Source organism: Amycolatopsis mediterranei, from assembly GCF_026017845.1.
Taxonomy (GTDB): Bacteria; Actinomycetota; Actinomycetes; order Mycobacteriales; family Pseudonocardiaceae; genus Amycolatopsis; species Amycolatopsis mediterranei.
This window is the reverse complement of record NZ_CP100416.1, coordinates 3,951,602-4,066,944: the sequence shown is the minus strand read 5'-3', so window position 1 is coordinate 4,066,944 and position 115,343 is coordinate 3,951,602. Positions and strand designations below refer to the sequence as shown.

Below are 115,343 nucleotides of genomic sequence, written 5' to 3'. Positions count from 1 at the left end.
CAGCCGAACCTGCACGGCATCTCGTTCGTGCTGCGCGGCTACTTCCCGCCCAGCGGCTCGGCGAACCTGGCGCTCGACCAGATCGGCAAGTCCCTGGGCGAGTTCCTCCGCGCCCGCCACGTCGACGTCCCGACCGCCCTGCTGCACTGACCGGAGAGTCCACAGTGGAAACCACCGACCCGCGGGCCCTGCGCGACGCGATGCTCGAGGCCGTCCGGAACCGCGCCACCGGCGACGCGTTCGATCCGCACGCCGAACTCCGCGCGCTCCTCGCCCCGCTCGGCTTCACCCCCGAAGACAGCGGCGGCACCATCACCTTCCACAAGCGCGACCCGCTGATGCCCAGCAGCATCCGCATCGGCGGGGCCGCCGCCGTCGCGCTGGCCCAGCAGTCGGTGATCGCCGCGAAGCTGTGGCGGATGCGCACCGGCCTCGGCCAGGACATCACCGTCGACCTCGGCCAGGCCATCCGCCGCCTCGCCCCGGCGTCGGAGATGAAGTGGGAGACCCTCAACGGCTACCCCGCCGACATGCCCGACCGCAGCGTCTTCGCCTACTTCGGGTTCTACCCCACGCGCGACGGCCGCCACGTCATCCCGCCCAACATCTACCCCGGCCTCAAGTCGAAGATGCTCGCCGTCCTCGACTGCGCCGACCACCCCGAAGCCCTCGGCCGCGCCATCGCCAGGTACACCGCCGACGAGCTCGAAGCACTCGGCGAAGAGCACGGGATCGTCTTCGCCAAGGTCCGCAGCGTCGAGGAGTTCGTCGCCGAGCCGGTGTTCGAGCACCTCGCCTCCCGGCCCCTGATCGAAATCGAAAAGGTCGCCGACACCCCGCCCGAACCGCTGCCGGAGTGGGGCACCCACCCCCTGTCCGGGATCCGCGCGCTCGGCATGGGTCACGTCATCGCCGGGGCCGGCATCGGCCGCTCCCTGGCCTCGCTCGGCGCGGACGTCCTCAACGTCTGGCGCGTCGCGGAGTTCGAACAGGACCCCCTCATCGCCACCGCCAACGTGGGCATGCGCTCCACCCGCCTCAACGTCCGCGGGCCCGACGGCCGGGAAACCCTGCGTGCCCTGCTGCGCGACGCGGACATCTTCTTCGCCAACCGGCGACCCGGCCTGCTGACCGAACTCGGCGTCGACGCCGAACAGGCGTTCGCCGTGCGGCCCGGCCTCATCCACGTCACCGCCAGCTGCCACGGCGAAACCGGCCCGTGGGCCCGCCGCGTCGGCTTCGACCAGGTCGCCGGCACGGTCACCGGCATGGTCGCCGCCGAAGGCACCCTCGAGGCCCCGAAGCTGCCCCCGACGTCGATCATCAACGACTACCTCGTCGCCTGGCTCGGCGCGACCGGCGCCATGGCCGCGCTCGCCCGCCGCGCCACCGAAGGCGGCAGCTACCGGATCCACGTCTCGCTCACCCGCGCGGCGATGTGGGCGGTCACCCTCGGCTTCTTCGACTGGGACCACGTCCACCGGACCGTCGGCAGCGGCGGAGAACACGAACTGCTCGACCCCCAGCTGTTCACCTCGCTCACCCCGCTGGGCATCTACCAGGGCGTCACCGAGAACATCACGCTGTCCCGCACGCCGCACCACTACCTGAACGTGCTCTCCCCCCGCGGCGCCGACCAGCCCGTCTGGCTTCCGCGGCCGCAGATGCCGGACGTCGCCGCGCTGGCCAAAATCCTGGGCCGCGGCTGACCACCCCGGGACAGATTCCGGCCGAAACCGGCGGAGCTAGCGCTTAACCGGTCCGGGAGCGGACTTGCTTGCCGCTGTGGCCAGGGCGACGGCGTCGGCCAACGCGGTCGGTGTCGTCCGGTCGGCGGTGAACGCGTTGACGGTCACCGCGACGGCGAGCCTGCGCTGCGGGCAGTAGAGGACGGCCGAACCCCAGAAACCGTTGTGCCACCAGCAGGTCATGCCTTCGATGCGCCGCGGGAAGATGCCCATGCCCGCCCCGTCGCCGTCGGCGGCCGGGACCAGGGTGAGCATGGTGCGCAGCGCGGCGCGGCTGAGCACCCGGCCGTCCAGCAACGCCCGGTAGAACCGGGTGAGGTCGGCGACGCTGGAGACCAGCCCGCCGCCGCCGTAGAGGTCGAAGGACGGGTCCGCGGTGTAGGCGTCCAGGTCGAGGTCGGCTGCGGGGTCGACGTAGTACTGGTGGGCCCGGGCACCGGCGGTGGGCGGGGCCGGCTCGAGGGTCTCGAACCAGGTGGCGGTCAGGCCCAGGCGGTCGTAGCGCAGCAGCCGGCGGTAGGCGGCCGCTTGCGCAGTGCCGGTGACCGATTCCACGATCCGGGCCAGCAGCACGTAGCCGGTGTCGGAGTAGTGGAACAGCGCGCCCGGTGCGCCGTAGGGGTGGCCGTGGTCCATTGCCCAGCCGATTTGCTCGGTGGGGAGCCAATGCCGGTGCAGGTCCGTCAACGCTGTTTCGCGATAGCTGTCGTCGGTGGCGTAGTCGTACAGACCGCTGGTGTGGTCGAGCAGCATGCGCACGGTGATCAGGTCCGGGTCGTAGCCGCCGCGGCGCAGCAGTTCGAGGTAGGGCGGCGACAGATACCGGGCGACGGCGGCATCGAGGTTCACCCGGCGCTGGTCGACGAGCGTGAGCACGGCCGCCGCGGTGAACGTCTTGGTGACCGAGGCGATGCGGAAGGTGTTGCCGGCGACGAGTGGGGTGCCGGTGGCTCGATCGGCTTTCCCGACCGCCCGTTCCCAGCGCAGGCCGGGTGCGTCCACTCGCGCCGCGATGCCCGGCACCGCCGGGGATCGGGCGAACTGCTCGGCGAGAACGCTGTCCAGCGCGGGCATCCCTGTGCCCGGGCCGGACGCCGCCGAACCAGGGGCGGTGCCCAGCACATCTACCACGCCTGTGCTCAGCACGGCGAGAACGAGCAGGCGCGCTGCTCCACGGTTGATCCTCATTTGCGCTCCTCGGGATCGGCTTCGGTGGTCTCACCTTGTCGGATCCGTTGGGAGACAGTCATTGCCCCGTGGCGGTATCTGCGCGCTCCCCCACAGGCGGAGGGAGTTCGGCGGACACGCCCGGCAGGAGTACGCCTGCGGAGGGACGGGGGTTCCTCGACGAGAGCGGCGGTACTCAGCCCTGGCGTGGCGCGCCCATCGCGCGGTAGGCGTGAATGACCAGGTGGACCCGGTCGCGGGCGTTCAGCTTCGTCAGCAGGTTGCCGACGTGGGTTTTGGCGGTGCCAGGCGCGATGTGCAGCCGCCGGGCGATCTCCGCGTTGGTCAGGCCTTCGGCGACGAGCGCGAGCACTTGGCGCTCGCGGTCCGTGATCGACGCCAGCGGATCGGGGCCGGCCGCCCCGGTTTCGGCAAAACCGGGGCCCGGAGCGCCGGCGGTGCCCGGCCGGGCCGGCTCGGGGCGGGCGGCGAATTCGGCGATGAGCCGGCGCGTGATGCTCGGGGCGAGCAGCGCGTCGCCGGAGGCGATGACCCGGATGGCGGCGAGGAGGTCCGCCGGCGGGGTGTCCTTCAGCAGGAAGCCGCCGGCTCCGCCCCGCAGCGCTTGGTACACGTAGTCGTCGAGGTCGAAGGTGGTCAGGATGAGCACCCGCACGTCGGTCGACGCGGTGATGAGCCGGGTGGCCTCGAGGCCGTCCATGTCGGGCATCCGGATGTCCATCAAGACGACGTCCGGCCGTTCCCGCCGGGCCAGGTCGACCGCCTGCAGGCCGGTGCTCGCTTCGGCGATGACGGTCAGGTCGGCGGCGGTGCCGACGATGCCGCGCAGGCCGGCGCGCATGAGGTGCTGGTCGTCGGCCACGAGGACGCGGACGGTCACACCGCCGCCTTCGCCACCGGCAGCGACGCGGCGACCCGGAATCCCCGGCCCGGCAGCGGCGCGGCCTCCAGGGTGCCGCCGTAGAGGTGCACCCGCTCGCGCATGCCGACCAGGCCGTGGCCGGGCCCACCCGCGGCCGGGCCGCCGCGACCGTCGTCGGTGATCTCGAGGGACAGCTCGTGCTCCCCGTAACCGATGGCGACCCGGCAACCGGTGGTCCCGGCGTGCTTGACCACGTTGGTGAGCGCCTCCTGCACGATCCGGAAGGCCGACAGGTCGATCCCGGGCGGCAACGGCCGAGCCGCGCCGGTGATCTTCACCTGGACCCGGACCCCGGCCTTCGCGGTCTGCGCCACCAGGTGGTCGAGCTCGCCGAGACCGGGCGCCGGAGCAAGGGCCGCCGGGCCGTCGTCGCGCAGCATGCCGAGGAGCCGGCGCATTTCCGTGAGCGCCTCCCGGCCGGTGGTGGCGATGGCGCCGAGCGCGGCCCGGGCCTGCGCGGGCTGGTCGTCGAGCACGAGATCACCGAAACCGGCCTGCACCGTGATCACGCTCATGCTGTGCGCAACCACGTCGTGCACCTCCCTGGCGATGCGCATCCGCTCCTCGATGACGCCTCGGCGCGCCCGTTCCCGGTCGGCCTCGGCCTGCCGGGCTTGCTGCCGCCGCAGTTCCCGCTCGTAGCCCCGGTGCCGCCCGACGGCGTGGCCGATGGTCCAAACGAGGCCGGAGATCAGGCCGAGCAGCACACCGCGGTCGAAGACCCCGACCACCACCGCCGGGGCGACGAGCGCGGCGCCGAGGGCGGCCAGCGCGATCCGCGGCCGGTACGTGGCCGCCACGAGATAAAGGGCGCTCCAGGCCGGCAGCAGACCTTGATAGGGCAAGCCGAACACCACCGGCACGACCAGCGCCACCCCGAGCGCGACCACCGGCTGCCGGCGGCGCAGCGCGATCGTGAGGCCGAGCACCGCCACCGCGGCCAGCGCGAGCGGCACCGGCGTTGCGTGCGGGTGCCGCAACAGCACCCCACCGGCGATCGCGGCATATCCGATCGCGACGAGGCAGTCGAACAGCAGCCAATGGCCGGGCCGCAGCCGTCTGACCAGCGGTGGACGCGGCTCGGTTGACATGGCCCCAGCGTACGGCGCGGCACCGCGGTCCGGCCTCTGCCGCGAGGCGTAGGCCGACCGGCGTAGGACGTGCATCAGCGGGAGGTCACCGGGTCGTGACGGCCAGCCGGTCGGCGACCGCCTGCACCCCCGCGTCGGCAAGGGAGCGCAGCTCGGCCATCGGGGCGCCGGTGCGGCTGAGGACCACAATCGCGTGCTGGACGCCGACCACGAGCAACGCCAGGCTGTCCAGTTCGGCCGGTTCGTGGCCGGCGGCCGCCGCGTCCAGTGCTCGGCGGACCCGCCGGCGCTGCGCGGTCACCGCGCGGTCGACCGCTTTCCGTGACTCCGGCGAAAGGGTCGGCAGCTGCGCGGCCGACTGCACGACGAGGCACCCGACCGGCACGTCGGGGTCGCCGATGCGGTCGAGCACGACGTCGAAGAAGGCACCGACGGCGGCGACCGGGTCACCGGCGTGGGCGTCGACGGCCTCCTCGTAGCGGTGCTCGTAGCGCGCGGCATACCGTTCGAGCGACCGGCGGAACAGCTCGTCCTTGGCCCCGAAAGCGCCGTACAGGGAGCCGCGTCCCAGGCCGGTGGCCCGGCCGAGGGTGTCGAGCGAGGTCTCGGCGTAGCCGAGCTCCCAGAACACGCGCATCGCCCGGTCCAGCGCTTCGTCGACGTCGAACTGCTTACGCCCGGACACGCTCGCTCCTCCCGCCATCGGCCCAGGGCGCGAGGAACTCACTCAGGGCAGCGAGCATCGCCTGGGGTGCTTCTTCGGCAGGATAGTGGCCGCAGCCGGGCAGGACGACGCCGCGAACGTCCGCGGCGGCCGGGATCATCGTCCGCTCGACCAGCGGACCGGTCGAGCGTTCGCCGGCGATGGTGAGGATCGGCAGATCGAGGCGGTTCTTCACGCGTTCGGCGTTCTGCGCCACGGTGTCGCCGATCGCGCGGTAGCAGCCGAAGCTGGCGTGCAGCGCCCGGGGATCACGGCGGATCGAGTCGACGTAGTGCTCGATGGCGGGTTCGGCCAGCGGCCGGGCGGCCTTGTGGGTGAACTGCCACCGCAGGAAGACGTCCTCGCGGCCGGCGACGAGCTGTTCGTTGAGGTCGTCGAGCTGGTTGAACGCGAAGTGCCAGAGGCGCTCGACGACGTCGCGTGGCGCGAAAAGCGGCGGCGAGGGGCTGAGGCCGGGAATCAGGGCTTCGGCGAGCGCCAGCCGCGCCACCCGGCCGGGGTGGTCGGCGGCCATGGCGTACCCGATCCACATCCCCACGTCGTGCCCGGCCACGGCGAACCGTTCGTGGCCCAGCGCGGCCATCAGCCCGGTCAGGTCGGCGGCCAGGGTGGCGGTGTCGTAGCCGTCGCCGGGTTGGCCGGACAGACCGGTCCCGCGTGGATCGACGGCGACGACGGTGAAGTCGCGAGCGAGCTCGGGCATCAGCAGCCGCCACGCGTACCACGTCTGCGGCCAGCCGGGGATCAGCAGCAGTGGCGGGCCGTCGCCGCCGACGACCGCGTGCAGCCTCAGCTCGCCGACCGCGATCCACCGGCTGGTGAACACCTCGTCGAAGCCGGCGGGCAGGCCGGGGGTGCCGCTCGCGGTACCGGGACCGGCCGGTGCGGATGGCTCAGGCGTCTGCATGATAACTCCTTTGTGGACTGTGGACTGTGGGCGGGTCAGGCGGGGTGTCGCCGGTGGCGCACGGCGGGGACGAAGATGAGGCCGATCAGCGCGGCGGCGAGGATGGACGTCGCGACGTTCGCGTCGAAGGCCTGGTCCAGGCCGCCGATCACGAGGGCCGGGACGACGTTGCCGGCGTAGGCGGCGAGGAAGTACGTGGCGTTGAGGTCCGCCCGGCGCCGCGGATCGGCCAGTGCGGCGGTCACGCCCAGCCCGCGGCGGAAGGTCAGCCCGCTGCCGGCGCCGGCCAGGACCGTGCCCGCGACGAAGACGGCCGGCGAGCGCAGCCAGAGCCCGGCGACCAGCAGCCCCACCCCGGCGACCAGCGCGCCGACGGCGAACCAGCGGGACTCGAGACGGCGACGGGGAGCGGACAGCTGGGCGGTCAGGGCGACCAGGAACAGCAGGGAGACCACTCCGCCGACCACCGCCGGTCCGGACACCCGCAGACCGTCGTGCAGGAAGCTCGGTACCAGCGAAGCGAAGAGGGCGTTGACGGCGAAGGCGGCGAACACGCCGGCCGCGGCGGTGGCGAACTCGCGCCGGCCGGCCGGCTCGGCGGGGACGGTCGGCCGCCGCGCGGCCACCCGCGCCGGCCGCCGATCGGCGACGGTCTCGGGAGCGAGGGCCACGGCGGCGAACGCCGGGACGAGAGCGCCCAGGTAGAGCCAGAAGACCAGGTGCGCCGGGGCGGGCGCGAACTGGGCCGTCAGACCCGCGGCGAGCGGGCCGAGCCCGAGCCCGCCGAGGTTGACCGCGGTGGCGGTGATGGTGGCGCGACGCGCGTTTCCCGGCCCGGCCAGCTCCCCCAGCCAGGCGGTCGCGGTCGCCGTGACGACTCCCGTGGCCAAGCCGCTGAGGAACCGGGCCACCAGGAGGACCACGACGTTGCCGGCCAACAGGAAGATGACGGTGCTGACGGCGACCACGCTCAGGGCGGCGAGGGCGAGGGGGCGGCGTCCGGACCGATCGGACATGCCGGCGAACAGCAGCAGCGAGATCACCACGCCCACGGCGTAGCCGGCGAAGATCAGCGTCGTGGTGAACGGGCCGAAGTCCATGTCGGCCGACCAGAACGCGTACAGCGGGACGGGCAGCGTCCCACCCAGCATGACCAGTGCGTAAACCGCGGCCACCGACCAGAACGCTTTCGCGGAACGGCCGCGGCTCGATGTCGGCGTGGGAAGCCGGTCTTGCGTCCTGTCGGTGAGCTCCATGGACCTGACCGTAGCCATCTTGGATCGATCAGTCCATGATTGTTGGACCGATCGATCCAGAATGTGACGCCAGTGACATGACGCACAGAACGCACCCTGAAATAGTCAACCGAGTCATGCTTATTTCATGACCTGGCTCGCCACCGCGCGCTACGACCTCCAACCCGCTCCGGCCACCTTGGGGCTCGTGCACGACCTGCTCAACACCAGGTCGGCCGGTCGTCCTCGTCAGCCCGACCTGCTCGCCGACGTGACGTCGGCACAGCGATGGGCCGGCGAGGCGCTGGCGGCGTGGACCGAGGAGACCGGCCAAGGCGTCCCCCTCGTGCGCCTCGGCGAGGAAGACCTCGATCCCCTCCGGGACCTGCGCGTCGATCTCCACCAGCACCTGGCCGGGACGGCGGAACACGTGCCGGAACACCAGGCCGGCGTCGTGCTGCGCCTCGATCCGGACGGCCGGGTCCGGCCGGAGCCCCGGGGCAGCGGCCGGCGAGCCCTGGCCTCGCTCACCCTGATCGCGATCGCGGACGCCCAGGCCGCCGGCACGTGGCGCCGCCTCAAGGTCTGCCGCAACTCGCGGTGCGCGGCCGCCTTCTTCGACCGCTCGCGCAACAACAGCGGCACCTGGCACGACGTGCGCACCTGCGGCAACCCGGCCAACCTGCGCGCCTATCGAGCCCGCCAGCGTGCCGAAAATAGCTGAGGCCCTTTCACTTATTACAAGGAGCGTCCACCATGCGCGCGATCCAGTACGACGAGTTCGGCGGATACGACGTCCTAAGAGTCGTCGACGTCCCCGTCCCGGTTCCGGACGACGGCCAAGCGCTCGTCCGGGTCACTTTGGCGGGCGTGAACCCGCTGGACGACACCGTCCGCAGCGGCAAGCTCCCCGCGGCCGCCGTCCGGCCGCTGCCGATCCGGCCCGGCGGATTCGGCGTCGGCGTGCTCACCGAGCCCGGCGCCAGCGGCCTCCCGGCCGGCACGCGCGTGATCCTCAGCGGCGGCCGGTACGGCGTGGGCGCCGACGGCGCGTGGGCCGAGTACATCGCCGTCGATCCGCGCCACGTCGTGCCCATCCCGGACGCCGTCGACGACACCGCCGCGGCCGCACTCACGGCCGCGACCGGGCACCTCACCGCGTACCTGGCGCTGTCCGAACTCGCCGGGTTCCGGCCGGGGCAGTCCGTGCTCGCTCCCGGCGTCGCGGGCGGGGTCGGCCAGGGCGGCGTGGACGTCGCCCGGGTCCTCGGCGCCGGCGCGGCGATCACCACCGCCACCAGCACCGCGAAGGCCGAACGCGGCCGGGCGGCCGGGTTCGAGGTGATCGACCTGTCCACCGAGTCCCTGCGCGACGGCGTGCACCGGCTCACCGGCGGCAAGGGCGTCGACGTCGTCCTCGACGGCGTCGGAGGCTCGGTGACCGGGGCGGCGCTCGGTGCCCTGGCCGTGGACGGCACCCTGGTCAGCGTCGGCTACGCGGCGAGCACGCGCACCGAAATCGACGTCACCGACCTGATCTGGAAGAACACCCACATCCACGGTTTCCGGTTCGCCCTGTTCACCCCGGAGCAGATCAACGCCGCGAACACCCACCTGCTCGACCTGCTCGCCCGCAAGGAAATCACCCCGCTGGTCGACCGCGTGTTCCCGCTGGAGCAGGCCGCGCAGGCGCAGCGGCACCTCGCCGAGGGCAGCCCGTTCGGCCGCGTGCTCCTGACGATCTAGGCGAGTACCGCCCGTCAGGTGGCCAGTGCTTCGGTCGGCGGTAGCCGGGACGCCCGGACCGCCGGGTGGATCCCGGCGAGGATGCCCAGGACCAGCGCGGCACCCACGCCGCCGGCGATACCGGTGACGGGAACGACCGCGGGCCAGCCCCGCGACGCCGCGTAGTCCACCGTGACGAGCAGGCCCACGGCGGCGCCCGCGAGTCCGCCCAGCAGGCACAGCACCACGGATTCGGCGAGGAACTGGCCGCGGATGTGCCGCCTGGTCGCGCCCAGCGCGCGCCGGAGCCCGATCTCGCGGGTGCGCTCCAGCACCGAGATGATCATCGTGTTGGCCACGCCGACCGCGCCGACCAGCAGCGCCACCGCGGCCAGGCCGAGCAGCAGGCCGGAGAACGTCGAGTCGGAGAGCTGCTTGGCCTTCAAGGCATCCGACGGCCTGCTGACGAGGATCTTGCCGGGGTTGGGCGGGAACATCGTCTGGGCGAGCACCGCGCGGACGGCGTCGATCTGCGCCTCGTCCACCCGCACGTACAGCACGGTGGGGTGGTCGTCGAACTTCAGGTAGCCGATCGCCGCGGGCCGGCCGACCAGGACGGACCGTTCGATCTCCGGGGCGAGCGGGCTGGGGGCGAGCACGCCGACGACGGTGAAGGCGCGGTCGCCGATCCACACCTCGGGTTGCCGCCCACCCGGCTCGAGCGAGGTGATCCCGAGCCGGGTCGCGGCGACCGCACCCAGCACGACCGTCGGGAACGCGGCGTTGGCCGGGTTCAGGAAGGTGCCGGACGCGACGTGCGCGCCGATCACCGGCAGCAGGTCGTTCTCCGCGGCCAGCACGGTCAGCCCGGAGCCCTCGGTGGCCGGGATGGCCTGCGAGCGGCGGACCTGGGCGTGGGTGTTGGCGACCTGGCTGGCCGCCCGCACGGGCGGGATCCGCGCGGTCATCTTCGCCGCCACGGCCGGCACCGGCGGCAGCGTCCGGCCGTCGCCGTCGATCTGGGCTTCCGCCCGCAGCAGGTTGGTGCCCAGCGCGGAAAGCTGATCCGCGAGGGCCTGCTGCCCGGAGCTCGAGATGCCGACGACCACGATCATCGTGGCGATCCCGATCGAGATGCCCAGCGCGGACAGCACCGCGCGCAGCGGCCGGGTCCGGGGCCCGAGCAGGCCCAGCAGCAGGATGTCGCCGGGACCCAGCCGGACAGCGGGCCGGACGGCGGGCCGCGTCATGCCGGCACCACGCCCGCGAGCCGGGTCGTGTCGGACCGGATCCGGCCGTCGAGGATCTCCACCCGCCGCGGCATGGCGGCCGCGATCTCCCGGTCGTGGGTGATCACGGCGATGGTCGTGCCGCCGTCGCGCAGGTCGCGCAGCAGGTCCAGGACCGCGGCGCTGGTGCCGGTGTCCAGCGCGCCGGTCGGCTCGTCGGCCAGCACCAGGGACGGCGCGTTGACCAGGGCCCTGGCGATGGCCACGCGCTGCTTCTCCCCGCCGGAGAGCTGGTGCGGCCGGTGGGCGCGGCGGTGGGCCAGGCCGACCCGGTCGAGTGCCGCATCGGCCAGCGGCCGCCGCCGGCGCCGCGGCACGCCCGCGTACAACAGGCCGGTGGCGACGTTTTCGGTGGCCGTCAGGCCGTCGGCGAGGTGGAAGTGCTGGAACACGAACCCGATCTCCTGGGCGCGCAACGCCGAGAGCGCCCGGTCGGGCAGCACCGTGACGTCCTGCCCGGCGATCTCGATCGAGCCGCTGGTCGGCCGGTCCAGCGTGCCCATCAGGTTGAGCAACGTGGACTTGCCGGAGCCCGACGGGCCGACGATGGCCAGCAGCTCGCCGGGCTCGATGGTGAGCGAAACGCCGGTCAGGGCGTGCACGCCGCCGGGGTACTCCTTGCCGGCACGGCGGATCGCGAGCACCGGCGTCATGACACGGTCACCACCTTCTGCCCCTCGGCGAGCCCGTCGCCGGCCACCTCGACCCGGCCGTCGGCGAACATGCCCGTCCGGACGGCGACCAGCCTCGCGTGGCCGGCGGCGACGACCTGCACCGCGTAACCGCCTTCCTGCAACGCGACGAGCGCGCCGACCGGCACCGCGAGCACGTTGTCGTGGTGCGCGAGGGTGACCACGACGTCGACGCTGCCGGAGTCCATTGTGGACACCTTGGCCTGGTCGTCGACGGAGATCGTCACGGCCTGGCCGGGCGCGGACCCGCCGGGGCCGCCCGTTCCGCGGGGTGCACCCGAGGCGTCCGCGGACGAGCCGGAGTCCAGCGCCGTGACCGTGCCGGGAGCCCGGGATCCGTCCGGCAAGGACAGCTCCACCTTGCTGCCGGCCTTGAGCAGGGCGACGTCGACCTGCGCGGGGTCGACCGGCGCGGTGACCTGCCGGGCGGTGGCGGTCAGGCCGAGCAGCTCCGCCGTCGCGGGCGCGCCCGGTTGCGCCTTCTGCGAGTCGACGCGGACCTCGCCGGGCAGCACCGCGACGTCGCCCATGCCGAGCGCGCCGCTCTCCTCGAGCTTGTTCTTGCGCTGCCAGGCCTTCAGCGCCGTCGCCGTGCCGTCGGTGTAGGCGTCGCCGGCAGGAGCGGTGCGGTAGCCCAGCGCACGCAGGTTCGCGTTGACCTCGCGGACGTCGGGTCCGGGCGTCGCCGCCGGGTCGATCGTCCGGTAGAGCGGCAGGTCGCCGACGAAGAGCACGACCGGCTGCGCGTCGACCGTGTAGAGCCGGCCGCCGCGGTGCACGACCGTGCCGGGCGCGGGGAGCCAGGTCAGCGTGCCCGCTTTCCGTCCGGTGTAGCCGGTGGCCTTCCCGTAGCCGAGGGAGCCGTTCAGCGTCACCGAGGTCGTCAAGGTCGTTTTGACGACGGTCGTCGTCGCCGGTGGCGCCGGCTGCGCGGCGGCCGTGAGCGGCGCGGGCCGGGTGATGAAGACGTACGCGGTCACCCCGCCGGCGACGAGGACCGTCACGACGCCGATGCCCGCGAGGGTGCGTCCCCTCACTTGCCGATGCCCTTGGCGGCGACTTCCTTCTCGCACTCCGGCGCGAGGCTCATGCCCTTGGAGATGGAGGCGGCGTCGTTCTGCGGTCCGCCGAAGCTGTAGACCTCCCGGTCACCCTGCGGCGGTTCCTCGTCGACGTACCGGACACCCTTGCCCCGCAGGCATTGCACGACCGCGTGCACGAAGTCGGCGGCGTGCGGGTTGGAGCTGTCCAGTTCCCACGGCGGCAGCGGGCTCTTGGACAGGCACGCCGCCTCGGCCTTCTCCTCCGCCTGCTGGTCGGTCTGGCCGTCCACCGGTGCCGCGGACGGGCCGGAGCCCGGGCTGCCTTTCCGGCCCTTGGGGGAACCGTTCTGCGTCAGGCAAGCCAGGTAGGGGGCGTTGAGGGCTTCCAGGTCCTCGTTGGTCATGTCGAGGCGTTCGCGGGGGCGGCCGTTGTCCGGCTCCGCCGACGGCGTGGCGGCCGCCGTCTTGCCCGGGTCCGAGGTGCCCGGGGTGGACATCGTGGCGACCTGGCCGGACGGCGGAGCCGGGTTCGAACACGCCGCGAGGGCGAGCAGAGCGGCCGCGGCGACCAGGCATCGGGTGAGGTTCACCCGGCCTACCGTGCCCGACGACTGTGAAGAACCTGTGCGAACGCCGTGAACGATCTTTCACCGGTCCGCGGGCGCGGGCATCCGCAACGTGAAGGTGCTGCCCTCGCCCGGTGCGCTGGTCACGGTGACGGCCCCGTCCTGGGCCTCGGCGAGCTTGCGCACGATGGCCAGCCCCAGTCCGCTGCCGCCGGTGCGCCGGGTGCGTGACTTGTCGGCGCGCCAGAACCGGTCGAACACGTGTGGCAGGTCCTCCGGCGCGATGCCGGTGCCGGTGTCGGTCACGGTGATCAGCACGTCCGGGCCCTCGCGGCGCCCGTGCAGCCGGATCCGCCCGTCCGGCGGGGTGTGGCGGACGGCGTTGGCCAGCAGGTTGCCGACGATCTGGTGCAGCCGCACCGGATCGGCCTCCACGAGCAGGTCATCGGGCACGTCGGTGTCGACGCGGTCGCCGTGCGCGGCCGCGACGTGCCGCAGCAGGTCCGTCGCGTTCACCTCGACCCGGTCCAGCCGCAGCATGCCCGCGTCGGCCAGGGCCAGGTCACGCAGGTCGTCGACCAGGTGCTGCAGGACCGAGGTTTCCTGGAGCAGCGAGGACACCAGTTCGTCGTCGAGCTCGGCGACGCCGTCCTGGGTGGCGACCAGCCAGCCGCGGATGGTGCCCAGCGGCGTGCGCAGTTCGTGCGAGACGTCGCTGATCAGGTCGCGGCGCTGCTCCTCGGTGCGGGCGGCGTGCTCGGCCATCTCGTTGAACGCGCCCGCGAGTTCCGCGATCTCCCAGCGGGCCCGCACCCGCGCCCGCGCGGAGCCGTCGCCGGCCCGCATGCGCCGCGTCGCGGCGGTGAGCGCGCGGACCGGCCGGATCACCCGGTTCGCCAGCAACATCGCCACCCCGACCGTCAGCACCAGCACGATCGCGGTGACGCCGGCGATGCGCAGCAGCCCGTCGGAGGACAGCCCGATGCCGGCCCGCCGATCGTTCTCGTCCGTGGTGACCTGGAGGTACGCGATCGGCGCGACGTAGGGACGCAGGACCTGGCGCCGCGCGTCCACCAGGCACTTGCCGAGCTGCGCGTCCTGCAGCCCGGCCGCCGGGCGGACCTCGCCGCGGGCGTCCAGCACGACCGTGGGGTCCGTGGCCGACGGCAGGCAGGTCTTCATGGCGTGCGTGATCCGGTCCAGCGCCGCCTGCTCGGTGGGCGTCGGCGTCACCCGCGTGGTGTCCTGGTAGCCGATCGGCCAGCCGGCCGCGCCCAGGACCTTGGCGCACGGCGACGACGGCTCGTCGGGCTGGGTGAGGCGCAGGTACGGGCGCCCGCTGCGCACCTCGGCGATCGTCGCGGCGATCCGGTGGTCCTGCAGGCATTTCACGTCGGTCTCGACGCGCGCTTCGAGGTCGGCGTGCTCCTGGGTGGTCAGCTGGAACGGGCCGACCACCGCGGGGGCGATCCCGTCGGGGAACCGCGTTCCGGCCACCGAGTTGTCGACCGCGAGCGGATCGATCTGCAGCGGCGGCGCGGTGGCCACCGGCCCGGCCGGCCCCGGCGAGCTGCTGACCGACGCGCCGCCGACGGGCGTGAGGACGACCCGGGTGCCGGTGTACACCGACAGCTGCGTCAGCGAGGGCTGCACCGCGTGCCAGTCGGCGTGCGTGGCGGCGTAGTCGACCAGCGTGGTGTACGCCTGCACGGAAACCCGTTCCATCGCGTCCTGCTGCTCGGCGATGGAGCCCGTGGTGCCCTGCACCGCGAGCCACGCCGTCGCCGCGACCGCCCCGGCGGCGACCAGCACCGTGCCGGCCAGGAGCCGGACCCGCAGGCCGGCTCTAGCCACCGTAGGCGATCTTGTAGCCGACGCCGTACACCGTGTGCAGGTACTCGGGCCGCCGCGGGTCGGCCTCGATCTTGCGGCGCAGGTTCTTCAGGTGCGCGTCGGCCGTCCGCTCGGTGACGAAGGTGTCCTGGCCGTGGGCCTGGTTCAGCAGCTGCCGGCGGCTGAGCACCCGCCCGGGCTCGGCCATCAGCGCCTCCAGGATCCGGAACTCCGCCGGCGTGCAGTCGATCGGCCGGTCGTGCACCCGGACCGTGTGCCGGATCTGGTCCAGCAGCAGCGCACCGACCCGCAGCGGCAGCACCGGCCGGCTGCCGGACGGGCCCGCGCGGCGCAGCAGCGACCGCACCCGGGCCATCAGCTCCCTCGGGTCGTACGGCTTGGTCACGTAGTCGTCGGCACCCAGGTCGAAGCCGGCCAGCTTGTCTTCGGCGGTCGACCGCGCCGTCACCAGCAGCACCGGCACATCGGACTCCCGCCGCAGCGCCCGCACCACCTCCAGCCCGTCCAGGCCGGGCATCATCACGTCGAGGACGAGCAGGTCGGGGTGCCGCAGGGCCGCCTGGTCGACGGCCTCCCGGCCGTCGTGCACCACCAGCACCGAGTGCGCCTCGCGGCGCAGGTACCGGCGCAGCAGCTCGGCCTGTTTGACGTCGTCCTCCGCGACCAGCACGAACGCGCACATCGCAGCCTCCCCTCACGGCGGATCCCGGCGATCCTATTGCCGTTGGCACCGGCGGCAGGCAGCGCACGGGACGAATGCCCCATCGGCGGCGTGATCGCCGTGCTCGGCGTGCGCTCGGCCGGGGCCGCCGTTAGCTTCGGTTCCGTGCTCAGATTCGCTGCGGTGGCGGTCCTGTCGCTGCTCTCGCTCGGCGCCGTCGCGCTCGCCTTGTTCGCCGGCCCGTGGTGGTGGGTGCTCGCCGTGCCGCTGCTCCTGCTCGCCGGCACCGGCTGCCGGGATCTCGTGCAGCGCAAGCACTCGGTCCTGCGGAACTACCCGGTCCTCGGGCACCTGCGGTTCCTGCTCGAAGCCGTGCGGCCCGAGCTGCAGCAGTACTTCGTCGAACGCAACTTCGACGGCCGCCCGTACGACCGCGACATCCGCAGCATCGTCTACGAACGCGCCAAGGGCACCGACGCCGAAGAGCCGTTCGGGACCGAACGGGACGTCTACGCCGACGGGTACGAGTCGCTGGTGCACTCGATGGCGCCGGTGTCGCCGCCCGACGATCCGCCGAAGATCCGGATCGGCGGTCCCGACTGCACGAAGCCCTACGACATGGCGCTGCTGAACGTGTCGGCGATGAGTTTCGGCTCCCTGTCCGCGAACGCGATCCTGGCCCTCAACAAGGGCGCCGCGCTCGGCGGGTTCGCCCACGACACCGGCGAAGGCGGGCTGTCGGAGTACCACCTGCGGCACGGCGGCGACCTCGTCTGGGAGATCGGCACCGGCTACTTCGGCTGCCGGACCTCCGACGGCGATTTCGACAAAGCGGAATTCGCCGACAAAGCGGCGCACGACGCCGTGAAGTGCGTATCGCTGAAGCTGTCCCAGGGCGCGAAACCCGGCATCGGCGGCGTCCTGCCCGGCGGCAAGGTGAACGCGGAGATCGCCCGCGTCCGCGATGTCCCGCAAGGCAAGAGCGTGATCTCCCCGCCCTACCACCGGGTGTTCTCCACACCGCGGGAGCTGGTCCGGTTCATCGCATCGATGCGCGAGCTGGCGGGCGGCAAACCGACCGGCTTCAAGCTCTGCCTCGGGTCGCGACGCCAGTTCCTCGCCGTCTGCAAGGCCATGCTCGCCGAGGGCGTCACGCCGGACTTCATCATCGTCGACGGCGCCGAAGGCGGGACCGGCGCCGCGCCGCTGGAGTTCGCCGACCACATCGGAATCCCGCTGACCGAAGGCCTGATCACCGTCCACAACGCACTGGCCGGCACGGGCCTGCGCGACCGGATCAAGCTCGGTGCCAGCGGCAAGGTCGCCACCGGCGCGGACATCGTCAAGCGCCTCGTGCAGGGCGCGGACTACACCAACGCGGCGCGGGCGATGATGTTCGCGGTGGGCTGCATCCAGGCCCAGCGCTGCCACACCAACCGCTGCCCGACCGGCGTCACCACGCAGGACCCGCGCCGCGCCCGCGCACTGGTCGTCGAAGACAAGTCCCTGCGCGTGGAACGGTTCCAGCGCGCCACGGTGGCCGGCGCGCAGCAGATCATGGCGTCGATGGGCGTCCGGTTCCCCGCCGAGCTGCGACCGCACATGCTCCGCCGCCGCGTCGACCCCCACCAGGTGCTGTCCTACGCGGAGCTCTACGACTGGCTCGCGCCCGGGCAGCTGCTGTCCGAACCCCCGCGGGACTGGGCCGACGACTGGGCCGCGGCCGATCCGGACCGCTTCACCGTCTGATCAGCCGCGGTCTCGCGATCAGGCCGTTCGCGACGCCGTCGCCGTCTATGCTCGCCGGGTGGCGATCGACTCCCCCGCTCTGAAGACCCGCCGGGCCGCGCCCCGGGACTGGCTGCCGCGGTGGTCGGCGACCGCCGGGCTGCGCGCCCTCCGCGCGACCCTGGTGGTCCCCGTCCTCTTCGCCTTCAGCATCACGGTGATCGGCGACCTGCAGGTGGCGACGTTCGCCGCCTTCGGCGGGTTCGCCACGTTGGTCATGGCCTCGTTCGGCGGCGACCGGCGGGACAAGCTGCGCGCCCACTTCGGACTCGCCGTCGCGGGCAGCGTCCTGCTGGTCATCGGCACCGCCGCCAGCGCGTCGCTGCCGCTGGCCGCGGTCGTGACGCTGGTCGTCACTTTCCTGGTGCTCTTCGGCGGGGTCGCGGGACCGAACGCGGCCGCCGGGGGCACCGCCGCGCTGCTCGCCTACGTCCTCCCGGCCGCCTCCCCCGGCACGATGAGCATGGTGCCGGCCCGCCTCGGCGGCTGGTGGCTGGCCTCCGTGGTCGGCACGGCCGCCGTCCTGCTGCTGTCGCCCCGGTCCCCCGCCACGGTCCTGCGGGATGCGGCGTCACGGGCGGCCGGCGCGCTGGCCGACCACCTGGACGCGGCCCTGCGCGGCGACGCGGACGTGGCCACGGCGCGCGAGGCGGCGGTCGAAGCCAAGCACCACCTGATCGACGAATTCACCGCGACGCCCTACCGCCCCACCGGCCTGGCCGCCGAAGATCAGGCTCTCGACAACCTGGTGGGCCTGCTCGAATGGTGTGCTTCGGTCATCGCGGACACCATGCGCGAGTACCCGGACCTGAGCGGAGCACCCGCGGTCGAACGGGAGCTCCTCGTCGAGACCAGCGCCGGCCTGCGCGAGGTTTCCCGGCTGATGGCCGGTCAGCCCGGCTCCTTCGACGCCGGCAAGCTGGACCGCAAGATCCAGGCGAGCGTGGAATGGCTGCGCGCGCTGGGTTCCGGCGATCCCGGCTACGTCGACGCGGTGCACCTTTCCTTCCACGCCCGCACCGCCGCTTTCGCCGTCCAGGAGGCGGTGACCGAAGCCCGCGCCGCGGTGCCCGGCGCCCGCCGGACGCGCTTTCCCGGCCGGTTCTCCATGGCCTCGCTGGCCCGGGTCGCGTCTCCGCACACCAGCCTGCGGTCGGTGTGGTTCGTCAACAGCCTCCGCGGCGCGGTGGCGCTGACCGCGGCGGTCGTCGTCGCCGGGGCGAGCGGGGTCGAGCACGGGTTCTGGGTGGTGCTGGGCACGCTGTCCGTCCTGCGCGGCAACGCGGCGGCGACCGGGTCGACGGCGCTGCGGGCGCTGATCGGCACCGCGCTCGGCGTCGTCATCGGTGCGTTGCTGCTGCTGGTCATCGGTACCAGCGCGCCCGCGCTGTGGATCGCCCTCCCGATCGCGGTGCTGGTCGCCGGCTACGCGCCGGGCGCGCTGCCCTTCACCGCCGGCCAAGCGGCCTTCACCGTGACGGTCTCGGTGCTGTTCAACCTGCTCGCGCCGGCCGGCTGGCAGATCGGGGTCGTGCGGATCGAGGACGTCGCGATCGGCTGCGCGGTGTGCCTGGTGGTGGGCGCGCTGTTCTGGCCCCGCGGTGCCCGGGCCGTGGTCGCCGACGACCTCGCCGACGCGTTCCGCGCCGGCGGCGCGTACCTGGCCGAGGCCGCGAACTGGGCGCTCGGCCTCCGGCACGACCCACCCGCCCCCGCCGCGGCGACCGCGGCCGGAGCCCGCCTCGACGACGCACTCCGCGGCTTCCTCAGCGAGCAGGGCACCAAGCACGTCCCCAAGCCCGACCTGTGGCGGCTCGTCATGGGGACCGTCCGCTCACGGCTCACCGCGCACTCGCTGGCCGGGCTCCCGAACCCCCACGTCGAGCCGGACCCGTTCCGCCGGCTCCTCGGCGACCAGGCGGGCCAGCTCGCCGCCTGGTACGACCACCTGGCCTCCCGCCTGGACCGCACCGACCACGGCGACGTCCCCATGCTCGCCCCACCGGCCTTCCCGGACCTCCTCCGGCAGCCCGGCGCCTCGGTGCGCGACCTCGCCTGCGCACTGTGGGTCAACGAGCACATCAAGCACCTTTCCGCCCGGCTCGCCGAACTCGTCGAGCCGGCCGGAGTGGTGGCGGCCCAGCGCCACCGTCCGTGGTGGCGGTAAGCCCGTGAACGACCGGTGGGGCACCCGCGAGATCGCGGGCGCCCCACCGGCGCTCTTCGTCAGCGGATGCCGACGCCGGTGGTGTAGATGTCCTGGTCGTTGGCGATCGACGCGTTCGGCGCGCCGGCCTGGCAAGCGGTCGGCGGGGTGCCGGGCGTGCCGGTGCCGGGGCAGAGGAACTCCTCCGGTGGGCGGGTGTCCGACCAGACCGGATACGCGGTACGGGCGGTGACGGCGATCCCGGCGTAGTCACCGTAGAAGGTACCGGTGAACTGCGTCGGCGGCGGCATGCTGCTCGACGTCGCCCGGGTGTGGGTGAACCCGGCCGACACCGTGATGTCGGAGAAGCCGGTGGTCTCGTCGGCGCCGTACTGGCGGTCGTAGTAGCTGACGGCGAAGGTGCCGTCCGGGCCGAACGCGGCGCCCTGCCAGAACTGGTCGGTCCGGGCCTGGCCGGGTGCGGTGGTGACCACCGGTAGCTGCCGGACGTCGGTGGTGCCGCCGGCGAACGAGGCGCCGGCGTTCGTCGAAGCCGACAGGACGATGTCGTTGTTGCAGGTGCCGTTCTTCACCCCGGTGTAGGTGTTGATACCGGTGGCGGGGTTGAACCCGGTCGGCGTGCAACCGGTGGTCTCGTTGGAATTGCGGTTGATGTACGAGCCGTAGGTGACGAGGATCCGGCGTGGGTTGCGCGGGTCGACGCCGCCGATCGGGTAATTGCTCGCGCGGAACACCGAGTTCGCCGACGGTCCCTTCTCCGGGATGCAGGCGCGGCCGGGGTCCTGGCCGTTCTGGTAGGTCGCGCAGTCGGGCAGCTCGTGGTAGTTGCCGGCCAGCACCGGGGTGGAGAAGCTCTGCCCGCCGTCGGCCGAGCGGGCCAGCAGCACCTGGTTGTGGTTGTCCGCCGGTCCCGAAACCGCGTTGTTGAAGTTGTTGAACACCACATACAACGCGCCGTCCGGGCCGACGAACGGCTGCGAGTCCTGGTTCTGGTTGCACCGGCCGCGCGGGGTCGGGAAGCCGAGCGGGTTGGCGCACAACGAGGTATCGCCGCTGACCAGCACCGGCGCCGAGAACGTTTCGCCGTAATCGGCGGAATAGGCCTCGAAGATGTAGCCGGTGCCGTCGTCGGCGAAGGTCGTCCAGGACACGTAGACGCGGTCGCGGAACGGGCTGCGCGGGTTGCTGTCCACGGTCAAAAGTTGCTTGTCCAGCAGGAAGTTCCCGGCGCCCGCGGTGTCGTCGTGGGTGGCGACGGGCCGTCCGGGGAAGTTCCAGGACGCGCCGTTGGTCCCGGTCGAACGGAAGACCAGGAACGCGCTGGACTGGTCCGGGTTCGGCGAGACGGTGTTGCCGCGGTTGAACACCTGGCACGAGAGGTAGGCGTTCCCGCGGGAGTCCCAGGCCACCGAGGTGTCACCGCCGGATTGCCAGTACTCGCGAGGTGTGCCACCGAAGTCGGTGCCGCGGCTGAAGCCGTTCGGCGTGGTCGCGTCGGCCCAGGTCCGGGCGCCGTCGAGGGAGTAGCTGACGCCGCAGGTGCCGTCGCCGCGGCGGTAGTCGTTGTAGGTGGCGATGACGTGGCCGGGGTCGTTCGGATCGGCGGCCGCCCAGGTCTCGTTCTGGGCCTGCGCCCGGCCCTGCAGATCGGCGTCGGTGAGGTTCAGGCAGTTCTGGTTGACCTTGACGTTCCCGCCGAACCGGTTGGGGCACGGCGCCGCGGCCGAGGGCGTGGCCCGGTTCGGGGCCGGCGCGCGGGCGGCGTTGACCGGGTCTTCGCCGTTGAGGACCGTGGACAGCAGCCCGGAGACGTGGCGCTGCTGCACGCGGTTGAGCTGGTGGTAGCCGAACGGCTGGGCGGTGGCCGGGGCGCCGGCGAACAGGCCGAGCGCGGCCGTACTGAGAATCGTCACACTGATCGCGGAAATGGTGCGGGGACGCGACACGGCGTACTCCCTCTTTTGACCGGTATTTCCGGTTTGCGGTCAGCCACACGGAATCGACCGTGCCTTGGCCGCCGTGGGAATGGTCGTCCCGGAACGCCCGGTCGTTACCGGTGCGTCCACTGTCCACAGGGGAGCAAGTAAGCGCACGGCCAATTCTTCGGCCGTTCGGCCGCCCCCGAACGGGTCTGGATCGGTGGAGACCTCTTTACGGCACCCGATCCGAGTGGCTGGATCGACAGTCGTCATGGCCCGCAGCGGCGAACCCGCTGCCCGCTCACTGCCGCACCTCACCGGAGAAGGTGAACGCGCCATGCCGCTTTCCCGAAGAATGCTCACCGCCACGCTGCTGCCGGCCGTCGTGGTCGGCGGGCTGCTGGTGTCCGCGACCTCCGCGTCCGCGAACGTCGCCGTGACCCAGGTCAGCTCCGATCCGTTCACCGACGCCCAAGCCCAGCACCAGACCGAAGTCGAACCGGACACGTTCGCGTTCGGCTCCACGATCGTCTCGGCCTTCCAGGTCGGCCGCGTGTCCGGCGGCGGCTCGTCCGACATCGGCTTCGCCACCTCCACCGACGGCGGCGCCACCTGGACCCAGGGCTTCCTGCCCGGCACCACCGCCAACACCGGCGGCCCCTGCGGCCAGATCAGCGACGCCGCCGTGGCTTTCGACGCCAAGCACAACGTCTGGCTGATCTCCTCCCTCGGCGTCAACTGCCCGAGCGGTACCCCGGTGTTCACCAGCCGTTCCACCGACGGCGGCAAGACCTTCGGCAACCCCGTCACCACCGCGACGGGCTCGCTGGACAAGAACTGGATCGTCTGCGACAACACCGCCACCAGCCCGTTCTTCGGCAACTGCTACACCGAATACGACATCACCAGCTCCGGCGACTCCCTCCGGATGAAGACCTCCAGCGACGGCGGCCTCGCCTGGGGCCCGGCCCGCGCCACCGGCGACGGCGCCACCGGCCTCGGCGGCCAGCCCGTCGTCCGGCCGAACGGGACCGTCCTTGTGCCCTACCTCTCGCTGAACGACCAGATCCGCTCGTTCCGCTCCATCGACGGCGGCGCCAGCTGGCGTTCCACCGTCCTCGTCTCGAGCGTCAGCCACCACGACGCCGCCGGCGGCCTGCGTGAGGAAGCGTTGCCCAGCGCGGAAATCGACAGCGCCGGCACCGCCTACGTCGCGTGGTCGGACTGCCGGTTCCGCTCCGGCTGCCCGAGCAACGACATCGTGCTGAGCAAGTCCACCAGCGAAACCACCTGGGGTGCCCCGACGCGCATTCCCATCGACGCCACCACCGGCACCGTCGACCACTTCGTCCCCGGCATCGGCGTCGACCCGTCGACCTCCGGTGCGAGCGCCCGGATCGGTCTGACCTACTACTTCTACCCCACCGCCGGCTGCACCGCCGCCACCTGCCGGCTCGACGTCGGGTTCATCTCCTCCACCAACGGCGGCACCAGCTGGAGCGCCGCCACCCAGGTGGCCGGGCCGATGAACCTGTCCTGGATCCCGAACACCTCGCAGGGCCGCATGTTCGGCGACTACATCTCCACCTCGGTCCGGGCGGGCGGCAACGCCTTCCCGATCGTTCCCATCGCCTCGGCCCCGAGCGGCTCGACGTTCACCATGGGCATGTTCGCCCCCACCGGTGGCCTGCCGATCACCGGCGGCGCCCGCCGTACCGCCGAGAACCCGGCGTCACCGGCAGTAGCCGCACGATCCATCGTGACCGCCTTCTGAGCGAACCGCGCCGGCGTTCGGCGTCGTGAACACCGGCTGTCCTGCTCGCGGTTGAGCCCACAGCCGATCACTCGCGCGCGGATCCGTCACCACGAACGCGCCGGCCTCCTCCACGCACCCTGCGGTGCGAGACAGTGCGGTGCCCATGACCTCAGCATCCGATTCCGCGGCCGAAGGGCACCACCCCCGGGTGGGGCAGCCTCACAGCGACGACGAAGAGGGCACGGTCGCCGAGGCCGAAGCCGAAGCGGCGGAGATCAGCACTCCCGAACAGCCGCTGGGCGGAATCGGCAAGCGGATCGACCGCCGATCGCCGTTCTTCATCGGCATGACCGCCGCGGCCGGGGTCGCGGTGACCTACGGCCTGATCGAGCTCCTCGCCGGCGCCGAGCAGATCCTCGTCCTGGTCGGGCTCGCGCTGTTCCTCGCCATCGGCGCGGAACCGGCCGTGTCGTGGCTGGTCACCCGCCGGTTCCCGCGCTGGCTCGCCGTCACCACCGTGTTCGTCGTCGCCTTCGGCGCCGTCGGCGGATTCCTCGCCGCCGCGATCCCCGTCATCGTCGAACAGGCCACCGCGCTGGTCAAACAGGCCCCGGAGTACCTCCGCGAAGCTCAGGACCACAACACCTTCCTCGGCCGCCTCAACGAACGGTTCCACCTGCAGCAGGCGATCGAGTCGGCGTTCAGCTCCGGCGGCGGCCTCACCAGCGGTGTCCTGGGCGCCGGCAAAGCGGTCTTCAACGTCGTGACCGACACGCTGGTCGTGGTGGTCCTGACCATCTACTTCGTCGCCGACCTGCCCCGCATCCGCGCCACGATGTACCGGCTCATCCCGCACTCCCGCCGGCCGCGGGCGATCCTCATCGGCGACGACATCTTCTCCAAAGTCGGCGGTTACGTCCTGGGCAACCTGGCCGTTTCCGTCATCGCCGGCGTGCTCACCCTGGTCTGGCTGCTGATCTTCGGCGTCCCTTACGCGGCGCTGCTGGCCATCGCGGTCGCGGTGCTCGACCTCATCCCGGTGATCGGATCGGTGATCGGCGGCGTCCTGGTGAGCCTCGTCGCGCTGACCGTTTCCCTGCCGGTGTGCCTGGCCACGGTGGGCTTCTTCGTCGTCTACCGGCTCGCCGAGGACTACTTGCTGGTGCCGAAGATCATCGGGAACGTGCTCAAGGTTCCCGCGCTGGTCACCGTCGTCGCCGTCCTGCTCGGAGGCGCGCTGCTCGGCATCATCGGCGCGCTGGTCGCCATCCCCGTCGCCGCGGCGATCCTCCTGCTGGTCGAAGAGGTGCTCTACCCCCGGCTCGACCAAGCATGACCGGCATCGCGGATCCCCGGGCCGAGCGCGGGCATCAACCAAAGTAGCTACGACCGTCGCCTTCCGGCCGCTGCGGCCGGAGCCGGCCGTGCGCGAGCCTGCACGGCATGGAAGCGAAACAGGGGGTCTATCTCGGAGCGAGCGCCGCGGAATTGCACGCCAACAAGGTCGCCGACAAGGCGGCGGGCGTGCTCAGTCAGAAGGCGCTGTTCCGCAGGCGGGGGACGATCGAGCTGACCGGCGGTTCGCTGGTGCTGTCCGGGTGGGACGAGGGCGCGCTGGTGCTGCGGCCCGGTGACGTGACGAGCCTGCGGCGCGAGTTCACCGACCTGTACGGGCGGTTCCTCGGCGGACTGACGGATGCGGGCAAACCCCTCATCCTCGGTACGACCACGCCGGCCGGTGAGCTGTACCTGTTGATCGACCGCAAGGAGTTCATGGAGTCCACGCGCAACAAGGAATGGGCCGAGGCGATCGAGGACTGGCGTCACGGGACGGCCAGCGGTCCTCCGTCGGCCTGATCTTCCGGGATCACCTGCCGCCGGGCGGAAACCGGTGCTCGCTCCGGACGCAACCCGACGCCGACGAGGTACACCGCCAGCGTCCGCAGGAGCGGCACCCACTGTGCCGCGGTCATGATCCAGCCGGCCGGCCCCGCCTGCTCCCCGGACAGGATGGGGCCGGCGAGGTCGGCGTGCATGAGCCGTTGCAGGGCCTGCACCAGCAGCAGCGACGGCAGCCGGCGCCGCCGGACCCGCGCGAGGTCGGCCCCGCTCACCGCACCCCGCCGGAGCCGCCCGGCCAGCAGGGTCGCGGTCGCGACGGCGTCCTGGACGGCGAGGTTGATGCCCACGCCCCCGACCGGCGACATGGCGTGCGCGGCGTCGCCGATGCACAGCAACCCCTCGGCATGCCACCGGCGCCGCCGGTTGAGCCGGACGTCGAGCAGTTTGACGTCGTCCATCGAGACCAGCTCGCCGACTCGGTCGGCGTACTCCGGGAGGAGTTCGGCCACATCACGGCGGAACGCGTCGATGCCGCGGGCCCGCAGCCGGTTGTCGGTGCCCTTGCGCGCGACGTACCCGATCTGGAAGTAGCCCTCCCGTGGGATGACGATCGCGAACCGTCCCCGGCCCGGCCGCCGGGTCAGCTGGTCCACCTGCTCGCCTTCACGACGCGAGAGCCGGAACCACCAGGTGTCGAACGGAACGTCGAACTCGGTCACGCCCAGCCCGGCCGTCGCGGGCAGGACCGAATTCCGGCCGGTGCACGCCACCGTGAGGTCCGCCCGGATCTCGCCTTCGACGTCCTCGCCACCGGGCCCGCTCGTGCGGTAGCGGACCCCGGCGACCCGGCCGCGCTCGTGGACGAGTGAGGTCGCCGCGGTCCCCATTTCGAGCCGGAACGCCGGTTCCGCCCGCGCGGCGTCGGCGAGCAGATCCAGCAGGTCCCACTGGGGAACGATCGCCACGTACGGATGCCGGACACCCCACCCGCGCAACGCCCCGAAATCCCCGATCCGCCGGACCCCGCCGGCGCCGTCCGGCAGGACCACGTCGGTGATCCGGGTCTGGGGCAGCCGCGCGAACCGCTCCCCCAGTCCCAGCTCGTCGAGCAGCTGCAGGGTCGCCGGATGCACGGTGTCGCCGCGGAAGTCGTGCAGGAAGTCCTCGTGCTTCTCCAGCACGGTGACCTCGACCCCGGCCCTCGCGAGCAGCAGCCCCAGCACCATGCCCGCCGGGCCACCGCCCACGACGCAACACGTCGTCCGCTCCACCGTGCCCCCCGCTCCCCGTCGATCGGCGGCGAGCCGATCCCCTCACCACCTTCTACACCTGACGTGACGGCAGCCTGGGGACCGTCGAGCGAACGAGAGTATTCAGGGCAGCTTTGCCGCACGAACGGCGGCGAATCGGGGCATCCGGTCAGCGTTTTGCCTGCCCCGAGAGCTCCGGTGATCGGCTTCAGGGTGTGTAGCGCCAGAACGACCGCACCAGGACGGCGCCGGTCAGCACGAGGACCACGCACACCAGCGCGGTTCCGGACCACGCCACGGCCGGCGGCAGCGCCGAGGCCGTGATCCCGGCGCGGAGATCGCCGAGGCGGGGGCCGCCGGCGACGACGACCGCGTACACGCCCTGCAGCCGGCCGCGCATCCGGTCGGGGACGGCGGTCTGCAGGATCGTCTGGCGGTACACCGCGCTGACCAGGTCGGCCGCGCCCGCGACGATGAGCAGCGTGACCGCGAGCCACAGAGCGGGGGCGAGTCCCGCCAGCGCGACGGCGCCCGCCCAGACCGCCACCGCCGCGCTGAGGGCCACGCCCTGCCGCCGCACCCGGCCGCTGGACAGCCCGGCGAGGACCGAGCCGATCGCGATCGACGAGTACAGCAGCCCGGGGCGGCCGAAGGAGTCCGCCGCGGGCAGGGGCGGCAGCCGGAAGGTGGCGTAGAGCGCGGCTGTAAACAACACCGCGTCGGCGCCGTAGGCCCACCGCCCGGCGGGGGCCAGTTCCGCGACCTCGTCCCGGCCTTCGACCCGCCGGGTCACCCACGTGTAGGCGAGGACGGCTCCGACGCCGACCAGGAGACGCAGGACCGGCACGCCCGCCACGAGCGCGTCGAGCCCGCGGGCCGCGACCAGCAGCACGGCGGTGGCGACGAGCAGGACGGGAAACCGGAACCGCCGCAGCCGCGGCTTCCGCTCGGTCGGGCTGGTCACGGGAGTTCCTCTCGCCGCACTTCCGGAGTGCGCCGAGATTACGAGCGCGGCGCGGGGTGCCGCGTCACTCCGTGACGGACATTCGCGGTGGCTCTCGAGAGGGACAAGCGGATCGCCTCAGCGGGATAGCGTACCCGGATCGCGGTCACCGAGATCATCCGGCGCCTGGCCGAAGGGGTGCGAGCACGGCTTCCCCGCGACGCTGCGGGGAAGCCGTGCTCGCGGCCGGTGGTGATCGGCGTGCCCGGTCAGCTCCAGGGCGAGGCGGTGAGCCAGCTGGTGTCCTGCGCCCACGACGTCGTGGCGTCCCAGGGGTTGGTGCCGCCATTGCCGGCGACGTAACCGGTGTAGTTGTAGTGGCGGAGGTACTTCGCCGGGTAGTTGACGGACTGGAAGGAACGCCCGACGCCGCTGTTGCCCGCCGTGGAGCAGAACGTGGCGTCCTGCGCGAACGCGCTGCCGCCGTCGTCGGCGTTCAGCTGGAGCCGGAAAGCGTAGTGGCGCAGGAAACGGCCGGGCTGGTCGGCGGATTCGAAGGTCAGGCAAGAGGTATCGGCCAGGCCGGCCCGGACGATCCAGGTGGCGGCGGACTTGGTGGTGGCCGCGCTGGCGGAGTCGACCGCGGAGATCACCACCTTGTCGTCGGCGTCGTCGTGGCGCAGGTAGTCGGAAGTGCAGCACGCGGTCGTCGCCTGGAGGGAAACCTTGGCACCCGGGGTGAGGGTTCCGGAACCGGTCGGGGCGCTGCTGTAGCCGGCCGCGGTGATGTTGGCCTGGACCGCGTTCTCAGTGGCGTCGGAGGGGTAGCCCGCGGTCATGACGCCTTCGTAGAAGGTGCCGCGCCCGCCGACGCTGTTGTCACCGCCGATGCCGAGGATGATCGCCCCTTGCTTCTTCATCGGGTTGTAGCCGGAGACGGCGGGGCGCACACCGCTGTAGTAGGTGGACAAGCCGCCCGCCTGGCCGTTGCCGCCGCGGATGGCCCACTGGTTCGGGCCGCCCTTGACGATGGCGGTCTGGAACCGGTTCGCGACCGTCGGGTCGCCCGCGTTGAAGTGCTGGTTCACCCCGGAGAACAAGCCGTTCTCCAGGTCGGCCATGATCCAGGGGCCGTTGCCGCTGCCGTAGCCCCAGCCCTTGTTGTTGCCGAAGTAGATGGCCTCCATGGTGCCGTTGCCGTCGTCGTTGCCGCTCGTCTCGGCGTTGCCGTAGTCGAAGCAGCAGCCGCCGTTGTAGTTCGTGCCGTCGAAGATCGCGTACATCCCCTCGGGCTGGTCGCCGGTCGCGATGCCCGAGGTGTGGTTGTTGCGGTAGCCGGTGCCGGGGGCCACGGAGACGCCATACGCCTTGTGCCCGGCGACCGTGACGGGTGCTTCGAAGGCGTTGGCGAGGTTGTCGTTCCCGCCCGCGGCCGGCCCGGGCCAGTACCCCTTGAGCGCCTGGGTGAGGTGGTTTCCCTTGCCGGATTCGTCGTAGAGGACGGTGATGACACAACTGGTGCCGGCACAGAACGAATCCTGCGCGGCGGCATCGGCGTATCCCCCGGCACTCAGCACGCCGATGTCCTTGGTCGCGTTGTCGGAGGCACGCTTGACCTGGTAGAGCGGGCCGTTGTACGCCGCGTACAGGGCGCGGGTGGTGCTGTGCGCGGCCACGCACGGGGTACCACCCGCGGCGTAGATGTCGCAGGGTCCTTGCGCGGCGGCCTGGGAGGTCGTTGCCGTGGCCGCGAGCAGGCCGGCGGCGAGCGTGGTGGTGGTACCGGCCGCGAAGAGCGCGCGGCGGAGCCAGGATGGTCGAGGCATGGAAACTCCTTCACACAGGGGAAATGCGTCGCCGGACTTCCGGTGCGCGGTCAGCTCCAGGGGGTGGCGGCGAGCCAGGTGGTGTCCGCACGCCACAGCGAGGTGGTGTCCCAGGCGTTGGTCCCGCCGTTGCTCGCGATGTAGGCCGTCGAGGCGTAATGGCGGATGTATTTGGCCGGGTAGTTGACCGACTGGAACGAGTAGCCCGTGCCGCTGTTCCCCGGCTGCGGGCAGAAGGTGGCATCGGCGGCGAACTGGGCCGTCCCGTCCTTCGGCGTGAGGTGGAGCTGGAACGCGTAGTGCCTGAGGTAGCTGCCCGCGGCGTTGGCCGACTCGAAGGAGAGGCAGGTGCCGTCGGCCAGGCCGGGGCGGATGATCCAGGTGGCATCCGCCTTGTCGGTCGCGGAACTGCCCGCGGTCACCGGCGCGATCACGACCCTGTCGTCACCGGTGTCGTGCTGCAGGTAGTCGTTGGTGCAGCAGGAAGTGGTGGCCTGCAGCGAAACCTTCGCACCCGCGGTGAAGGGGGTGCCGGTTGCGTAACCCGCGGCCGCGATGTTGGCCTGGACCGCGGCGTCGGTGGCATCGGAGGGGTAGCCCTTGACCATGGCGCCTTCGTAGAAGGTGCCCGCGCTGTCGTTCCGGTTGGTCTGGCAGCAGTCGCCGCCGCTGCCGAGGATGATCGCGCCCTGCTTGTGCATCGGGTTGTAGCCGCTGGGCAGCGCGCCGCCGTAGAACTTGGTCAGGCTCCCGGACTGGGCATTGGCCCCCTGCAGCGCCATCTGGGTGGTGCCGCTGTTCTTCAGCATCGCGGTGACGAAGGGGCTCGTTTGCGCGACCTGGTTCGGGTTCCACGCCTTGCTTCCGCCGGCGAACAAGCCGTTCTCCAGATCCGCCTGCACCCACGGCCCGGTTCCGCTGCACCCGCCGAACCAGCATTCGGTGCCGAAGTTGATGGCGTCCATGGCGCCGTTGCCATCGGCACGGTGGTCGGTTTCCGTGTTGCCGTAGTCGAAGCAGCAGCCGTTGTTGACGTGCGTCCCGCTGGTGACCATGTACTCGCCTTCCGGCGAGCTACCGGTCGGCACACCCGAGCCGCCGGCGAAGTAGCTGTTGCCGGGCTTGATGTACAACGCGTACGCCTTGTGGCCCCCGACGGTCATCGCCTCGGTGGTCGCGACAGCTGCCGTGTCCGCGCCACCGGTTCCCCCGGGGCCCTGGTAGACCAGCGTGTTGCCGCTGCTGCCGGTCTGGTCGTAGACGCGGGTGATGGTGCAGACGGTGCCCGCGCAGAAGGAGTCCTGCGCGGCGGCGTCGGCAACGCCACCGGCGGACAGCAATCCGATGTCCCGCACGGCGCTGTCCGACGTCCGCTGCACCTGGTAGAGCGGTCCACTGTAGGAAGCGAACAAAGCGCGGGTGGTGCTGTGCGCCGCGACGCACGGCGTCCCGCCCGCGGCGTAGATGTCACAGGGCCCTTGTGCGGCCGCCTGTGAAGTACCGGCCAACGCGACCAGGGCGGGCAAAGCGAGCGCCACCACGGCCGCGGAAACAGTCATTCCGCGACGCAGTCGGCGAAACACGGGCAGCGCAGGCACCATGAACTCCCTTGTTCATCGATGACGAATGTTAGCGCTAACAGTTCAAGCGGCGAACGACCTCCGCTCGGCGTTCGGATTGAGATCACTATCGACGAACGCCGGCGACGCGTCAAGACGCCAGTCAGGTCGGGCGGCAACCTCGCAGCCCGGTGTCCCGTTCGGACAGCTCAGCGGCGGTCCCGTGCCCGCCTGCGCACCACGAGCACGACGGCGACCAGCAGCACCAGCACGCCGGCCGCCGAGAACCACCACACCGGCCCCGAACTCGACACGGTCGCGACCGGCGCTACCGCGCTGTCACGCCGGAGTGCGCCGGAATCGCCCGTCAGGGCAACGTCGTTGCCGTCGCCACCGTGGTAGGTGAGCCGCAGCGGACCGACGGCCGCCCCCTCGGGCAGTCCGTCGAAGGTGCCGTCGATCGGGCCGGCGCCCTGGTGGTCGATGAGCACGCCGGGGCCCTGCGCCGGATCCGGCGCGAAGGTCCCCGCGAGCGTCACCGCGCCGGTGACGCTCATCCGGGTGCCGGTGAGGCGGCCGCCGGGCCGCTGGGTGTAGGCGCCGCGCACGGTCATGCCGGTCGCCTCGACCGTCCCGGCGTTGTCCACCGCACCCTCCACCGTCCCGGCGGCCCGCACCGCGCCGGCGAGCTGCACGACGAGCTGCCGCGCCTGGACGGACCCGGCCAGCGCGAGCGTTCCCTCCCGGACAGTCCACACGCTCTTCGGAGTCGTGTGCTCGCCGGTCAAAGTGAGCGTTTCGGCGCCGGTCTTGGTGACGCCGTCAGCGGCGGTCAGGGTGCCGCCGAACGTCGTCGCGGCCGTGGCGCGGACGGTCAGCGTGCGGCCGGCCGCCACCGCGGCGCCCTCGGCGCCGGAGAGGTTGCCGACCGTCGGGTCGCCGGCCCGGGTCAGGTCCAGCGTCGCCCCGGCCGCCGGCAGGTCGACGGCGGTGCTTGCGGCGAGGGAGCCGCCGGCGACCACGAGCGTGCCGGCCTTCACCGTGGTCCTCCCCGTGTAGGTGAGCTCCCCGGTCAGGGTGGTGGTGGCCGGCCCGGCCTGGGTCACCGCGCCCTTGCCGCCGATGCGGCCCAGGTCGGCGTCCCGGGTGGCGTTCTGCAGGATCAGCTCGCCGTTGTCGACGATCTTGCCGGTCGGCAGCAGCGCGCTGTCGCCCTGCGGGCTGCCGTCGCCCAGCCGCAGCGACGCGCCGGCACCGATCGTCGTGTCCCCGTCGTAGTTCTGCGGCGCGGTGAAGGTGACCGCGTTGCCGCGAGTCGCCGCGACGACGACGTCACCGCGGCCGACGTCCGCCATCGTGTCGTGGTACCGGCCGCCGGAGATGGGCGCGTCGAGGGTGACCGGGCCGTTGTAGTCGAACGTCAGCACGCTGCGGGTGCCGTTCTGCTCGGCGTGCATGTCGATGTAGACGGTTTTCTCGTTGCCCGGCAGGAAGAACCGGTTGTTCGTGCCATCGCCCCAGGTGACCGTGGCGCCCTCGATGTTGATGCCGCGCTTGTTGTCGCTGTGGGGCACCGCGGCGAAGTTCCGGGACGCGGCGCTCAGCGCGGGATCGGTGTCCGACCCGTTGTCCGACCAGCTGTACACGCCCGACATCCGGACCACCCCGGACCCCCAGGTGTGGAAGTTGATGTCGTTGCCGTAGAACTGCGAGTAGATGTCGGCGGCGTCGGTGACGACTTCGCCGTCCGGTGCATTGTGGATGAACGAGCCCTGGTTGACCACCTTGCGCACGTGCGGCATCGCCGTGAGGTAGTGCAGGCTGCCGAAGTCCGCACCGGTGCCGACGTAGAGCGTGCCCGAGAACGGGTGGGTACCCGGCAACTCGATGCCGGGCCAGGTGCTCCGCCGTTGCTTGACGAGTCCGGACCCGCTGATCACGCCCGGGTTCACCGCCCGGTGCACGGCGAGGTCCAGGGTCCCGTCGATCTGGTGGTTGAGCGTGTTCAGCGAAATCTCGGGCGCCTGGACGAAATGCCCGATGACGCCGTCTCCCCCCGATCCGTTCCCGTACTGGAGAGTCGCACCGCGTTGCACGATCACCGCGGGCGGATCGGGGTTGTCGATCGTGGTCACCGGATGGTTGCCACCCACGGTGACGACCTTCTGCCGGCGGCGATCGGCCGGCAAGGTGAAGTCACTGTCCTTCACCAGCACCAGCGTGCCCGTTCCCCCGACGGTGAAGACGCCTTCCCCGCTGAGCACGCCCGTGTAGGTGGTGACCCCGCCGGTGAGCCGCACGATGGTGTCCCCGTGCAGGGTCACGTCCCGGTTCGCGAGGACGTCGGCGGTGACATCTCTGCTCCCGGATTGCGCGAACGCACCCGGCGCGCCCAGGACCGCGACGAGGAACGCGGTCAGTACTACTGAAAACCGGCAACCGCCACGCTGAACGCGCACGCCTTACCTCAAGATGTTAGCGATAACATTTTCCGGCGCCCAGTGTTCGTGGCGGATCCGCTCCTGTCAACCCGCCGATGCGCACCGGGGAGTTTGCCGAGCAAGGCCCCGATCGGCCGCCGGGCGCCTGCCTCGGCTTCGACGCGGGCCAGCGAGCTGGCGTCAGCTGGCTGCCCGGCCGCGCTGCTCGGAGCCGGGGTTGCCGTCGGGATGCCGGTTGATCCAGGCCAAGCCCCCGAGGTCGAGGCGGTTGCGGGCCCGTGTGACGGCGACGTAGGCGAGCCGGGCTTCGCTCGGCTCGATCCTGCCCGGGAGCGGCTCACCGTCGGAGCCCGTGTTCTCCGGGTCGACGGGCTCGGGGAAGTCGTCGGCGATGCGGACGCTCGCCCATTCGCGGCCTTTCGCGGCGTGGGCGGTCGAGACCACGACGTCGGCGTGGGTTTCGGCGGCCAGCCGGGAGAGGGTGTCCAGCACGACGTCCGCGCCGTGTTCGTCGATGACCTCCACGAAGGACAGCAGGTCGCGGCCGTCGGGGTCCCACTCCGCGTAGTCCTGGACTTCGCCCCAGGAGGCGAACAGCAGCAGCTCGGGGTGGGTGGTCCGGCGGCCGGCCTGCAGGTCGCGCGCGGCCTCGGCCAGGCTCTGGAGAACGGCGGCGCGGCCGGCGAGCGCGACCCGGCGGCCCTTGCCGAGCAGGGTGAGGATCTCGGCCATCGCGCCTCCGTTGGTGCGGCACAGGATCGCGTCCGGCTGCTCGACGGTTTCCACCCTGCTGGCCACCGCGGGAGAGCCGGTGAGGCGGATCGGCGCGCCGGCGATGGCCAGCCACCGGTTCGCCTCGGCGGCCACGCCGTCCCCGAACCGGAACGAATGCGACAACGCCAATCGGCGGCCGGCGAAGCCGGTCATGACGTCGCGGGCGCCGCGCCAGCCGTAGATGGCCTGCGCGGAGTCCCCCACCATGACCAGCTGGGCGTGCTCGCCCTGGGCGAGGAACACCTGCTCGACGACCGGGTTGGTGTCCTGCGCTTCGTCCAGCAGGAAGAAGTCGCCGTAGAGCCGCGGCCGGGTCAGGGCCCACATCTTCAGGTAGTGGTCGTGCTTGAACGGCACCCGCCCGCGCTCGGGGTTCTGCAGGTCCGCCCACATCCGCCGGGCGTAGGGCAGCACCAAGTGCGTGAGCTGGTCGTGCAGGTGTTCCTCGCCGATGCCCTTGAGCCAGGGCACGTGCTGCCGGTCGAGGGTCTCGTCGGCGGAGTAGCAGTAGAGGATCACCGTCCGCTGGGCGGCGTAGCACAGCGCGGCGGTGGTCAGCTTCCGCTCGCCGATCGTCACTTCCATGGTGATGCCCAGCGACCGCGCGAGTTTCGCGGTGGCCATCCGCGGGTGGTTGAGCCGATCTTGGTAGCGGTGCCCGACCGCCTTGAACGCGAGGCTGTGCGCGGTCGCGCACGCCACGTTCGGGCCGAACAGGCGGCGCGCCTCGGTCGCGATGGCCTTGTTGAACGCCAGGTACCGGCCCCGGCGGCGGGTGCTCGCGCCCAGCATCGTCAGGGTGGTGGTCTTCCCGGTGCCCGCGCCGGCCTGCAGCACCAGGTGCGCACCGGCGCGGAACGCGTCGACCGCGGCCCGTTGTTCGGACGTCGGCGGGCGTGCGGGCATCGGGTCTCCTCCCGGGGGAAGCGGCAGGGCTTGATCGAACGATTACATGCCGATCCGAGGGATTCGTACCGCCATCCCGGCCGTACGTGTGTTCGCGCTGCTCCTTTCGGGGGATGCCCGCGGAGAAGAGCAACCGTGACGAGATCGTTTGCGACGATGCCACCAGGACGGGCTCGAAACGATCGTTCGGTAGAATCTTTGTCATGTCATCACTCGTGCTGGCCACTCTTGTCGCGCAATCGGCAGCGAAGGCGGTGGGCGGCATCGTCGTCCGTTCCTCGGCTCCCGCGTGGAAGGCCGCCGCGCAAAAGCTGCGGCCGGCACCTTCACCGGTTCGAAAGTCTTCGAACTGGAAACAGGTGAAACTCGCCAAAGCGCAAGAAGAAAAGCTCTCGGCGTACCTCACCGGACGCCTGTGCATCGGCCTGCTCGAGATTTTCGCCTATCTCGAGATCACCGAAGACGCCGATGGAGCCGAGCTGGAACGCGAACGACTCGCGCAGACCTTCTCCGCGGAGCTCTCCGATAAATTGGAGCTGCCGGAGGAGCAGTCCGGACGCATCGCCGCCGCATTGTGGGCAGATCTGTGTGATGACGTCCGGCTCCACATTCACCAGCTCCGCGAGGAAAATGCCTTCAGCGCCGACGACCTGGTATACGCCACGAGCCTCCGTCAAGATGCGTCCGCACAGTCGGCACTTTCCTCGGCGATCACCGAACGGTGGACACTGTCCCCGCAACGCCGGCGGCTCGCCGCTGCGCGGACAGCCATCCAAGCAATACGGCACGCGATGCGCACCCGCTACGCCAAGCTGGTGATGCCGCACTCGCGGGAAGACCACCAGGTACCGATCGAGCAGATCTACGTACCCCGGTTCTTGACGCCGTGGCCGGACTTCCGCACGGACGAACAGGCGACCGACACGACACCCATCGCCGAAGAAAAACTGACGGACCGGCGGTTCGTCGTCGTCGGCCACCCGGGGGCGGGCAAGAGCACGTTCATCCGCAACCTGCTCTACCGCGTCGCGGGCCAGGAGGTCGAAACCGTGTCCGCGCCCATGATCGTGGAACTCAAGGACCATCCGTCGCCGAGCGACTCCTACCTCGGCATTCTCGCGGAAAGCCTCCGGGTCGTCACTCAATCGGAATTGACCGCCGACACCCTCAGAGACGTCCTCCAGCTGGGACTCGCCGTGGTCGTCTTCGACGGGTTGGACGAGATCACCGATATCAACCTGCGGCGCTCCGCCGTGACGGCCATCGAGATGTTCAGCCGAAGGTACCCACTGGTCACCGTCGTGGTCACCTCGAGGGAAGAGGGGTATTTGCGCGCCCGCCTCGACTCGGCGTCGTTTCCCGTCTATTTTCTGCCGGACTTCACCGACGAGCAACTGCAGCACTACGTCGAGCGGTGGTTCAAGATCATCGCCGATCCCCGCGCGTTCTCCGCCGAACAGCGGGCACGCAACTTCCTCGAAGACAGCGTGCACGTCGGCGATTTGCGCACCAACCCGTTGATGCTCTCGCTCCTGTGCATGATCTACGAATACGAGGGGTACATCCCGGAGAACCGCCCGCAGGTGTACGAGGAATGCGCCGAACTGCTATTCGAACGCTGGGACCGGGTTCGCCGCGTCCCCATATCCTTCAAGGCGAACACCCAAACCCGCTACCTCATCCAAGAGTTGGCCTACAATTTCTTGAACAACACCGGAAAGGCGAGCGGGCTCACCGAGGGACGCCTGAAGCAAAACATCAAGGACTACTTCCACCGAAACGTCATCGATGACGCGGAATCAGCGTCCAAACAAGCACAGGACTTCCTCGACTTCTGCGCGGGCCGCGCGTGGCTCCTGGTTCAGACGGGAACGTCGGAACGAGGAGAGAGACTCTTCGGTTTCACCCACCGGACATTCCTGGAGTATTTTTCCGCCTGTTTCATCGTCCGGCACTGCGACAGCGCCCGGGACTTGATAGAAATGATCCGGCCGATGATTCAATTCGACTCCAGCGAGGTGGTTCCGCAGATCGCCATCCAGCAGTTCGACACTCGGCGCGCGAACGGTATCGACGACTGCCTGGAGCTACTGGCCCTGGACAACTCACGGCGCGTCCACCTCGACTTCGCACTACGCTGCCTGCGGTTCATGCGCCCGACTCCGCGAGTGCTCGAACGGCTCTTCACCACGGCCATCGCCGGCTATGGCCGCAGCCTTGAACCACAGTTGCTCGTCCTGCTGTTGAACGTCCCCCACGAGATGATCCCCATCGCCCGGCGGACCTGCGCGCGAGTGCTCGGCGACGATCCCGCTTCCGATGCCGCCATCGGCGCCGCAGTCGTCGACGAATTGTTGCTCCAGGTCGGCAATGGATTCGTTCCCGCAGAACTGGCCAAGCCAGGCGAAGGAAACCCGGAAATCCTTCGCTCATCGCTGGCCGGCGTGTCGAGCCGGCTTGGGCTCGACTTTCCGGAAATGCTCGCCGGACTATGCCGCCGCAGGCTGGTCAGTATCGAGCAATACGTGGCAACCCTCGGGCCCCGGGCTCTCCTGTCGGTTGCGGCGTCGATACACGACCAGGAAAAACCAGGCCCACTGGTGTATCGGCTACGCATGTACTTCGGCGGCGGTGAGCACGACCCGGAATTGCACGAGATGCTCGCCTGCCTTGCGGATGCCCCGGAAGCCGTGGTACCCCTGTCGTGGTCGGTGGTGGCCGCGATGGCCGAGATCAGCCGGCCCGGCGGAACGATCGTTCGCTCCAGCGAGCCCGAGACCGATTCGTCGCCGGCACTGGCAAGCCGGCCGATGTTCGACAACAAGACCGTGCTCGCCGAGTTGCTGGCTTCCGATGAACTCGCCGAAGAGCAGGCCGGGCAAATGCTCACCGAGCTCCAACCACCTTTCGACGCAACCATCGTCCGCGAGAATTTTCCACCGCCTCCGGGCGAGCCGGCTTCCTCGACCGGCTTCTACTTGCTGTTCGTCGCCATCCTGCTGGCCGCGTTCGAGCGCGACATCTGGCGCCCGGTCGAACTGTCCGCAGTCTGGCGACTGATCGGAACCCGCCTGCCGTTGTTCGCCGACGTTTTCCTCCGCCATGCCCAACGCAACAAAGCAACCGGCCAGCTGGAACTGACACGTGACGACCTCGCGGCATGTGTTCTCGAATTCGCCCGCATTGCCGACGTCGGCCTGGCCTGGAATGCCTGGCTCATGAAATGGGCATCGAGAGAAGCGTCCGCACTGGGAGACATCTGACGTTCAGCTTGTGCCCCCATGCGCCGGTCGCCTGGTCGATCACCTGCACCAACCGCAGCGTTCGGCTAAGCGCCGTGCTCGCCGGTGAGGGCCTGGTACACCGGCCGGAGCAGCTCGGCGATGTCTTCGCCGTCCACTGTGATCGCGAACGGCGGGGCCTGGTCCAGCAGCGCGTCGGACGTCGTCCGCGGCCCCTGCAACGGCGCCGCGCCGCCCAGGCCCGGAGCCGGGCCGCAGGCGAAGAACGTGTCCATGACCTCGGTCAGGGCCGGCGACCGGTCGTCGGGATCGAGCGGCTCGGCGGAGATGAGCCGGTTCTTCAGCTCGTCGAGCAGTGTTTCGCGGTTCCGGCCGCGCAGCGCCAGGATGGTGAACGGATCGTCGCCGACGCGCGCCAAGAGCGCGGAGAACACGGCGTTCAGGTGGCCGCACGGCACTTCGGCGGCCGGGCAGGTGCAGTCCAGCGACACCTCCCGCGCCGACGACGGGAACAAGGGCAGCCGGACCGCCGTGAAGGTCTCCTCGATGTCGCGGGGCAGCTCGCCGCTGAGCAGCAGGACCGTGGCCGACGCTTTTGCGGCGAGCGCATGGGTGATCGCCGCCCAGTCGGTCTTCCCGAACGCCGTCAGCCCGATTCTCACCCGGTACGGGCGGCCGTCCTGCACCTCGGCGTCGACGCGCCCGGCGCCGACCTCCAACGACACGACTCGCCCCTGACCAGGTGCGGGCAGGAGGACGCCGATCGCCGTCAGCGCCCGGATGAACCGGGCCGGCCACCACGGGAGCGGCTCAGTCATCGAGCGCCTCCTCCCCCAGCGTGAGCACCCCGCGCAGCGCGTCCGTGGACAGTTCGGTGAGCCAGCCGTCGCCCTCGCCGACGACCATTCCCGCGAGCGCGCGCTTCCTGGTGATCAGGCTGTCGATGCGTTCCTCGATGGTCCCGGGGCAGACGAACTTCCGGACCTGGACGTTGCGGCGCTGCCCGATCCGGAACGCCCGGTCGGTGGCCTGGTTCTCCACGGCCGGGTTCCACCAGCGGTCCAGGTGCAGGACCTGGCCGGCGGCGGTCAGCGTGAGCCCGGAGCCGCCGGCCTTGAGCGAAAGCACCAGGATCCGCGGACCGTCGCCGGCCTGGAAGCGTTCCACGATCGCGTCTCGCGCCCCCTTGGCCAAGCCGCCGTGCAAGAACGCGACCTCGGCGCCGAGCCGGTCGGACAGGTGGGGCACGAGCAGGTGGCCGAATTCGGTGTACTGCGTGAAGCACAGCACCCGATCGCCCGAGGCCAGGATTTCCGCCAGGATCTCTTCGAGGCGGGTGACCTTGCCGGAGCGCTGCCCGATCGGGGAACCGTCGTGCAGCAGGTGCGCGGGGTGGTTGCAGACCTGCTTGAGTTTCGTGATCGCGGCGAGGATGTGGCCGCGGCGTTTGATGCCCTGGCTGTTCTCGATCTTCTTCATCATTTCGTCGACGATCGCGCAGTACAGCGTGCCCTGTTCGCGGGTGAGCCGGTATTCCTGCCGGATTTCGAGCTTTTCCGGGAGTTCCGGGACGATCGCGGGATCCGTCTTCACCCGGCGCAGCAGGTAGGGCTGCGTGAGCCGGCGCAGTGCGGCGGCCGCGGCGGTGTCGCCGCTGCGCTCGATCGGCGCCGCGAACCGCTGCCGGAACTCGAACCGGGTCCCGAGCAGCCCGGGGTTGAGCACGTCCAGCACCGACCAGAGGTCCGCCAGCCGGTTTTCGACCGGGGTGCCGGTCAGCGCGAGCCGGTGCCCGGCCGGGAACCGCCGCACCGCCTTGGCCGTCGCGGTGTCGGCGTTCTTGATCGCGTGCGCTTCGTCGAGCACCAGACGTCGCCAGGCGAACGTCTCGAGCTCGCCGGCGTCCCGGGCGGCGGTGGCGTAGGTCGTGACCACGAGGTCGGCCGCGGCGACCTGCTCGGCGAGCGCGTCCCCGTGCGCGCGGGCGCTGCCGTGGTGGGCGTGGACACGCAGGCGTGGGGCGAAGGTCGCCGCCTCCCGTTGCCACATGCCGACCAGCGACATCGGGCACAGCACCAACGTCGGCGGGTGATCGTCGCCGTCCCGCTCGGCGGCCTCGAGCGCCAGCGTCTGGACGGTCTTGCCGAGGCCCATGTCGTCGGCCAGGCACGCACCGAGTCCCAGCGCCGACATGAACGCCAGCCAGGCGACCCCCCGCTGCTGGTAGGGGCGCAGCGTGGCGCGGAACGACGGCGGCAGCTCGACCGGCCGCAGTGCCTGGTGCACCCGCCCGGCCAGGACGTCCCCGACCCAGCCGCCGGCGTCGACGTCGGTGACCGGCAGCGGCGTCTCCCGCGCGAGGTGGACGAGCTCCAGCAGCTCGGCCGCGGTCGGGGGCTGGGCCTGCCGATGCGGGTCGCGGCGCAGGAACTCGAGACCGGCGCGGAGCCGGTCGGCGTCGACGCTGATCCACCGGCCCCGCAGCCGCACCAGCGACGTCTTCGCCGCGACGAGCTTGGCCAGCTCTTCTTGACCGATTTCGTCGTCGCCCACCGCGACCGACCAGCGGAACCCGCCGAGCTCGTCGCGGCCCACCCGGCTGCGGGCGACGACCTGCTCCGACGGCGTGCTGCGGACGGACAGGCGCAGCCCGAGCCGACGCCGGCCGTCCCAGGTGGCCGGAAGCTGCACTTCGAACCCGGCCTCGACCAGCCGGGTCGCGCCGGAGGTGAGGAACTGTTCGGCTTCCTCGACGGTCAGGTCGTATTCGGACGGCCGGGTCCGGCGCAAGGCCGGCGCCAGCATCGGTTCCACCAGCGCGGCCCGGCCCAGTTCGGCGACGAACAGCCCCTTCGGGTCGCGGACCAGCCCGTTGGCCTCTCCCGACCAGATCTGCCCCGGCGACAGCAGCAGGCTCGGATCGGCCGTCGCCCGCAGGAGGAACTGCAGCTGCCACTTGGTGCCGTCGCCGGTCTGGTCGTCGGGATCCTCCTCGGCCGGTCGGCGCAGGGTGCCGGCTTCGGCCAGCCGGAAGCACGCCCGGCCGTCGACGACGTCGGTGTCGGCGACCTCGTCCCACTTCGCGACGGCGTCGGCCAGGACACCGAGCTCACCCAGCGGCAGCTCGACGCGGGCACCGCCGCCCTGCAAGGCGGACAGCCACACCCCGGCCGCTCCCCCGCCCCCGCGCAGGTCGACGGGCGGATCCGCCCGCGCCAGCCGGTCCCGGACCGCGGCGTCGACCAGGGTGTGCAGGGCATCGGTGACGAGCGCGCGCGGCGAGGCCCCGGTGAGCGGCGCGATCTGTTCGGCCCGCCCGACCGGCGGCATGGCCGCGACCAGTGCGTCGAACGCGACGAAGTCCACGCCCTGCAGCACCGGGCGCCACCGGGCCTCGGCCGCGTCGCCCCGGCGGACCAGCGTCGGCAGCACCCGCCCGCGCCGCACCAGATCCGCGGCCAGCCGGGCCACCGCCCGCAGGTAGGTGACCGAAGCGCCGTAGGAGGCCGAGTCGTCGAGGTCGTCCAGCTCGGTCGCATCCACGACCAACGCGGGCACCGACCACGGCCGCAACGACGGCGCACGCCGGCGGGCGCCCGCCGCCGGCTCGGAGGAGGCGAGCGGCCGGTTCGCCCGCGACGGCAGCAGCAACGTCACCGAAGTGGGCTTGCCGGGGTGCAGAGCGGTCAGCTGCGCGCTGGAGACCGCGAACGGATGCGGAAGCGCGATCTGCGCCGAACGACTCGACGTGCCTGCCGGGCCTCGGTCGTGCTCGGCCCACAGCAGCAGACCGCGGCCCGGAGACCACAGAGCGTGCACGAAGGGCAAGGTCGGGGGCTCCTTCGTCCGATCGGGGTTCCACACAGATCGTCGCACGGCGGAGGTGACGGGCTGCCGTCGAGACCACCGGTCCCGGCCGGAGGTGATCAGCGCAACGCGGAAGCCAGCGCCTCCGCCAGCCGCGGGTGCGCGTACCGGTAGCCGCCCTCGAGCGCGCGGTGGGGCACCGCGCGCTGGCCGGTGGTCACCATGTCCGCCATCTCGCCGAGCGCCATCCTCAGTGCGAATCCGGGCATCGGCAGGACGGCGGGGCGGTGCAGCGCCCGGCCGAGCGCCTTCGCGAACTCCCGCTGGGTGACCGGTTCGGGCGCCGTGCCGTTGTAGGCGCCGCTCCACGACGTGTCGTCGACCGCCTTGGCGTACAGGCCGACGATGTCGTCGACGTGGATCCACGGGACGGCGAACGCACCTCCCGCGATCGGCCCGCCCAGCCCGAGCCGGTAGGTCGCGAGCAGCGATTTCAACGTGCCACCCGAAGCATCGAGGACGACTCCGGTGCGCATCCGCACCACGCGGACACCGAACTCCGCCGCCCGGGCGGTTTCCGCCTCCCACGCGGCGGAAACCCCGGCGAGAAAAGTGCTTCCGGGCGGAGACTGTTCGGTGATCTCCTCGTCGCCGCGCGGACCGTAGTAGGCGACGCCCGAGCTGGAGACGAGGACCCGGGGCCGATCCGCTTCGGGCGTGGCACGCAGGCCTTCGACCAGGTGGCGGGTACCGGCCACGCGCGACTGCCGGACGCGGTCCTTGACCTCGTCGGTCAGACGTTGGCCGAGGGGTTCCCCGGCGAGGTGCACCACGGCGTCCCGGCCGGCGAGCGCCGCGACCGGGGCGGGTCCGGCGAGCGGGTCCCACTGCCACGTCGAAGGGGTGGTGCTCGCGGACCGGGAAAGCACGGTCACCTCGTCGCCGCGCTCACGGAGCCGGGCGGCGAGCTTGCCGCCGATGAGACCGGACGCGCCGGAGATGGTGAGCTTCACGATGCCGGGCTCCTCGTGCCGAAGGGAAAGTCAGGAACGCGCCTGCGGCAGGAGGACGATCTTTCCCAGTGCGGTTCGCGCGGAGGACTCGGACAGTTCCACGGCCGCCGCCACCTCGGTCAGCGGGTAGCGGGCGGCGATCTTCGCCGTGAGCACCCCGTCGCGCAGGAGACCGAAGACGTGGGTGAGGTCGGTGCGGATCCGGGCGCGGAACGCTTCGCGCTTGGCCGAATCCGGCTTGCCGGCGCCCGACCAGACGTCGAAGAAGCTCGCGTGCTTGCGGGTGGGCAGGAAGTTCCAGAACGCCAGCTTCGTCAGCACGTTCAGGAAGCTGAGCAACACCGGTGTGCGAAGGAGAACGACTTCTCCATGTTCCGGCAGATGCGGCCGGAGGCCGACCGGGAGGGGGCGGACGCCGCCACGACCCTGCCCCGGCATGCTCTGCTGGACGTCCGGGCCGCCCGATGCTTCCGAGGCGTGGGATCCGATGGACCCGGGCAAGAGCCTCAACCGCCCGTCGCCGATCGGCGTCCCGCCCCTCGCCGACCGGGAGGACGCCGAGGCGGCGATCGCCGGCTTCGAACGCGACGGCTTCCACGGCCCGCTCAACACCTACCGCGCCATGCAGCCCTACTTCGACCAGGCGGGCGCCTTCGCCGGGGCGAAGATCCGGCAGCCCGCCTTCTTCGGGTTCGGCACCGAGGACGGCATGATCCGGATGCGCGCGCTCAAGGAGGGGGACCTCACCGCGATCGTGCCGAACCTCCAGGGGTACCTGCCGATCGAGGGCGTGGGCCACTGGCCCCGGCTCGAGGCGCCGGAGATCGTGAACGAGGCACTGGTCGGCTTCCTCGGCCGGGCGGCCGCGCTCTAGGATGAGCGCGCTTCGCAAAGAGCGGGTGGAGGCGGGCGATGACTGTCGACGTGCAGACCGAGATCGTGATCGACCGCCCGCGTGCTCAGGTCGCCGGGTACGCGATCGACCCCTCGAACGCACCCGAGTGGTACGTCAACATCGAGTCCGTGGAATGGGAGACTCCGGCGCCACTGGGCGTGGGATCGAAACTGGCGTTCGTCGCGCGGTTCCTGGGACGCCGGCTGGCTTACACCTACGAGATCGTCGAGCTGGTCCCGGACGAACGGCTGGTGATGCGGACCGCCCAGGGCCCGTTCCCGATGGAGACGACGTACACCTTCGCCGCGCGGGGAAACTCCAGTACCCACATGACGTTGCGCAACCGGGGCGAACCCCGCGGTTTCTCCGCGATCGGCGCGCCGCTGATGGCCGCGGCGATGCGGCGGGCCAACCGCCAAGATCTGGCGGCCCTGAAGGCACGGCTGGAAGCACTTCCCTCGAAGGAGTGAACCCGGGATCAGCTTCGGTGCCAGTCGCGGAAGGCGTCCAGCAGGTCGGTGCGCACCGCGGGCGACAGCGACTCCGGCGGCAGCTCCCCCAGCTCCGCGATGGTGGTCCGGAACTGCTCCAGGTAGCGTTCGCAGCCTTCGCACAAGGCCAGGTGCTCGACGAACCGGTCTTCGGTCGCGGGGTCGAGGGCGCCGTCGAGGAACGCGGTGACCAGCTCGACGAACTCGTCGCAGTTCATCACGCCACCCCCAGGTACCCGGCCAGCCGCGCGCGGACGACCGCGCGGGCGCGGTGCAACAGCACCCGCTGGTTGGCCGCGGAGATCTGCAGCATTGCGCAGACCTCCTCGGCGGTGTGGTCGCCGACGTCGCGCAGGCTGATCACCGCGCGCTGCCGGGCGGGCAACTCGTCCAGCACACCCGTGATGATCTCACGGATTTCCAGCGCCAGTGCGGTTTTCTCCGGCGAGGCCCACGGTTCGGGAGTCTCCCGCCAGTGTCCGGGGTAGGCGCCGCCGGGCCCCTGGAACCGGCTGGGGTCCACGGTCGGACCGTGGTCCTCGTCGCCGGGCAGCAGGCTGGTCCAGGGGACGCTGCGCTTTTCGTGCGTGCCGCGTTTCTTGGCCGTGTTGACCAGGATGCGGTACACCCAGGTCTTGAACGACGACCTGCCTTCGAAGGCGGACAGTCCTTTCACGACCGCGAGCCAGGTGTCCTGCACGACCTCCTCGGCGGTGGCGTGCGTCGAGACGAACGATCGGGCCAGCCGCAGCATCGACGACGACCAGGCGTCGAGCACGTCCGCGAACGCCGCGCCGTCACCGGCCCGCAGCGCCGCGACGAGTTCGTCGTCCGGGGGCAGCTTGGTCACCGCCCGAGCGTAGCCCCGGCGGTGGAGGAAAAGGGTGACGGTCACCTTACGGCCACCGGGTCCGGCGCCCGCAGCAACGCCAGCGCCCCGGCCGGGAACAGCAGCACCGACAGCAGCCCCGCGCAGACCAGCGCGGCCGCGGTCACCGGCGTCATCAGGCCGGTCAGCACCCCGATCTGCGTGGCGGTGACCAGGAACGGCAGCGACGTCGCCTGCAGCAAGCCGGCCGCGATCGCCCGCCGCCTCCCGAACTCACGCGCGAACAGCAGCGCCGGGATGCCGCGCGCGAGCAGCAGCGCCGCCAGGAACAGCGGGACGCGAACGAGCGCGCCCGCGTCGGCGAGCAAACCGGACAGATCGAGCCGCAGGCCGCTGGTGACGAAGAAGACCGGGATCAGGAAGCCGTACCCGATCGCGTCCAGCTTGACGCGGAAGCGCGGGTGCGAGCCGGAGTCGCGGTCGAGCAGGCCGACGACCGCGCCCGCGAGGAACGCGCCGAGGATGCTCTCGAGCCCGAACGCCTCGGCCAGCGCGACGAACGCAACGAGCAGCACCACGGCCGCGCGGACGCGGATCTCGGCCGTGGTGTCCTGCAGCCGCGCCAGGGTGGCGCCGAGCCGCCGCGACCGGCCCGCCAGCGCGATCACGACCGCGGTGACCACGACCAGGCCCGCGAACGCGACGAGCAGCACCAGCCGGGCGCCGGTGCTGCCGCCGGAGGCGGAGAACAGCAGCGACACCAGCAGGACGGCGGCGAAGTCGGCCACCGAGCACGCGGCGATGACCGCCTGCCCGAGGCCGCCTTCGGCCTGTCCGGCGTCCTTGAGCACCGGCACGACCAACCCGAGTGACGTCGCCGAGAGCGCGACCGCCACCAGCAGCGGGCTGTGCACCCACCCGGCCGTCGCGAACCCGGCCCCGGCGGCGAGGCCGAGGAGGAGGGTGACGCCGTAGCCCAGCACCGCCACCCGCAACGCCCGCCCGCGCAGCCGGCGGACGTCGATCTCCAACCCCGCCAGGAACAGCAGGAACGCCAGCCCGAGCAGGGCCACGATCTGCACCGGCAGGTCCGGGGTGATCCAGCCCAGCCCGGACGGCCCGAGCGCGATCCCGGCCACGATCTCCAGCACCACCGCGGGCACGCGCAGCTTCGGTGCCAGCCCGAGCAGCAGCGGCGCGGCGAGGGCGATCGCCGCGACCGCGAACAAGTTGACGAAACCGACGTCCGGCATGACTTCAGCGGTACTCGGGGTTGGTGAAGTCGAAGCGGCAGCCGGCGTCCCACTCGCTGCGCTGGTTGCCGTGCACCGGGATCCCGCCCGCGTCCTTCAGCATGCGGGCCAGGTGCATCAGGTTCCACGTCATGAACGTGGTGTTGCGGTTGGTGAAGTCGTTCTCCGGACCGCCCGATCCGCTGTCCAGGTAGGACGGTCCCGGGCCGGCTTCGCCGATCCAGCCCGCGTCCGCCTGGGGCGGGATGGTGTAGCCGAGGTGCTGGAGGCTGTAGAGGACGTTCATCGCGCAGTGCTTGACGCCGTCTTCGTTCCCGGTGATCAGGCACCCGCCGACCCGGCCGTAGTAGGCGTACTGACCGGCGTCGTTGAGCAGGTGCGAGCAGGCGTAGAGCCGCTCGATGACCAGCTTGGTGACGGAACTGTTGTCCCCCAGCCAGATCGGCCCGGCGATCACCAGGATGTCGGCGGCCAGCACCTTCTCGTAGAGCGACGGCCACTCGTCGCTCGCCCAGCCGTGCTCGGTCATGTCCGGCCAGACCCCGGTCGCGATGTCGTGGTCGATCGCGCGCACCACCTCGACCGTGACGCCGTTCTTCTCCATGATCCGGCGGCTGACGTCGATCAGGCCTTCGGTGTTGCTGGGATCGGGCGAGCGCTTGAGGGTGCCGTTGATGAACAGGGCGCGCAGGTCGTCGTAACTCGGCATGAGCCAGGCTCCTTCGGGCTGGTGGGTGGACCGCGCAGCTCAGTGCCGGCAACCCGCCCCGGCGTTACACGAAGGATCCGGATGACGGCCGGAACCAGTGCCACCGCGGCGGCGATCAACCCGGCAACGGAGATCATCAGGCTGTAGACGCCGCTGCGCCCGGCCCGCACCGGGTCGTCGGTCCGCCGGTAGTGGCGCACGGCGCGGCGGTGAGCGCGGTGTTCCCTCGCCGAAAGCGGCCGGGAGCTACTCCGCCCGCATCGGCCTCAGCGTGGCACCGCTCACTTCGGCGCCCGGTACGCGGCGATCCTGATCCGCAGGCCGCGCAGGTGGACCAGGTCGATGGCGAACGTCGAGACCGGCCGGTACCCCGGAGCGGGCGCGTCCGTCCGGCAGGGCCCGGTGAGGTAGACGAACTCGTCGTCGGGGTCGTAGCGCGGCGGCGACCAGACGGCCGCCTCCCCGGCCGCGCTGTCCCCGCGGCGGGTGCGGGCCAGCCAGTAGACCGGCAGCTTCAGGACCTCCCCCAGCACCTTGTCCAGTGCGGCGAGGTCGGCCTCGGCGACGGCCAGGCCCCGGCCGCTCCACACCCGCGGTGCCCAGTAGCCGCCGGCGGCGGCGTGGGTGAAGGCCGCGGTGTCGCCGGACGCGGCGACCGTCCACTCGGCCACGGTGGTGCGGGTCGGCATGACGGCTCCCTGCGGTCGTGGCCCCCAGGTCCGGCACACCGTAGTGGATCATGCACGGACCGCGGCACCACCGGCGGCACGCGGGTCGTACCGCCGACCGGCCGATCCGCGCCGAACACCCAGCTCAGCGCGGGCCACCTCGACCCCGGGCGGGTTGTTGTTCACCTGATATTCATCCGCGGATCACCGGAAGCGGGTAGCCGTGCCAGGCTGAGCAGTGTGGATCTCGAACAGTCTGAAGAACTCGTGCCCCGATCGGTCGCCGAGCTCGCCGCGGATCCGGCGTGGACGGTCACCCGCACCGGCACGACCGGTCAGTGGCTCACCGCCGAGCGGGTCGTCGAGCACAACGGGCACCGCAGGCTCATCGGCCTGACCCCGATCCGGCCCGGCACGGTCGCCCTCATGCTGTGGTCCGGCGGCGAGGTCGTCGAGCACGTCCGCGGCACCGAAGCCGAGGTCTGCGCGACCGCGCACCGCTGGGCCGCCGAGTTCCTTCCTGCCGGCCCGCCGCCACCACGCGAGTAGCTACTATCACCGGTAGCAGGAAAAGCGAAAGCTCGTGAACCGGCGTGCCGGTGCCTCCGTGTAGAAAACGATCCGGAAAGAACGGAGAACGGCGGCCGTCAGGGAGCTGTGCGTGGTTGATACGGTGAAGTCGTGACGGTGAACCGGCCCGGCAAGGTGCAGCAGGTTCTCCTGCTGTGCGCGCTCGCCCTGGGTGTCGTCGCGATGCACCACGTCGGCATGGCGAACGCCGCCGGCACCACGGCGATGCACGCCATGTCGTCGGACGCCGGCCCGCAGGAAGCCACCGCTCCACCGGAAACCGGCTCCGGGCACCACGATCCAGGCCTGCCGGGCGGCCTGCACGACGTCCTCCACCTCTGCCTGGCCGTCTTGTGCGCGGCGGGCGCCCTGCTGCTGGCCGTCGTCGTCTTCCTGGGCAGCTCGTGGTTCACCACGACGTTTTCCCGGGCGGCCGGCTCCCGCGGCTCACCGAGCCGAGGACGTCCGCCGAACCGAAGCGGGCGCGGCATCCTGACTTCTCTGTGCGTTCTGCGTACGTGATCGACCGGCTTCACGCCACGGTCGAAATCACGCACTCTCACACAGAGAAAGATTTGTCATGCGCAAAAACTTCATCATCGCCGGCCTCGTGCTGGCCTCGGCCGTGCTGCTCGGCGCCTGCAACAGCAACGACTCGATGCCCGGGATGACTTCCGGCTCGACGGCACCGGCGGCCGCCGGCCACAACGCCGACGACGTCACGTTCGCCCAGCAGATGGTCCCGCACCACAGCCAGGCGCTCGACATGGCGAAGCTCGTCCCGTCGCGCAGCACCGACCCGAAGGTGCTCGACCTCGCGAGCCGGATCGAAAAGGCCCAGGACCCGGAGATCCGGCAGATGCAGGGCTGGCTGACCACCTGGGGCGCCGGCATGCCGGGGATGACCCACGAGCCGATGCCGGGCATGGACGGGTCGATGCCCGGCATGATGTCCGGCGACGACATGAAGAAGCTCGAGGCCGCCAAGGGCGCCGAGTTCGACAAGTTGTGGCTCCACATGATGATCCGGCACCACCAGGGCGCGATCGACATGGCCAAGACCGAACTGGCCAAGGGCGGCGACGCCGGCGCCAAGGCGCTCGCCGGGAAGATCGTCGACGCGCAGCAGGCGGAGATCACCGAAATGCAGGGAATGCTCCCCCGGAGCTGAGCACGGTCGCCGGGGCAGCGCACGGCTGCCCCGGCGCCCGGTCGATCTTCGGCCGGCCGAGGCGCGGGAAGTATCCTGCCCACCGGAGGTGCCATGCTGGGTCTGGGCGAGCTCGAAGCGTCGGTGATGGACGTGCTCTGGGAGGCGGCGGAACCGTTGCGGGTCCGGCAGGTGCTCGACGAGCTGAACCAGCAGCGTCACCTGGCGTACACGACGGTGATGACGGTCCTGGACAACCTGCACCGGAAGGGCTGGGTCGTGCGCGAACTCGAGAACCGCGCGTACCGCTACCGCGCGGTCACCACCCGGGCGGAAGCGACCGCGCAGAGCCTGCGGGAGGTGCTCGACTCGGTGGACGACCGCGAATCCGTGCTGCTGCACTTCGTCAGCACCGTCACCGAAGAGGAATCGGACGTGCTCCGCCGGGCGCTGCGCCGGAAGCCGAAGAAGCGGTGATCCTCGCGGCCGCCCTGCTGCTCGGCACCACCGCGATCGGGTGGTGGTCGCCGTGGCTGCTGGGCCGCCTCGCCGCGCGGGTCGACCCGCGGACGGCGATCGCCTGGTGGCTGCTCACCGCCGCCGGGGTGGTCGGTGCGACGGTGGCCGGGGTGCTGCTCCTCGTCCTGCCGGGACACGGCCCGGCCGACGCGGTCCTGCGCTTGCTCCACGACTGCTGGGCCGCGGTCGGCCACGACGAGCTGCCCGCGCTCGACCCGGTCGCCGGCACGATCGCGGGCCTCGTCCTGGCCGCCGCGACCGGCCGGCAGACGCTGTCCTGGCTCGCCCGGCGCCGGCGGCGGGCCGTCCTGCACCGGCGGCACCTGACCGCGCTGCGGCTCGCCGGCGCCCACGACCCCCGGCCGGTCCCCACCCTGTGGCTGCCGGACGAACGGCCGATCGCGTACAGCCTGGGCGGCCGCCGCGCGCTGGTGGTCGCCAGCGACGGGCTCGCCGCGCACCTGACCAAGCGCGAACTGGGAGCCGTGCTGGCGCACGAACGCGCCCACGTCCTCGGGCACCACCACCTGTTCACCAGCTGCGCGGAAGTCCTGGGCCGGACGCTGCGGTTCGTCCCGCTGATGCGCGAGCTGCCCGCGGCGACGCGGCTGCTCGTGGAACTGGCCGCCGACCAGGCCGCGGCCGCGCAGTGCGGACGCGGGCCGCTCCGGTCGGCGCTCGTGTCGATCCGGGCGGTGGACGGGCCGCGGCGCGCGCTCGCCATGGCGGGCGGCGACACGGCCATCCGGCTCAGCCGGCTCGACACCGGCGCGTCGCCGACACTGCGGCCGGTCACCGTCGCCGGCGGTATCGCCGCCTTCCTCGCACCGCCCGGGATCGCGGTGACCCTGGTGCTGGTCACCGGTTTCCTCGCCTGCCGCTGAGGAACCGCCTCTGTCCACAGTGTCCGCAGCGCGGGGTCAGGCCCGGTTCGGCCGGGTCGCCGAACCGGACGTGAAGCCGCGCAGCCGCAGGCTGTTGCCGACGACGAACACCGAACTGAACGCCATCGCCGCACCCGCGATCATCGGGTTCAGCAGGCCCGCCGCGGCCAGCGGCAGCGCCGCCAGGTTGTAGGCGAACGCCCAGAACAGGTTGCCCTTGATCGTCCGCAACGTCCGCCGCGACAGCCGGATCGCGTCGGCCACCGCGCGCAGGTCGCCGCGGACCAGCGTGATGTCGCTCGCCTCGATCGCGACGTCCGTGCCGGTGCCCATGGCCAGCCCGAGGTCGGCTTGGGCCAGCGCCGGCGCGTCGTTGACGCCGTCGCCGACCATGGCGACGACCTTGCCCTCGTCCTGCAGCCGCTTGACGACGTCCAGCTTGTCCGCCGGGAGAACTTCGGCGATCACCTCGTCGATGCCCACTTCCGCCGCGACAGCGTTGGCCACCGCCGTGTTGTCCCCGGTCAGCAGCACCGGGGTCAGGCCCAGCGCCCGCAGCTGGGCGACGGCCTCGGCCGACGTCGGCTTGACGGTGTCGGCGACCAGCAGGACACCGCGGGCCGCGCCGTCCCAGGCCACCGCGACCGCGGTGTGCCCGCGCTCCTCCGCCGCCGCCTTCGCGGCCGCGAGGTCGTCCGGCAGCGGCTGGCTCCAGTCGTCCAGCAGGGCCGTGCGGCCGACCAGGACCGCGTGCCCCTCGACCACGCCCTGGACCCCGAGGCCTTCGACGTTCGTGAAGTCTTCGACCGCGGGCAGGTCGACGCGCTCCCGGGCACCACGGGCGACGGCCGCCGCGATCGGGTGCTCGGACGCGTTCTCGAGCGCGCCGGCCAGCCGCAGCAGCTCGGTCTCGTCGACACCCTCGGCCGGGTGCACGCCGACGAGCGTCATCCGGCCCGCGGTGACCGTGCCGGTCTTGTCGAGCACGACGGTGTCGACCCGGCGGGTCGACTCCAGCACTTCCGGCCCCTTGATCAGCACGCCGAGCTGGGCGCCGCGGCCGGTGCCGACGAGCAGCGCCGTCGGCGTGGCCAGGCCGAGCGCGCACGGGCAGGCGATGATCAGCACCGCGACCGCGGCGGTGAACGCGGCCGCCAGGCCGACGTCGGTGCCGAGCCAGAAGCCGAGCGTGGCGGCCGCCAAGCCGATCACGATCGGCACGAAAACCCCGGACACCCGGTCGGCCAGGCGCTGGACCTCGGCCTTGCCGCTCTGGGCGGCTTCGACGAGCTGGGCCATCTGCGCCAGCTGCGTGCCGGCGCCGACCCGGGTGGCCCGCACGACCAGCCGGCCACCGGCGTTGACGGTCGCGCCAGTGACGACGTCCCCTTCGCCGACTTCGACGGGCACCGACTCGCCGGTGAGCATCGAAGCGTCGACGGCCGACTTGCCTTCCTCGACCACGCCGTCGGTGGCGATCTTCTCGCCGGGCCGCACGACGAACCGGTCCCCCGCCACCAGCGCGGAGGTCGGGATGCGGACCTCGGCACCGGCTCGCAGCACCGCGACCTCTTTCGCGCCCAGCTCCAGCAGCGCCCGCAGCGCCGCCCCGGCGCGGCGCTTGGACCGCGCCTCGAAGTAGCGGCCGGCCAGGATGAACGTGGTGACGCCGGCGGCGACCTCCAGGTAGATGTTGCCGGCGCCGTCGGACGGCTCGATCGTCAGCTCGAACGGGTGCACCATCCCCGGCGTCCCGGCCTTACCGAACAGCAGCGCCCACACCGACCACGCGGCCGCCGCGAGCACGCCCATCGACACCAGGGTGTCCATGGTCGCGGCGCCGTGGCGCAGGTTCGTCCACGCCGCCCGGTGGAACGGCCAGGCACCCCAGGTGACGACCGGCGCGGCCAGCGTCAGCGAAATCCATTGCCAGTACGTGAACTGCAGGGCCGGCACCATGGCCGGCAGGATCACCGGCACCGCGAGCACCGCGCTGGTGATCAGCCGCTGCCGCAGCGGGCGCGCCGGGTCCCCTTCGTCCACTTCGGACTCGATGGCTTTCTCCGGCCGCGGCAGGGTCGCGTGGTAACCGGCGGCCTCGACCGTGGCCACCAGCGTGGCCGGGTCGACGCCCTCCGGCGCGTGCACGCGTGCCTTCTCGGTGGCGTAGTTGACCGACGCGGTGACGCCGTCGAGCTTGTTGAGCTTGCGCTCGATGCGATTCGCGCACGAGGCGCAGGTCATGCCACCGATCGCGAGTTCGAGCTCGGTCACCGGGCCGGAGCCGGCCGTGGTGCTGCCCATCATCGTCTCCCTCGCGGTTCAGTGGCCGTGGCCGTCAGCGGATTGCGGAGTGGCGGCCCCGGCCGTGGTGACGGTGAACTCGGCGGTCCGCACGACACCGCCGTGCTTGAAGTCCAGGAACAGCCGGTAGGTCCCCGCGCTGGGGACTTCGGCCGCGAACTGCACCTGCGGGCCCGCGGCCGTCCTGCCGTCCCCGGGTGCGCCGTCCGGGTGGACGTGCAGGTAGGCGAGGTCGCCCTCGCGCAGCGCGACCAGGTGCCCGTAAGCGGCGAGGTAGGGCTGCAGATCGGTGACCGGAGCGCCGCCGCGGCCGACCGTCAGCGTCAGCGGCGACGTCTTCCCGGGGATCAGGTCGCCGTCGAGCTCGACGGTGTAGCCGTCGACCTGGGCCGTGCGGCTCGGCCCGTACGTCGCGGGCTGGTAGGCGCCCGCGACCGACAGGTCCGCGCCGAGGGTCATCGGCTTGCCGCCGGTGGGAGCGAAGTCGGCGAACGCGCGGTAGGAACCGGCCGCCGGCAGGGTGAGCGGCACACTCCACGTGCCGTCCGGCGCCGGTTCCGGGTGGACGTGCTGGAAGCCCGCGGTGTCGCGGCGCACCACGATCAGGTGAAGCTTCTTCTCGTGCTCGACGTCGAACCTCGTCACCGGCTTGCCGTCCGGCCCGGTGATCGTGAACGAAAACCGCCCCGGCGCCGGCGTCGTGTCGGCCACCGCGAACGTGTAGCCGTCCTTGCTCGACGCCAGCCCGCCCGGCAGCTCGTCCACCGGAGCGGTCATGCCCGCGTGCTCGCCGCCCATGTCGCCGTGTTGTTCACCGGCCGCGGCCGAAACCGGGCCGACCGTGTGCCCGACGGCGAATCCCCCGGCCGCCAGCAGGACGAGCGCCCCGCCGAACCCGGCCAGCCGTGCTGTGGTGTTCATGTCCGCTTCCCTCGCGTGACGGCCGGGGCTACCCGGCGAGCGTGTACCCGGCCTCCTCGACGGCCGCGCGAACCCGCGCGTCGTCGACCGGCTGCCGGCTGGTGACGGTGACGGCCCCGGTGGGCAGGTCGACGGCGACGCCGGTGACGCCGTCGATGGCGCCGACCTCCTCGCTGACCGAGGCCACGCAGTGCGCGCAGGTCATGCCGGTCACGGTGTAGCTGCTGGTGGTCATGGGTGCCCCTTTCGCGGATACCTCCACGGTACCCCTAGGGGGTATGGGTTTCAAGTGAGCCGGCTCTCATCCGCCTCGGACTCAACTATCATGGGTAGTACTATTGGTCAGAGCACAGCGTGATTTGTTGTCCTGCAACGACTTGCCGGCCTCAGGAGATCCGCACACGATCCGGCCGACGGACGATGAGCGAACGAGGACCTGCTGAAGGCGCGGCGCGGTCGGAGCCGCCCGTCAGCGTGCTCCCACCACGTCGAAGGCCGTGTCGCGCAGCTGACGCCGGGAGCTGATCCCGAGCTTGCCGAACACCTTGCGCAGGTGCCATTCCACCGTGCGGGGGCTGAGGAAGAGCCTCGTGCCGATTTCCGGGTTGGACAGTCCTTCGCGGGCCAGGCGCGCGATCTGGAGCTCCTGAGCGGTCAGCTCCTCGGTTGTCCCCATGGTGCGTTTGCGTGCCGTCTCGCCGGTGGCCAGCAGCTCGCGGCGCGCGCGGTCGGCGAAGGCTTCGAGGCCCATCGCGGAAGTCATGGTGTGCGCGGTGCGCAGGTGCTCCCGGGCGTCGGCACGGCGTCCTTCGCGCCGGAGCCATTCGCCGAACAGCAGGTGGCTCCGGGCCAGCTCGACCCGCAACGGCGTTCCGGTGAGCAGCGCGATCGATGCGGCGTAGCACTCGTCCGGGGTCTCGCCGGCCAACGCGCGCAGACGGGCTTCGAGCGCCCGCGTCCACGCCGTCGGGGTGGCCCGGGCCCGTTCCGACATCCGGTTCAGCGCGGCGGCGACGAGGTCGTCGTCTCCGGTGCGCGACGCGGCTTCCGCCAGTTCGGCGGTCGCCAGGGCCTGGTGGCCGACGGTGTCGTGGTCGAACACCCGGCGCGCCGCGTCCCGGGCGAGGTCGTGGCGGCCGAGGCCGTTGCCCAGCACGGCGTTCGCGTACTCGGCGAACCGCACCACCCGGCCTTGGCCCCGCTCGGCCGCCTCCGCCGCCGCGGTCGCGATCTCGGCGGTGGCCGTCGCTTCCCGGCCACGCAGAGCGGCGAGCAGGATCGCGCTGTACCCGACCGGACGGCCCCCGGTGACCTCGGCGAGCAGGCGGTCCTCGTCGACGAGCGCCTGTGCCGCGCTCAGCTCGCCGGCCGCCAGCTCGTGGTTGGCGAGGAAGTTGAGGCCGAACTGCAGCTGGACGAGCGCGCCGGTTTCGCGCGCCAGCCGGACCTGACGCTCGGCGAACGCGCGGCCGGTGGCGTAGTCCAGCACCTCGGTCGCCAGGGTGCCGCCCGCCCGGTTGCCCAGCAGCCACAGCACACGCCCAGTGCGCCCGGTGCGCTCGCCGCCGGTGTCCAGCGCGCGGACGGCCTCGATCGCCTCGGCCAGCCGCGGGGCCGCGGCCGCGTAGCCGTCGGTGAGCCGGGTGGCGAGCGCGTCGAGCACGAGGTCGACGGCGGTCGGCGGCCCCGGGGCCGCCGGGGCCGCGCGCGCTCGCTTCGCGGCTTCGACGACGCCGGATCCCGCCCAGACGGCCGCGCCGAGCGCCTCCAGGTACGTCTCGCGGGCTTGGTCGCCGTCGAGGCGTCCGGCGGCGCGCAGGAGCAGCTCGGCCGCGTCGCCGCTGCGCCGCTGGTCGAACGCGATCTGCCCGCGCAGCCGTTCGATTTCGGCGTCCCGCACCGGATCGGGCGGCCCGGCCTCGGCCGCGCCCAGCAGGCCCAGCGCCGCTTCGAGCGCGCCGGCGCCGCGTTTCGCCCGGGCCGCCGCGAGTTCGCGCCGGGCGCGCAGCGCCGGATCCGGGGTGAGCGTCGCCGCCTGCTCGAGCAACGCCGCGGCGGCGACGAGACCCCCGCGTGCCTGGGCCCGGCCGGCGGAGCGCTCCAGCTCGGCCGCGACGTCTTCGTCCGGGGCGACGGTCGCCTGCGCGCGATGCCAGGCGCGCCGATCCGGGTCGACGCGGGCGTCGGTCACCTCGGCCAGCACCCGGTGCACCTCCCGCCGGTCCCCGGCGGCCGCGGACCGGTAGACCGCCGAGCGCACCAGCGGGTGCCGGAACCGGATCCGCGGGCCGAACTCGATCAACCCCGTCGCCTCGGCCGCGGCCGCCGGGTCGGCACCCAGGCCGAGCTCCCCGGCCGCGCGCCAGAGCAGGGTCGCGTCCCCCAGCGGCTCCGCGGCCGCGGCCAGCAGCAGCTTCCGGGTGCCGGCCGGCAAGGGGGCCAGCTGCTGCAGGAAGCACCGCTCGAGGCGGCCGGCCAGCGTGTCGCCGTCCGGCCGGCGGAGCCCGTCGGACTGCTCGGCGGTGGTCCAAAACCGGGGCAGCTCGACCAGGGCCAGGGGGTTGCCGTGCGTTTCGGCGACGATCCGGTCGCGCACGCGCACGTCCAGCGGGCCCTTGAGCACCGAGTCCAGCAGGGCACCGGCCGCCGCTTCGCCGAGCCCGCGGACGGCCAGCTCCGGCAACCCGGCCAGGTCGAGCTGCTCCGCGGGTTCCCGCACCGCGACGACCAGGGCGATCGGCTCGGCCAGCAATCGCCGGGCGACGAACGCGAGCGTCTGCGCGGACACCTGGTCGAGCCATTGCGCGTCGTCGACCAGGCACACCAGGGGCCGGTCCTCGGCGACCTCGGCGAGCAGGGTCAGCACCGCCAGCCCGACCAGGAACCGGTCCGGCGGCTCCCCCGCGGTCACGCCGAACGCCGTGCCGAGGGCGATCCGCTGCGGAGCCGGCAGGTGCCCGAGCCGGTCGAGGAAGGGCGCGCACAGCTGGTGCAGGCCGGCGTAGGGCAGCTCGCGCTCGGACTCGACGCCGGCCGTCCGCGCGATCCGGCAGCCGGCCGCCCGGGCCGCGACGTGCTCCAGGAGCGCGGTCTTGCCGATTCCGGCCTCGCCGCGCAGCACCAGCACCCGGCTCCGCCCCGTCCGCGCCGCGGCGAGCGCACCCTCGAGGGCGGCGAGCTCGTCGCCGCGGCCGACCAGCTCCGCCTCCCGACCCGACATGACCCGGAACCCTAGCGCGCTCCCCGGGGCCCGGGCCCGGGATGGACCAGGGTGTCTCACGGGGGCGAACGGGCCGCCCGGGGACGAGGGTGGTGGTGAGCGGCGAACCCGCCGCCACCGCCCGAGAAGGAGCCCGATCGTGGACATGAAGCTCGAAGTCGTCGTCCTGCCCGTCACCGACGTCGACCGGACCAAGCACTTCTACAAGACACTCGGCTGGCGCGAAGACGCCGACATCGAGTTCGGCGCCTCGCGCGTCGTGCAGCTGACCCCGCCGGGATCACCGGCGTCGGTCCACTTCGGCACCGGCATCACCGACGCCACCCCCGGCTCGGTCCGCGGCACCTACCTCGTCGTCGACGACATCGAAGCCGCCCGCGCCGAGCTCGCCGGCCACGGCGTCGACGTCAGCGAGGTCTTCCACCGCGACGCAACGGGCGCGTTCGCCCCGGGCGCGCACCCGGACCGCGGCACCTACTCGTCGTTCGCGTCCCTCAGCGACCCGGACGGCAACACCTGGCTGCTGCAGGAAATCACCACCCGCTTCCCCGGCCGGGTGACCGGTGCGACCTACGGCTCGACGCAGCAGCTGGAGAAGGCCCTGCGCGAGGCCGCGGCCGCGCACGGCGAGCACGAGAAGGAAACCGGGCAGTACGACGAGGAATGGCCGGTCTGGTACGCCCAGTACATGACCGACCACCAGGACGCGTGAGCCCAGCCGGCGGTGCGCGGGCGACCCGCGCACCGAAACCCCGAAAGAAGGCACCATGGCTCACCACGATTTCGACGCCATCGTCCTCGGCGGTGGCGCCCCGGGCGAACACACCGCGGCCGCGCTCGCCGCGGGCGGCCTCCGGGTCGCCGTCGTCGAGCGGGAACTGCTCGGCGGCGAATGCTCCTACTGGGCGTGCATCCCCTCCAAGACCCTGCTGCGGCCCGGCGAAGCGCTGGCCGCCGCCCGTGCCGTCCCGGGTGCTCGCGAAGCGGTCACCGGCCAGGCGGACGCCGCCGCGGCGCTGGCCTGGCGCGACTTCATGGTCTCGTCCTACGACGACGCGGGCGCCGAGAAGTGGGCCCACGACACCGGCATCGAGGTCCTGCGCGGTGAAGGCGAGCTCGCCGGACCGCACACCGTCGCCGTGGCCGGAAAGCAGCACACGGCCGGCCACGTGATCGTCGCAACCGGTTCCGCGCCGGTGATCCCGCCCGTGCCCGGGCTGCGCGAGCTGCCAGGACTGTGGACGAACCGCGAGGCCACCGGCGCGACCGAGATCCCGCGCCGGCTCCTCGTGCTCGGGGCCGGCCCGACCGGCGTCGAGCTGGCCCAGGCGTTCACCCGGCTCGGCGCCGAGGTCGCCCTGGTCGACGGGGCCGGCCACGTCCTCCCCCGCGAACCCCGGGCGCTCGGCGAAGCGGTCGGCGAGGCCTTGCGCGCCGACGGCATCGCCCTGCACCTCGGACAGCACGCGAGCGCCGCGCGGCTCGACGGCGACGAGTACGTGCTCGACCTGCCCGACGGAACGCAATTGCGCGCCGACCGGCTGCTCGTCGCCACCGGACGGCGGCCGCGCGTCGACGGCATCGGCCTCGAGACGGTCGGCGTCGAGGCGAACCCGCGCGGGATCCCGGTCGACGAACGCATGGCCGCGGGCGACGGCCTGTGGGCGGTCGGCGACGTCACCGGGCAGTGGAACCTGACCCACGTCGGCGAGTACCAGGGCCGGGTGGTGGCCGCGAACATCCTCGGCCGGCCCACGACCGTCCACTACGACGCCATCCCCCGGGTCGTGTTCACCGATCCGCAGGCCGCGGCCGTCGGCGCCGCCGAAGGTGCTTTCACGGCGACGGTCCAGCTGTCCGGCGTGCCCCGCACGGCGACCTACACCCGGGCCTACGACACGCGGCCCGGTTTCCTGACCGTCTTCTCCGACGGCGAGCGGCTCACCGGTGCCTACGCTGTCGGGCCCGAAGCCGGCGAATGGCTCCAGCAGGCCACCCTGGCGATCCGCGCCCGTGTCCCGCTGGCCGTGCTGCTCGACGTCGTCCAGCCGTTCCCCACCTTCTCCGAAGCGTTCCTGCACGTCCTGCGCGATCTCGACGCCCGAGTCCACACCCCGATCGGAGCCCCGTGATGTCCTACCGTGCGTTCGAAGTGACCGGCACCCGTCGGTTCGCGCTCGTGGAACGCGAGCTGCGCGACCCCGGGCCCGGGGAGGTCCGGCTGCGTGTCGAGGCCTGCGGGGTCTGCCACAGCGACACCCTCGCGGTCGAAGGGATGCGCGCCGACCCGTCGGTACCCGTCGTGCCCGGCCACGAGATCGTCGGCGTCATCGACGCGGTCGGCCCCGGAGTGACCGCATGGGCGGCGGGTGACCACGTCGGCGTCGGGTACCTCAACGGCCACTGCGGTCAGTGCGAAAACTGCCGCCGCGGCGACTTCGTCAACTGCACCGACCAGCCCTGGACCGGCACCACGACCGACGGCGGCTACGCCGAAGTCGCCTACGCCCGCGCCACCGGCCTGGTCCGCATCCCCGAGGGCGCCCGGCCGCTCGACGTCGCGCCGCTGCTCTGCGCCGGCCTCACCGTCTACCGCGCGCTGCTCACCGCCGGCGCTCGGCCGGGTTCGCTGGTCGCGATCCAGGGCATCGGCGGCCTCGGCCACCTCGGCATCCAGTACGCCAGGACACTCGGCTACCGCGTGGCGGCGATCGCCCGCGGCACCGGCAAGGCCGAGCTGGCCGCCGAACTCGGTGCGGACGAGTACATCGACAGCACCACCACCGACCCCGGCCAGGCACTGTCCCGCCTCGGCGGCGCCGCGGCGATCATCGCGACGGCCTCCAGCGGCGCGTCCATGTCGCCGCTGGTCGCCGGGCTCGGCACCCGCGGGCAGCTGCTCGTGGTCGGGGCCGCGCCGGACCCGATCGAGGTCCGGACGCCGGACCTGATCTTCGGCACGCACGCGGTGGTCGGCGCCCTCACCGGTTCGGCCATCGAGAACGAGGACAGCCTCCGGCTGGCCCACGACCGCGGTGTCCGCAGCCGCAACGAGATCATGCCGCTGTCGGAAGCTCCGAAGGCGTACGAACGGATGATGTCCGGAGCCGCGCGGTTCCGCGTCGTCCTCGACAGCCGCGGGTGACCACGCTCTGGCGATCAACGGGGCTTCTGCCGGATGCTGGTCCGGTGACGAAACCGGAGAAAGACCTGGAAGACGATCAGAACGGTCAGGGAGACAACGCATTCGCCGCGGATTGGGTCTTCACCCTGGCGCCCCGGGACCAGGTCACACGGACCGAACCCGGGGCCGGCCGGCCGCTGATCGAGGCGCAGTGGGCCGACCGCCAGGTGCACGTGGTGCCCGAGGATGTCGTCGCCGACTGGGCGTCGTCGCGTGCCGCGGCGGCGAGGGTGGAGGTGGCGGAGACCGAAATCGAGGTGTCAATCCGCGCGATCGATCTCGCCGCAACGCTCGGCGAGTCGGGATTGACCGGAGATGATCCGGAGAACGTGCTGGTCGTCGAGGACTCGTCCGGTGTGCAGATCGGCGAGGACAACCGTCAGCTGAACATTCACCACTTCGCCGTGGAACGTGTTCGCGTCTGTCTCGACAAAACCTTCGCCCAGCACCTCGCCGCCGACGTCGCCACCTCCGCGCCTCGCCTCCGGAATTCGGTCGGAACCCTCGACGGGTTCGACGCGGTCGTCATCCGGAATTCCCGCGGGGTGCAGGTCGGCGACCACAACCACCAGCGCAACGTGTTCCGGCACGTCGTCAAGGGCCTCGAAGTCGCCCTGACGGACGTGTTCTCCGAAAGTCAGCTCGCCGGTGTCCTCGACAAGATCCGGGATCGGCGCATCGGGTCCGCCCGGTCCGACATCTCGACAGCACTGCACCGCGAGTTCAAGCGGGACCCGAGCGAGCTCTACCGCGCACTGCCCGGCAAGCACAACACGGTCAGCTCCCACATTCCCGGCACTATTGTGGAGGAAAACGGCACCTTCGGTAACCGGAGCGCCCAGAAGCCACGCGAATACATCGGTCGTCCGAACGTGGTTCACTCCTCCATCGCGAATCTGGAGGATGATGATCTTATTCGCACTATCCCACCGCGGGCTCAGGCCGTCTCCAAGCCGGCGCCTCAGCGGTTGTCGTTCGGAGACGACCGGCCAAAGCCGCCTTCCCACGATCCTGGACTGCGAAACACGCCGTCGCACGATTCACCGGAACCGCCTGTGAAGCGCACCATTCCGTTCCCCGGCCGCCGGATCGGATGAATGTCCGCCGGAAGGGCGGGGCGCCGGTCACGCGAGTGACGGCACCTCCTCCGCGGCCTCCAGCTCGGCCGGGCTCTCCTCCTCCACCTCGGTGCCGAACCGGTCGCGCACCTCTTCGACCACGCCGGCGATCTGGCCCAGCTGGGCCAGCACCGCCCGGTGGGTCGCCCGGATGGTCGCGGCTTCCTCTTCCGCGCGGGACAGGATCAGCTGCGCGTCCCGTTGGGCGGCGCGCTCGGTCTCCGCACGAGCGGCTTCCGCCTCGGCGACCGCCTTTTCCGCGGCCGCCCGCAGTTCCTCGCCCTCTTTGCGGGCCTGTTCCTTGATCTCCGCGGCTTCGGCCTTCGCGACCTGGAGGATCTTCTCGATCCGGCGGCCCAGCCCGGCCGCGTCGTCCGGTTCCGCGGCCCGGGGCGCGGGCACCTGCGCTTTGGCCAGCCGGCGCTCCGCGACCCGCCGCGCTTTCTCGTGCCGGTCCACGCGCTTCTCCGCGACCCGCACGTACTCGTCCACCTGCCGGCGGTCGTAGCCGCGCAGGACGATCGGGAACCGGACGTCGGACTCGGGCAGCGTCTCGGGTTCGGAAACCGTCTTCTCCATTCCCCGAGTGTCGGCAACATCGAGACGGCCGGCAATTCGAATCCGGCGGAGAATCCACCGAAAGTGACGTTTAACGGCCTCGACGGCGGACCGTGCGCTCGAGAATCCCCAGCGTGGCCTTGAGGGCGGACTCGGGCACGATCGGGAAGACGGCGCGCCGCTTCCACCCTTCGTCGATCTGCGACCAGTCGTAGTAGGACGTCACCAGGGTGCCGCCCTCGGCCGGTTCGAGCCGGTAGCCGTAGACGTGCCGGACATGGGGCCCGCGCCCGGCTTCCACGGTCCAGGCGATTTCCTCGTCCGGGACGAGCGTGGTGATGACCACCTCGACCTCGTACTTGCCCAGGGGAAAGTCGCCCAGTGCCTCGCGGTCCATGTGCACCCGGAACCGGTCGCCGGCCCGCCGGACGCGGTCGCCTTCGGCGTCCATCAGCATTCCCGACGCGTCGATGTCGACGTGGCCCTTCGGGTCGGTCAGCACCGCGAAAACGGCGTCGGCGGAGGCGGGGATCAGCCGGGAAACCTCGAGGCGTTCGGCCGCCGGCGTTTCCGCCGTCGCGACGAGGACCGCGCGGCCGAGCGTGTGCGAGGCCATGGTGAAGCCGAGGAACGCCGGGGTGGCGTCGGCGGGAACGCCGATGGACTCCACGTCGAGGGCGTGCACCACGACGAAGTAGCGGTGCGGGCCGTGGCCGGCCGGCGGGGCGGCGCCGAGGAACCGGGCCGCGCGGGCGTCGTTGGGCAGCTGGAACGCCCCCGGCGGCAGGCCGGCGCCGGTGTCGTCGCCGGCCCCTTCGGGGAGTTCGGTGACGGTGGCGGGGATGTCGGCGACCGCCCAGTGCCAGAACCCGGACCCGGTGGGGGCGTCGGGGTCGTAGACGGTGACGGCGTAGCTCTTGGTGCCGTCCGGGGCGCCGCTCCACGACAGCTGCGGGGACTTGTCCTCCCCACCGGGGACACCGGACAAGCCCGACATCTGCCCCCGCGGCAGGACGCCGCCGTCGGTGATGGTGGTGCTGGTGACGGTGAAGGACGCCGCCTCGGGCAGGCGGGCGAAGGGATCGTTGACGCTCAAAGCGTTCCTCTCGGATCGTGCCGCGGGGCGGAGAGCCGCCGCCAGATCGACGATAACGATAATAATCGATTATTACCACGATCGTCTATGATGCTGGGGTGACTCGGACCACGCCCCCAGCCGATGCGCCGGCGCCGCGGATGCTCTCCGAACGCGTCTACGCCCACCTCCGGGCCGCGATCATGCGCGGCGACCACGCCCCCGGTGCGGCGCTCAAACCCCAGGACCTCGCCCGGGAGCAGGGCGTCAGCCTGGCGGTGGTGCGGGAGGCGCTCGTGCGCGTGGTCGGCGACGGACTCGCCGACCGGCTGCCCAACCGCGGCTTCGCCGTCCCGGCCCTCTCCCACCGGCGCTGGCAGGAGCTCGCGGAAGCCCGCCGGACCATCGAACCGGCGGTGCTGCGCCTGTCCGTCGAACGCGGCGACGTCGGCTGGGAGGCCGACGTGCGGGCCGCCCACCACCGGCTGGCCCGCACCCCGGCGTTCGTCCCCGAGGAGGGCGAGTACTACAGCGAGGCGTGGTCGGAAGCCCACCGGGTCTTCCACCGCACGCTGCTGGCGGGCTGCGGAAACCCGGTCCTGCTGGAGACGTCCGACCGGCTGTGGGCCGCGAGCGAACTGGCGCGCCGCTGGTCGGCGCACCACGGGCCCGGCCGGGATCACCTCGCCGAGCACCGCCGGCTCGAGGAGGCGGCGCTGGCCCGCGATGCGGACGCCGCGGCCGAGGCGCTGACCCGGCACCTCACCCTCACCGCGGACGGGCTCACGCAGGCGGAGGCGCCACGTACGGCGCAGCATCCCAAGGCTGGTCGGTGAAGAAGCGAACGGTCAGGTCGGCGACGTCGGCGGCGCGTTCCAGGACGACCCAGTGGTCGGAATCCTTGATGGCGGCGAAGCGGCTGCCCCGGATCGTGGCGGCGAAGGCGCGTTGCCGGTCCGGGGTGGTGATGGAGTCGTGCTCGCCGGTGAACACCAGGGCCGGGACCCCGGACAGGCCGCCGTCGAAGGAGGGGCTGCTGATCAGCGACCGCTGCAGGTACGCCAGCACGTCGGGCACCTCGACGGCGACGTGCTGCATCGAGCGCTTGACGTAGCGGTACACCAACGAACGGCGGGGGATGTGGCGGTCCTCGTCGAGGCACAGCTGCATCCCCGCGGCCACCGCGGCGAAGTTCTCGGTGTCGCCCCGCTCCAGGTGACCGGCCGCCAGCCGCAACGACTCCCGCTGGGCGGAGCTGGTGTGCGAGACGACACCGCCGAGCATCAGCCGCGCGATGCGGTGCGGATGGCGCTGGGCGCAGCCGAAGGCCAGTTCCGCGCCGTAGGAGTAGCCGAACAGGTTGACCAGCGGTGCACCGAGGTCGTCGAGGATCCGGTCGACCGCGGCGCCCGCGAACTCCGTTCCGGCCCCGGGCGGCAGGGAATCGGACCCGCCCACGCCGGGCAGGTCCGCCGTCACGAAGTCCGCCACCGGGGTGATCCGGTCCTCCATGTGCGGCCAGCCCCGGCTGCCCTGGAACCCGCCACCGAGCACGATCACCGGTTCCGTCCGCGGGGCGGGGTGCCGGAGGAGCCGGTAGCTGAACCGCGTTCCGCCGAGCGTCAGCGGGCGAACGACTTCCTCGCGCATGATCTCCTTCTGCTCCGGGACTCCGGCTCAGCAGCTCGTCGTGAGGACGAGGGCGGCGTTGTGGCCGCCGAAGCCCATCGACGTCTTGACCGCGCACTCGAACGCGGCCGGCCGGGCTTCCTTCGCGACGACGTCGACCGGGATCCGGATGTCCCGGGTCCGGAAGTTGCCGGTGGGCGGCACCAGCTGCCGCTCGAGGGCCAGCACGGTGAGCGCGGTTTCGATGCCGCCCGCCGCGCCGAGCGCGTGTCCGGTCATCGCCTTGGTCGAGGTCACCAACGGCCCGTCGCCGAGCACCCGGTGCAGCACGGTGGCCTCGATCAGGTCGTTCATCACGGTGGACGTGCCGTGGGCGTTGACGTGGCCCACGTCGGCCGTCGCCACGCCCGCGTCGGCCAGTGCGATCCGCAGCGCCCGCTCGATCCCCGCGCCTTCGGGATCCGGCGCCACGGCAGCGTACGCGTCGCTGGAGGCGCCGTAACCCGCGATGCCCGCCCGGATCCGCGCCCCGCGCGCCGCCGCGTGCTCGGGCCGCTCCAGCACGACGAGACCGGCGCCCTCCCCCACCACGAACCCGTCGCGGTCGGCGTCGAACGGGCGGCACGCCGTCGACGGATCGTCCCGGCGGGTGGACACCGCCCGCATCTGGCAGGCGCTGGCGATCAGCAACCGGGAGCACACGGATTCGGCGCCGCCGGCGATGACGATGTCGCACGCGCCGGCGCGCAGCAGCTGCAGCGCGGTCCCGATCGCGACGGTGCCCGACGAACACGCGGTGGAGACGCTCAGGCTGGGGCCGCGGGCGCCGAGGTCCATGCACACGCTGCTGGCGGCGCTGTTCACCGTGGTCATCGGCGCGAGTTTCGGCGAGACCCGCCGGGCGCCCTTCTCCGCGAGGACGGCGCTTTGCCGGTCGTAGAAGGGCAGGCCGCCGTGGGCGGACCCGATGACGACCGCGACCCGGTCCGTTTCCCACACCGAGGTGTCGAGCCCGGCGTCGGCCACGGCCTCCCGGGCCGCGATCACGGCCAGCTGGGAGAACCGGTCCATCATCCGCATCGCCGGCACGCCCAGCACGCTCTCGGGGTCGAGATCGTCGATGGTGTACATGAAGTCGCAGGACAACCCGTGCAGTTCCGCCAGATGACGGACTCCCGGGGCGGCTCCGGATCCGGTCACTCCCCGCCACGCGGCGTCGGCGCCGACGCCGGCCGCGGTGACCAGGCCCAGACCCGTCACCGCCGCTGCCGGACCCGCCGTCACCGGGCGGTCTTCTCGTCGACGGCCGTCGCCAGCTGCCCCACGGTCTCCCGCGAGGTCAGCTGGACGTCTTCGAGGTCGATGTCCAGGCGTTCCTCGAGCAGGACGCGCAATTCCTCCAGGGCAAGGGAATCCATCCCCAGGTCGTGCAACGACGCCTCGATCCGCACGGCCTCCGGTTCGATGCCGAAGTTGCGGTGCAGAAGCGTGGTGATCTCTTCGGTGACGGTCACTCTGCTGTCGACTCCCATGTTCCGTTTCCGCACGACCGCCGATTCGCGGTGGCTCAAGGGCCCTGGCCCGTGCCGCCGTGAAGGTGCCCCGTGGCCAGGGCAGCGTTCTACGCCGCGCGGGAGCAGAAATTACTGCCGGGCCGGTCCGGCTTTCCACCTCCTGACACCATCGAGTGACCTCCGCAGGCCGCTGACCGCGTGTCATTGACTCGTTCGTGGCGGCCCGGACCGGAAGATCGGAGAAATACGCGAGGCCCGGCCGGTTCGTCACGGACCGGCCGGGCCCCGGGGAGTTCACACCAGGGACGCGGTCAGCCCGCCGTCGAGGACGTAGTGGCTGCCGGTGATCCAGCTCGCCCGGTCCGACGCCAGGAACGCCGTCACCTCCGCGATGTCCCGCGGGGTGCCGAGCCGGCCCTGCTTGGCCGCCACCAGGTCGCCGAACGGGACCTGCGTGGCCGCTTCGAAGTCCGGGACCAGCCGCTCGACCATGGCGGTGTCCGCGAAGCCCGGGCAGACCGCGTTGACCCGCACCCCCGCCGGCCGCATCTCGACCGCCGCGACCCGGGTCAGCTGGATGACCGCGGCTTTCGTCGCGCAATACGACCCGAGGAGCGGGCTGCCGCCGAGGCCCGCGATCGAGGCGATGTTGACGATGTTCCCCTTCGACTCCACCAGGTGCGGGATCGCCGCCTTCATCGTCACGAACGTGCCGCGCACGTTGACCGCGAAGATCTTGTCGAAACTCTCCGTCGGCTGCTGCAGCAACGGGGACGACACCTCGATGCCGGCGTTGTTCACCAGGACGTCGAGGCCGCCGAGGAGACCCACCGCCTCCTGGATCGCCGACTGGACCTGGGCTTCGTCGGTGACGTCGCAGTTGGCGACGCCCGCCGCGCCGATCTCACCGGCCGCCTGCTTGGCCGCGTCGGCGTTCACATCGCTGATCACCACCCGGGCGCCGCGTTCGGTGCACAGCGCCGCGATCGCCTTGCCGATGCCGGCCCCGGAGCCGGTGACGAAGACGCGCTTACCTTCGAGTTCGGACATGCTGGTCCCTTTCACATCGCGTCGATCTTGGGGAGGATCTCTTCCTTGAGCCGCTTCATGTCGTCGAGCGTCTTCGCCACCGGGACGTCCTGGAAGGGCGGCCACAGGAACGGCATCGTCAGCCCGGCCTCCCGGTAGCGCTTGAGCTGGTCGGTGATCTGCGCCTGCGAGCCCACGAGCAGGTTGGTGCCCTTGCCCAGCGGGCTCTGGTCCATGTCCTCGTCGGTGATGACGAACCAGATCATGCTGGCGATCTCGAGGTCGTCGACCGACCGCGGGGTGTCGAGGGCTTCGAGCTCCCGCTGGATCCCCGCACGCCACCGCGCGATGTCCTCGGGCGAGTCCTGGATGCCGATCCAGCCGGACAGGCCGTACTTCGCGATCCGGCTCGCCGAGCGCTTCGCGTCCTTGAGGCCGCTGAAGAAGGTCGGCGGGTGCGGCTTCTGCACCGGTTTCGCGCCGAACCCGCTGCGCTGGAAGTCGGCGAACTCGCCGTGGTATTCGAACAGGTCGTTGGTCCAGATGCCCTGCATGATCTCCAGGGTTTCCCGGACGTGCCGGTGCCGCTTCGGGAAGATGTGCGACGCGCTCGCGGCGGCGAACTCCTCGGGCATCCAGCCGGAGCCGACGGCGACGTTGAGCCGGCCGCCGGAAAGGTGGTCGATGGTCGCGAGTTCCGCGGCGAGGACGCCGGGCGAGCGGTAGGGCGTGTCGATGATGCTCATCCCGATCCGCACCTTCGACGTCTTCGCCGCGAGCCATGGGATGAGCGGCATGCCCTGCAGGAACTCGCCGCGCGAGCTCACCGGCAGGCCCTTGGGGAAGCCTTCGATCATGCCGAAGGAGTACTGCATCTCCTGGGTGTCCGAGGTCTCCGGGACGATGATCCGGTCGAGCGTCCAGACGGAGTCGAAGTCGAGGTCCTCGGCGAGCGCGGTGAGGTCCTCGAGTTCCCGCACGGTCACCTTGTCCCGGAAGTTCGGCAGGTAGAGCGCGAGTTTCATGGTGTTCCCTTTCAGCCGGCGGTGAGGGTGGTGCGGATCTCGGCCTTCAGCACCTTGCCGACGGTCGAGCGGGGCAGGTCCGGCCAGATCTCGATCTGTTTCGGGGCTTTCACGCTGCCGATGCGGTCCTTGACGAACGCGATCAGCTCGGCGGGCTCCAGCCGGGTCCCGGGCCGGAGCTGGACGACGGCGGTGACGCGCTCGCCCCACTTGTCGTCGGGCAGGCCGATCACGGCGCAGTCGCGGACCGCGTCGTGGGCCAGCACCGCCTGTTCGACCTCGGCGGAGTAGACGTTGAAGCCACCGGTGATGACCATGTCCTTGGCGCGGTCGACGATGTGGAGGAAGCCTTCGCCGTCGAGGAACCCGATGTCGCCGGTGTGGTGCCAGCCGTGGGCCGACGCCTCCGCCGTGGCCTCGGGATTGCGGTAGTAACCGGCCATCACCAGCGACCCGCGCACGCAGATTTCGCCGCGTTCGCCCTGCGGCACGGCTTTTCCGTCGCCGTCGAGGATGGCTACCGTGACCAGCGGCGACGGGCGGCCCGCCGACGCCAGCCGTCCGGTGTGGACGGTGCCGTCGGGCCGCCGGTGCTCGGCGGGCGACATCGTCGAGATCATCATCGGGGCCTCGGACTGGCCGAAGAGCTGCGCCATCGGCCCGATCCGGTCGAGGGCTTCGGCCAGCCGGGTCGCCGACATCGGCGCCGCGCCGTACCAGAAGCACTGCAGCGACGACAGATCCGTGGTGTCCAGGGCTTCGTGGCCGAGCACCAGGTAGATCAGCGTCGGCGGCAGGAACGTGTGGGTGACGCGGTGGCGTTCGATCAGCTCCAGGAACCGGCCGACGTCGGGTTTGGCCATGATCACGACCTCGCCGCCGCGGGCCAGGACCGGGAAACACAGGACGCCGGCCGCGTGCGTCAGCGGTGCCAGAGCCAGGTAGACCGGGCGGCCGTCGAAGGGGTAGCTCATCAGCGTGATCGCCGTCATCGCCTCGAGGTTGCGGTCGGTGAGCATGACGCCCTTGGGACGCCCGGTGGTGCCGCCCGTCCCGACCAGGGCGACGACGTCGTCCGGCGGGTCGGCCGCGGCGATGGGGTCGGCTTTCGCCTGGTCGAGCCACTCCCGGAAGCCGGGCGCGAGGTCGTCGCCGTCGCCGAGGCGGACGAGCGTGGTCAGCTTCGGCAGCTGTGGCGCGATCCGGGCGACCAGGTCGTCGAAGGCCGGCTGGAAGATGAGCGTGCCGCAGTCGAACAGGTCGAGCAGTTCGGCGTTCTCCGCGGCCGCGTTGCGCGGGTTGACCGGGCACCACACCGCCCCGGCGCGGGCGATGCCGAAGACGCAGGTGAACGCGGTCGGGTCGTTGGCCGAGAGGATGCCGACCTTGTTCCCGGGCGCGACGCCCGAGCGCCGCAACGCGCGGGCGACGGCCTCGGCGAGCTCGACGACCTCGCGATAGGACCGGGAGACCCCGTCGAGGGTCAAGCAGGGCGCCCCGGGGTCCAGGGAGGCGCCTTTCTCCAGGTAGAAGAACAGAGACATCGTCGTCCCTCCCGACTTCGCCGGCGGCTGGTGACGACCATGACCGCCGTTTGGACGAATGTCAAGATTTTCTTGGACGATTGGTCAGAAGACGGCCGGATGGTATCTTCGGGTCCGTGACCAGCGCACCCGCCGTGAGGCGCCGGACCCCAGCCGACAAGTTCGAGGACCGCCGCCGGGAACTGGCCGACGCGGCGCTCCTGGCGCTGGCCGACCTCGGCTACGCCCGCACCAGCCTGCGCACGATCGCGGAGCACACGAAGTTCTCCCACGGGCTGCTGCACTACTACTTCGCCGACAAGGTCGAGCTGATCACCTACTGCGTGCGCCGCTACAAGGCGGCGTGCGTCCAGCGCTACGAAGGCGGCGTCGGCGAGGCGGCCACCCCCGACGAGCTGGCGGCCGCCTGCGCGGACGGACTCGCCACCGCGCTCGGCGAAGCGCCCCTGATGCACCGCATGTGGTACGACCTGCGCACCCAGTCCCTGTTCGAGACGGCTTTCCGCGACGACGTCGCCGAGATCGACGACAGCCTGCGGGACATGATCTGGCGCAACGTGAGCGCCTACGCCGACCTCGCGGGCGTTCGGCCGACCTGCTCGGCGTCCGACGCCTACGCGTTGTTCGACGGATTGTTCCAGCAGGCGCTGCTGCGGCACCTCGCGGGCGAGGAAGCGGCCCTCGACGATCTGCGGCGCGGCGTGCGGGAGCTGTTCCCCCGCCTGGCCGGCTGACCGCGACGGCCGTTCCACGGCGTCACGGACGCTCCACTGTGGACCCTTCATCGGCCGGGACGAGCCGCGTTCCGGTGACGTCGGCCAGTGTCTCGAGCAGCCGGTCCTGGAACCGGTGGTCCCCCACGGCGGGGTGCGGCCGGACGCGACGCCGGTGGTGCCAGTAGCCGCCGGAGCTGCGCGCGTCCGGATCATCACTGGTGGCGAGCCACTCCTGGGTGAGGTGCCCGAGCCGCAGGTCGTCGAGCGCGCCGGGACCGCCCATCTTCGTCGGCACCCAGCCCGGATCGACCGCGTTGCTGGTCACGTCGGGCCGGAGGCGGGCGACGGCCGCGGCCAAGGTGGTGACGAACAGCTTGCTGTCGGGGTAGGAACCGGGCCGGCGGCCGGTCCAATCGAGGCCGGTGAGCTCCGCCCGGCCGTGGTAGTGCTCGCTGCTGCTGAGGTAGACCAGGCGCCGCGGGCCTTCGACCAGCGCCGTGAGCAGGTAGGGCGCGATCACGTTCACCGGCAGCACCGCGGGCCCGGTGTACACACCCGCGTTGTGGATCACCGCGTCCATCCGCCCGAGGCGGTTCACCCGGCCGGCGAGGTCCCGCGTCTGCTCCACATCGGACAGATCCGCGACGACGGCCTCGGCGCCGCGGTCCAGGAGATCCCGCACGGCGTCGAGGCGGGGCGCGTTGCGCACGTGGACGACGACGTCGTGCCCGTCGCCGAGCAGGACCCGGGCCGCCGCCAGGCCGAGGCCGTCCGCGGAGCCGGTGATGAAGACGCGGGCCATGAAGCACCTCCGGCGCCAGGGTATCGGTCACGATTGGGTCGAGGAAGGCCACCCGAAGCGGTCCGCTCGAGGTCGGCGGCGTCCGCGCGCGAAACTCCCGGCAGTAGCGAATGCGGCATCCCCGGCTTCCCCACTGCGCCGGCCGAGCGGATCCGGCCGGCTACCGGGCCCTGCCCACCACGGACGGTGACCAAACCGAGAGGCGTCTTCGGCAGACGAGGAGCTCGGCCGTGCCGATGCACGCCCATCCGCAGGCCCGGCAGAGCCGACATATCCGTTGAGCGGTAACGAAGTTCGTTCATCCGTCAGGTGACGGATGTCTGGATTGCGCCCACCACGAAACATTGTTGCACGGAGTATGACGCTCCGGCCTCGACGCCGAGGAGGAGCGATGTCGCGTGCTACCACCACCGTCTCCACTCTGGTCATCTTCGTTCTCGCACTGAACCTACGACCGGCCGTGACCAGCCTGGGCGCGGCGCTACCGGATATCACCGTCGCCGGTGGCCTCATCGCCGCGGTGCTCGTCGCCCTGCCCCTGTGGGCGATCGGCCTCGGCGGCTGGGCGACGCCGTGGCTGTGCCACCGGGTGGGGACGCACCGGACCGTCACCGTGGCGCTCATCGGGCTGGTGCTTTCGCTGGCCGGCCGGGTCCTCGGGGGCTCGGTGGAGCTCCTGGTCGGGACGGCGCTGGCGTGCCTGTCCATCGCCGTGCTCGGCACCATGCTGCCGTTGCTGGCCCAGGGGTCCGCCGCCTTCACCTTCGGGCTCGGGGTGGGCAGCACGGCCGGTGCGCTGGTCACGCCCACGGCCATCATGACGTCGTCGTGGCGAGTCGCCCTCGGGGTGTGGGCGACCACGGCGCTGCTGGCCCAGCAGGTGTGGCAGCGCACGCCCGGCGAGTTCGTGTCGCCGCGGACGGCCCCGGGGACGGTGCGGGCCTCGGCCCTGACCATCCACTTCGGACTCATTTCGACGGTGACGTTCCTGGTCATGGGCTGGCTGCCCGGCATCCTGCGCAGCGCCGGCGTCCCTTCGACGACAGCCGGTGCGTGCCTGGCGTTGTCGATGGCCATGGGCTTGCCGATGATGTGGCTGGTGCCGGGCTGGACGCGCCGCTGGCGCAACCAGACCGTGCTCGTCGTCATCCTGGCCGCGCCCAACGTGATCGGGGTGACCGGCCTGCTCCTCGCGCCCGCGGCCGCACCGTGGGTGTGGGCCGCGGCCACCGGCACGGGCATGGGGGCGCTCGCCTTCGTCCTGACGACCATCTCGTTGCGCAGCAAGGACAGCTCGGTGGCGTTGTCCGCCACGGTCCAGGGTGTGGGGTACGTCATCGCCGGGTTCGGCGTGCTGCTCTGCGGCTGGCTGCACACCGGCACGGGCGCGTGGCGGACCCCGCTGATGCTGGTCCTGGCGGTCCTGCTCGGTCAGATGGTCAGCGGGCACATCGCGGTGTTCCGCCGGGCCCCGGCGCCGGCCCCGGCTCCTGCCTCGGCGACCACCCCGCCGCTCGTCGTGCATCCCCAGGACGACGCTCCGGAGGTCGCCGCTTGATCCGCCGTCGCGCATGACTCATCCGGGACGGCCGAGGTCTCCCATGAGTCATGCGCGACGTGCGGACAGCGGCTCAGCCCGAGGCGGACTGGTGGCGCGCCGCTTCGCGGGCGATGTCGATGCGCGAATGCACGCCCAGCTTGGTCAGGATGTGCGAGACGTGCGTGCCGACCGTGCGCGGGGACAGGTAGAGGCGGCCCGCGATCTGCGGGTTCGACAGCCCTTCGACCACCAGCGCGGCGATCCGGCCCTCGGTCGGCGTGAGACTGTCCCAGCCGTGCGTGGCCTGGCGGTGTTTCACCTTCGGGCCGCGCCGGATGCCCAGCGCCCGGAACTGGGCGCGCAGCCGCGCCACGTCCCATTGCGCGTCCAGCTCCGCGTAGAGGTCGATGGCGTGGGTGAAGGCGGCCCGCGCCGAACCGCGGTCTTCGCTCCGGGCGTCGGCGAAGGCGAGCGCGGCGGCTTCCAGGGCCTTGGCCCGGGACAGCGGCCGGCCCGCGTCCGCGTAGCCGTCGGCGGCGCGCAGCAACATCGTCCCGTCCCGCTCGAGCAGGCCACGGCAGTACAGGGCGAGCGCGCGGCGGTGCGGGACGGCGGACTCGGCGGCGATCCCGCGCGCCCGGGCCTCGATCTCCGCCGCGGTCCGCACGTCGCCGAGCGCCATCGCCAGCCGGACGGCGTCGCCCAGCCGCTCCTCCCCCGCGTCTTCGCCCGCCGGGACCGCGGTCAGCACGGCGAGCGCCCGCTCCGGCGCGCCGGCGTGCTCGAACGCCAGGCTCCTGGCCCGGACCAGGGATTCCACCACCTCGTCGCCGGCCCGCTCCGAATGCCGTGCGGCGACGTCGAGGTGGTGGCGGGCCGCGGTCGTCTCGTCGCGGTGGAGGTGGATGATCGCGGCGACGCCGTGGTCGCAGCACACCACACCCGGGTCCTTCTGGTCGTCCGGGACGACGTCGACTTCGGCCAGCGCGTCGTCCCACCGGCCGGCGCCCAGCATCAGCTGCCCGATCGCGCTCTGGACCTGGGTCAGCCGCGCCTCGCTGCCGGTGCGCTCGGCCAGGTCGCGCGCCTGCCCGGCGGCGGTGAGCGCGTCGGCGTAACGGTCGAGCGCGCCGAAGGTGACCGACTGGTTGATGCGCAGCAGCAGGGTGAGTTCGATCAGCGTGGGATCGCCCCGCACGATGGCGATCGCGCGCTCGAACAGCGGTAGCGCGGCGGCCCACTCGCCGCGCGCCATCGCGCCCTGGGCCAGCACGTGCAGCGCCCACCCGGCCGCCCAGCGGTCTTCGGCCGAGCCGAGTTCGGCCAGCGCCGCGGACGCGGCCCGGCCCGCGGAGTCGACCTCGCCGAGGACGCGCCGGATCCGCGCGATGAGCACCAGCAACCGGGCCCGGTGCCGGGCCTGCAGCCCCGGCTGGGTCAGCGCCTCGTTGAGCGCGGGGAGGGACTCGGCGGCGCGGCCGGCCGTGCCGCGGCTCTGGACGACCGTCGTGTGCAGGTCGACGCGCACGTCGGGGTCGCGGACGCGATCCAGGGCGCGGCAAGCGATCCGCTCGGCCTGGGCCACGTTGCCCACCCGGTAGTACGCGTCGGCCAGCCGGCAGGCCAAGGCGCCGGTCACGGCGTCGTCGAGCGGCGCGTCCCGCACCGCCCGTCGCAGCAGCGCGACGGCGACCACCGGTGCCTGGCCGATCAACGGCATGGCCACGTCGAGCAACCACCGCACGGCCCAGTCCGGCACCGGCACCCGACTGTCCGTTGTGGACACCATCGGCAGCAGCTGCCGCGCCACCCGCTCGACCGGGGCGTTCGCCTCCGCGAGCGCCCACGCGGCGGACTGGTGCCAGGCGATCCGGACCGCCGTCGGCATCTCGTCGTACAACGCCGTGCGGATCAACGGGTGCCGGAACTCGAGGTCGTCGCCGGCCGCCACCAGCACGCCGGCGGCGCGCGCTTCGTCGAGCGCGGGCAACAGGTCGGCGAGCGAAGAGTTCGTCACGGTCACCAGGTCCGCGACCGAGAAGCCGACCCCGAGCAGCGCCGCGGTCCGCAGCACGCCCCGCGCCGGCTCCGTGAGGAAGCCCAGCCGGTCCGCGATCGCTTCCGGCAGGGAGTCCGGCGTGGCCGCGCCGGTCAGCTCCGCGATGCCCGCGTGGTCGACCTCCAGGCACGAGCTCCTGGTCAGCGCGTCGACCAACTCGGTGAGGTACAACGGATTCCCGGCCGCGCCGGCGGCCAGCTCCTCCAGCCGGGTGCCCGGTTTGCCGCCGGCCAGCGCGGCCACCAGCTCGAGCACCGCCGGTTCCGCCAGCCGGGTCAGCCGCAGCCGTTCGGCCGGCCGGACGATCCGGAAGAGCGACCGCAGGTCGTCGCGGCGCGGCACCGGCCGCAGCACCCCGATCAGCAGCAGCGGGAGCTGCCGGACCAGGCGGGCGAGCCGGCTCCACACCGCCACCGTCGTGCTGTCGGCCCACTGCAGCTCGTCCACGACCAGCACGGCCGGGCCGTCCTGGCAGAGCTGGTCCACCAGCGCGATCAGCCGTTCGGCGGCCGCGGCGGCGAGGTCGGCACCCTTGCCCGCGACGGCGCCGCCGCCCAGCAGCTCGGAAACGGCGTCACGACGGGGATCCCGCGTGACCGGCGTGATTTCCAGAGCGTCCAGGAGCGGCAGCAGCGGCAGCGCCTGGCCGAGTTCGTCGCCGGCGCCCCAGTACACCTGGCAGCCCGCGTCGGTGGCGGCCGCGCAGGCGGACCGGACCAGCGCCGACTTGCCGATCCCGGGCTCGCCGTCCACCAGCACGGCCCGGCCCCGGCCCGCCGCGACGTCACGGATCCAAGCGGCCAGCCGGGACAGCTCGCTGTCCCGGCCGACCAGCAGCTCGGTACCGTCCGTAAGCGGTCGCACACCGGGGATTTTAGAAGTAAAACCTGTTCCCCAACAAGAGGTACACTCGGGCAGTGCGGAACGTCCGCCGTTGGCCGAGACTTCCCTTCTCGGAAACCCGCCCTTTCGGCAAATGCCCCGATTCGTGATCCGGATGTGATTCCCCCGTCCGGCACCGATGGAGCAACGGCCGTCTGCATTCCGCTCGACGTCGGCGAAGCGGGTCCGGACAAGGCGGGGCGCGGCAGCCGCCGGCCCGGCGATGGCCTTGCGGCACAGGGCATCGGCGCCGCATCCACGCGCGGCAGGGCCACCCGGCCACCGCTACTCTGCGTACACAGGTTCGGCCGTTCGATGATTCGCCGGCACCGTTGCCGATGCCTGCTTTCGCAGACAATGTCCGCGAATACCGACGTCGTGGTCGTTTTCGAGGCCGGGTTCGCCGCCGCGGGACGTCACCGGTGATCCGTTGTTTTCCGCTTTGCCGGGCGGTCCAGGGCCACGTTTTTCGCACTCCACCCGCTCCCTCGTCGAGCTTCACGCCGAACGGACCGTGACCAACGGCGGGCTTGATCGTCGATCAAGTATTCGTGCCGCCATTCTGGTGAATTCCGGGATCCGGTGCCATCACGCATTGTCAAGGGCTGCGGGGGTCCCTACAGTGGCCCGCCTGACGCCGGGGAGTGAATCACGCACCTTCCTTGGAGCCGGTACATCAACTGTCATCTCCTTCGAGGAGCAGACCTTGTTTGGAATCGTCAGGAACAGTGGCCGTGTTCGTGCCGCGCTCGCTCTCGCGGTCGTCACGGTCGTAACCGGTTGCGGCGCGCTCGGCGCCACCGGCTCGAGCCCCTCGTCGAGCGGCGGCGGGCCGGAGAAAACGACGCTGAAGGTTTCGATCCTGCCCACCACGGACCTCGCGCCGTTCTGGCTCGCCCAGGACGAGGGCTATTTCCGGGCCGAGGGCCTCACCGTCGAGTCCGTGATCGCCGCCAGCGGTCAGGCCTCGTTGGCGAAGGCGATCTCGGGCGACGCCGACATCGCGTTCTCGACCTATCCGCCGTTCTTCACCGCCCGCAGCACCGGCGCCGCCGACATGGAGCTGGTCGCCGACGCGACGTCGGTCAACGCGAAGTCCAATGCGATCGTCACGGTGCCGAATTCGCCGGTGAAAACCATCGCCGACCTGGCCACCGCGAAGATCGCCATCACGGCCAAGAACACCGCTTCGGATCTTCTCACCCGTTCGATCATGCAAGACCACAACGTCGATTTCAGCAAGGTGAAATGGGTGCTGATCCCGCTGCCCAACATCGCCGCGGCCCTGCAGCAGGGGCAGGCCGACGCCGCCTACCTGCCCGAGCCGTACATCACGCAGGCCGCCAAGACGGCCGGGGCGATCCCGGTGATCGACATCAACAGCGGGGCCACCCAGGACTTCCCGCTGACCGGCTACGGCGCGACGCGGAAGTGGGTGAAGGAGAACCCGAAGACCCTGGCCGCGTTCCAGCGCGCCATGCAGAAGGCGACCCACGACGCCACGTTCGACCGCGCCAAGGTCGAGCCGCTGCTGGTGCGGTTCGCCAAGATCGACGAGGACACGGCCAAGCTGCTCACTCTGCCGGGCTACGGCGCGATCCTGGATTCCCGGCGCCTGCAACGGGTTCCGGACCTGCTGCTGCAACTGGGCGCCATCCCGTCCCCGATCGACGTGAACTCGATGATCGGCCCGCAAGCGGGAAGATGACGGGTACCGGCAGCGCCGCTGGTGTCGCGCGTCCGAGGTTCGTTGACAGTCTCCTGGCGACGGCTGGTCCGTTGCAGTGAATGACTCATTCATGTCGTCGGACGCCATGAATGAGTCATTCACTGCGTTGCCGCGGCGGGCGACACTAGCCGAGGCTTTCGTAGGGATCGGCCGGCGGCGCGACGGGCCGGGCCTGGCCGACGTCGATGAACGGGATGGTCCCGCCGTTGACCGGGTCCTTGGCCTGCTCGGCGCTGTAGCCGCCGGTGATCTCCAGCCACGAATCGGGTTGGAGCACCGGCGGCACCCGGCCGGTCAGGCCGACCTTCACCGGCTGGGCGTCCGCCGCGCAGCAGTTCAGCAGCATGCGGACCAGGTACGGCGCCCCGGCCGGGTCGAAGGCCACGAACCCGGTGAGCGTGACGGACCGGCCGGCCAGCGACCGGCCGTGGTCGTAGACCGCGCGGTCCGCGTAGTCGATCACCGTCAGCCGGACGGGATTGCCGTCCGGGAGCGGGGTGACGATCCGCGGTGCCGTCACCGCCGTGCCGGCGCGCATCGCGCTGTAGGAGCCCAAAGCCGGTGGCGCGGCGAGGATCAGCGCGAACACCGGCAGCACCAGCAGCCACGAGACCCGGGGCGCCGGGTGCCCGGCCGGGCGGCGGCGCGCGTACCAGACGGTCGCGAGGGCCGCGATTACCAGCACCACGCCGGCCGCCAGCACCAACGGGCGCAACCCGGCCTTGACGTACCGCAGGTACAGGCCGGTCACGCCGGCGTGGAGCAGCACCCCGCCGACGAGGAACAGCAGGATCGCCTGCACGGTCCGGTTCACAGCAGCACCGCCCCGGTCAGGACCGCGGCGCCCACGGCCACGACGAAGGTCACCGGCGCGAACCGCAGCGCGAACCCGCGGCCGAACGTGGCGGCCTGCATCCCGAACAGCTTCAGGTCGATCATCGGGCCGACGACCAGGAACGCCAGCCGCGCCGTCGGCGAGAACTGCGTCAGCGACGACGCGACGAACGCGTCGGCCTCCGAACAGATCGACAGCAGCACGGCGAGGGCCGCCAGTGCCAGGACCGCCACGACCGGGTGGCCCGCCGCGGCGTGCAGCCAGGTTGCGGGCACCACGGCCTTGAGGGTCGCGGCGGCCATCGCGCCGCCGACAAGGAACCCGCCCGCGTGCATGACGTCGTGCCGGACCGATCCCCAGAACGCCGCTCCCCCGGTGCCGCCGTCACCGTGGTCGTGCGTGCGGGGCCGCAGCCAGTCCGGACGGCCGAGGCGCTGCCACAGCCAGCCCATCACGCACGACGCCGCGAGACTCGCGGCGAACCGGGCGGCGACCATCTGCGGCTGCCCGGGGAACGCGACGGCCGTCGCCGTCAGCACCACCGGGTTGATCGCCGGCGCCGACAGCAGGAAGGCCACCGCCGCCGAGGGGTTGACGCCGCCGCGCACCAGCGCACCGGCCACGGGCACCGACGCGCATTCGCAGCCGGGCAGGACCGCGCCGGCCAGCCCGGCGACCGGCACCGCCAGCGACGGCCGTTTCGGCAGCACGCGCGTGAAGAAGGACGCCGGCACGAAGACCGCGAGCCCGGCCGACAGCAGCACGCCGAGGACGAGGAAGGGCAGCGCCTGCACGACCACCGCCACGAACACCGTCATCCAGCTCTGCATGACCGGAGCGGACAACAGCCGCCGAACCGGTCCTTGCGCCAGGAACCCGGCCAACAGGACCAACGTCAGGACCAGGACGGGGTCGACGTTCCAGCCCGGCCGTTCGTCCGGCGCCCGGCCGGCGCGCCTTTCCTCGATGGCAGTCATCAGGCGATCTCCCGTACTTCCGCTCCACACCCGACCGGCTACACGGGCCACGGGCCCATCCGGTTCACCGCGGCGAGGGAACGACGTCCGGCGATCCGGTCAGCGGGCCAGTTTCCGCAACACCGGCCCGGAAACGGACACCGGCGCCGCTCGCAGCACCCGGACCAGCGCGGACGTCGTCCACGGGAAGGCCGCGTCGGCGGGTTCCCGCCGCAGGGCCCGGACCACGTGCCGGGCAGCCTGCTTTTCGCTGATCCGGAACGGCTTCGGCAGCCCGTCGGCCCCGGCACGCGCGGTGGCCACGAAGCCGGGGTACAGCGAGGTGAACCGGATTCCCTCGGGCGCGAGCTCGACCCGCGCCGCGTCGATCAGGGTCCGCACCGCGGCCTTCGCGGCCGAATAGGGGCCCTGGCGCGGAATCCCCATCAGGCCCGCCAGCGAATTGGTCTGCGCGATCAGGCCGCCGCCCTGCCGGCGCAGCTGCGCGATGAGCGGGACGAGGTAGTGCACGGTGACGTCGTAGTTCAGCGCCATCACCCGGGCGACGTCCTCGACCCCGACCTCGGCCATCGCCATGTCCGGACCCTGGCCGACGTTGAGCAGCGCGACGTCCACCGCACCGAACTCCGCCACCACCCGCGCCACCACCGCGGCCGCCGCCGCGGGGTCGAGCGCGTCGGCCACGAGGTCGAGGCAGGCGCTCCCCGCCGCGCGGACGTCGGCGGCCACGGCCGCCAGCTCCGCCGCCCGCCGGGCCACGACCACCACCCGGTTGCCGTGGCCGGCGAGGTCGCGGGCCACCTGGGCGCCGATCCCCGAGGAAGCACCGACGATCAGGATCGTCTGGTCCACCAACGTCGCCATTCCCTCACCCCGTCAGTGCGCGGCCGCGCCGAGTTCGATGATCAGCACGCCCGCGGCGATCAGCCCGACGCCGGCGGCCATCCGCCGGGTGAGGGCCTCCTTGAAGAACACCCGCGCCCCGATCGCCGTCAACGCGACACCGCACGCCGCCCAGACGCCGTACGCGATGCCGACCGGCATGCCGCGGGCGAGAGCGAGGGCCAGCAACCCGAACGCGCCGAGGTAGCCGGCCGCGACGGGCACGATCCACCGCTTCTTCTTCAAGCCCTCCGAAGCGCGCAGCGACAGCGTCGCCGCGACCTCGGACAGGATGGCCCCGGCCAGCAGCAGCCACATCACGAGTCCCCCTCGCGCTCGGGGGCGTGGCCGGTCTCCACCAGCACGACACCGGCGATGACCGCCGCGATCCCGATCCCGATCAGCGGCGTGAACGGCTCGGCGAACAGCACCGTGCCCAGGACCGCGGTGAGCGCGACCCCCGCGGCCGCCCAGATGCCGTAGACGACCCCGATCGGCGTGCCCCCGCGCACCAGCGCGGACAGGGCCACGAACGCGCCGGCGTACCCCGCGGCCGTCAGCCCCGCCCACCAGGCGTTGTCGATCGCCGCCCGCAGCGCCAGGGTCGCCGTCACCTCCAGCACGATCGCGGCGGCCAGGATCGCCCATTTCCTCATCGTGGCTCCTCACCGCATCCGGGGCCACGCCGTCGGGGCCGCACCGTTCCTCCGGCGGCGAGCCTACGCATCGCCGCACCGAGACCGGCCAGTCAAACCTGAACGTGACTTTGTTTCATGTTTAACCTACGCTGAGCCGATGACTGAGGGCACAGTGCTCCTGCAGGCCGCGCGGCAAGCGGTGGTCGCGGCTTGCCACGACCTGGCCGGTGCCGGCCTGCTGATCGGCACCGCGGGCAACGTGAGCGTGCGCGTGGGTGAGCACGTCGCGGTCACCGCGACCGGCGCCGTGCTCGGACGCATCACGCCGGCGCAGATCACCGTCGTCGACCTGGCCGGGACCGTGGTCGCCGGGGAGCTCGCGCCGACCTCGGAACTGGAACTGCACCTCGGGATCTACCGCCGGTCCGGCGCCGGCGCGGTCGTGCACACGCACTCGCCGCAGGCCACCGCGGTCTCGTGCGCGCTCGACGAACTCCCGTGCGTGCACTACCAGCAGCTCCTGCTCGGCGGGGCCGTGCGGGTCGCCCCCTTCGCCGTCTTCGGCAGCGACGAGCTGGCCGAGCACGTGTGGACCGCACTGGAAGGCAAGTCGGCCGCGCTGCTGGCCAACCACGGCGCCGTCGTGCACGGCCCCACGCTGCAGGCGGCGGTCGACAACGCGCTGCTGCTCGAGTGGGCCTGCGAGCTCTACCGGAACGCCGCGTCGATCGGCACCCCCAGAGTCCTGGACACCGCCCAGCAGGCCGCGGTGATCGAAGCCGCGCTGCGGCGCGGCTACGGCAGCACCCGACGGATCGAGGAGGATCTGTGACGCAATCGGTGATCACGCTCGGCGCGCACGTGTTCGACGTGCAGGTCCGGCCGGTCGAAGCCATCCCGGACGGGCAGGGCGCGGCGCTGGTCGAGCAGATCCGGTTCGGCCCGGCCGGGACCGCGGCCGGCACCGCGCTGACGCTGGCCAAGCTCGGCGCGGCCGTCCGCACCGCCGGCGCGATCGGCACCGACCCGATCGGCGACCTGCTGCTGGCCATGCTCACCCGCCACGGCATCGACACCTCCCTGGTCGTCCGCCGCGCAGACGTGCAGACCTCGGCGTCGGTGCTGCCGATCCGCCCGGACGGCAGCCGGCCCGCCTTCCACGTCCCCGGCGCGAACCTCACCTACGGGCCCGGCGACATCGCGGAAGCCGAAGTGGCCAAGGCGACCCACCTGCACCTGGGCGCGCCCGAGCTGATGGGCGGGGAGAACGCGGCGAAGATCCTCTCCCCCGCGCGGGCGGCGGGCGTGGTCACCTCGGCCGACCTGCTCGCCCCCGGCGACCCCGGCATCCTCGCCTGGATCGCGCCCGCACTGTCCTTTCTGGACTACCTGCTGCCCAACGAGCAGCAGGTCCTCGGGCTCACCGGCGCCGAGACCCTCGAAGACGGCGCCCGCGCGTTGATCGGCCACGGCGTCGGCTGCGTCGCCGTCACGCGAGAGGCGCGCGGTGCCTTGGTGATCACCGCGGACGAGGTGCTCGCCGTCCCCGCGTTCGCGGTCGACGTCGTCGACACCACCGGCTGCGGTGACGCGTTCTCCGCGGGCTTCCTGCGCGGCCTCGGCCTCGGCCGGCCCCTGCGGGACGCCGCCGTGCTCGGCTCGGCCGCCGCGGCCCTGGTCGCCCAGGGGCTGGGCAGCGACCACGGCGAGTTCGACCTGGCCGTCGCCGACGCCTTCGCCGCAGCCACCCCCACGCTGGAGAGCGCCGATGCGCCGCACTGACGTCGTCGTGGTCGGCGCGGGCCTGGCCGGCCTCACCGCCGCCCGCGAACTGACCGCGGCCGGCCGCGACGTCGTCGTCCTGGAAGCCCGTGACCGGGTCGGCGGCCGCACCGTGAACCACGACCTCGGCGACGGCAAAGTGGTGGAGGCGGGCGGCCAGTTCGCCGGCCCCACCCAGGACCACATCCTCGCGCTGGCCAAGCAGGTCGGCGTCGAAACGTTCCCCGCGCACACCCAGGGGGCGTCGGTCTACGTCAACGGCGACCGGGCCCGCCGGTACCGCGGCGACATCCCGCCCGACCCGCTGGCCCTGCCCGACCTCGCGATCGCCCTGCGGCGGATCAACCAGCTGGCCGGGAAGATCCCGCTGGAAGCGCCGTGGCGCGCTCCCAAGGCGCGGGCGTGGGACAGCGTGACGTTCGAAAGCTGGATCCGGCACACCACGGCGGGCACCGGCGCGCTGGACCTGGTCAACGTGCTGCTCGGCTCGGCCTACGGCGGCAGCGCGGCCGACGCGTCGCTGCTCTACAGCCTTTGGTACATCGCCGGCTTCGGCAACGAAACCACCCCCGGCACCGTCGAACGCGGCATCGGTGTCACCGGCGGAGCGCAGGAATCCCGCTTCGCCGGCGGTTCCCAGCTGATCTCGCACCGCATCGGTGACGAGCTCGACGGACGCGTGGTGCTCGGCTCCCCGGTACGGACGATCGAGCAGGACGACGGCCCGGTGACGGTGAAGTCCGATGTGGACACCTGGAGCGCGCGGCACGTCGTCGTCGCCGTCCCGCCGGCGCTGGCCGCCCGGATCTCCTGGCGCCCGCTGCTGCCGCCGCAGCAGGACGCGCTGTTCTCCCGGATGACCTTCGGCGCGCTGATGAAGTGCGAGGCGGTGTACCCGGAGCCGTTCTGGCGGGCCGACGGGCTCAACGGCCAGGCCGTGTTCCGGCACGGCTCCCCGATCTGTTCCATGTGGGACAACTCCCCGCCCGACGGCAAACCGGGCGTGTTGATGGGCTTCCTCGGCGGCCCCCAGTGGCACGCCTGGGCAGCCCGGCCGCCCCGCGAGCGACGCGCCGCCGTGCTGCGCGCCTTCGCCGCCGCCGTGGGGAAAGAGGCGTTGCGCCCGGTGGAGTACTTCGAACAGGACTGGGTCGGCGAGGAGTGGACCCGCGGCGGCCCGACGTCCGTGCCCGGGCCCGGCGTGCTGACCGAGCTCGGTCCGTGGCGCGACCGGCCGTTCGGCCGGGTGCACTGGGCCGGCGCCGAGCACGCGGACCACTGGAACGGATACATGGACGGCGCGGTCCGCTCGGGCGAAACCGCCGCCCGCGCCGTCCTCGGCCACGAGTGAAGGGGACGAGGGTGCGCGACTACACCGTTTCCGAGCAGGCGATCATCCCGCACCCGGTCCGGCGCGTGTGGGAGGTGATCTCCGCGACCCACCGCTACGCCGAGTGGGTCCCGACCGTCCTGGCGGTGACCGACCACCACGGCACCGCGGAAATCGGCCGCACCTACCGCGAGCGCAACAAGTCGCTCGGCCCGCTGACCACCCGGTCCACCTGGACGGTCCGCGAAATCGAGGCGCTCACCCGCCGGGTCGACACCGGCGTCGGCTTTGCCCCGCTGCAGGACCTGACCAACGTGTTCGAGTTCGAGCCGCTCACCCGCGGCGACGGATCGGAAAGCACGCTGATGACGTACGCCGTCCGGTACCGCCTCGGCCTGGGGCCGCTCGGCCCGCTCGTCCACCGCATCGTCGCGGCCGGGTTGCGCGCCGACATGACCCGGGCGATGGACAACCTCGCCGACGTCATCCTCGCCGAGGGAGTCCGCCCCTAGCCGCCGGTTCCGTGCAACCCGGTGGCCTCCTCGTTCCGTCCGGGAAGCAACGGCGCGAAGGAGGCCAACCCATGCGCAGGCGATCCGCTGTCCCAGGCGCGCTCCTCCTCGTCCTGAGTGCCGTGGCCTGCGGCAACAACGCCCGGCCCGGGTCGGCGGACGCGTTGTGCTCGGCCTCCTACGAACCCCGCGAACTCGTCGACAGCGGGCCGCTGTACCCGCCGTTGCCCGCCGCGGCGGAAGGCACGCGCGGGGAAAACCGCAGCACCGACGCGGCCGCGATCAAGAAGGTCGCCGCCGCCGTGTGCGGCCTGCCGGAACCGCCGCCGGACGTGGTCTGCACCGCCGAGCTGGGGCCGAGCTACCGGCTCCGGTTCGTCGACACCGCGGGCCGGACGACGACCCTCACCGCCGCCGCGTACGGCTGCCAGTTCGTCCGAGGACTCGGAACCGAGCGGGTCGACGCGCGGCCGCTCTGGGCCGCGCTGACCGCCGCCGGGCTCCCCACGCCGCCAGTACGCTGATCCGATCGTCCACAAAGGACGGCGACCGGACCACCGCGAGTACTGGTCCGGGCAACGAAAGGGCACCGTCGGGGGCCGTCAGTACCCGACCCGGTCCGCCGGACCTTGACCCCGCCGGGCCGCGTACCTACCGTCCGGTCACCGTTTCCGGTGGACGCGGGCCGGTCGGCCTCGCGAAAGCCGCCCCTTCCGAGGAGGTGCCATGCTGTCGAGGCGTACCTTCGTCACCGCCGGTCTGGTCGCCGCCGCGGCGAGCACGCCGCTGTGGTCCGCCGTCACCACGCCCCGCGCGCGAGCCGCCACGGCCTTGCCGTTGACGCTGAAGAACAATTCGGGCGGCGGCACCGTCTACGCCTACATCAGCGGCTCGGACACCGCGGGCCGCCCCGGCTTCGTCACCGCCGACGGCCGGTTCCAGGCGCTGCCCAACCCGTCCTCGCCGGTGACGCCGGTCCCGGACTACGCCATCCCGCTCGGCGGCTCGGGCTCCCAGCTCACGGTGACGCTGACCGACTACCTCATCGGCGGCCGGGTGTGGTTCTCGGTCGACAAGAAGATCCAGTTCTTCGTCAACCCCGGGCCCGGCCTGGTGCAGCCCGGCTTCACCAGCTCGGACCCGAACTGGCAGACGAACTGGACGTTCTGCGAGTTCACCTACAACAGCGCGAACCTCTACGCGAACATCAGCTACGTCGACATGGTCGCGCTGCCGGTGTCGATGGCCACCACCGGCGCGGCGGGTGCGCAATCGGTCAGCCCGCTGCCGGACGGCGCCCTCGGGAGCATCGCGGACGGGCTGCGCGCGCAACACAACACCGACGGGGCGCCCTGGGACCGGCTGGTCGTCACCGACTCGGCCGGCAAGGTGGTGCGGGTGCTGGCGCCCGGCCACTCTCCCGTCGACTTCGGCGGCTACTGGACGAACTACCTCAACGCCGTCTGGGACCACTACCGCACGACCCCGCTGACGATCAACGGGCAGGGCGGCATCGGCTCCTACACGGGCACGGTCAGCGGCGACGCGATCGTGTTCGCCGGCCTGAACACCAACGGCGTGCCGTTCACCAAGCCGAGCGCGGTGGACATCTTCGGCTGCGCGAGCGGGCCGCTGTACAACTCCGGCAGCGACGCCCGGGGCGCGGTCGCCGCCCGGCTGGCCGCCGCGCTCAACCGCAGCAGCCTGCTGGTCGCCGGCGGGAACAACCAGCCCGACGGCGTCGCCCCTTCGCAGTACTACCGGGACGCCACCACCAACCACTACGCGCGCCTGGTGCACCAGTACGCCTCGATCGGCTACGCCTTCCCGTACGACGACGTCGGCCCGACCGGCGCCCAGCCCGTCGACGGCCACCTCCAGGACCCGGCCCCGACGTCCTGGACGGTCGCGCTCGGACCGGGCGCGGGCGGCGGCACGACCCCGCCCGGCTCCGGCGGCACCAGCGCGTACTCCACCATCCAGGCGGAGGCCTACAACGCCCAGAACGGCACGCAGAACGAGTCGTGCGGCGACACCGGCGGCGGGGTGGACGTCGGCTGGCTCGCGGACGGCGACTGGCTGAAGTACGCCCGCGTCGACTTCGGGGCGAGCTCGCCGAACCAGTTCGTCGCCCGCCTCGCCTCCGGCGCGGCCGCCGGGGTCAGCGGCGCGATCCGGACCTGCCTGGACAGCGTGACGGGCCCGGTGATCGCCGAGATCGACTTCGCGAACAACGGCGGCTGGCAGCAGTGGCAGACGGTGCCGGCCAACATCGTCGGCCCGGCCACCGGCGTGCACGACCTCTACCTGACGTTCTCCGGGAGCTCGGCGGACTTCGTCAACGTCAACTGGTTCACCTTCACCCGCTAGGCCGATCAAGGAAGGACGACGACCTTGCCGTGCACGCCGCCCTCGGCGGCGCGCGCGTGCAGGGCGCCCAGCTCGGCCAGCGGCACCCGCTCGGCGACCTCGACCCGCAGCTCACCACGGTCGACCAGCGCCACCAGCGTCGCCAGCTGGTCGGCGTCGCTGCGGACGAACAGGTCGATGCCCCGCACGCCGCGTTCCTCGTCGGAGGGTGCGGGCATCCACACGGTCGTGTTGACCACGACACCGCCCGGCCGGACCAGGGTGACCAGCGCCGCCAGCTGCTCCGGCGCGACCGGGGCGAGGTTGAGCGCCACATCGACCGGCTCCCTCACCGCCGCGGTCACGTCGGTAGTCGTGTGGTCGATGACCTCATCGGCCGCCTTGACCGCCTCAGCGCTGCGCGGGCTCGCCGTGGCGATCACGTGAGCACCGGCGTTCTTGGCCAGCTGCACGGCGTAGCCACCCACCGCACCACCCGCCCCGTTGATCAACACCCGCTGCCCCGCCGCCAGCTTGCCGTGGTCGAACAGCGCCTGGTACGCCGTCAGCCCCACCAGCGGCAGCGCAGCGGCTTCGGCCAGCGGGACGCTCTTCGGCGCCGCCGCGAGGATCTCGACGGGGGCGAGGACGTACTCGGCGGCGGCGCCGGGCTTGTCCATCGGCAGGAAACCGACGATCTCGGCACCGACCGCGAGACCGTCCAGTCCCTCGCCCAGCGCGTCGACCGTGCCGGCGACGTCGATGCCCGGCGTGTGCGGCAGCACCACCGGGATCGGCCCCTGCATGAAGCCGCCGCGGATGTTGCCGTCGACGGAGTTGAACGACGTCGCGGCGACCCGGATCCGGACCTGCCCGGCTCCGGGGACGGGCCGGTCCACGTCCTCGTAACGCAGGACACCGGGATCGCCGTACTCGTGGAACCGCACTGCCTTCATCGAGCTGCTCGCTTTCGTCCGTGATCCACTTCGCCCCCAGGATCGCGGCCGCGGGCCGGATCAGCCTGGGCCGGCCTGGCCCACCCTGACGACGGACGGCGGCCCGGCGGCGCCGACGAGCTCGCCGAGCCGGGCCGCGTCGGCCGAAGCCGGTGCCGCGGTGAGGACCACCGCCATCAGGTCGTCCCCCGGCACGTCCAGGAGGTTGCCGTCGAGCGTGATGTCCGCACCGTCCGGGTGCCGGAACACCGCGCGGTTCTCGTACGCGGTCACCGGTTCCGGGACTCGCCACAAGGTGTCGAACGACCGGCTCGTGGTCCGGAGTTCGTCGACGAGCTCGGCGAGCGAGGTGTCCGCGGGGTAGCGCAGGGAGGTGTCCCGCAGCCGGGCGGCGAGCATCGCCCGGAAGCCGGCCGAGCGCTCGTCGGTCCGGCTGATCCCGCGGGGTGCGTTGCGGAACGTGCGCCAGGCGACGTTCCAGTCCCGGTCGTGCCCGGTCGGGCCGCCGGCCTGCAGCGCGAACCACGCGCCGTTGACGGCGACGACGTTCCACGCCGCGTCGGCCAGGAACGCGGGGGTGCCGCCGAAGCGTTCCAGCAGCCGCAGCGCCGCCGGCCCCGCCTCGCGCGGCACCTGCCCCTCCACCGCGGCGTACCCGGCCAGGGCGCAGAGCCGTTCGTAGTCCGCCCGCCCGAGCCGCAACGCCCCGGCGATGGCGGTCACCACCCCGGCCGACGGGTGGCGGCGCCCCTGCTCCAGCCGCCGCACGTAGTCCGCGGACACCCCGGCCAGCTCGGCGAGCTCCTCTCGCCGCAACCCGCGGGTCCGCCGCCGCCCGCCCGGCAGCCCGGCCACGGCCGGGTCGGTGTTTTCGCGCAGCCGGCGCACCGCGGCGCCGAGATCGGACAAAGCCATGCCACCAGGTGTACCAGCGGCGCAAGCGGTTCGTCGCCAAACAGCAGGCCGGACGGACCGGGTCACCGAGGAGGTGACCGGCCCCTCCGGCCACAGTGGACGCCGGGTCAGCTCACCTGCAGGTCGATGCAGGCGTAGAACGCGTTCGCCGTGTCGGCGATGTTCCACACCGCCAGGACCGTCTGGCGGCCCGTGTGGCTGCCCAGGTTCACCTGGTGCGCGACCGTCGCCGGCGGCTGCTGGTCGTTGCCGCTCACCTCCGCGATCTTCTGGCTGCCGATGAAGTACTGGTAGTTCGACGTGCGGTGGCGGGCGGTGAAGGTCCAGGTGAAGGTCACCGTGCGGCCGACCTTCGCGGCGCGCCAGCCCTTGCCGTTGTCGTCGAGCTCGGCGAACCGGGACACGCCGCCGCTGCAGGACCGCAGGCCCTTCGGCCCCTCGACGCTCTGGGGTTCGTACTGGATCTCCCCGCACGACACGACGTGCTGGGCGCACTGCGCCTGCCGGCTGGCCGGCGAGCTGACGTAGCCGTGCGCGCTCGCGATCCCGGCGGGGTTGAGCACCACCAGCACCGGCGCCAGGAGGGCGCCCACCGCGGCCGCGACCAGTTTGCGGTTCATACCAGCTCCTTCGGGGACAGGCTCGCCTCCCGCCGCCGGGCACGGTGAGGCCACGGCACCGGCCTCACCGGGAGGTCCGCCGCGACGGAAGGGTGATGAGCGAAGGAAAATTGTGGTCTAGACCATACGGCGATTCGTTATCCAGGTCAACGGCTGGCAAAGTCCCGGTTGATGTTGGTAAGGCGCCAACTGTCACCCGCTGTTCCGTTGAGTGGGACCACACCGGCCGGACCGGCGGCGAGGCGCGGGGCGCGTGCCTCTAGGATCACGCCGGTGACCACCTACGACGACACGTTCGAGCACCTCGACCCCTCGGCCCTGCCGGAGCGGCAGCAGCGGATCCTGGTCGCGATCCGGGACTGGGTGGTCCGGTACGGCTACTCCCCCAGCACCCGCGAGCTCGGCGAGGCCGTCGGCCTGCAGTCGCCGTCTTCGGTGTCGAAGCACCTGGCCAGCCTCGAAGACAAGGGGTTCCTGCGCCGCGGCGCCACGGTGTCGCGCCCGATCGACGTGCGCGCGTTCCTGAACGGTCCGGCGGCCGCCGAGGACGGCGACTCGGTGCCGGTGCCCGTGGTCGGCGACATCGCGGCCGGCACCCCGATCTCGGCGATCGAGCACACCGACGACGTCCTCAAGCTGCCCCGCGACCTCACCGGCCGCGGCACGGTGTTCGGCCTGCGCGTCCGCGGCGACTCGATGATCGACGCCGCCATCTGCGACGGCGACATCGTGGTGGTCAAGCAGCAGTCCGAGGCCCACTCGGGCCAGATCGTGGCGGCGATGATCGACGAAGAGGCGACGGTCAAGGTCTACCGCCGCCGCGACGGCCACGTGTACCTCGAGCCCCGCAACCCGGCCTACGACGTCATCGACGGCGACCGCGCGGTGATCCTGGGCGCGGTCGTGTCGGTGCTGCGCAGCGTCTGACTCACCAGGTGACCGGCAGCTCGTACACGCCGTACACCGATCCGTCGTGCTTGAACGGGATCTTCCCGATCTCGGTGGCCGGCGCCAGCGTCGGGATCCGCCGATACAGCGTGCTGTAGACCACCTGCAGCTCCAGCCGGGCCAGCGGCTGGCCGAGGCACTGGTGGACGCCGAAGCCGAAGGCCACGTGGCGGTGCGCGTCGCGGGTCAGGTCCAGCCGGTCGCCGCCGGGGAAGATTTCCGGATCGCGGTTGGCGATGTCGTTGGCCATGATCAGGCCCTCGCCCGCGCGGACGGTCTCCCCGGCGATCTCGATGTCCTCCAGCGCGACGCGGCGGCGCCCGTTGTGCGTGATGTTCAGGTAGCGCAGCAGTTCTTCGACCGCCGACGCGACCAGCGCCGGGTCGTCGCTTTCGCGCAGCAGTGCCAGCTGGTCCGGGTGCTCCAGCAGGGCGAGGGTGCCCAGCGCGATCATGTTCGCCGTCGTCTCGTGGCCGGCGATGAGCAGCAGGACGCCCATCTGCGCCGCTTCGACCCGGGTCAGCTCCCCCGCCGCGACGCGGGTGGCGAGCCCGGAAAGCACGTCGTCGGCGGGGTGCTCGAGCTTCTCGCCCACCAGCCGGTCGAGGTAGCCGATCAGCGCCTGGTGCCCGGCGGCCCGCTCCTCGGGCCGGGCGTCGCGGCGGATGATGACCTTGCTGTTGTCCTGGAAGAAGCCGTGGTCGGCGTACGGGACGCCGAGCAGCTCGCAGATCACCAGTGACGGCACCGGCAGCGCGAACGCCTCGACGAGATCCACCGGCTTCGGGCCGGCCAGCAACTCGTCGATCAGGTCGTCGACGATCTTCTGGACGGCCGGGCGCATCGCGGCGACGCGGCGGATCGTGAACGGCGCCGTCACCATCTTGCGCAGCCGCGCGTGCTCGGGGTTGTCCATCAAGATGAAGCCGATGCCGGTGCCGCCCTTCGGCAGCGGCGCCGGGCTCGGGTACCCGGGCCGCGTGACGTCGGCGCTGACCCGGGGATCGGCCAGCAGCGCCCGCTGGTCGGCGTAGCGGGTCACCAGCCACGGCGTGCTGCCGTCCCACAGCCGGACCCGCGCGAGCGGGGCCTGTTCCTGCAGCGCACGAGCGGCGGGCGGCGGGTCGAACGGGCAGCCCGCGGCCCGGGGCATCGGGAACTCGGGGATCTCGGCGGTAGTCGTCATCGTTCCTCCGCGGTGGCCGTCGGTTCGAGAGCAGTCAACCGAAGACTGCTAAGCTAAGTCAAGCGACTGATTTAATTTGACGTTCCTTGGAGGACCCGCACGTGTCCGAGCCATCCAGAGCCGCCGGGGAGGCCTCGCCGCGCGCGAACCTCGTCGTCGCGGTCCTCGCCCTCGCGGGCATCACCGTCTCGCTGATGCAGACGCTGGTCATCCCGCTGATCCCGGCGCTGCCCGGGCTGCTGCACGCCTCCGCGGCCGACGCCACCTGGGCCATCACCGCCACCCTGCTCGCGGGCGCCGTGGCGACGCCGACGATGGGCCGGCTCGGCGACATGTACGGGAAACGGCGGATGCTGCTGATCAGCCTCGGCGCCCTGGTCGCCGGCTCGGCGATCGGTGCGCTGTCCGACAGCCTCGTGCCGATGGTCGCCGGACGGACCCTGCAGGGCCTCGCCGCCGGCGTCATCCCGCTCGGGATCAGCATCATGCGCGACGAGCTGCCCGCCGAACGGCTCGGCTCCGCCACGGCGCTGATGAGCGCGTCACTCGGCGTCGGCGGCGCGCTGGGCCTGCCGGCGGCGGCACTGCTGGCCGAAAACGCCGACTGGCATGCGCTCTTCTGGACCGCGGCCGGCCTCGGCGTGGTCGTCACGGCGCTGGTCGTCGCGCTCGTGCCGGAGTCGCCGGTCCGGACCGGCGGCCGGTTCGACGTGCCCGGCGCGGCCGGGTTGTCGATCGCGCTGGTGTGCCTGCTGCTGGCCATCTCGAAGGGCGCCGACTGGGGCTGGGGCAGCGCGGCGACGCTGGGCCTGGTCGCGGTCGCCGTCGTCGTCCTGCTGCTGTGGGGCCGCTGGGAACTGCGGACGGCGCAGCCGCTGGTGGACCTGCGCACGACCGCGCGGCGCCAGGTTCTGCTGACCAACATCGCCTCCGCGGTGTTCGGCTTCGCGATGTTCGCGATGTCCCTGGTGCTGCCGCAGCTGCTGCAGCTGCCGGCGGCCACCGGGTACGGCCTCGGGAAGTCGATGCTGGCGGTGGGCCTGGTGATGGCGCCGTCCGGGCTGGTGATGATGGCGCTGGCCCCGGTGTCCGCGCGCATTTCGGCCACGCGCGGCCCGAAGACGACGCTGATGCTCGGCGCGGTGGTCGTCGCCGCGGGGTACGCGCTCGGGATCGTCCTGATGAGCGCGACCTGGCACCTGGTGCTGATCTCGAGCGTCATCGGCGCGGGCATCGGGCTCGCCTACGGCGCGATGCCGGCGCTGGTCATGGGTGCCGTGCCGGTGTCGGAAACCGCGGCCGCCAACAGCCTCAACACGCTGATGCGCTCGATCGGCACGTCGGTTTCCAGCGCCACCGCCGGGCTGATCCTGGCCCGGCTGACGATTTCGTTCGGACCGGCGACCCTGCCGTCGCAGAACGGGTTCCGGCTGGTGCTGAGCATGGGATCGGCGGCGGCACTGATCGCGCTGGCCGTGGCCGCGTTCTTGCCGGGGCGTTCACCGGCGCCCGCGGCTCCGGCGCCGGCTGCCGCGGCCGGCCGTTGACCGTCCGCTGACCGTCCGCCTGCCGGCCGGTACGCGCGTGGTGCGCGTCCGGTCAGCGGCGGGCGGAAACCTTCGGGTCAACGCCGGGCCACGACGGGCCCGGCACCGACCTTCGGGAGCCGGAAATGACGAAGAACGCTTTGGTGACGGGGGCTTCGCGGGGCATCGGCCGTGCGGTAGCGCTGCGGCTGGCCGCGGACGGAGCGGTGGTCGCGGTGCACCACGGCGGCAACGAAGTCGCGGCCAAGGAAACGGTCGCCCTGATCGAGAACGCGGGCGGCCGCGCGTTCCCGGTAGCGGCGCGGTTCGGTGAACCCGGGGCGGTCGACCGGCTGGCCGAGACGGTCGCGTCGGCGTTCGGCGACGGTTTGGACATCCTCGTCAACAACGCGGGAATCAGCTCGCACAGCTCGATCGGCGAGCTGAGCGAGGAGGAGCTGGACCGGCTGCTGGCGGTGAACGTGAAGACGCCGATGCTGGTGATCCAGCGGCTGCTCCCGCTCCTCAACGACGGCGGCCGGATCGTGACGGTGGGTTCGATGGCGACCCGGATCGCGGTGCCGTCGCAGATCGGCTACACGGTGAGCAAGGCGGCGGTGGAGGCGTTGGCGCCGACGCTGGCGAACGAGCTCGGTCATCGGGGGATCACGGTCAACACGGTGGCGCCGGGGCCGATCCGGACGGATATGACGGAGCCGATGCTGGCGATCCCCGAGGCGGCGGCGGGGCTTGTGGCGATGACTGCTCTCGGGCGGATCGGTGAGCCGGAGGATGTTGCCGAGGTGGTGGGGTTTTTGGCTGGGCCGGGTGGGCGGTGGGTCACGGGGCTCACGGTGGATGTGTCCGGGGGGACTTTTCTCGGGCCGATCGCGGGTGGGCCCTCTGCCGGTGACGTGCACTGAGTTGCCCCTCTAATCACGCGAGATGCCCTTCCCATCACGCGAGATCCGTCCTCAGTCACGCGAGATCCAGCTTCCCGCCGCGTGACTGGCGGTGCATCTCGCGTGACCCGCGAGGCATCTCCCGTGATTGGCAAGGCATCTCGCGTGATTGGCCGGGCTTCTCGCGTGGGCCGGAAGGCATCTTGCGGGATTCTGCTTCCGCCGAGCCAAACGCCGGATTGTTCAACGGCCGGCACGCCGCGTCAAGGCGGGAAAGCGTGCCGTGTCCCGGCGTGCCCGCCGCGGCTGCCGCTGGGTCTCGGGTCGGCAGGGGGGTGTGCTCGTCGAGCTGGCCGGGGGTCGGTTGAGGCGGGGCGGGTCCGCGGGCGGGCCGGAGCCTGGCCGGCCGGGGCGGGGTGGGAAAGCGGGCCGGGGGTGAGTCGAGGCGTGCCGGGCCAGGGGCGAACCCGGCCAAGGTGGGGCTGGGTTGGGCCGGCCCAGGGGTGGGCCGGCCTGGGGCGGGGCGGCACGGGGAGCGGTCAGGGGCGAGCCGTCAGGGGCGGGCGGCCAAGCCGTCCAGGTGGAGGGCTGCTCCTCCGGTGTGGTGCTCCGCGATGAACTCCGGGCCCTTGGTGATCAGCCTGGCGATCGCCGTTGCGTGGCCGTGGCCGAGGGTGTGCTCCTCCTTCAACCAGGCGATGATCTCGCCCGGCTTGGTGAGGTTCTTGGCCGCCGCCAGGTCGAGGAAGGCGCGCGGGGTGATGCCCGTCTGCTTCTCCGCGTTGTCGAGGTAAGCCTGAAAAGACATGGTTGCTCCCCAGTCGAGCCGGATGAAGTCGAGGTTTCCCCGCCTGTCCCCAACCTCTCACCGACAACTTTATTTGTCAAGGCGGTGTGCGACCACCGCCAAGGTTGTGTACGGCAGCACGAAGCTGCCGCCGAGCTCGTCGATGGCCGTGTCCACCTCGGACAGCACCTCCGCCAGCGCGTCCGGCAGCAGCCTCGTCAAGCCGCCCGTCGTCGGCAAGAAGTCGAGCCACTCTTCGCGCGTGTACCTCCGCTCCCACTCGAAGCGCCAGCGGTCCGGTTCGCCCAGGCCGTCCGCCCGCGCGATCGCGTCGGCGAAGCCGGTGAACATCACGTCGTAGATCTCCGCCGCCGGCCGGGACTCGGCCGCGAACGGGGCGTCCGGCAGTACGCGGCGGCACGCCGTCGCGAAGGCCGCCGCCACCTTGTCCGGCGGCTGGAACACGTGGGCGAACACCGCCAGCAGGCCGCCGGGCCGGAGGACCCGCGCCGCCTTGGGCGGCCCCTCTGCCGGGCTCACCCAATGCCAAGACTGGCCGGCGATCACCGCGTCGAAGGTCCGCTCGGCCGGTGCCCAATCCTCGAACTTCGCCACCTCGACGTCGAGCCCGCCTCGGCGCGCGAAGGCGGCCATTCGTGCGTCCGGGTCGATGCCGAGTACCCGGCAGCCCGCCTCCCGGAACTGGCGGGCCTCGATTCCGGTTCCGCAGCCGACGTCCAGGACGTCGAGCCCTGGACTCGCGTCGACGATCCGGTCCACCAGCTCGCGCGGGTACTCCGGCCGCGCTCGGTCGTAGCGTTCGGTGTCCGTGCCGAAGGATTCCGCCATCGCACGGGCTTCATGAGGTTGAGTGGGCATGCGCCCACTTTAATGGGCAATCGCCCACTAGGGCAACCGGCGGGCGTGCCGGAGAATGGGGGCATGCCGACCGGGGTCCACCTGCGCGATGTGCGCAAGCAGCTGTTCGACGCGGCCGAGCGGGTCCTGCTCCGCGACGGCCCGAACGCGCTGACCAGCCGGGCGGTGACGACGGAGGCCGACGTCGCGAAGGGTGTCCTGCACCGCTACTTCGCCGACTTCGACGACTTCCTGGCCGAACTCGTGCGCGACCGCCTCGCCCGCCTGGCGGACCAGGCGGCACTCCTGCGAGCGGCGGCGGGCACCCGAACGGTCGCGGAAAACCTCATCGACGCCCTGACGGAACTGTTCGACCCGGTCACCGTCGCCCTGACGAGCCTGATCTTCTTCCGCGACGAGCTCCGCACCCGCCTCCGCAACCGAACCGGTCTCCCGATCCTGGCGGAGGCCCGCGACATGCTGAAGAGCTACCTGTCCGCCGAGCGCGAACAGGGCCGCATCGCCGCGGACGCCACGGTGGATTCCCTGTCCCTGTCCCTGATCGGCGCGGCCCACCTGCTTTTCGCGGGCCGCTGCCGGGGAACTCTCCCCGACACCGAAGAACTGGAGAAAATGGTGCACACCGTCATGGCCGACGTGCTCCAACGCCGCCTGCTGTGATCCGAACGGTCCGATGTGGAGCAAAAGCCGCAGCCCACAACGCAGCGCAACCACCCACGGGGGTCCGGGGGCGTGTCCCCGGCGGGGGTGTGGGGGCTCGGCCCCCCACAGGACACAACGAGAAGAGCCCCGCTTGCGCATTCCGCAAGCAGGGCTCTTCCAGCGAATCTCGTGGGCGATACTGGGATCGAACCAGTGACCTCTTCGGTGTGAACGAAGCGCTCTCCCCCTGAGCTAATCGCCCGTCCTACGAACTTCCACGAGATCCGGGGGTGGACTCGTGGTGCGCGATACTGGGATTGAACCAGTGACCTCTTCCGTGTCAGGGAAGCGCTCTCCCGCTGAGCTAATCGCGCGCTGCGGAACTCCGTGTTGACAAAAGCATATCGGACGCCTCGCGCGGGCGTGCGGGGGGTCCGGTGTACCGAAAACCGCCTGACAGGAGAGGTCCGAAACGGGCACACTGCGAAGGACGTCCGTCTTCGGCACGGCCGTCCCGGCCGACCAGGAGAGTCCCACCCCGATGACCGAAACCGTGTCCACCCCGCCCGCCGACGTGAACCGCCCCCCGGCGCGCTCGGGACTCCTCATCGGGGTTCTCGTGCTTTCCGCGTTCGTGATGATCCTCAACGAGACGATCCTGAGCGTCGCGCTGCGCGATCTGACCGTCGACCTGCACGTGCCGACGACCACCGTGCAGTGGCTGACCAGCGGGTTCCTGCTGACCATGGCGGTGGTCATCCCCACGACCGGGTTCCTGCTGGAACGGTTCTCGCCGCGGCAGGTGTTCCTGTTCTCGCTGTCGGCCTTCAGCCTGGGCACGCTGCTCAGCGCGCTCGCGCCCGGGTTCGGCCTGCTGATGGCCGGGCGCGTGGTGCAGGCGTGCGGCACGGCGGTGATGCTGCCGCTGCTGATGACGACGGTGATGCGGCTGGTGCCGCCGGAGCGGCGCGGCGCGACGATGGGCACGATCACGATCGTCATCGCGGTCGCGCCGGCGATCGGGCCGACGATCGGCGGTGCGGTGCTGTCGTCGCTGGGCTGGCGCTGGATGTTCTGGATCGTGCTGCCGCTGGCGGTCGCCGCGCTGGTGGCCGGTGCGCTGCTGCTGCGTCTCGACAGTGAACGCCGTCAGGTGCCGCTGGACGTACCGTCGGTGCTGCTGTCCGCGATCGGGTTCGGCGGAGTGCTGTACGGCTTGTCGTCGAGCGGGGAGCAGGCCGGGGCCGAGCCCGCCGTGCCGGGCTGGGTGCCGATCGTCGTCGGGGTCGCCTCGCTGGGGGTGTTCACCTGGCGGCAGCTGCGGCTGCAGCGCCGGGACCGCGCCCTGCTGGACCTGCGGCCGTTCACCCACCGCAGCTTCGTCGTCGCGCTGGTGCTGACCGCGTTGCTGTTCGTGTGCCTGATCGGCGCCGCGGCGATCCTGCTGCCGCTCTACCTGCAGACGGTGCTGCACACGACCACCTTCGTCAGCGGGCTGGCCGTGCTGCCCGGCGGGCTCGTGCTGGGGCTGCTGGGCCGCCCGGTCGGCGCGCTGTTCGACAAGGTCGGCGGGCGCCCGCTCGTCATCCCGGGCGCGGCGGCGATGGCCGCTTCGCTGTGGCTGTTCGCGGTGCTGGGGCCGGATTCGCCGCTGATCGCGGTGATCGGGATCCACGTGCTGATGATGGCCGGGCTCGGGCTGATGATGACGCCGCTGTTCACCGAGTCGCTCGGCGTGCTGCCCGAACACCTGTACTCGCACGGCAGCGCGATCCTCTCGACGCTGCAACAGGTGGCGGGCGCACTCGGCACGGCGATGTTCGTCAGCGTGGCGACGCTCGGCAGCCACGACACGGCGGTGGCCGGCCCGGACGCCTCGGGCCTGCGGGCGGCGTTCATCGTCGCCGGAGTCGTCGGGCTGGTCGCCTTCGCGGGCAGCTGGCTGATCCGGCGCGGGCCGTCCACCGCGTCCACTGTGTCCACTGTGTCCACTTCGGAGCACTAACGGAAGGTCCCGCTTCCGCTCGGCGAAGGCCGGGGGCAGGCCTGCGAGCGGAAGCGGGAGTCCGGGGCGCGGTGAACGGGCCTACCCGGCGTCGACCTTCGGGGTCGCGCGGACACCGCAGTGCAGGTACCGCTCCCCCGTCGGCAGCGTGTAGAACGTCGCCGAGATCCAGGACCGGGCGCCCGGCTCGCGGAAGACGAACCGGGGGCCGCCGACCGGGATCAGGTCGTGCTCCGTCGTCGGTTCCGGGACCAGCGCGGCGATCGGGCCGGTGATCGTCTGCCGCAGCCGCAGCCCTGAATCGCCCTCGAAGACGTCGATCCGCATCGACGCGCGCTCGTAGACCCCGAGGAACTCCGCGGCGTCCACGGACGGCGGGGTGGCGGCCGGCCCGATCGGGCGGGGCATCGCCACCCCGGCCAGCTCGGCGAAGATCTCGCGGTAGAGCTCTTCGTACAGGTCACGCGTGTTGCCGCCGTTGGTGAGCAGCGTGACGGCCAGCCCGTGCTCCGGCAGGAGCCGGAGGAACGCCGACTGCCCGATCGTGTTGCCGTCGTGGCCGATGACGCGGTGGCCGTCCCAGTCGAAGCGGATCCAGCCGAGGCCCCACGAGTCGCCGAGCGTGTGCTTGTCGGGCATGTCCGCCTGCCACTCGGTCATCGCCGCCGCCGACGCCTCCGACAGCACGTCGAGGCCGCCGGCCAGGTGCATCCGGGCGAACGCCAGGACGTCCGCCGCCGGCGCGGTGATCAGGCCGGCCGGGCCCGCCGAGCGCGGCAGGCCCCACGCCGGGGCCGGCCGCTGCTCGCCGTCACCGGCCGCGACGTGGCCCATCGCCGCGCGGTGCAGCAGGGCCTCCTCCGGCAGCGTGCCCGTGCGGGTGAGGCCGAGCGGGGTGAACAGCCGCTCGCGCAGCGCCGCGTCCCAGGTCAGGCCGGTGAGCTTCTCGATCACCCGGCCCACCAGCACGAACCCGGAGTTGCAGTAGGACAGCGTCGCCCCGAGCGGGTGGTTCTGCGCGACCTCGTCGAGGAGGCCGACGAACTTCTCGATGCAGTCGTCGCCGCGGCCGGTGTCGGTGAAGACGTCGCCGTCGATGCCACTCGTGTGGGTGAGCAGGTGCCGCAGGGTCACCTGCTTGGTGACGTCGGGGTCGGCCAGCCGCAGCTCGGGCAGCACGTCGGCGATCGGCGCGTCGAGCTTCAGCAGGCCCTCGTCGACCAGCTGCATCGCCACCGTGGCCGTCCACACCTTGGTGATCGAGCCGATCTGGAACACCGAATCGTCGGTGACCTCGACACCGGTGGCGGTGTTCAGCACGCCGTGGCTCGCGAGCACCTGGTCGTCGCCGCGCAGGATGCCCAGCGACGCACCGGGAACGCGGTGCTTGCGGGCGAGCGCGGCCAGGCGCCGCCGCCAGTGCGCGGCGTCGAGCGGCACCCGCGCCGGCCGGCCCGGCTCGCCCGCGTACTGGGAGACCCAGTCGACGATCCGGCGGTTGAAGTCCAGGCGGTGCGACGGTTTTCCGCCGAGGATGAACAGGTGGGACGCGCCGGGGTAGAGCACCAGGCGGGTGGGCACGCCCTGCTCGCGCAGCGCGGTGAACCACTGCTCTGCCTGCCCGGCCGGGCACCGGTCGTCGGCGGCGCCGTGCACCACCAGGGTCGGCGTGCGCACCTTTTCCACCTGGGACAAGGGCGAAAGCGCGGTGTAGTGCGCCCGGTTCTCCGAGGGGATCGCGCCGAGTTCGGCGACGCCGAGGTAGTGGCCGCTGTCGGAGGTGCCGGCCATGCTGACCACGTCGCTGACGATCCCGCCCGCGACGGCCGCGGCGAAGCGGTCGTCGCGGCTGGTCAGGTAGCAGGTCATGTAGCCGCCGTAGCTGTAGCCGGCCACGGCGAGCCGGCGCGCGTCGGCCACGCCCTCGGCGACCAGGTCGTCCAGCGGCTCGAGGAAGTCGCGGGCGTCGGCCACGCCCCAGGCGCCGACCGCGGCGGTGTAGAACGCTTCGCCGTAGCCGTCGCTGCCCCGCGGGTTGAGCAGCAGCACCGCCCAGCCGCGCGCGACGAGTTCCTGGTGGTAGAGGTGCACGGCGTCGGCGGTGCCGTTCCACGCGTTGTGCGGGCCGCCGTGGATGTCCAGCAGCAGCGGCCGCGGGCCGGTGCGGGCGGGGTCGCGCAGCAGCCAGCCGGCCACGACCGTGCCGTCGGAGATGGTGAACTCACGCTCCTCCGAGACGACCGGCTCGAGCTCGCCGGACCCGTGCGCGGTGCGGACGTCCACCGCTCCCCCGCCGACCGGGACCGTCGCGATCTGGCCGTAGGACGTCGGGGTGGCCAGCACGATCGCCGCCGTCTCCCCGGCGACGGCCATCCCCGTCACGGCGGTCCCGGCTCCGCCGGCGACCAGCCGCGGCTCACCACCTTCGGCGTCGACCGCGTACAGCTGCGTGTACCCGCGGTCGCGGGCGCAGAACAGCACGGTGGCGCCGGAAAGCTGCGGGAGCGCGCCGGGGTAGCCCGCGCCGCCGGGCATGACGTTCCGGTCGAGCGGGGCGGCCAGATCGGTGGTTTCCCCGCCGTCCAGCGGGATCCTCAGCAGCCCCAGGTGCCCGGGCGCGGTGTCGCGGCGGCCGACGGCGAGCAGGGCGGCGCCGTCGGTGGTCCAGGTGACCGCGCCGCACATGCCCGCACCCGAGCCGATCAGCCGCGGCTCGCTCGCGCGGTCGCCGGGCTCGACGACGTACGCGCCGGAGCGGAAGGTCAGGTCGGTGTCCGCCTCCGGTCCCGCCGGGAAGGCCAGCCGCGCGCCGTCCGGTGACCACGCGGGGTCGCCCGCGTGCCAGTCCCCCGACGTCACCTGGCGGACCTCGCCGGTGGCGACGTCGAGGACGTGGACGTGCTTGCGCAGCGTCCGCAGCAGGCCGGCGCCGTCGGCCTTGAAGTCGAGCCGGTCGGCGACCACCGGGGCGCTCGCGCGGCGGGTCCGGGCCGCGTCGTCGTCGCCCTCGTCCGCGGCGAGGTCGACGGGGGCGGCGAAGGCGATCTCGGCGCCGTCCGGCCGCCAGACCGGGGTCCCCGCGCCGAGCGGGAGCGTGGTGACCTGCTCGGGCTCGCCGCCGCCGGTGGGCAGCAGCCACAGCTGCGCCGGGCCGTCCTGGGCGCGCAGGAACGCGAGCCGCGTGCCGTCGGGCGACCACGCCGGCTCGAGGTCGGCCGGACCGCGGGTCAGCCGGCGCGCCTCGCCGCCGTCGGCGGGGACCACCCAGAGCGAGCGGGTGTCCTCGTCCCGGTCGCGGTCGGCGGTGCGCAGCACGTACGCGATCCGGCGGCCGTCGGGCGAAACCGCCGGGTGCTCGGGGAACTCGATGGCGTACAGGTCGTCGGTGCCCGGACGTCGGGTCATGCGGATCTCCTCGTGGGATGGCTCGCGGCGTAGTGGCACGCCGCGGAGTGGGGCCGGGCCGCCGCCTCGTCGGCCGGGTCGGCGGTGACGCAGAGGGTGCGGTCGGCGTGCACGAGCGGCCCGATCGGGCAGCGCGGGTGGTAGCGGCAGCCGGACGGCGGGTGGTGCGGGTCGGCGGGTTCGGTGTCGGCGAGCGCGTCGGTGCCGGGGTCGTCGAGCAGGCGCCGGTGCGCCGAGGGCGCGGCGGCCAGCAGGTCCCGGGTGTAGGGGTGCTTCGGCTCGGCGAGGACCTGCTCGGCGGGGCCGGCCTCGACGATCCGGCCGAGGTACATCACCGCGACGACGTCGCTGACGTACCGCACCACGGCGAGGTTGTGCGAGATGAACAGCATCGACAGCGCCAGCCGCCGCTGCACGTCCCGAACCAGGTTGAGCACGGCGCCCTGCACCGAGACGTCGAGCGCCGAGGTGATCTCGTCCGCGATCAGCACCTTCGGCCGCCCGGCCAGCGCCCGGGCGAGCGCGACGCGCTGGCGCTGCCCACCCGAGAGCCGGCCGGGCAGCGACGCGGCGCTGCCCGGGTCGAGGTTCACCAGTTCGAGCAGCCGGGCGACCTCGGCCCGCCGCTCGGCGCGCGAGGTCCCCGGCGGCATCGCCTCGGTGATGGACTCGCCGATCGCCATCCGCGGGTCCAGCGACGAATACGGGTCCTGGAACACCATCTGCAGCGGACGCCGCCGCGGCAGCCGCCGCACGTCTACGCCGTCGAGCAGGACCCGGCCCGCGCCGACCGGCGCGAGCCCCGCGGCCGCCCTGGCGAGGGTCGACTTGCCGGAGCCGGATTCGCCGACCAGGCCGACGACCTGTCCGGACGGGACGGTCAGGCTGACGCCGTCGACCGCGGTCAGCTTGCCGTAGCGGACGCTCACGGCGTCGAACTCGAGCGCACTCATGCGGCACCCTCCTCACGGGACTGTCCGGAAAGGACGGTGACCTGCGGGTGCCAGCAGGCCACCCGGTGGTCACGCCGATCCGTGGCTTCGAGCACCGGGTCTTCGGTGCGGCAGCGCTCCGAAGCCAGCGGGCACCGGGCGGCGAACGCGCACCCGGCCGGCACCTGATCGGGTTCCGGCGGGCGGCCGGGGATGACTTCCAGCGGCTGGTCGCGGTCGGTTTCCAGGTCGACCGTGGTGGCCAGCAGCGCCCGCGTGTACGGGTGCCGGGCCGGGCTCCCGGTCGGCAGGTCCTCGACGATCCGGCCGGCGTACATCACCAGCATCCGTTCGCACGTCTGGGAAACCACCGCGATGTCGTGGCTGATCAGCAGGATCGCCGCGCCCTCGGTTTCGCGCGTGCGGGCCAGCAGGCGCAGCACCTGCCGCTGCACGGTGACGTCGAGGGCGGTCGTCGGCTCGTCGGCCACGATCAGCTTCGGCCGGCCCATCAGGCCCATGCCGATCATCGCCCGCTGCCGCATGCCGCCGGAGAACTCGTGCGGGTATTGCCGGGCGCGCCGCTCGGCGGCCGGGATGCGCACCGCGGCCAGCCGGTCCACCGCACGGGCGAACGCCGCCCGCCGCGACAGGCCGTGGTGCTGCTCGGACACCTCGGCCAGCTGCCCGCCGACCCGGCGGGCCGGGTTGAACGACGTCATCGGGTCCTGGAAGACCATGGCCAGCGCGGTGCCGAGCTCCCGGTCCGACGCGGCCGCCAAGGGTTTCCCGGCGAACTCGAGCCGGTCGGCGGTGACCGCGCCGGGCGCTTCGACCAGCCGGGACACGGCCAGCGCGGTCAGGCTCTTGCCCGAGCCGGACTCGCCGACCACGCCGATCGCTTCCCCGGCCCGGACGCTGAAGCTGACTCCGCGCACCGGAACCGTCCAGCCGTCCGGCCCCGGGAACGCCACCCGGAGGTTTTCCACCACGAGCACGGCGTCCGCGGGCTGCTCCGGAAGCGCCGGCCGCGTCGCCGGGGCCGGGGGCGCCCCGCGCCGGGTCGTGCGCGTCCGGACGCCGACCACCGCGGCCACCGTCTCCCCGACCAGGTTGAACGCCAGCCCGGCGAGCACCACCGCCGCGGCGGGGGCGAGCGCGGCCGCGGGGTTGACGTAGATGCCGTCCAGGCCTTCGCGCAGCAGCCGTCCCCAGTCGTAGTCCGGTGCCTGCACACCGATCCCGAGGAACGACAGCCCGGCGAAGGCGAGCAGCGCCGAGCCCGCCCCGATGGTGGCGTTCACGACGAGCGGCTCGCCGATGTTCGGCAGCACGTGCCGGGCCAGCAGCCGGACCCGGCCGACACCGGCGATCCGGGCGGCGGCCACGAAGTCGCGCCCGCTGACCGACGCCGAGAGCGTCTGCACGAGCCGCGCGAACGCCGGCGCCGTCGCGAAGCCGATCGCGAGCACCGCGCCGTGCGTGCCGACGCCGAAGATCACCGCGAGGAACAGGGCCAGCAGCAGCCCGGGGAACGCGACGGCGATGTCGACGACCGCCGTGAGCAGCCGGCCCAGCCGGCGCGGCAGCACGGACGGCAGCGTCCCGAGGACGACGCCGCTGCCGGCCCCGATCGCGGTGGCGAGCACGGCGAGCCCGACCGAGAGCCGGGTCGCGACCAGGGTGCGCAGCAGCAGGTCACGGCCGAGGGAGTCGGTGCCGAACGGGTGCGCCCCGGACGGTCCCTGGCCGATCGCGTCGGTGTCGATCGCCGCCGCGCCGTCACCCCACAGCAGCGGGGCCAGCACCGACAGGACGACGACCAGGGCCAGCAACACCGCCGAACACGTGCCCACCGGCGTGCGCACGGCCGCCGTCCACACCGAACCGCGTCGAGCCATCTCACGCCTCCCGAATGGCCGAGCGCGGGTCGAGCAGCCCGAGCACGACGTCGACCAGCAGGATCACCAGCAGCACGCCGACGCCGTAGACCAGCACGATCCCCTGCACCAGCGGGTAGTCCTTCTGCAGGATCGACTGCACGATCGTCGAGCCGAGGCCGGGCCAGGCGAACACGTTCTCCACCAGCACCGTGCCCGCGACCAGCCCGGTCAGCATCAGCCCGCCCAGCGTCAGGGTCGCGGTCAGCGCGTTCGGCAGCGCGTGCCGGACGTAGACCAGCCGCGCGGGCAGCCGCTTCGCCCGCGCGGTGCGGACGAAGTCGGCGCCCAGCACGGACAGCAGCTCCACCCGGACCATCCGGGCGAGCACCGCCGCCGGCCCGGTCGCCAGAGCCGCGACCGGCAGCACGTACGCGCTCGCGTCGTCGCCGCCGGCCACCGGGAACCAGCCGAGACCGACCGCGAACAGCGCCACCAGCGCGACCGCCACCAGGAACTCCGGCACGGCGGCGAGGAAGACGCTCACCGACGTGAACGCCAGCTCGCTGCCCCGGCGCCGGCCGCCGCGGGTCAGCACCGCGAAGACGACGCCGACCGGGATCGCGACGGCGAGCACGACCGCGAAGGCCGGGAGCGCCAGCTGCAGGGTCGCCGGCAGCCGGTCGCCGATCACCTGCGTGACCGGCTGGCCGCTCGCCATCGACGTCCCGAGATCGCCGGTGAACAGGCCGCGCAGATAATGCCCGTACTGCACCCACAGCGGGTCGTCCAGGCCCAGTTCCAGCCGCTTCGCCCGCACCAGGTCGGCCGGGGCGGTCATCCCGAGCGCCGCGCGCACGGGGTCGCCCGGCACCAGGTGGATCATCAGGAAGGCCGCGGTGACCAGCGCCCACAACGAGACGGCGAACCGGGTCAGCCGCCGCGCGGCGAACGCCGGCCACGGTCCGCCGCGCAGCCGCGCCGGCGCCGCCGCGGTGGTCATCGCGCGTACATCCGGATCGACGACGGCGTGACGCTGCCCTGGCTGACGTCGAACCGCGAACCGCTCGCGTAGTACGGCACGACGGAGTCGATGTAGGGCACCACGTCGACGCGCTTGACCAACGCGGTTTCGGCGGCCTCCCAGGCCGGGCAGCTGGCCTCACCGCTCATCGCGGCCGCCCGCTTCACGCCCTGCTCGTACTCCGGGTTGGCGATGTGGCCGAAGTTGGTCCCGTCCGGCGCCGCCGGGCCGGACACGAACGGCACCAGCTGGCTGGGCAGCGTGAGCCCGACCGGCCCCAGCGAGACCTCCCACTCGCCGGTGCCGAACAGCACCTGGGACAGCCCCGGGCTGTCGACGGCCTTGAGCGTGACGTCGGCGCCGAGGGACTTCCACGTCTGCTGGGCCAGTTCGGCGGTGGGCGCCATCGTCGGGCCCAGCTGGGTGCCGTAGAGGACGGTGAGCGCCAGCCGCTTGCCGCCCTTGACGCGCACGCCGTCCGGGCCCGCCTTCCAGCCCGCACTGTCCAAAGCGGACGCGGCCGCCGCCGGGTCGTGCGTGGGCAGGTGGCCGGTGACGGTGTCGCCGGAGCACGCCTTCGGCTCGGCGGTGACCAGGCCCTGCGACGGCTTGCCGGTGCCGTTGGCCAGTACCTTGCCGAGCTGGGCCAGGTCGAGCGCCTGGGTCAGCGCGCGCCGCACGGACTCGTCCTGGCCGGGGCGCCCGGCGGCCTGGTTGTAGAAGATCTCCCCGAGCGGGGCGAGGAAATCCGCGTGGAAGAGCTTCCGCGCTTCGAGCCGCTGGCGGTCCGGCCCGTTGATCTGGCTGGCGTTGAGCTCGCCCGACAGCAGCAGGTTCGCCGCCGTCGAGGTGTTCGGGACGACCCGGGCGACGACCTTGTCCGGCAGGCCGGCCTGCTGCGCTTTCCAGTCCCCCGGGCCCCAGCTGTAGTCCTTGCGGCGGGTGAACGTGTAGTGGTCGTTCGGCACGACCTCGGAGACGGCGAACATGCCGGTGCCGCTGCCGCCCTTGGCCAGCAGCTTGCGGTCGGCCAGGCCCGTGCCGCACACGATCGGCAGGCTGCCGACGTTGCGGAGCAGGAACGCGTCGGGCGCGCCGCTGGTGACGGTGATCGTCCGGGTGGCTTCGTCGGCGGTGGCCTTGGTGTCCGGCGCGATCGTCAGGCCGGCGAACGGCGACTTGTTCGCCGGGTCGCCGACGAAGGCGATGTTCGCGGCGACGTCGGCGGCGGTCAGCGGAGTGCCGTCCGCGCAGGTGACGCCGGGCCGCAGGGTGAACGACGCGGTGGTCGTCGTGGCGTCCCACTTCTCCGCCAGTGCCGGGATCGGCTTGCCGTCTGGGGTGAGTTCGAGCAGGGGGTCGTAGAGGAACCGGTCGACCTGGCCGGTCACCGACAGCACCGACATGTGCGGGTCGAGGTTGCCCGGGTCGGAGGCGATCCCGAGGGTGAACGTCTTGCCGTCGGCCATGGTGCCGCCGGCCGCGCCGACGCCTCCCGGTCCCCCGCAGGCCGTGGCCGCGAGGGCGAGCAGGACCACCGCCGTCCGTGTCTGGGTCATGGGGCTTCCTTCCGCAGGTGGTCCACGGCGAGGCGGCCGGCTTTGCCGATCGCCGCGTCGATGGCGGGTTGCCGTTCGGCCAGGGAGTTCGCGCGGGTGAAGACCGCGACGGCGAAGCGGCGGCCGTCCGGGAAGGACACGACACCTGCTTCGTTGCGGACCGCGGGGAGCGTGCCGGTCTTGGCCGCGATCGCGACGTCCGAGGGGAAGCCGGACGAGAGGCGGTGCGGCCAGATCTGCCGCGCCAGCATCGAGCGGACCCGTTCGCACGCCGACGGCTCGCCGGCCCGGTCGGTCCACACCGCGTCGAGCAGTTCGGTGATCTCGCGCGGGGTGGACGACGTCGTGCGCTCGGGGTCCAGCACGGCGAGCTTCCAGGTCTGCTCGGGCGACGCGCCCGCGAACTCGGCGTCGATGTCGGCGTCTTCGGACGCCCCGACGTCGGCGAGGACGGAGGCGAACAGGTCCGCTTCGGCGAAGACGCCGGCGATCTCCGCCTCGACCTCCGTCATGCGGTCACCCGCCGATCGGCCCGGCCGGTGTGCAGGTACAGCGCGCGGCCGGTGCCGTCGTCCCCGACGAAGGCGTGCGGCACGTACATCCCCTGCATCGGCTCGGCCAGGATCAGCGTGTCGCCGTTCATCGCGACCAGCTCGGTCTTCTCCGGCTTGGCCAGCTCCGCGAAGATCCCCTTCGGGACGCGCTCCACCCAGATCCGGCCGTCGTCGTCCTGGCTGACCACGATGTCCGCCACCGAAGACGAGTACTCGCCCACGTACCGCGAGGCGTCGACGCGCGGCGCGGCCGGGTCGGGCGTCGGCGGCGCGGCCAGTTCGATGCCGGTCAGCTCGCGCAGGACGTGCCCGACCACCTCGGCGTAGACGGCGATCGTGTCGCCGCCGTTGGTCAGCAGGGCCACCGCGACGCCGTGCTCCGGCGCCACCCGCAGGAACGCGGATTGGCCGATCGTGCCGCCGTCGTGGCCGACCACCTTTCCGCCGGGCGCGTCGAACAGCGACCAGCCGAGGCCCCACGCGTCGCCGAAGATCCCCAGGTCGGGCAGCTCCACCAGGCGCTCACGCATGGCGCGGGCACTGTCCGCGCCGAGCACGCGGGTGCCGTCGGCACCTTCGCCGTCCTTCAGGTGCATCGCGGCGAACGTGACCAGGTCGCGCGGCCGCATGGCGAGCATCGAGCCGGCGGGGGCGTTGGACGGCGTCAGCGCCCAGATGCCCGCGGGTTCCGGGTCGGCGCCGGGCGAGGACGTCAGGTGCCCGAGCGCGGCGCGGAACCGGATCGCCTCGTACGGGCTCGGCGCCGCGTGCGTCAGGCCGAGCGGGGTGAACAGGTGGTCCTGCAGGCATTCGTCGTAGGTCTTGCCGCGCAGGACTTCCACGAGCCTGCCGAGCACGCAGAACGCGGCGTTGTTGTAGGAGAACATCTCGCCGGGGGCGAACAGCTGGGGCACGTCGCCGAGGGTGGCGACGTACTTCTCGATGCAGTCGGCACCGCGGCCGGTGTCGGTGAAGATGTCCCCCTCGAACCCGGCGGTGTGGCACATCAGCTGCCGGACGGTGATCCGCGCGGCCGCGTCGTCGTCGGCGAGCGCGAACTCCGGCAGGTACTTGCGGACCGGCTGGTCGAGATCGAGGACACCGTCGTCGACGAGCTGCATGGCCAGGGTGGCCGTCCAGACCTTGGTGATCGACCCGATCTGGAACAACGAATCGACGTCCGCTTCGACGCCGGTGCCCGTGTTGAGCACGCCGGCGGCGCGGTCGATGATCTCGCCGCCGGCGTACACGGCGACGGCCGCGGCGGGAACGTGGTGCTCGGCCAGCAGGGCGGGGAGCCGGGTTTCCAGCCAGGCGGCGAGTTCGGGGAGTTTCGACATGGGGAGCCTCTCGTTTCGCTAGGCGAGCCAGGACTTCGCGGTGGTCACCTCGGCCAGCCGCTCGGGGATCGGGGTGACGCCGAGGCCGGGCCCGGACGGCACCGGCAGCCGGCCGGCCTCGAGCACGAACGGCTCGGTGATGTCGGTGCGGTAGAACCGGTCCGACGCCGAGGTGTCGCCGGGCAGGGTGAACCCGGGCAGTGACGCCAGCGCGACGTTGGCCGCCCGGCCGAGCCCGGTTTCGAGCATCCCGCCGCACCAGACCGGGATGCCGTGCGCGGCGCAGACGTCGTGCACCCGCCGCGCTTCCAGGTAGCCGCCGACCCGGCTCGGCTTGATGTTGACGATCCGGCAGGCGCCGAGCCGGATCGCCGCCGCGGCCGACGCCGCCGACACGACGGTCTCGTCCAGGCAGATCGGCGTCCGGAGGTGCCGGGCCAGCTCGGCGTGGCCGAGCACGTCCTCCTCTTCCAGGGGCTGCTCGATCAGCAGCAGCCCGAACGGGTCGAGCCGTTGCAGCTGCGGGACGTCCGAGAGCGTGTACGCCGTGTTCGCGTCGACCTGCAGCAGGATGTCGTCGCCGAAGCGCTCGCGGACCGCGCGCACCGGCTCGACGTCCCAGCCGGGCTCGATCTTCAGCTTGATGCGGAGGTACCCGGCGTCGAGGTAGCCGCCGACGACGTCCACCAGCTGCGGGATCGAGTCCATGATCCCGACCGACACCCCGCACGGCACGGAGTCCGATGTGGACCCGAGCGCCGTGCCGAAAGAGAGGCCGTGCGCACGCAGCTCGGCGTCGAGCACGGCCATTTCCAGCGCGGCCTTGGCCATCCGGTGGCCCTTGAACTTCGCCAGCAGCGGCGCGACCTTGTGCGCCGTGAGGTCTCCGGCGGCGAGGAGGGCGGGCACGAGGAAGGCCTGCAGCACGTGCTCGACGCCGTCGATGTACTCCGCCGAGTAGAGCGGGCCGGCCATCGCCCCGCATTCGCCCCAGCCTTCGCCCTCGGACGTCACCGCCCGCAGGAGCAGCAGTTCGCGTTCGGCTTGCGTGCCGAACGACGTCCGGAACGGGGCCACCAGCGGCATCCGCACCCGGAGGAGTTCCACCCCGGTGAGTTTCACGACGAGTGCTCCCTTGCGACCACGTACCAGCCGGCACGATCGAATCCGGTGACCGAGGCGCCGCCGGCGAGCAGGCCGCCGAGGACCTCCCGCAGCGCGACGCGCCACGCCCGGCCCTGGTCCGGGTCGGTGCGCCGGAGTGCCTCGATGTCCGGTGGGACGGCGACCAGCACCACCGGCGCGTCCGCGGCACCGGTGACCGGGCCGCCGTCCGGGCCGGCCGCCAGCGCGACGGCGGCTCCCCGGGCCCGCAGCGCCGCCGCGTCCACCCGGTCCGGCCGGCCGGCGGCGGCCGTCCGCACGGACGGGCTCGCCAGGTCCCAGGCGACCATGAGGCGGTCGGTGTCGCCGGTGCCGTTGATGCCGTCCTGCATCGGGCCGTAGAAGTCGGGCAGGTAGCGCACCGGGCGGGCGGCGAGCTTGGTCAGGTTGAAGTGGGCGTTGCGGCGCACCAGCGGGTCGAACGTCCAGGAGATCACCGCGACCCCCTGGCGCAGCGCCCACGCGCGCTGGTGCAGCTTGAGCGCGAAGCCGATGCCGCGGCCGTGCCCGGTCGTCGCGACCCCGGCGATGTGGCTGTGCAGTCCTCCCTTCGCGGGTTCGCCGAAGAACCCGAAGCAGGCGCCGAGCAGTTCGGGTCCGTCGAAGGCGCCGGCGACGTAGTTGCCAGCCGTGGCCATCGCCCGCAGCAGTTCGGCCGTCACGAGCGGGTTTCCCGGCGGGGGCCGCCAGATCGATTCGAAGAGCCGGGACACCGCGGCCAGGTCGGCGACCTCGGCCAGGGTCCGGATCCGGACGCCCGAGGCGAGGGCGGCACCGGCCGCCGCGGCGGCGGCCTCGTCCCGCAGCGGCGGGGCTGTGTTCGTCACGACTTCTGTCACGCCCACCATCCTTTCCGGACGCTCGCCGCCGGTCACCGTTGTCCCGCACCGGATTCACCGGGCACGTTCGTCGGCGCGGACGAAGTTCCCCGCGCCAGCACGGTTTCGGTGAGCGCGGTGAGCAGCGCGGTCCGCCGGGGCAGCTCCGCGACGACGACGTGTTCGTCGTCGGCGTGCGCTCCCCCGCCCACCGCGCCGAGGCCGTCGAGCGTCGGAATGCCCAGTCCCGCGGTGAAGTTGCCGTCCGACGCGCCGCCGACCGCGGCCTGGGTGAGTGTCCCGGCCGCAAGTTCGTTCGCGAGCACGAACAAGTCCGAAGACGCTCCCGCGTCCAGCGGTGCGCGGTTGATCCCGCCGACGATGTGGATCCGGGCCTCTTCGTGCACCGGTGCGAGGCTTCTGATGGCGCGGTCGACGCGCTCTTGTTCGACCGCGTCCCACACCCGCACGTCGACGGCGACGCTCGCTTTGGCGGGCACGGTGTTCGTCGTGGTCCCGGCCGTCAGCGCGGTCGGCACGACGGTGGTGCCCAGGTCCGCGTCGGCGAGCGCGGCGATCGCGAGGATCTGGTGGGCGAGCTCGATCCCTGCGTTGACACCCTTTTCCGGTTCGAGCCCGGCGTGCGCGGCACGGCCTTCGACCTCGACGCGGTAGAGGGAAACACCTTTGCGGCGCGTCTTCAGCGCGCCGCCGTCGGCCGAGGCTTCGAGCACGAAGACCGCGTCGCAGCTCTTGGCTTCTTCTTCGATCAAGGTGCGGGACAGCGGCGAGCCGATTTCTTCGTCGCCGGTGACGAGGATCGAGAGACCGTCGCGGCCGGGCAGCGCAGCGGCGGCGTGCAGGGCCATCACGACCCCGGCCTTCATGTCGAAGCAGCCGGGTCCGCGCAGGATCCCGTCGCGGACTTCGAAGGGGTGCGTGCGCAGGGATCCCAGCGGCCACACGGTGTCGTGGTGGCCGAGCAGCAGGACCCGCGGCTCGCCGTCGCCGAACCGCCAGCGAAGGTGCGTGCAGCCGGCGGTGACGATCCGTTCGGGCTCGACGCCGAGCAGGCGCCGGCCGATCCCGGCGACGACCTCGGCGCTGCGCGCGACGGCTTCGTGGTCGGCCGAAGGCGACTCGCACCGGACGAGCGTCTCGATGTCGTCGATCACTTCGGCTCACCCCGCAGCGGCTTGCCGGGCAGCGCTTCCCGGTCCAGCTTTCCTTCGCGGATCACCGGAACGCCGGCGACGTACAGGTGCCGGACGCCGTGTGAGGGCCGGGTCGGGTCGGCGTAGGTGGCGGTGTCGGTGATGCGCTCCGGGTCGAGGACGACGATGTCGGCGTCCGCCCCGGCACTCAGGTGGCCCTTGCGGCGGGCGGCGGGCGCGACGTCGTCGAGCAGCCGCGCGGGCAGGGACGAACAGCGCCGGAACGCCTCGAGCCAGCTCCAGGCACCCGCTTCGCGGACCATCAGCCGCAGGGTCTTGGCGAAGGTGCCCGCGGTGCGCGGGTGCGTCCGGCCGCCGGGCGGCAGCGGCCACTCGGTGCTTTCGCTGCGGCCGTCCGGCCAGGACACCGGCATCGCGTCGCTGGCGACGACGGCGTCGGGGAAGGCCAGGGCTCGGTACAGCAGCGCGCGTTCGCGGGGATTGTCTTCGTCGAGGAACTCCAGCAGGCACGGCGCGCCCGGATCGTCCCGCCGCAGCTGCCGCAGGCGGGCCTCGTCGCGCACGCGTTCCCCGGTTTCCAGGATGACCACACTGGACGGCCGGAGTCCTTTGAGCCGCAGGCGGTCCGGCTCGATGAAGGCGGCACCGACCGCCGTGCTGCCCGCGCCGTAGGGGTAGGCCTCGACGGTGACGCGGGAGCCCGCGCGGCGGGCGTCGTCGAGGGTGGCGAGGACCCGGTCGATGTGGTGGCCGGAGGTGCTGTTGACGTGGCAGTGGTGCATCGCGGCGCCGGTCTCCCCCGCGGCGGCGGCGATCTCGGCCGAGCCGTCGACCGGGATCGCGGGGTCGACCTCGACCAGCTCGCGCACGTGGGTGTAGGTCGGCACCCCGGCCGTCGCGGCGAGGTGGGCGACGGCCAGGAACTCCCCGGGCGCGGTCTGCGGCGCGTACCCCATGAGCACCCCGATCCCGAGGGCACCGGCCGCGAGTTCGGTGTCCAAAAGGGACAACCAGGCGGCCAGCTCCGTCGGCGTCGAAGACCGTTGCCAGGCGGGGTTCCCCAGGACGGCCAGGCCGCTTTCGATGTTCGCGTCCGGCTCGATCCCGGCGAGCACCTGCGCCCGGGCGGCGCCCCAGGAGGCGGAGAAGCCGTAGTGCAGGGGCCGTCCGGCCGCGGCGGCTTCGGCGTACGCCCGCTCGACGGGCATCAGGCCGGCTTCGAGGTCGAGCGCGGTGGTGACGCCGTCCATCGCCTGCAGCCGCTGCCCGGCGACGGAGTGGACGTGGCTGTGCAGATCGACGAACCCGGGCCCGACGACGAGCCCGGTGACGTCGACTTCGACGGCGTCCGGCGCCGTCAGCCCGGCCCCGACCGCCTCGACGGCGCCACCGGCGAGCAGCACGTCGGCGACGCCGTCGAACCCGGTCCCCGGATCCACGACCCGGCCGCCCCGCAAGAGTGTCCGCACCCGCCGCCTCCTCGTCACCACCCGATCGAGGTGACGTTAGGAGGATTCGCGGCGCCGCCGTTCGTGCGAGACGACGAACTCCGGCGGCCCGATCCATCCGCGCGGACGAACCGCCCCGGACGACACACGTACCCACCCGGACGACACGCGCACGGGGACGGACGACACACCGAATGCCGAACCAGGCACCGTGTCGTCCGTCCAGGTACGCGCGTCGTCCGCCCAGGTACGCGCGTCGTCCGTCCAGGTACGCGAGTCGTCCGTCCAGGTACGCGAGTCGTCCGGGTGGGTCAGGAGGCCGGGGTCACCGGGGCGAGCAGCAGGCCGGTGATCGCGTCGATCAGGCCCGTGCCCGCGTCGTTCCAGCTCGCGCGGGGGGTGGGCGTGCCCTCCGCCAGGGCCCGCTCGCGTTCGGCCGTCATGTGGATCATCAGCTGGCGGGCCATGTCGCCGCGCTCGGCGCGGACCTCGGGCGGGAGACCGTCCATACAGCGGTTGAGCCCCTCGACCGCGCGGGCCAGCGCCGGCGAGGTCAGCGACTCCTCCGCGACGATCGCCCGCAGCGCCGGGTCGGTCATCACCTGGGCGCTGAACCTCGCGAACCAGGTCGGCGCACCCAGTTCGTGCAGGTAGCTCGTGCTCGGACGGACCAGGCAGGCCACCCAGTCCCGCAGTTCACCCTCGCCGTCGATGGCGTCGACGAGCTCCTCGCGCAGCCGCTCGATCCGGCCGAAGTGCTTGCGGGCGATCGCGCGGACCAGGTCCACTTTGGTGCCGAAGTGGTAGTTGACCGCGGCGTTGTTGCCCTGCCCGGCCGCCTCGCTGATGTGCCGGTTGGACACCGCGTGCACCCCGTGCTCGGCGAACAGCCGCTCCGCGGTGACGAGGATGCTCTCCCGCGTGGCACTCGCGCGATCCGCCTTGACGTTCATCCACCCACCCGGTCGCCCATCCGCCCTGCCGGACCCCACCTTACGGATGCGGTCACCGGAGCCGGCCCAGCCACGCCCGCGCCGCACCGAGCCGCGACGGCGAGCAACTCGGTCGGTGTCATCCGGGCAGTCTACCGCATTTTAAGTCAATCGCTTGAGTTAAACTCGTGGCCAGATCCCGGTGTCCCCTGGCTTTCGGGCCACTGGCCGCCGGGACGACCGGTTCCTAGCGTCGAACCCGTGCTGGAAATCCTGGCGCCGATCCTCATCGGCCTCGCCTACGTCATGCTCAACTCCCTGATCCCGCAGCGGCACCGGCAGCGGTTCAACGCCGTGCTGGTGGGCGGTGCGGGGGCGGCCTACCTCTCCGGCGGCGCGCTCGGGCCGTGGGAGGTGGTGTTCTGCGCGCTGATGACCTACGTCGCGTTCCGCGGGCTCGACTCGTGGACGTTCATCGGCATCGGCTGGCTGCTGCACACCGGCTGGGACATCGTCCACCACCTCAAGGGCCAGCCGATCCTGCCGTTCGCCCACGGGTCGTCGTTCGGCTGCGCGATCTGCGACCCGGTCATCGCGATCTGGTGCTTCACCGGTGGCCGGTCCGTGTGGGCCGGGCGGCGGGTTGGGGGGGGCTGGAACCCGGGGTGCCGGGGGGATGGGCGCGCCCAAACAAACCCCCGGCGCCCCCGAAACTGCCCCCGGGGCCCCCGCGCCCCCGGCCCCGG

General features: G+C 72.2%; 101 protein-coding genes, 2 tRNA genes and 1 pseudogene (1 of these 104 cut by a window edge). 37 read left to right on the top strand and 67 right to left on the bottom strand.

From position 1 onward, the window contains the following. Both ISP_RS18890 and ISP_RS18885 read left to right on the top strand, forming a co-directional pair. Positions 1-150, top strand: the final stretch of a protein-coding gene (locus tag ISP_RS18890; protein WP_014466975.1) for an acyclic terpene utilization AtuA family protein. It extends 1,611 nt beyond the left edge of the window; the window shows 150 of its 1,761 coding nt (coding positions 1,612-1,761); its start codon lies beyond the left edge, outside the window; the stop codon is at positions 148-150. 14 nt (positions 151-164) lie between these two features. Next, positions 165-1,709: a CoA transferase gene (locus ISP_RS18885; protein WP_013225412.1), complete on the top strand. Its 1,545-nt coding sequence runs from the start codon at positions 165-167 to the stop codon at positions 1,707-1,709. A gap of 36 nt (positions 1,710-1,745) precedes the next feature. Here ISP_RS18885 and ISP_RS18880 read toward each other — a convergent pair whose 3' ends face one another. The 6 genes from ISP_RS18880 to ISP_RS18855 form a co-directional block, all read right to left on the bottom strand. Further along, positions 1,746-2,936, bottom strand: a complete 1,191-nt coding sequence (locus tag ISP_RS18880) for a serine hydrolase domain-containing protein (RefSeq protein ID WP_013225411.1) — start codon at positions 2,934-2,936, stop codon at positions 1,746-1,748. 175 nt (positions 2,937-3,111) lie between these two features. Further along, positions 3,112-3,816, bottom strand: coding sequence for a response regulator (locus ISP_RS18875; protein ID WP_013225410.1), 705 nt, complete (start codon positions 3,814-3,816; stop codon positions 3,112-3,114). Further along, positions 3,813-4,949, bottom strand: a complete 1,137-nt coding sequence (locus ISP_RS18870) for a sensor histidine kinase (protein ID WP_013225409.1) — start codon at positions 4,947-4,949, stop codon at positions 3,813-3,815. Before ISP_RS18870 ends, ISP_RS18875 begins: the two co-directional genes overlap by 4 nt. An 85-nt stretch (positions 4,950-5,034) precedes the next feature. After that, entirely contained in the window at positions 5,035-5,634 is a 600-nt protein-coding gene (locus ISP_RS18865; RefSeq protein WP_013225408.1) for a TetR/AcrR family transcriptional regulator, read from the bottom strand. Beyond that, positions 5,621-6,580: an alpha/beta fold hydrolase gene (locus ISP_RS18860; protein ID WP_013225407.1), complete on the bottom strand. Its 960-nt coding sequence runs from the start codon at positions 6,578-6,580 to the stop codon at positions 5,621-5,623. The genes ISP_RS18865 and ISP_RS18860 overlap by 14 nt, the downstream gene beginning before the upstream one ends. Positions 6,581-6,615: 35 nt before the next feature. Continuing rightward, positions 6,616-7,836 (bottom strand): MFS transporter, encoded by a 1,221-nt coding sequence (locus ISP_RS18855; protein WP_013225406.1) that lies wholly within the window; start codon positions 7,834-7,836, stop codon positions 6,616-6,618. A 127-nt stretch (positions 7,837-7,963) separates the two neighbouring features. On the opposite strand from ISP_RS18855, the gene ISP_RS18850 reads away from it, so the two are divergent. Next, positions 7,964-8,539 (top strand): CGNR zinc finger domain-containing protein, encoded by a 576-nt coding sequence (locus ISP_RS18850; protein WP_013225405.1) that lies wholly within the window; start codon positions 7,964-7,966, stop codon positions 8,537-8,539. 32 nt (positions 8,540-8,571) lie between these two features. After that, complete coding sequence (locus ISP_RS18845; RefSeq protein WP_013225404.1) at positions 8,572-9,561, top strand: quinone oxidoreductase family protein; 990 nt, start codon at positions 8,572-8,574, stop codon at positions 9,559-9,561. A 14-nt stretch (positions 9,562-9,575) separates the two neighbouring features. Here ISP_RS18845 and ISP_RS18840 read toward each other — a convergent pair whose 3' ends face one another. Genes ISP_RS18840 through ISP_RS18815 form a run of 6 tightly spaced genes read right to left on the bottom strand, consistent with a single transcriptional unit; the run spans position 9,576 to position 15,666 of the window. Continuing rightward, positions 9,576-10,790 (bottom strand): ABC transporter permease, encoded by a 1,215-nt coding sequence (locus tag ISP_RS18840; protein ID WP_013225403.1) that lies wholly within the window; start codon positions 10,788-10,790, stop codon positions 9,576-9,578. After that, on the bottom strand, positions 10,787-11,482 hold the full coding sequence (locus tag ISP_RS18835; protein WP_013225402.1) for an ABC transporter ATP-binding protein: 696 nt from the start codon (positions 11,480-11,482) through the stop codon (positions 10,787-10,789). Before ISP_RS18835 ends, ISP_RS18840 begins: the two co-directional genes overlap by 4 nt. Beyond that, positions 11,479-12,558: a peptidoglycan-binding protein gene (locus tag ISP_RS18830; RefSeq protein WP_013225401.1), complete on the bottom strand. Its 1,080-nt coding sequence runs from the start codon at positions 12,556-12,558 to the stop codon at positions 11,479-11,481. The genes ISP_RS18835 and ISP_RS18830 overlap by 4 nt, the downstream gene beginning before the upstream one ends. Beyond that, the gene (locus ISP_RS18825) at positions 12,555-13,154 is read right to left on the bottom strand and encodes a hypothetical protein (protein WP_013225400.1); all 600 of its coding nucleotides are present in this window, start codon (positions 13,152-13,154) and stop codon (positions 12,555-12,557) included. The genes ISP_RS18830 and ISP_RS18825 overlap by 4 nt, the downstream gene beginning before the upstream one ends. Positions 13,155-13,211: 57 nt before the next feature. Next, entirely contained in the window at positions 13,212-14,984 is a 1,773-nt protein-coding gene (locus ISP_RS18820; protein WP_013225399.1) for a sensor histidine kinase, read from the bottom strand. Then, positions 14,977-15,666, bottom strand: coding sequence for a response regulator transcription factor (locus ISP_RS18815; RefSeq protein ID WP_013225398.1), 690 nt, complete (start codon positions 15,664-15,666; stop codon positions 14,977-14,979). The genes ISP_RS18820 and ISP_RS18815 overlap by 8 nt, the downstream gene beginning before the upstream one ends. A gap of 90 nt (positions 15,667-15,756) precedes the next feature. Here ISP_RS18815 and ISP_RS18810 point away from each other — a divergent pair, with 90 nt between their 5' ends. Both ISP_RS18810 and ISP_RS18805 read left to right on the top strand, forming a co-directional pair. Further along, complete coding sequence (locus ISP_RS18810) at positions 15,757-17,394, top strand: FMN-binding glutamate synthase family protein (RefSeq protein WP_013225397.1); 1,638 nt, start codon at positions 15,757-15,759, stop codon at positions 17,392-17,394. Between the two features lie 58 nt (positions 17,395-17,452). Beyond that, positions 17,453-19,600 carry an FUSC family protein gene (locus ISP_RS18805; RefSeq protein ID WP_013225396.1) on the top strand — a complete coding sequence of 716 codons (2,148 nt, stop codon included), beginning with the start codon at positions 17,453-17,455 and terminating at the stop codon, positions 19,598-19,600. Between the two features lie 59 nt (positions 19,601-19,659). On the opposite strand, the gene ISP_RS18800 is transcribed toward ISP_RS18805, so the two are convergent. After that, complete coding sequence (locus ISP_RS18800) at positions 19,660-21,513, bottom strand: sialidase family protein (RefSeq protein WP_230468830.1); 1,854 nt, start codon at positions 21,511-21,513, stop codon at positions 19,660-19,662. Between the two features lie 343 nt (positions 21,514-21,856). On the opposite strand from ISP_RS18800, the gene ISP_RS18795 reads away from it, so the two are divergent. From ISP_RS18795 to ISP_RS18785, 3 genes are all read left to right on the top strand, one after another. Further along, the gene (locus ISP_RS18795) at positions 21,857-23,293 is read left to right on the top strand and encodes a sialidase family protein (RefSeq protein WP_230468829.1); all 1,437 of its coding nucleotides are present in this window, start codon (positions 21,857-21,859) and stop codon (positions 23,291-23,293) included. 190 nt (positions 23,294-23,483) lie between these two features. Further along, positions 23,484-24,611 (top strand): AI-2E family transporter, encoded by a 1,128-nt coding sequence (locus ISP_RS18790; RefSeq protein WP_013225393.1) that lies wholly within the window; start codon positions 23,484-23,486, stop codon positions 24,609-24,611. 107 nt (positions 24,612-24,718) lie between these two features. Continuing rightward, positions 24,719-25,132, top strand: a complete 414-nt coding sequence (locus ISP_RS18785) for a hypothetical protein (protein WP_013225392.1) — start codon at positions 24,719-24,721, stop codon at positions 25,130-25,132. Here ISP_RS18785 and ISP_RS18780 read toward each other — a convergent pair. The 6 genes from ISP_RS18780 to ISP_RS18755 all read right to left on the bottom strand — a co-directional run bounded on the left by ISP_RS18780 (position 25,099) and on the right by ISP_RS18755 (position 34,816). Beyond that, positions 25,099-26,388, bottom strand: a complete 1,290-nt coding sequence (locus ISP_RS18780) for an FAD-dependent oxidoreductase (RefSeq protein ID WP_034285106.1) — start codon at positions 26,386-26,388, stop codon at positions 25,099-25,101. The genes ISP_RS18785 and ISP_RS18780 overlap by 34 nt on opposite strands. A 187-nt stretch (positions 26,389-26,575) precedes the next feature. Continuing rightward, positions 26,576-27,331, bottom strand: coding sequence for an MFS transporter (locus ISP_RS18775; protein WP_013225390.1), 756 nt, complete (start codon positions 27,329-27,331; stop codon positions 26,576-26,578). 248 nt (positions 27,332-27,579) lie between these two features. After that, on the bottom strand, positions 27,580-29,136 hold the full coding sequence (locus tag ISP_RS18770; protein WP_013225389.1) for an alpha-L-arabinofuranosidase B: 1,557 nt from the start codon (positions 29,134-29,136) through the stop codon (positions 27,580-27,582). 50 nt (positions 29,137-29,186) lie between these two features. Then, positions 29,187-30,695 carry an alpha-L-arabinofuranosidase B gene (locus tag ISP_RS18765; protein ID WP_049878133.1) on the bottom strand — a complete coding sequence of 503 codons (1,509 nt, stop codon included), beginning with the start codon at positions 30,693-30,695 and terminating at the stop codon, positions 29,187-29,189. Positions 30,696-30,904: 209 nt separating this feature from the next. Next, positions 30,905-33,154, bottom strand: coding sequence for an autotransporter-associated beta strand repeat-containing protein (locus tag ISP_RS18760; protein ID WP_230468828.1), 2,250 nt, complete (start codon positions 33,152-33,154; stop codon positions 30,905-30,907). Positions 33,155-33,316: 162 nt separating this feature from the next. Further along, entirely contained in the window at positions 33,317-34,816 is a 1,500-nt protein-coding gene (locus ISP_RS18755) for a UvrD-helicase domain-containing protein (RefSeq protein ID WP_013225386.1), read from the bottom strand. Between the two features lie 203 nt (positions 34,817-35,019). Here ISP_RS18755 and ISP_RS18750 point away from each other — a divergent pair, with 203 nt between their 5' ends. Next, positions 35,020-38,079: an NACHT domain-containing protein gene (locus ISP_RS18750; protein WP_230468827.1), complete on the top strand. Its 3,060-nt coding sequence runs from the start codon at positions 35,020-35,022 to the stop codon at positions 38,077-38,079. Between the two features lie 65 nt (positions 38,080-38,144). Here ISP_RS18750 and ISP_RS18745 read toward each other — a convergent pair whose 3' ends face one another. The 4 genes from ISP_RS18745 to ISP_RS18730 form a co-directional block, all read right to left on the bottom strand. Further along, a complete protein-coding gene (locus tag ISP_RS18745) occupies positions 38,145-38,876 on the bottom strand; it encodes an SWIM zinc finger family protein (RefSeq protein ID WP_013225384.1) in 732 nt (243 codons plus the stop codon). Beyond that, on the bottom strand, positions 38,869-41,886 hold the full coding sequence (locus ISP_RS18740) for a DEAD/DEAH box helicase (RefSeq protein ID WP_013225383.1): 3,018 nt from the start codon (positions 41,884-41,886) through the stop codon (positions 38,869-38,871). The genes ISP_RS18745 and ISP_RS18740 overlap by 8 nt, the downstream gene beginning before the upstream one ends. A gap of 98 nt (positions 41,887-41,984) precedes the next feature. Further along, complete coding sequence (locus ISP_RS18735) at positions 41,985-42,878, bottom strand: TIGR01777 family oxidoreductase (RefSeq protein WP_013225382.1); 894 nt, start codon at positions 42,876-42,878, stop codon at positions 41,985-41,987. Positions 42,879-42,908: 30 nt separating this feature from the next. After that, positions 42,909-43,220 (bottom strand): zinc-binding dehydrogenase, encoded by a 312-nt coding sequence (locus ISP_RS18730; RefSeq protein WP_013225381.1) that lies wholly within the window; start codon positions 43,218-43,220, stop codon positions 42,909-42,911. Between the two features lie 94 nt (positions 43,221-43,314). Between ISP_RS18730 and ISP_RS18725 the strand changes: the two genes are divergently transcribed. Both ISP_RS18725 and ISP_RS18720 read left to right on the top strand, forming a co-directional pair. Continuing rightward, complete coding sequence (locus ISP_RS18725) at positions 43,315-43,752, top strand: alpha/beta fold hydrolase (protein ID WP_230468826.1); 438 nt, start codon at positions 43,315-43,317, stop codon at positions 43,750-43,752. Between the two features lie 38 nt (positions 43,753-43,790). Then, positions 43,791-44,243, top strand: a complete 453-nt coding sequence (locus ISP_RS18720) for an SRPBCC family protein (RefSeq protein ID WP_013225379.1) — start codon at positions 43,791-43,793, stop codon at positions 44,241-44,243. An 8-nt stretch (positions 44,244-44,251) separates the two neighbouring features. On the opposite strand, the gene ISP_RS18715 is transcribed toward ISP_RS18720, so the two are convergent. The 5 genes from ISP_RS18715 to ISP_RS18695 form a co-directional block, all read right to left on the bottom strand. After that, the gene (locus ISP_RS18715) at positions 44,252-44,482 is read right to left on the bottom strand and encodes an anti-sigma factor family protein (protein WP_013225378.1); all 231 of its coding nucleotides are present in this window, start codon (positions 44,480-44,482) and stop codon (positions 44,252-44,254) included. Continuing rightward, entirely contained in the window at positions 44,482-45,114 is a 633-nt protein-coding gene (locus tag ISP_RS18710; protein ID WP_230468825.1) for an RNA polymerase sigma factor, read from the bottom strand. Before ISP_RS18710 ends, ISP_RS18715 begins: the two co-directional genes overlap by 1 nt. A gap of 41 nt (positions 45,115-45,155) precedes the next feature. Further along, the gene (locus ISP_RS18705; RefSeq protein WP_013225376.1) at positions 45,156-46,346 is read right to left on the bottom strand and encodes a cation:proton antiporter; all 1,191 of its coding nucleotides are present in this window, start codon (positions 46,344-46,346) and stop codon (positions 45,156-45,158) included. Between the two features lie 4 nt (positions 46,347-46,350). Further along, complete coding sequence (locus ISP_RS18700; RefSeq protein WP_013225375.1) at positions 46,351-47,055, bottom strand: flavodoxin family protein; 705 nt, start codon at positions 47,053-47,055, stop codon at positions 46,351-46,353. Between the two features lie 281 nt (positions 47,056-47,336). Next, positions 47,337-47,744 carry a hypothetical protein gene (locus tag ISP_RS18695; protein ID WP_013225374.1) on the bottom strand — a complete coding sequence of 136 codons (408 nt, stop codon included), beginning with the start codon at positions 47,742-47,744 and terminating at the stop codon, positions 47,337-47,339. A 219-nt stretch (positions 47,745-47,963) separates the two neighbouring features. On the opposite strand from ISP_RS18695, the gene ISP_RS18690 reads away from it, so the two are divergent. The 5 genes from ISP_RS18690 to ISP_RS18670 all read left to right on the top strand — a co-directional run bounded on the left by ISP_RS18690 (position 47,964) and on the right by ISP_RS18670 (position 50,846). Next, a complete protein-coding gene (locus ISP_RS18690) occupies positions 47,964-48,272 on the top strand; it encodes a hypothetical protein (RefSeq protein WP_013225373.1) in 309 nt (102 codons plus the stop codon). A 132-nt stretch (positions 48,273-48,404) separates the two neighbouring features. Then, positions 48,405-48,815, top strand: coding sequence for a DUF6153 family protein (locus ISP_RS18685; RefSeq protein WP_013225372.1), 411 nt, complete (start codon positions 48,405-48,407; stop codon positions 48,813-48,815). A 58-nt stretch (positions 48,816-48,873) separates the two neighbouring features. Next, a complete protein-coding gene (locus ISP_RS18680; RefSeq protein ID WP_013225371.1) occupies positions 48,874-49,464 on the top strand; it encodes a DUF305 domain-containing protein in 591 nt (196 codons plus the stop codon). A gap of 93 nt (positions 49,465-49,557) precedes the next feature. After that, the gene (locus tag ISP_RS18675; protein WP_013225370.1) at positions 49,558-49,920 is read left to right on the top strand and encodes a BlaI/MecI/CopY family transcriptional regulator; all 363 of its coding nucleotides are present in this window, start codon (positions 49,558-49,560) and stop codon (positions 49,918-49,920) included. After that, the gene (locus ISP_RS18670) at positions 49,917-50,846 is read left to right on the top strand and encodes a M56 family metallopeptidase (RefSeq protein ID WP_013225369.1); all 930 of its coding nucleotides are present in this window, start codon (positions 49,917-49,919) and stop codon (positions 50,844-50,846) included. The genes ISP_RS18675 and ISP_RS18670 overlap by 4 nt, the downstream gene beginning before the upstream one ends. 36 nt (positions 50,847-50,882) lie before the next feature. Here ISP_RS18670 and ISP_RS18665 read toward each other — a convergent pair whose 3' ends face one another. From ISP_RS18665 to ISP_RS18650, 4 genes are all read right to left on the bottom strand, one after another. Next, positions 50,883-53,150 carry a heavy metal translocating P-type ATPase gene (locus ISP_RS18665; protein WP_013225368.1) on the bottom strand — a complete coding sequence of 756 codons (2,268 nt, stop codon included), beginning with the start codon at positions 53,148-53,150 and terminating at the stop codon, positions 50,883-50,885. A gap of 18 nt (positions 53,151-53,168) precedes the next feature. Further along, positions 53,169-54,071, bottom strand: a complete 903-nt coding sequence (locus tag ISP_RS18660) for a hypothetical protein (RefSeq protein ID WP_013225367.1) — start codon at positions 54,069-54,071, stop codon at positions 53,169-53,171. 28 nt (positions 54,072-54,099) lie between these two features. Further along, entirely contained in the window at positions 54,100-54,306 is a 207-nt protein-coding gene (locus tag ISP_RS18655) for a heavy-metal-associated domain-containing protein (protein WP_013225366.1), read from the bottom strand. 234 nt (positions 54,307-54,540) lie between these two features. Beyond that, positions 54,541-57,291: an AAA family ATPase gene (locus ISP_RS18650; protein WP_013225365.1), complete on the bottom strand. Its 2,751-nt coding sequence runs from the start codon at positions 57,289-57,291 to the stop codon at positions 54,541-54,543. Between the two features lie 145 nt (positions 57,292-57,436). Between ISP_RS18650 and ISP_RS18645 the strand changes: the two genes are divergently transcribed. The 4 genes from ISP_RS18645 to ISP_RS18630 are packed head-to-tail and all read left to right on the top strand — an operon-like array spanning position 57,437 to position 61,572. Then, entirely contained in the window at positions 57,437-58,003 is a 567-nt protein-coding gene (locus ISP_RS18645; RefSeq protein ID WP_049878249.1) for a VOC family protein, read from the top strand. A gap of 55 nt (positions 58,004-58,058) precedes the next feature. Then, the gene (locus tag ISP_RS18640; protein ID WP_013225363.1) at positions 58,059-59,423 is read left to right on the top strand and encodes a dihydrolipoyl dehydrogenase family protein; all 1,365 of its coding nucleotides are present in this window, start codon (positions 58,059-58,061) and stop codon (positions 59,421-59,423) included. Between the two features lie 20 nt (positions 59,424-59,443). Next, positions 59,444-60,436 (top strand): alcohol dehydrogenase catalytic domain-containing protein, encoded by a 993-nt coding sequence (locus ISP_RS18635; protein WP_230468824.1) that lies wholly within the window; start codon positions 59,444-59,446, stop codon positions 60,434-60,436. A 44-nt stretch (positions 60,437-60,480) separates the two neighbouring features. After that, the gene (locus tag ISP_RS18630) at positions 60,481-61,572 is read left to right on the top strand and encodes an RIP homotypic interaction motif-containing protein (protein WP_013225361.1); all 1,092 of its coding nucleotides are present in this window, start codon (positions 60,481-60,483) and stop codon (positions 61,570-61,572) included. A gap of 27 nt (positions 61,573-61,599) precedes the next feature. Here ISP_RS18630 and ISP_RS18625 read toward each other — a convergent pair whose 3' ends face one another. Then, entirely contained in the window at positions 61,600-62,172 is a 573-nt protein-coding gene (locus ISP_RS18625; protein ID WP_013225360.1) for a hypothetical protein, read from the bottom strand. Positions 62,173-62,242: 70 nt separating this feature from the next. Beyond that, complete coding sequence (locus ISP_RS18620) at positions 62,243-63,247, bottom strand: YbhB/YbcL family Raf kinase inhibitor-like protein (RefSeq protein WP_013225359.1); 1,005 nt, start codon at positions 63,245-63,247, stop codon at positions 62,243-62,245. 140 nt (positions 63,248-63,387) lie between these two features. Between ISP_RS18620 and ISP_RS18615 the strand changes: the two genes are divergently transcribed. Beyond that, positions 63,388-64,062 carry a GntR family transcriptional regulator gene (locus ISP_RS18615; protein WP_013225358.1) on the top strand — a complete coding sequence of 225 codons (675 nt, stop codon included), beginning with the start codon at positions 63,388-63,390 and terminating at the stop codon, positions 64,060-64,062. On the opposite strand, the gene ISP_RS18610 is transcribed toward ISP_RS18615, so the two are convergent. The 6 genes from ISP_RS18610 to ISP_RS18585 all read right to left on the bottom strand — a co-directional run bounded on the left by ISP_RS18610 (position 64,010) and on the right by ISP_RS18585 (position 69,967). After that, complete coding sequence (locus ISP_RS18610; protein WP_013225357.1) at positions 64,010-64,876, bottom strand: alpha/beta fold hydrolase; 867 nt, start codon at positions 64,874-64,876, stop codon at positions 64,010-64,012. The genes ISP_RS18615 and ISP_RS18610 overlap by 53 nt on opposite strands. Positions 64,877-64,903: 27 nt before the next feature. Then, positions 64,904-66,115 (bottom strand): beta-ketoacyl-[acyl-carrier-protein] synthase family protein, encoded by a 1,212-nt coding sequence (locus tag ISP_RS18605; RefSeq protein ID WP_230468823.1) that lies wholly within the window; start codon positions 66,113-66,115, stop codon positions 64,904-64,906. Between the two features lie 20 nt (positions 66,116-66,135). Then, complete coding sequence (locus tag ISP_RS18600; RefSeq protein ID WP_230468822.1) at positions 66,136-66,369, bottom strand: phosphopantetheine-binding protein; 234 nt, start codon at positions 66,367-66,369, stop codon at positions 66,136-66,138. Between the two features lie 294 nt (positions 66,370-66,663). Further along, positions 66,664-67,419 carry an SDR family NAD(P)-dependent oxidoreductase gene (locus tag ISP_RS18595; RefSeq protein ID WP_013225354.1) on the bottom strand — a complete coding sequence of 252 codons (756 nt, stop codon included), beginning with the start codon at positions 67,417-67,419 and terminating at the stop codon, positions 66,664-66,666. Between the two features lie 11 nt (positions 67,420-67,430). After that, complete coding sequence (locus ISP_RS18590; RefSeq protein ID WP_013225353.1) at positions 67,431-68,423, bottom strand: LLM class flavin-dependent oxidoreductase; 993 nt, start codon at positions 68,421-68,423, stop codon at positions 67,431-67,433. Between the two features lie 11 nt (positions 68,424-68,434). Then, positions 68,435-69,967 (bottom strand): acyl-CoA synthetase, encoded by a 1,533-nt coding sequence (locus ISP_RS18585; protein ID WP_013225352.1) that lies wholly within the window; start codon positions 69,965-69,967, stop codon positions 68,435-68,437. 116 nt (positions 69,968-70,083) lie between these two features. Between ISP_RS18585 and ISP_RS18580 the strand changes: the two genes are divergently transcribed. Then, a complete protein-coding gene (locus tag ISP_RS18580; protein ID WP_013225351.1) occupies positions 70,084-70,701 on the top strand; it encodes a TetR/AcrR family transcriptional regulator in 618 nt (205 codons plus the stop codon). A gap of 22 nt (positions 70,702-70,723) precedes the next feature. Here ISP_RS18580 and ISP_RS18575 read toward each other — a convergent pair whose 3' ends face one another. After that, complete coding sequence (locus tag ISP_RS18575; RefSeq protein WP_013225350.1) at positions 70,724-71,485, bottom strand: SDR family NAD(P)-dependent oxidoreductase; 762 nt, start codon at positions 71,483-71,485, stop codon at positions 70,724-70,726. A gap of 391 nt (positions 71,486-71,876) precedes the next feature. Here ISP_RS18575 and ISP_RS18570 point away from each other — a divergent pair, with 391 nt between their 5' ends. Further along, complete coding sequence (locus ISP_RS18570) at positions 71,877-73,043, top strand: MFS transporter (protein WP_013225349.1); 1,167 nt, start codon at positions 71,877-71,879, stop codon at positions 73,041-73,043. 73 nt (positions 73,044-73,116) lie between these two features. Here ISP_RS18570 and ISP_RS18565 read toward each other — a convergent pair whose 3' ends face one another. Then, entirely contained in the window at positions 73,117-75,948 is a 2,832-nt protein-coding gene (locus ISP_RS18565) for a helix-turn-helix transcriptional regulator (RefSeq protein ID WP_013225348.1), read from the bottom strand. Between the two features lie 724 nt (positions 75,949-76,672). Between ISP_RS18565 and ISP_RS18560 the strand changes: the two genes are divergently transcribed. Next, positions 76,673-77,674 carry an ABC transporter substrate-binding protein gene (locus ISP_RS18560; protein WP_013225347.1) on the top strand — a complete coding sequence of 334 codons (1,002 nt, stop codon included), beginning with the start codon at positions 76,673-76,675 and terminating at the stop codon, positions 77,672-77,674. Positions 77,675-77,819: 145 nt separating this feature from the next. Here the strand turns inward: ISP_RS18560 and ISP_RS18555 are convergent, their stop codons facing one another. The 5 genes from ISP_RS18555 to ISP_RS18535 form a co-directional block, all read right to left on the bottom strand. Then, positions 77,820-78,509 (bottom strand): TIGR03943 family putative permease subunit, encoded by a 690-nt coding sequence (locus ISP_RS18555; protein WP_013225346.1) that lies wholly within the window; start codon positions 78,507-78,509, stop codon positions 77,820-77,822. Next, the gene (locus ISP_RS18550) at positions 78,506-79,507 is read right to left on the bottom strand and encodes a permease (RefSeq protein ID WP_013225345.1); all 1,002 of its coding nucleotides are present in this window, start codon (positions 79,505-79,507) and stop codon (positions 78,506-78,508) included. The genes ISP_RS18555 and ISP_RS18550 overlap by 4 nt, the downstream gene beginning before the upstream one ends. Before the next feature lie 99 nt (positions 79,508-79,606). Next, positions 79,607-80,371: an SDR family NAD(P)-dependent oxidoreductase gene (locus ISP_RS18545; RefSeq protein ID WP_013225344.1), complete on the bottom strand. Its 765-nt coding sequence runs from the start codon at positions 80,369-80,371 to the stop codon at positions 79,607-79,609. A gap of 12 nt (positions 80,372-80,383) precedes the next feature. After that, a complete protein-coding gene (locus tag ISP_RS18540; protein ID WP_013225343.1) occupies positions 80,384-80,707 on the bottom strand; it encodes a DMT family transporter in 324 nt (107 codons plus the stop codon). After that, complete coding sequence (locus ISP_RS18535) at positions 80,707-81,045, bottom strand: DMT family transporter (RefSeq protein WP_013225342.1); 339 nt, start codon at positions 81,043-81,045, stop codon at positions 80,707-80,709. The genes ISP_RS18540 and ISP_RS18535 overlap by 1 nt, the downstream gene beginning before the upstream one ends. Positions 81,046-81,199: 154 nt before the next feature. Here ISP_RS18535 and ISP_RS18530 point away from each other — a divergent pair, with 154 nt between their 5' ends. The 6 genes from ISP_RS18530 to ISP_RS18505 all read left to right on the top strand — a co-directional run bounded on the left by ISP_RS18530 (position 81,200) and on the right by ISP_RS18505 (position 87,021). After that, positions 81,200-81,859: a class II aldolase/adducin family protein gene (locus tag ISP_RS18530; protein ID WP_013225341.1), complete on the top strand. Its 660-nt coding sequence runs from the start codon at positions 81,200-81,202 to the stop codon at positions 81,857-81,859. Then, the gene (locus ISP_RS18525; protein ID WP_013225340.1) at positions 81,856-82,809 is read left to right on the top strand and encodes a carbohydrate kinase family protein; all 954 of its coding nucleotides are present in this window, start codon (positions 81,856-81,858) and stop codon (positions 82,807-82,809) included. The genes ISP_RS18530 and ISP_RS18525 overlap by 4 nt, the downstream gene beginning before the upstream one ends. Next, complete coding sequence (locus tag ISP_RS18520; RefSeq protein WP_013225339.1) at positions 82,796-84,160, top strand: flavin monoamine oxidase family protein; 1,365 nt, start codon at positions 82,796-82,798, stop codon at positions 84,158-84,160. Before ISP_RS18525 ends, ISP_RS18520 begins: the two co-directional genes overlap by 14 nt. 11 nt (positions 84,161-84,171) lie before the next feature. After that, positions 84,172-84,651 carry an SRPBCC family protein gene (locus ISP_RS18515; RefSeq protein WP_013225338.1) on the top strand — a complete coding sequence of 160 codons (480 nt, stop codon included), beginning with the start codon at positions 84,172-84,174 and terminating at the stop codon, positions 84,649-84,651. Positions 84,652-84,722: 71 nt separating this feature from the next. Beyond that, positions 84,723-85,175: a hypothetical protein gene (locus ISP_RS18510; protein WP_013225337.1), complete on the top strand. Its 453-nt coding sequence runs from the start codon at positions 84,723-84,725 to the stop codon at positions 85,173-85,175. A 202-nt stretch (positions 85,176-85,377) separates the two neighbouring features. Beyond that, a complete protein-coding gene (locus ISP_RS18505; RefSeq protein WP_013225336.1) occupies positions 85,378-87,021 on the top strand; it encodes a beta-1,3-glucanase family protein in 1,644 nt (547 codons plus the stop codon). 5 nt (positions 87,022-87,026) lie between these two features. Here the strand turns inward: ISP_RS18505 and ISP_RS18500 are convergent, their stop codons facing one another. The 3 genes from ISP_RS18500 to ISP_RS18490 form a co-directional block, all read right to left on the bottom strand. Then, positions 87,027-87,956, bottom strand: coding sequence for an NADP-dependent oxidoreductase (locus tag ISP_RS18500; protein ID WP_013225335.1), 930 nt, complete (start codon positions 87,954-87,956; stop codon positions 87,027-87,029). 60 nt (positions 87,957-88,016) lie between these two features. After that, positions 88,017-88,871, bottom strand: coding sequence for an MmyB family transcriptional regulator (locus ISP_RS18495; RefSeq protein ID WP_013225334.1), 855 nt, complete (start codon positions 88,869-88,871; stop codon positions 88,017-88,019). Positions 88,872-88,978: 107 nt separating this feature from the next. Then, positions 88,979-89,491 carry a lytic polysaccharide monooxygenase auxiliary activity family 9 protein gene (locus ISP_RS18490; protein ID WP_013225333.1) on the bottom strand — a complete coding sequence of 171 codons (513 nt, stop codon included), beginning with the start codon at positions 89,489-89,491 and terminating at the stop codon, positions 88,979-88,981. A 273-nt stretch (positions 89,492-89,764) separates the two neighbouring features. Here ISP_RS18490 and lexA point away from each other — a divergent pair, with 273 nt between their 5' ends. Next, positions 89,765-90,418, top strand: a complete 654-nt coding sequence (lexA, locus tag ISP_RS18485; protein WP_013225332.1) for a transcriptional repressor LexA — start codon at positions 89,765-89,767, stop codon at positions 90,416-90,418. Position 90,419: 1 nt separating this feature from the next. On the opposite strand, the gene ISP_RS18480 is transcribed toward lexA, so the two are convergent. Next, positions 90,420-91,625: a cytochrome P450 gene (locus tag ISP_RS18480; RefSeq protein ID WP_013225331.1), complete on the bottom strand. Its 1,206-nt coding sequence runs from the start codon at positions 91,623-91,625 to the stop codon at positions 90,420-90,422. A gap of 101 nt (positions 91,626-91,726) precedes the next feature. Between ISP_RS18480 and ISP_RS18475 the strand changes: the two genes are divergently transcribed. After that, positions 91,727-93,172, top strand: a complete 1,446-nt coding sequence (locus tag ISP_RS18475; protein WP_013225330.1) for an MFS transporter — start codon at positions 91,727-91,729, stop codon at positions 93,170-93,172. Between the two features lie 125 nt (positions 93,173-93,297). Then, the gene (locus ISP_RS18470) at positions 93,298-94,074 is read left to right on the top strand and encodes an SDR family oxidoreductase (protein ID WP_013225329.1); all 777 of its coding nucleotides are present in this window, start codon (positions 93,298-93,300) and stop codon (positions 94,072-94,074) included. A 532-nt stretch (positions 94,075-94,606) separates the two neighbouring features. On the opposite strand, the gene ISP_RS18465 is transcribed toward ISP_RS18470, so the two are convergent. Further along, positions 94,607-94,861: a DUF4287 domain-containing protein gene (locus tag ISP_RS18465; RefSeq protein WP_013225328.1), complete on the bottom strand. Its 255-nt coding sequence runs from the start codon at positions 94,859-94,861 to the stop codon at positions 94,607-94,609. Between the two features lie 69 nt (positions 94,862-94,930). Beyond that, positions 94,931-95,689: a class I SAM-dependent methyltransferase gene (locus tag ISP_RS18460; protein WP_013225327.1), complete on the bottom strand. Its 759-nt coding sequence runs from the start codon at positions 95,687-95,689 to the stop codon at positions 94,931-94,933. A gap of 93 nt (positions 95,690-95,782) precedes the next feature. Here ISP_RS18460 and ISP_RS18455 point away from each other — a divergent pair, with 93 nt between their 5' ends. Further along, positions 95,783-96,379: a TetR/AcrR family transcriptional regulator gene (locus ISP_RS18455; protein ID WP_013225326.1), complete on the top strand. Its 597-nt coding sequence runs from the start codon at positions 95,783-95,785 to the stop codon at positions 96,377-96,379. Between the two features lie 172 nt (positions 96,380-96,551). On the opposite strand, the gene ISP_RS18450 is transcribed toward ISP_RS18455, so the two are convergent. Together ISP_RS18450 and ISP_RS18445 are read right to left on the bottom strand one after the other, a co-directional pair. Beyond that, positions 96,552-96,623: transfer RNA gene (locus ISP_RS18450), tRNA-Val, on the bottom strand. Positions 96,624-96,660: 37 nt separating this feature from the next. Beyond that, positions 96,661-96,735, bottom strand: a tRNA-Val gene (locus ISP_RS18445). Between the two features lie 167 nt (positions 96,736-96,902). Here ISP_RS18445 and ISP_RS18440 point away from each other — a divergent pair. Further along, complete coding sequence (locus ISP_RS18440) at positions 96,903-98,366, top strand: DHA2 family efflux MFS transporter permease subunit (protein WP_013225325.1); 1,464 nt, start codon at positions 96,903-96,905, stop codon at positions 98,364-98,366. 81 nt (positions 98,367-98,447) lie between these two features. Here the strand turns inward: ISP_RS18440 and ISP_RS18435 are convergent, their stop codons facing one another. From ISP_RS18435 to ISP_RS18380, 12 genes are all read right to left on the bottom strand, one after another. Then, entirely contained in the window at positions 98,448-101,771 is a 3,324-nt protein-coding gene (locus tag ISP_RS18435; protein WP_013225324.1) for a serine hydrolase, read from the bottom strand. Next, entirely contained in the window at positions 101,768-102,724 is a 957-nt protein-coding gene (locus tag ISP_RS18430) for an ABC transporter ATP-binding protein (protein WP_013225323.1), read from the bottom strand. Before ISP_RS18430 ends, ISP_RS18435 begins: the two co-directional genes overlap by 4 nt. Next, positions 102,721-104,604 (bottom strand): dipeptide/oligopeptide/nickel ABC transporter permease/ATP-binding protein, encoded by a 1,884-nt coding sequence (locus tag ISP_RS18425; RefSeq protein WP_013225322.1) that lies wholly within the window; start codon positions 104,602-104,604, stop codon positions 102,721-102,723. Before ISP_RS18425 ends, ISP_RS18430 begins: the two co-directional genes overlap by 4 nt. Position 104,605: 1 nt before the next feature. After that, entirely contained in the window at positions 104,606-105,586 is a 981-nt protein-coding gene (locus ISP_RS18420) for an ABC transporter permease (RefSeq protein ID WP_013225321.1), read from the bottom strand. Further along, positions 105,583-107,166, bottom strand: a complete 1,584-nt coding sequence (locus ISP_RS18415) for an ABC transporter substrate-binding protein (protein ID WP_013225320.1) — start codon at positions 107,164-107,166, stop codon at positions 105,583-105,585. Before ISP_RS18415 ends, ISP_RS18420 begins: the two co-directional genes overlap by 4 nt. Next, entirely contained in the window at positions 107,163-107,678 is a 516-nt protein-coding gene (locus ISP_RS18410) for a serine hydrolase (RefSeq protein WP_013225319.1), read from the bottom strand. Before ISP_RS18410 ends, ISP_RS18415 begins: the two co-directional genes overlap by 4 nt. Beyond that, entirely contained in the window at positions 107,675-109,060 is a 1,386-nt protein-coding gene (locus tag ISP_RS18405; protein WP_013225318.1) for a serine hydrolase domain-containing protein, read from the bottom strand. Before ISP_RS18405 ends, ISP_RS18410 begins: the two co-directional genes overlap by 4 nt. Positions 109,061-109,078: 18 nt before the next feature. Then, complete coding sequence (gene menC, locus ISP_RS18400) at positions 109,079-110,182, bottom strand: o-succinylbenzoate synthase (protein WP_013225317.1); 1,104 nt, start codon at positions 110,180-110,182, stop codon at positions 109,079-109,081. After that, positions 110,179-111,072, bottom strand: coding sequence for a hypothetical protein (locus ISP_RS18395; RefSeq protein WP_014466966.1), 894 nt, complete (start codon positions 111,070-111,072; stop codon positions 110,179-110,181). The genes menC and ISP_RS18395 overlap by 4 nt, the downstream gene beginning before the upstream one ends. A 23-nt stretch (positions 111,073-111,095) precedes the next feature. Then, the gene (locus ISP_RS18390; RefSeq protein WP_013225315.1) at positions 111,096-112,217 is read right to left on the bottom strand and encodes a M20 family metallopeptidase; all 1,122 of its coding nucleotides are present in this window, start codon (positions 112,215-112,217) and stop codon (positions 111,096-111,098) included. Then, positions 112,214-113,686, bottom strand: coding sequence for an amidohydrolase family protein (locus ISP_RS18385; RefSeq protein ID WP_013225314.1), 1,473 nt, complete (start codon positions 113,684-113,686; stop codon positions 112,214-112,216). The genes ISP_RS18390 and ISP_RS18385 overlap by 4 nt, the downstream gene beginning before the upstream one ends. Positions 113,687-113,976: 290 nt before the next feature. Then, a complete protein-coding gene (locus ISP_RS18380; protein ID WP_013225313.1) occupies positions 113,977-114,618 on the bottom strand; it encodes a TetR/AcrR family transcriptional regulator in 642 nt (213 codons plus the stop codon). Positions 114,619-114,858: 240 nt separating this feature from the next. Here ISP_RS18380 and ISP_RS18375 point away from each other — a divergent pair. Beyond that, positions 114,859-115,245: pseudogene (locus tag ISP_RS18375) on the top strand (DUF6010 family protein); the annotation flags it as partial. Positions 115,246-115,343: the final 98 nt, after the last annotated feature.

Bases quoted from the DNA above. Each gene is read 5' to 3' on its own strand.
- ISP_RS18880 (WP_013225411.1), bottom strand. From the start codon at position 2,936: ATGAGGATCAACCGTGGAGCAGCGCGCCTGCTCGTTCTCGCCGTGCTG.
- ISP_RS18870 (WP_013225409.1), bottom strand. From the start codon at position 4,949: ATGTCAACCGAGCCGCGTCCACCGCTGGTCAGACGGCTGCGGCCCGGC.
- ISP_RS18860 (WP_013225407.1), bottom strand. From the start codon at position 6,580: ATGCAGACGCCTGAGCCATCCGCACCGGCCGGTCCCGGTACCGCGAGC.
- ISP_RS18855 (WP_013225406.1), bottom strand. From the start codon at position 7,836: ATGGAGCTCACCGACAGGACGCAAGACCGGCTTCCCACGCCGACATCG.
- ISP_RS18850 (WP_013225405.1), top strand. From the start codon at position 7,964: ATGACCTGGCTCGCCACCGCGCGCTACGACCTCCAACCCGCTCCGGCC.
- ISP_RS18845 (WP_013225404.1), top strand. From the start codon at position 8,572: ATGCGCGCGATCCAGTACGACGAGTTCGGCGGATACGACGTCCTAAGA.
- ISP_RS18840 (WP_013225403.1), bottom strand. From the start codon at position 10,790: ATGACGCGGCCCGCCGTCCGGCCCGCTGTCCGGCTGGGTCCCGGCGAC.
- ISP_RS18835 (WP_013225402.1), bottom strand. From the start codon at position 11,482: ATGACGCCGGTGCTCGCGATCCGCCGTGCCGGCAAGGAGTACCCCGGC.
- ISP_RS18815 (WP_013225398.1), bottom strand. From the start codon at position 15,666: ATGTGCGCGTTCGTGCTGGTCGCGGAGGACGACGTCAAACAGGCCGAG.
- ISP_RS18795 (WP_230468829.1), top strand. From the start codon at position 21,857: ATGCCGCTTTCCCGAAGAATGCTCACCGCCACGCTGCTGCCGGCCGTC.
- ISP_RS18785 (WP_013225392.1), top strand. From the start codon at position 24,719: ATGGAAGCGAAACAGGGGGTCTATCTCGGAGCGAGCGCCGCGGAATTG.
- ISP_RS18770 (WP_013225389.1), bottom strand. From the start codon at position 29,136: ATGCCTCGACCATCCTGGCTCCGCCGCGCGCTCTTCGCGGCCGGTACC.
- ISP_RS18765 (WP_049878133.1), bottom strand. From the start codon at position 30,695: ATGACTGTTTCCGCGGCCGTGGTGGCGCTCGCTTTGCCCGCCCTGGTC.
- ISP_RS18755 (WP_013225386.1), bottom strand. From the start codon at position 34,816: ATGCCCGCACGCCCGCCGACGTCCGAACAACGGGCCGCGGTCGACGCG.
- ISP_RS18750 (WP_230468827.1), top strand. From the start codon at position 35,020: ATGTCATCACTCGTGCTGGCCACTCTTGTCGCGCAATCGGCAGCGAAG.
- ISP_RS18745 (WP_013225384.1), bottom strand. From the start codon at position 38,876: ATGACTGAGCCGCTCCCGTGGTGGCCGGCCCGGTTCATCCGGGCGCTG.
- ISP_RS18725 (WP_230468826.1), top strand. From the start codon at position 43,315: ATGCTCTGCTGGACGTCCGGGCCGCCCGATGCTTCCGAGGCGTGGGAT.
- ISP_RS18720 (WP_013225379.1), top strand. From the start codon at position 43,791: ATGACTGTCGACGTGCAGACCGAGATCGTGATCGACCGCCCGCGTGCT.
- ISP_RS18715 (WP_013225378.1), bottom strand. From the start codon at position 44,482: ATGAACTGCGACGAGTTCGTCGAGCTGGTCACCGCGTTCCTCGACGGC.
- ISP_RS18705 (WP_013225376.1), bottom strand. From the start codon at position 46,346: ATGCCGGACGTCGGTTTCGTCAACTTGTTCGCGGTCGCGGCGATCGCC.
- ISP_RS18700 (WP_013225375.1), bottom strand. From the start codon at position 47,055: ATGCCGAGTTACGACGACCTGCGCGCCCTGTTCATCAACGGCACCCTC.
- ISP_RS18695 (WP_013225374.1), bottom strand. From the start codon at position 47,744: ATGCCGACCCGCACCACCGTGGCCGAGTGGACGGTCGCCGCGTCCGGC.
- ISP_RS18680 (WP_013225371.1), top strand. From the start codon at position 48,874: ATGCGCAAAAACTTCATCATCGCCGGCCTCGTGCTGGCCTCGGCCGTG.
- ISP_RS18675 (WP_013225370.1), top strand. From the start codon at position 49,558: ATGCTGGGTCTGGGCGAGCTCGAAGCGTCGGTGATGGACGTGCTCTGG.
- ISP_RS18665 (WP_013225368.1), bottom strand. From the start codon at position 53,150: ATGGGCAGCACCACGGCCGGCTCCGGCCCGGTGACCGAGCTCGAACTC.
- ISP_RS18660 (WP_013225367.1), bottom strand. From the start codon at position 54,071: ATGAACACCACAGCACGGCTGGCCGGGTTCGGCGGGGCGCTCGTCCTG.
- ISP_RS18655 (WP_013225366.1), bottom strand. From the start codon at position 54,306: ATGACCACCAGCAGCTACACCGTGACCGGCATGACCTGCGCGCACTGC.
- ISP_RS18650 (WP_013225365.1), bottom strand. From the start codon at position 57,291: ATGTCGGGTCGGGAGGCGGAGCTGGTCGGCCGCGGCGACGAGCTCGCC.
- ISP_RS18645 (WP_049878249.1), top strand. From the start codon at position 57,437: ATGAAGCTCGAAGTCGTCGTCCTGCCCGTCACCGACGTCGACCGGACC.
- ISP_RS18640 (WP_013225363.1), top strand. From the start codon at position 58,059: ATGGCTCACCACGATTTCGACGCCATCGTCCTCGGCGGTGGCGCCCCG.
- ISP_RS18625 (WP_013225360.1), bottom strand. From the start codon at position 62,172: ATGGAGAAGACGGTTTCCGAACCCGAGACGCTGCCCGAGTCCGACGTC.
- ISP_RS18615 (WP_013225358.1), top strand. From the start codon at position 63,388: ATGCTCTCCGAACGCGTCTACGCCCACCTCCGGGCCGCGATCATGCGC.
- ISP_RS18610 (WP_013225357.1), bottom strand. From the start codon at position 64,876: ATGCGCGAGGAAGTCGTTCGCCCGCTGACGCTCGGCGGAACGCGGTTC.
- ISP_RS18595 (WP_013225354.1), bottom strand. From the start codon at position 67,419: ATGTCCGAACTCGAAGGTAAGCGCGTCTTCGTCACCGGCTCCGGGGCC.
- ISP_RS18590 (WP_013225353.1), bottom strand. From the start codon at position 68,423: ATGAAACTCGCGCTCTACCTGCCGAACTTCCGGGACAAGGTGACCGTG.
- ISP_RS18585 (WP_013225352.1), bottom strand. From the start codon at position 69,967: ATGTCTCTGTTCTTCTACCTGGAGAAAGGCGCCTCCCTGGACCCCGGG.
- ISP_RS18575 (WP_013225350.1), bottom strand. From the start codon at position 71,485: ATGGCCCGCGTCTTCATCACCGGCTCCGCGGACGGCCTCGGCCTGGCG.
- ISP_RS18570 (WP_013225349.1), top strand. From the start codon at position 71,877: ATGTCGCGTGCTACCACCACCGTCTCCACTCTGGTCATCTTCGTTCTC.
- ISP_RS18550 (WP_013225345.1), bottom strand. From the start codon at position 79,507: ATGACTGCCATCGAGGAAAGGCGCGCCGGCCGGGCGCCGGACGAACGG.
- ISP_RS18545 (WP_013225344.1), bottom strand. From the start codon at position 80,371: ATGGCGACGTTGGTGGACCAGACGATCCTGATCGTCGGTGCTTCCTCG.
- ISP_RS18540 (WP_013225343.1), bottom strand. From the start codon at position 80,707: ATGTGGCTGCTGCTGGCCGGGGCCATCCTGTCCGAGGTCGCGGCGACG.
- ISP_RS18535 (WP_013225342.1), bottom strand. From the start codon at position 81,045: ATGAGGAAATGGGCGATCCTGGCCGCCGCGATCGTGCTGGAGGTGACG.
- ISP_RS18520 (WP_013225339.1), top strand. From the start codon at position 82,796: ATGCGCCGCACTGACGTCGTCGTGGTCGGCGCGGGCCTGGCCGGCCTC.
- ISP_RS18510 (WP_013225337.1), top strand. From the start codon at position 84,723: ATGCGCAGGCGATCCGCTGTCCCAGGCGCGCTCCTCCTCGTCCTGAGT.
- ISP_RS18505 (WP_013225336.1), top strand. From the start codon at position 85,378: ATGCTGTCGAGGCGTACCTTCGTCACCGCCGGTCTGGTCGCCGCCGCG.
- ISP_RS18500 (WP_013225335.1), bottom strand. From the start codon at position 87,956: ATGAAGGCAGTGCGGTTCCACGAGTACGGCGATCCCGGTGTCCTGCGT.
- ISP_RS18495 (WP_013225334.1), bottom strand. From the start codon at position 88,871: ATGGCTTTGTCCGATCTCGGCGCCGCGGTGCGCCGGCTGCGCGAAAAC.
- ISP_RS18490 (WP_013225333.1), bottom strand. From the start codon at position 89,491: ATGAACCGCAAACTGGTCGCGGCCGCGGTGGGCGCCCTCCTGGCGCCG.
- ISP_RS18480 (WP_013225331.1), bottom strand. From the start codon at position 91,625: ATGACGACTACCGCCGAGATCCCCGAGTTCCCGATGCCCCGGGCCGCG.
- ISP_RS18470 (WP_013225329.1), top strand. From the start codon at position 93,298: ATGACGAAGAACGCTTTGGTGACGGGGGCTTCGCGGGGCATCGGCCGT.
- ISP_RS18465 (WP_013225328.1), bottom strand. From the start codon at position 94,861: ATGTCTTTTCAGGCTTACCTCGACAACGCGGAGAAGCAGACGGGCATC.
- ISP_RS18460 (WP_013225327.1), bottom strand. From the start codon at position 95,689: ATGGCGGAATCCTTCGGCACGGACACCGAACGCTACGACCGAGCGCGG.
- ISP_RS18455 (WP_013225326.1), top strand. From the start codon at position 95,783: ATGCCGACCGGGGTCCACCTGCGCGATGTGCGCAAGCAGCTGTTCGAC.
- ISP_RS18440 (WP_013225325.1), top strand. From the start codon at position 96,903: ATGACCGAAACCGTGTCCACCCCGCCCGCCGACGTGAACCGCCCCCCG.
- ISP_RS18435 (WP_013225324.1), bottom strand. From the start codon at position 101,771: ATGACCCGACGTCCGGGCACCGACGACCTGTACGCCATCGAGTTCCCC.
- ISP_RS18430 (WP_013225323.1), bottom strand. From the start codon at position 102,724: ATGAGTGCGCTCGAGTTCGACGCCGTGAGCGTCCGCTACGGCAAGCTG.
- ISP_RS18425 (WP_013225322.1), bottom strand. From the start codon at position 104,604: ATGGCTCGACGCGGTTCGGTGTGGACGGCGGCCGTGCGCACGCCGGTG.
- ISP_RS18420 (WP_013225321.1), bottom strand. From the start codon at position 105,586: ATGACCACCGCGGCGGCGCCGGCGCGGCTGCGCGGCGGACCGTGGCCG.
- ISP_RS18415 (WP_013225320.1), bottom strand. From the start codon at position 107,166: ATGACCCAGACACGGACGGCGGTGGTCCTGCTCGCCCTCGCGGCCACG.
- ISP_RS18410 (WP_013225319.1), bottom strand. From the start codon at position 107,678: ATGACGGAGGTCGAGGCGGAGATCGCCGGCGTCTTCGCCGAAGCGGAC.
- ISP_RS18405 (WP_013225318.1), bottom strand. From the start codon at position 109,060: ATGTCGAAACTCCCCGAACTCGCCGCCTGGCTGGAAACCCGGCTCCCC.
- ISP_RS18395 (WP_014466966.1), bottom strand. From the start codon at position 111,072: ATGGTGGGCGTGACAGAAGTCGTGACGAACACAGCCCCGCCGCTGCGG.
- ISP_RS18380 (WP_013225313.1), bottom strand. From the start codon at position 114,618: ATGAACGTCAAGGCGGATCGCGCGAGTGCCACGCGGGAGAGCATCCTC.